Below are 115343 nucleotides of genomic sequence, written 5' to 3' on the forward strand. Positions count from 1 at the left end.
TGAAGGATGTCCTGCAGAGGCTGCCTACGCAACGGGCCTGCAACATCGGCGAACTGCTGCCGCACCACTGGGTGCCAGCTATCTGACCGAACGCTCCGCCTCGGTCAATATGTGTTCCCTGGCTGCTTACCCGCCATCAACCTCAGCGATAGCACGCCCGTGTACCTGGGCAGCTTCACCCTGCCCAACAACGTGGTTGTGTCCGGTACGGTCGCCGCCAGCGCCGTGCTGGACATTGAAGTGGCCGGATCCGAATACAACTTCAACGAGGTCTACATCAACCCGCCCACCAACGTCTGCACGTCCAACGACACCGATGCCAATCAAGCCGCATCGATCGGCTTCCTGGGCGAGCACGACGACGCCGGCATGAGCGTGGAGTGGGCGACCAACCACATCGTCTTTGGCAGTTCGCTGCTGAAGCCAGGAACCAACCAGGTGATGGTCTGCATCCGCAACGTCTCGGGCGGTGCCGGCAGCGGCGTAGGCAACTTGGACAACATCACCTTGCGCGGGGCCGTGCTGCACTATCACACCACACCGTGACCACCAGTGCCCGACATGGCGGTGGCGTGCACCGGCTGCCGTGGCGGGTGCTTCGCGCCCTTCAGTGCCCCGCAAGCCACCGAATCTCCGTGGCGTGACAGGGCGGCGCCGGGTCAAGTCAACGAGGTGTCCACATCCCGCCGTTCCAGCGCGAGGAACTCGGCCGACTGCATCTCATTGAGCCGGGAAACGGTGCGCGGAAACTCGTGGGCCAACGGCCCTTCGGTGTAGAGCTGCTCCGGCGGCACCTCGGCCGACAGGATGAGTTTGCAGCGGCGGTCGTACAAGACGTCGACCAGCCAGGTGAAGCGGCGTGCCTCGGACGCCAGGCGAGGCGACATCTGGGGAACGTCCGACAGCATCACCGTGTGGAACTGGGTCGCCAGCTCCAGGTAATCGTTCTGCGAGCGAGGGCCGCCGCACAGCGTGGCGAAGTCGAACCAGACCACGCCACCAGCCCGACGACGGGCTCGGATCTCGCGCTGCTCAATGTGCAGCACCCGTGATTCTTCCTTCGCTTCCGCCAGTTCGTTGAAGGCCTGATCCATCGCCGCATCAGCTTCAGCGCCCAGCGGCGTGTGGTAAAGCTGGACGTGCTCGAGCGTGCGCTGCCGGTAGTCGGTTCCCGCATCCACGTTGATGACTTCCAGCTTCTGCTTCAGCAGTTCGATGGCAGGCAGGATGCGATCGCGATGCAAGCCGTTCGGATACAGCCCATCGGGATGGAAGTTGGACGTGGTGACGATGCTCACTCGGTTGTTGAACATCGCCTCCAGCAGGCGATGCAGGATCATCGCGTCGGTCACGTCAGCGACGTGGAACTCGTCGAAGCAGATCAGCCGGTGGCGGCGCGCGATGCGTTCGCCCAACACGTCGAGCGGGTTCTGGATGCCCTTCAAGTCCTGCAACTCGCGGTGGACCTCGCGCATGAACTCGTGGAAGTGCAGCCGGGTCTTTCGCGTCAGCGGGACAGACTGGAAGAAGCAGTCCATCAGGAAGCTCTTCCCGCGCCCCACCCCACCGTACATGTACACGCCGCGCGGGATTGGCGGCCGCACGATCCAATCACCCAGGCGGCGGAGCACCGGCTCGCTGTCTCCTGCGGGGATGTCCTGGCGTGATTGCGGCGCGGGGCGCAGTAATTGGGTGATCGGGTTGGAACGGCGGGCCTTGTAGTCGGCCCACTCGCTCTCGCAGCGTTCCAGCGCGTCGATCGCGCGCAATTGGGCCTCATCGGCCCGGTAGCCGCGCTCGGCGAGGGTGGCCTGGTAAAGCTGGCGGACGGCCATCGTCGGACAGGTGTCAGGCGGCGCGGTGACTGAAGACCTCAATCACCGCGGCAGCCATCGATCAAGCTCAGAAGTTCAAGGTTCGCTTGTCGACCGCCAGCGCGGCCTCCTTGGTCGCTTCGGACAGCGACGGGTGGGCGTGACAGATGCGGGCGATGTCTTCCGACGACGCCTTGAACTCCATCGCCACCACCGCCTCGGAGATCAGCTCCGACGCGTACGGGCCGATGATGTGCACGCCGAGGATCTCGTCGGTGTTGGCATCGGCGATCATCTTCACGAAGCCGGTGGTGTCACCCAGCGCGCGGGCACGCCCGTTGGCCAGGAACGGGAACTGGCCCGTCTTGTAGGCCCGGCCCTCTGCCTTGAGCTGCTGCTCAGTCTGCCCGACCCAGGCAATTTCTGGGCTGGTGTAGATGACCCAGGGAATGGTGTTGAAGTTGACGTGTCCATGCTGGCCCGCGATGCGTTCAGCCACGGCCACGCCTTCTTCTTCGGCCTTGTGAGCCAGCATCGGGCCACGCACCACGTCGCCCACGGCCCAGACGCCCGGCAGGTTCGTCTTGCACTCGCCATCCACGACGATGGCGCCGCGCTCGTCCAGCTTCAGGCCCACCGCGTCGGGGTTCAGGCCCACGGTGTTGGGCACGCGACCGATCGAGACGATCAGGCGATCGCAGGCCAGTGCCTGCTCAGCCCCCTTGGCGTCGGTGTACTTCACCGTGACGCCATCCTTCGACTTCTCGACGGCCGAGATCTTCACGCTGAGCTGGATGTCCAGGCCCTGCTTCTTGAAGACCTTGGCGGCCTCCTTGGCCACCGCCTCGTCGGCGGCCGCCAGGAATGCCGGCATGGCTTCGAGGATGGTGACCTCTGCGCCCAGCCGGCGCCAGACCGAGCCCATTTCCAGGCCGATGACGCCCGAGCCGATCACACCCAGCTTCTTCGGCACGCTGGGAATGCGCAGCGCACCATCGTTCGACAGGATCAGATCCTCATCGAATTCGGCACCCGGCAACTGGCGGGCGTTCGAGCCCGTGGCGATCACCACCTGCTTGGCGAACAGGGTGTCTTCAGCGGCGCCAGCGACCTTGATCTCGTAGCCACCGTCCTTGGCCGCCACGAACGAGCCGCGGCCATGGAAGAAGCTGACCTTGTTCTTCTTGAACAGGTAGAGGATGCCGTCGTTGTTCTGCTTGACCACCGCATCCTTGCGGCTGACCATCTTGGCCACGTCGATCTTCAGATCGGACAGCCCGATGCCGTGGTCCGCAAAGTGATGGCCGGCGTGCTCGAAATGCTCGCTCGATTGCAGCAGTGCCTTCGAGGGAATGCATCCCACGTTCGTGCAGGTGCCACCCGGCGCCGGGCCGCCCTTGCCGTTCTTCCACTCGTCGATGCACGCGGTGTTGAAGCCCAGCTGTGCCGCCCGGATCGCAGCGATGTAGCCGCCCGGGCCACCGCCGATGACGACGACGTCGAAATTCTTGCTCATGTGTTTATTCCTCGATCGGAGGTAAGAAGTGGCGCAGCGGCCGTCGCGAGCAGCCCGAGGTTGCGTTGAGCACCGCAGCCGTACACCCGTACGGCGAGGAGCACAGGCACAAGATCGGGTTGCGCAGTAGGCCGATGCGCCGCTTCTTCAGATGTCGAACAGGAGGCGGGCCGGATCTTCCAGCGCTTCCTTCATCGCCACCAAGCCCAGCACGGCTTCGCGGCCATCGATGATGCGGTGGTCATAGCTCATCGCCAGATAGTTGATCGGGCGCACCACCACCTGACCGTTCTCCACCACGGCGCGGTCCTTCGTGGCGTGAACGCCGAGGATGGCCGACTGCGGCGGGTTGATGATCGGCGTCGAGAGCATCGAGCCGAAGGTGCCACCGTTGGAGATCGAGAACGTGCCGCCGGTCAGGTCTTCGATGCCGAGCTTGCCGTCCTTGGCCTTCTGGCCAAACTCGCCGATCTTCTTCTCGATCTCGGCGAAGGTCATCTGGTCGGCGTTGCGGATGATGGGCACCACCAGGCCGCGCGGCGAGCCGACGGCGATACCGATGTCGAAATAGCCGTGGTAGACGATGTCGTTGCCGTCGACCGAGGCGTTCAGGATCGGGTACTTCTTCAGGGCATGCACGGCCGCCTTGACGAAGAAGCTCATGAAGCCCAGCTTCACGCCATGCTCTTTCTCGAACTTCTCCTGGAACTTCTTGCGCATCTCCATCACCGGGGCCATGTTGACCTCGTTGAAGGTGGTGAGGATGGCGTTGGTCGACTGCGACTGAACCAGGCGCTCGGCGATTCGCGCGCGCAGGCGAGACATCGGCACGCGCTGCTCAGGGCGATCGCCCAGGTTCGGGGCCACCGGCGCTGCGACCGCGGGCAGGGCCTTCACCGGCGCGGGCGTCGGCGCGGGAGGCGGGGGGGCCACGGTCTTGGCGGCGCCACCGGCGATGGCCCCCAGAACATCACCCTTGGTGACGCGGCCATCCTTGCCCGTGCCAGCCACGGAGCCGGCGGCCAGGCTGTTGTCGGCCATCAGCTTGGCGGCTGCGGGCATCGCCACATCCGACTTGCTGCCGCCAGCGGCGGGGGCGGCCGACGGAGCCGGCGGCGGGGGCGCCACGACGGCTGCAGCCGGTGCCGCGGCGCCCGCCTTGCCTTCGGTGTCGATCTTCGCGATGACCTGGTCGCTGACCACGGTGCCACCATCGGCCACCACATGCTCGGCCAGCACGCCGGCGGCCGGCGCCGGCACTTCCAGCACGACCTTGTCGGTCTCGATCTCGATCAGGATCTCATCCATCGCCACGGCTTCGCCGGGCTTCTTCTTCCATTGCAGCAGCGTGGCTTCGGCCACCGATTCAGAGAGCTGCGGAACCTTGACTTCTACGATTGCCATGATGTGTCTCTTGTGCGTGCGCTTCAGGCACGCCACGTGACCTCACGCGGCGTGCCTGCTTGTTCGGTGCTTACTTGGAAAGGACGAAGCCCTTGAGCTTGCCGAAGGCCTGATCGAGCAGCGCCTTCTGCTGGTCCTGGTGCAGGTGGGCGTAGCCCACGGCCGGCGAGGCCGAGGCCGGGCGGCCGGCGTAGCCGAGCTTCTGACCATCGAGCATGTTCTCGTGGATCTGGTGCTGCACGAAGAACCAGGCGCCCTGGTTCTGTGGCTCATCCTGGCACCACACGATCTCGGTCGCACCCGCGTACTTCTTGATCTCGGCACCGAACGCCTTGTGCGGGAAGGGATAGAGCTGCTCGACGCGGATGATCACGACGTCGCTGGCCTTCTTCTCTTCGCGCTTCTTGACCAGGTCGTAGTAGACCTTGCCCGAGCAGGCGATCACGCGCTTGACCTTGGCGGCATCGATCTCGGCGTTCTGCTCCGGAATCACCGTCTTGAATTCGCCCTTGGTGAACTCGGACAGCGGCGAGGTCGCGTCCTTGTTCCGCAGCAGCGACTTCGGCGTCATGATGACCAGCGGCTTGCGGAACATGCGCACCATCTGGCGCCGCAGCAGGTGGAAGATCTGGCTCGACGTCGTCGGCTGCACCACCTGCATGTTGTTGTCCGCAGCGAGCTGCATGAAGCGCTCCAGGCGGGCCGAGCTGTGCTCGGGGCCCTGGCCTTCGTAGCCGTGCGGCAGCATCATCGTCAGGCCGTTAGCGCGGCCCCACTTCACTTCGCCCGAGGCGATGAACTGGTCGATCACGACCTGAGCCCCGTTGACGAAGTCACCGAACTGGGCTTCCCAGATCGTGAGGGTGTTGGGGTCTGCTGACGCGTAGCCGTATTCGAAGCCCAGCACCGCCTCTTCGGACAGGATCGAGTCGATGACCACGAACGGTGCCTGGTTCTCGGCTACGTTCTGCAGCGGCACGTAGGTACCTTCGTCCCACTTCTCGCGGTTCTGGTCGTGCAGCACGGCATGGCGGTGCACGAAGGTGCCGCGACCGCAGTCTTCACCCGACAAGCGCACCGGATAACCCGAGGCCACCAGCGAGGCGAAGGCCAGGTGCTCACCCATGCCCCAGTCGACATTGATCTCGCCGCGGCCCATGGCGGCGCGGTCGGCGATCACCTTTTCGACCAGCGGATGTGCCTTGAAGCTCGCCGGCAGCGTCGTGATCCGCTCGGCCAGTCGCTTGACCTCCGCCAGCGGCAGCGCGGTGTCCGCAGCGTCGGTCCACTTCTTGCCCAGGAACGGCTGCCAATCCACCGCGTACTTGCTCTTGAAGTTGGTCAGCACCGGGTCGTTGTGGTGCTTGCCCGCGTCCATGGCGGCGCGGAACGTCTTGACCATCTCCTCCGGCCCACCCTCGGGCAACACGCCCTGGGCGACCAGCTTGTCGCCATAGAGCTTGCGGGTGCCGGGGTGCTGGCCGATCTTCTTGTACATCAGCGGCTGCGTGAGCGCCGGTGTGTCCTGCTCGTTGTGGCCCAACTTGCGGAAGCAGATGATGTCGACCACCACGTCCTTGTTGAACTCCTGGCGGTAGTCGAGCGCGAGCTGGGTGCACCAGACAACGGCGTCGGGGTCGTCACCGTTCACGTGCAGCACCGGCGCCTCGATCATCTTGACGACGTCCGAGCAGTACAGCGTCGAACGGCTGTCGCGCGGGTCGCTGGTGGTGAAGCCGATCTGGTTGTTGATGACGATGTGCAGCGTGCCGCCGGTGTAATAGCCGCGAGTCTGCGCCAGCGCCAGCGTTTCCATCACCACGCCCTGGCCCGCGAATGCGGCGTCGCCGTGCACCAGCACCGGCAACACCTGATCACCGTCCTTGTCGCCGCGGCGGTCCATGCGGGCCTTGACCGACCCTTCGACCACCGGGTTGACGATTTCCAGGTGCGAGGGGTTGAACGCCAGACTCAGATGAACCGGCCCACCAGCGGTGGACACATCGCTCGAGAAGCCTTGGTGGTACTTCACGTCACCGGCCGGCAGGTCTTCCGGAGCCGTGTGGTCGAACTCGCTGAACAGATCCTTCGGCGCCTTGCCGAGGGTGTTGACCAGCACGTTCAAGCGGCCGCGGTGGGCCATGCCGATCACGATCTCCTGAACACCCTTTTCGCCGCCACGCTGGACGACTTCGTCCATCGCGGCGATGAAGCTCTCGCCACCTTCCAACGAGAAGCGCTTCTGGCCGACGTACTTGGTGTGGAGGAATCGCTCCAGGCCTTCGGCGGCGGTCAGGCGATCCAGGATCTGCTTGCGCTTCTCGGCACCGAAGCTCGGCTTCGAGCGGGCACTTTCCAGGCGCTCTTGCCACCACCGCTTCTCGGTCGGGTCGGTGCAGTGCATGAACTCGGCGCCGATGGTGCCGCAGTAGGTTTCACGCAGGGCCTGCATGATCTCGCGCAGCGTCATGTTCTCGGCGCGAGAGAAATAGGTGTTCGCGGCGCTGAACGAGATGTCCATGTCGGACTCGCTCAGGTCGTAGAACGCGGGCTCCAGCTCTGGAATGCGGGGGCGCTCGGTGCGCTTGAGGGGATCCAGATCGGCCCAGCGCGAACCCAGGAAGCGGTAAGCGGCGATGAGCGATTGAACGTGAACCTGCTTGCGGGCGACTGCCAGGTCGGCCGAGCTGGCCTTGACGGCGAACGCATTCGACTTCGCGCGTTGCGCGAAGGATTCGATCACCGGGGCATGCGCCACGTCACGGCCGTCAGTGCCGTCGGCCGCGGGCACGTTCTGCAGCGCGTCGAAGTAGGCGCGCCAGTTGTCGGGCACGGCGCCCGGATTGTCGAGGTACGCCTCGTACATCTCTTCGACGTAAGGCGCATTGCCTCCGAACAGGTACGAATTCGACCTGTATTGCTGCATCATCTCTCGCTCACCTTTCGCTCTGGTTTCCAGAGCTCCGATGGGTTGATCAACCTTCCGCGGCCCGGCTCTACCGGTTGGCGGACTAGCGACCCGCCTTGCTGAAAGAACCAGCAAGGGGACACAGAAGGACCTAGGGTTACAAGAGCGCGACTGTAACACCGGTGTACCCACACCGGTGTGCGTGGAAATGCAAGCGTTTTGGGGCTGTTACTTGCGCTATGGCAAGTGAGTCATCGGCGCCACACTCGGGCCGGTGCACGCGCCTTCGCCCCCTTCACTCTCCCGAGTGATTCACCTGCATGTCGATGCACCGCCCAAACCGGCGGTCGGTGAGGCCTGCAATGGATGCGGCCTTTGTTGCGCAGCCGAGCCCTGCCCGATCGGGGTGATCGTGAGCCGCAAACGCTCAGGCCGCTGTGATGCGTTGCAATGGAGCAACGAAGACGGGCGCTACTTTTGCGGGCTGGTCCGCGCCCCCGGCCAGGTGCTGCCCTGGCTGCCAAGCCGGTTGGCGCCCCTCGCCAGTCGCCTGGCGCGGCGATGGATCGCTTCGGCCACCGGCTGCGATGCCAGCCTGGAGGCCGAGCCTGCCTGACAACTCTCGCCGCGTGTCAGGCCGCCACGCGGGCCTGGGCGTCGCGGTACTCCCGGGCGAGGCGCGCCACGAGCTCCGAGGTCGGCACCACCTGCTTGATCGCGCCGATACCCTGGCCGCAACCCCAGATGTCCTTCCAGGCCTTCTTGGCGTCGCCGCCGAAGTTCATCTTGGACGGATCGCTCTCGGGCAGGTTGTCGGGATCGAGCCCGGCCGCGCGGATCGACGGCTTCAGGTAGTTGCCGTGCACACCCGTGAACAGGTTGGAGTAGACGATGTCGTCGGATGTACCGTCCACGATCGCCTGCTTGTAGGCCTCGTGGGCGCGGGCCTCGTGCGTGGCGATGAACGCCGAGCCGATGTAGGCGAAGTCAGCGCCCATCGCGCGTGCCGCCAGCACCCCGCCGCCGGTGGACATGGCACCCGACAGCGCCAGCGGGCCATCGAACCATTCGCGGATCTCCTGGATCAGCGCGAATGGGCTTTTGGTGCCCGCGTGGCCGCCGGCCCCGGCCGCAACGGCGATCAGCCCATCGGCACCCTTCTCGATCGCCTTCTTGGCGAAGGTGTTGTTGATCACGTCGTGCATGACCACCCCACCCCAACTGTGCACTGCATCGTTCACATCGGTGCGGGCGCCCAGCGAGGTGATGATGATTGGCACCTTGTACTTGGCGCAGACCTGCAGGTCATGCTCCAGCCGGTCGTTGCTCTTGTGCACGATCTGATTGATCGCGAACGGGGCCGCCGGTTTGTCCGGATTCGCCTGGTTGTAGGCCGCCAACGTTTCGGTGATCTCGGCCAGCCATTCATCCAGTTGCTCGGCCGGCCGGGCGTTGAGCGCCGGCATGGATCCCACGACACCAGCCTTGCACTGCTCGATGACGAGCTTGGGGTTCGAGATGATAAACAGCGGCGCGCCGATGATCGGCAGCGGCAGCTTGGCCAGAACAGGTGGCAGTGACATCAGAAGGCCTCCAGAGCCATCTCGGTGACGCCGGCAGCCCCTTCGACGATGCTGTCGCGCAGGCCCGGCACTTTGGAAAGAATGTGATCGGCGTAGAAGCGGGCAGTGACGATCTTGGCCTTCATGAACTCAGTGTCGTCATCCGCCGCCAGGCGCACCTGGGCCGCCAGCAGCGCGCGACCCATCTGCCAGCCTGCCACGAGGTTGCCCGCCAGCATCAGGTAGTTGACGCTCCCCGCGAACACGGCATTGGGGTTCGACTTCGATTCAGACACGACGAAATCCACGACATCGAGGAAAGCGCGCCGAGCGGCCGCCAGTCGCTGGGCCATGGCGCGCGCGGCATCGCTGCCCTGCTGCAGCAGTTCGCCTTCGGTGGCCTCGATCTGGGCCGCCATGGCCTTGGCCACGCGCCCGCCATCGCGCGAGGTCTTGCGACCCACCAGATCGTTGGCCTGGATCGCCGTCGTGCCCTCGTAAATCGTCAGGATCTTGGCGTCGCGGTAGTGCTGCGCCGCCCCCGTCTCCTCGATGAAGCCCATGCCGCCGTGCACCTGCACGCCCAGCGAGGTCACCTCGAGGCTCATCTCGGTGGAATAGCCCTTGATCAGCGGCACCAGGAACTCATAGACCGCCTGGTTCTCCGCCCGCGCCTGCGCATCGGGGTGGTGGTGCGCGGCATCGTAGGCGGCCGCGCCGACGAGTGCCATGGCACGGCAGCCTTCGGTGTACGCACGCATCGTCATCAGCATGCGGCGCACATCCGGGTGGTGAATGATCGGCGCCGCGGTCTTCATCGACCCGTCGACCGGGCGCGACTGCACGCGATCTCGCGCATAGGCGACCGCGCGCTGGTACGCGCGATCGGCGACCGCCAGGCCCTGAACGCCCACGCCGAAGCGCGCCGCGTTCATCATCACGAACATGTATTCGAGGCCCCGGTTCTCTTCACCCACGAGATAGCCGATGGCGCCACCGTTGTCGCCGTACTGCAAAACCGCGGTCGGGCTCGCTTTGATGCCCATCTTGTGTTCGATGCTCACGCAGTGCACATCGTTGCGGGCGCCGATCGAGCCATCGGAGTTGAGCAGGAACTTGGGCACGATGAAGAGCGAAATACCCTTCACGCCCTCCGGTGCGCCGGTCACACGGGCCAGCACGAGGTGGACGATGTTCTCGGCCATGTCGTGCTCGCCCCAAGTGATGAAGATCTTCGTGCCAAAGATCTTGTACGTGCCATCCGGCAGCGGCTCTGCCCGCGACCGCACCATCGACAGGTCAGATCCCGCCTGCGGCTCGGTGAGGTTCATCGTGCCCGTCCAGGTGCCATCGATCAGCTTGGGAAGGTAGGTCGACTTCTGTTCGTCCGTGCCGGCGGTGAGCAGCGCTTCGATCGCGCCATCGGTGAGCAAGGGGCACAACGCGAAACTCAGGTTGGCCGCATTGACCATCTCCTGGCAGGCGGCATGGATCAGCTTCGGCAGCCCCTGCCCACCAAAGTCGGTCGGATGGTGAAGGCCCTGCCAGCCACCTTGGGTGTACTGCTGGAACGCCTCTTTGAAGCCCGGGGTCGCCGTGACCTCACCGTCCTTGAACCATGAAGGCTGCACGTCGCCGTCCACGTTCAGCGGCGCCACCACGCCCTCGTTCAACTTGGCGGATTCTTCGAGCACGGCCTGGGCGGTCTCATAGCCCGCGTCGTCAAAGCCGGGCAACTGCGCCACGGCATCGATCCCGGCAAGCTCCTTCATCACGAACAACATGTCCTTGACAGGTGCGCGGTAAGTCACTGCAGTCTCCTGGATGCAAGAAAAAGGGCGCTCAGCGGCGCCCTTCGGAATGTCGTGGCGCCCGAGCCCTGGGCCCGGCGCGCCGCTGGCAGCTCAAGGAATCACCGGGCCGCCCCGGGCTTCCTCGACCCGACACGGAGCGCGCCCACGCTGGACGCACCCCACGGGCCTCATCAGAGGGCCTTGATCAGCTCGGGAACGGCGGTGAACAGATCCGCCTCCAGGCCATAGTCGGCCACGCTGAAGATCGGCGCTTCAGGATCCTTGTTGATCGCCACGATCACCTTCGAATCCTTCATGCCCGCCAAATGCTGAATCGCACCGGAGATGCCCGCGGCCACATACAGTTGCGGCGCAACGATCTTGCCGGTCTGGCCCACCTGCCAGTCGTTCGGCGCGTAGCCGGCGTCCACCGCGGCGCGGCTGGCGCCGAGCGCCGCACCGAGCTTGTCCGCCAGCGGCGTCAACACCTCATTGAATTTCTCCGACGAGCCCAGCGCGCGGCCACCGGAAACAATGATCTTGGCGGCCGTCAGCTCGGGCCGGTCGCTCTTCGTGACCTCGCGGCCCACGAAGCTCGACTTGCCACTGCCCGCGACCACGGCGACGGATTCAACCGCAGCCGAGCCACCGTTCGCCGCCGCGTCGAACCCGGTGGTACGAACGGTGATGACCTTGACCTGGTCGGCGCTCTGCACGGTCGCGATGGCGTTGCCGGCGTAGATCGGGCGCTCAAAGGTGTCGGGGCTGACGACCTTGGTGATGTCGCTGATCTGCGCGACGTCCAGCTTGGCCGCCACGCGAGGCGCCACGTTCTTTCCGTGAGCCGTGGCGGGGAAGAGGATGTGGCTGTAGTGGCCGGCGATCGACAACACCTGCGCCGCCACATCTTCGGCCAACTGTTCAGCCAGACGAGCGTCATCTGCCTGCAGCACCTTGGCCACACCAGCGATCTGCGAAGCCGCCTGGACGGCCGCGGCGGTATTCGAGCCGGCCACCAGCACGTGCACATCACCGCCGCATTGCACGGCGGCGGTCACGGTGTTGAGCGTGGCGCCCTTCAGCGCGCCGTGTTCGTGTTCAGCAATAACGAGGACAGCCATCTCAGATCACCTTCGCTTCGTTCTTCAGCTTGGCCACCAGGGTGGCGACATCCGGCACCTTCACACCCGCGCCGCGCTTGGGCGGCTCGGAGACCTTCAGGGTCTTCAGACGCGGCGCCACATCCACGCCGAGATCGGCGGGCTTCAGCGTTTCGAGCGGCTTCTTCTTCGCCTTCATGATGTTCGGCAGCGTCACATAACGCGGCTCGTTCAGGCGTAGGTCGGTCGTGACCACCGCGGGTGTCGACAGCTTCAGCGTCTCCAGGCCACCATCGACCTCGCGGGTCACTGTCGCGGTGCCATCGGCCATCTCCACCTTCGAAGCGAAGGTGGCCTGCGGCAGGTCGGCCAGCGCGGCCAGCATCTGGCCCACTTGGTTGCAGTCGTCGTCGATCGCCTGCTTGCCGAGGATCACGAGGCCGGGTTGCTCTTTGTCGACCACCGCCTTCAGCAGCTTGGCCACCGCCAGGGGCTGCAATTCGACATCGGTCTCCACCAGGATGGCGCGGTCAGCCCCGATGGCCATCGCGGTGCGCAGCGTCTCCTGGCACTGGGCGACGCCGCAGGACACGGCGATCACCTCGGTGACGGCGCCCTTCTCTTTCAGGCGGACAGCCTCTTCGACGGCGATTTCGTCGAAGGGGTTCATGCTCATCTTGACGTTGGCGATGTCCACCCCCGTGCCGTCGGACTTCACGCGAACCTTCACGTTGTAGTCGACGACGCGCTTGACGGCTACCAATACCTTCATGTCGCGTTGCTCCTGTCGGACCGATGGTCTGAATTGACGTTTACGTTAACTGCGGGATTCTAGTGGTTGCACCGATGCAGACCGGGGTGCCGCCTGCACGGCGCCCTTCGCCCGGCGTGGGTGACGCGGCACGAAGGATAAATCGAACGATCGTGCTATTTTAGGTGCGCAGCCCCAGAAACGCCAGCACGCTGCATCGACTTTCGCACGGCCACGATGACTGGCCACCGCTTTCTGCGTCTGCGATGACCCGCAGGTAGACTGCCGGCGCCATGTCGCCGAACATCGCCACCCCCATCATGTCCGTGAACACGGCACAACCGCACGCTGCGCAGGCTCACAGCCCGTTGATCGGGGTGTTTGATTCGGGGGTGGGCGGCCTGTCAGTGCTTCGCGCTCTGCACCAGCAGATGCCGATGGCGCCGCTTTGGTACGTGGCGGATTCGGGTCACGCGCCGTACGGCGATCGCGACCCACAGCACGTGGTGGACCGCTCACACCGCGTGTCGGATCATCTGGTCGAACAAGGCGCGCGAATGATCGTGGTGGCCTGCAACACCGCCACGGCGAGAGCGGTCGATGCCTTGCGCTCGCGCCACCCAGGCATCGCGCTGGTGGGCGTTGAGCCCGGCGTGAAGCCGGCGGCCGCAGCGAGCCAACGGCGGTGCATTGCCGTGATGGCGACGCCTTCCACCCTGGCCAGCCCACGCTACGCCGATCTGGTCGCCAGGCACGCGCCAGATTGTGTGGTGCACCCCGTACCCTGCAGCGGACTGGCCGCCGCGATTGAACGAGGCGAAGCCGGGCGAGCCGAGGTGGATCGACTGCTGGACCAGTATTGCAAGCCGCTGCCTGCACTGGGTGTGGACACGGTGGTGCTGGGCTGCACCCACTACCCCTTCGTGGCCGACCGCATAGCACTGCGACTGGGACCCGACATCCAACTGCTGGACACTGCCGATGCGGTCGCTCGCCGCGCGTTGGACCTGGTGACGATGATGCCGATTCGCACATCGGCCGAGGCTTCATATCCACCGACATCGAATCAGAGGATCACGCTTCAAACCACCGGAGAGGCGGCGCTGCTGAGGCGAATGACAGCAGTCGGGCTTGGGCAACAGTTGCCGGTCGAACAGATCTCGATCTAAGACCCACCCGTGGCGGCCGGCTGCGCGGCCAGCAGGAAGCACGAACCGCCACCGCTGCCAGTGCAAAGGTCGTCTCGCATGACCCTCTGGTGCCCGGAACCGGGTTCGAACCGGTACGCCCCGTTTAAAGGGCGGCGGATTTTAAGTCCGCTGCGTCTGCCTGTTTCGCCATCCGGGCGGGCCGCCGATCATACGAGCGAAGTCAGCACACTCGAGGACGTCGCGATGCACGCCACACCAATGAAAAAGGGAAGCTGCGAACAGCTTCCCTTCGGGTATTTGGAGCGGGAAACGAGGCTCGAACTCGCGACCTCAACCTTGGCAAGGTTGCGCTCTACCAACTGAGCTATTCCCGCATAGGTGCCACCAGTTTTGGAGGCGCGGCCCGGAGTCGAACCGGGCTAGACGGATTTGCAATCCGTTGCATAACCGCTTTGCTACCGCGCCGCATTCAACCGATGCCGTGCTCTCTTCAATCGCCACGTCCATCGTGCCGGATAAAAAAGGGAAGCTGGCAGCTTCCCTTGACGGCAATCTGGAGCGGGAAACGAGGCTCGAACTCGCGACCTCAACCTTGGCAAGGTTGCGCTCTACCAACTGAGCTATTCCCGCGTGGCTCCTGACGGAACACATCCCCCTGTTGACGCGCTTGGTGTCGCTCACTGACCGCTTTTTGCAAAGCACCCTGTGCAACAGAGAAGCTCGCATTATAGGAGGATTTTTTCGATCTCCGCAAGAGGGTGCATTGAATTCTTTTCAGCAGCTTGGGCGCTCGACACCGCACCGGGTTTGCAGACATTCCGGCGCATCCGGGCTGCGTGGCGCTCAAATGAATCGGGCCAGGATTTCTCCTGGCCCGTGTCACTCAGCGCGCCGTCGCGATGTCAGTGCGGCAAGGCATCCGACGCTGCAACGGTCGGCCCCGCACCCTTCTCGGGTTTGGGGGCTGCCGCTTCCGCGGCCGCCGGCTCGTCATCCGGCAGCGGCGCGGGCATTGATTCGAGCGCCACTTCCAGCACCTTGTCGATCCAGCGAACCGGAACGATCTCGAGGTGGCTCTTCACGTTGTCCGGGATGTCCTGAAGGTCTTTGACGTTCTCTTCCGGGATCATCACCAACTTGATGCCGCCGCGGTGTGCGGCGAGCAGCTTCTCTTTCAAGCCACCGATGGCAGTGACCTCGCCTCGCAGCGTGATCTCGCCTGTCATCGCCACGTGGGCCTTGACCGGAATACCCGTCAACGCGGACACGAAGGCCGTCGTCATCGCCGCACCCGCACTCGGACCATCCTTCGGGGTCGCGCCATCCGGCACGTGGATGTGCACGTCGCGCTTCTCGAACAATTCGTCCTTGATGCCCAGGCGGCGGGCGCGGCTGCGCACCACCGTGCGAGCAGCCTCGACCGACTCCTTCATCACATCGCCCAGCGAACCGGTTCGAATGATGTTGCCCTTGCCCGGCATCGCGGTGGCTTCGATGGTCAACAGATCACCACCGACTTCGGTCCACGCAAGGCCCACCACCTGGCCGACCTGGTTGGTCTTCTCAGCACGACCGAAGTCGTACTTGCGCACACCCAGGAAGTCATGCAGGTTCTCATCCGTGACCACCACCTTGCCGGCGTAGGTCTTGAGCTGGATGCCCTTGACCACCTTGCGGCAGATCTTCGAGATCTCGCGCTCGAGCGAACGCACCCCGGCTTCACGGGTGTAGTAGCGGATGATCCCGCGGATGGCAGCCTCGGTGACCTCCATCTCGTCGTCCTGCACGCCGTTGTTCTTGGCTTGCTTGGGCAACAGATAGCGCTGGGCGATGTTGAGCTTCTCGTCCTCGGTGTAGCCCGACAGGCGAATCACTTCCATCCGATCCAGCAACGCCGGCGGGATGTTCATCGAGTTCGACGTGGCCACGAACATCACATCGCTCAGGTCGAAATCGACCTCGATGTAGTGGTCGCTGAAGGTGTGGTTCTGCTCGGGGTCGAGCACCTCCAGCAGCGCCGATGACGGGTCGCCGCGGAAGTCCATGCCCAGCTTGTCGATCTCGTCCAATAGGAACAGCGGATTGCGCGTCCCCACTTTCGACAGGCTCTGCAGCACCTTGCCCGGCATCGAGCCGATGTAGGTGCGGCGGTGCCCGCGAATCTCGGCCTCGTCGCGCACCCCACCCAGCGCCATTCGGACGAACTTGCGTCCGGTGGCACGGGCCACGCTCTGTCCGAGCGAGGTCTTGCCCACACCCGGGGGGCCCACCAGGCAGAGGATGGGCGCCTTGACCTTGTCGACGCGCTGCTGCACCGCGAGGTATTCAAGGATGCGATCCTTGACCTTCTCCAGGCCGTAGTGGTCTTCGTTCAGCACCTCTTCCGCCAGGGCGAGGTCGTGCTTGATCTTGGTCTTCTTCGACCACGGCAGATTGATCAGCGTGTCCAGGTAGTTGCGCACCACCGTGGCCTCGGCCGACATCGGCGACATCAGCTTGAGCTTCTTCAGCTCGGCATCCGCCTTCTTGCGCGCGTCCTTCGGCATGCGCGCAGCCTTGATCTTCTTTTCCAGATCTTCCAGGTCGGCGCCTTCTTCGCCGTCGCCCAGTTCCTTCTGGATCGCCTTCACCTGCTCGTTCAGGTAGTACTCGCGCTGGCTCTTCTCCATCTGGCGCTTGACGCGGCCACGGATGCGTTTTTCGACCTGGAGGATGTCGACCTCGTGTTCGAGTTGCTCCAGCAGCTTCTCGAGCCGCTTGGCCACGTCGAACAGATCCAGCACCGACTGTTTGGCTTCGAGCTTCAACGGCAAGTGCGCAGCGATCGTGTCCGCCAGGCGGCCCGGATCGTCGATGCCAGCGATCGAGGTCAGGATCTCCGGCGGGATCTTCTTGTTCAGCTTGACATATTGGTCAAACTGTTGCGTCACCGCGCGACGCAGTGCCTCGACTTCGGGCGAAGGCTCACCACCGGGCTCGATGGGCATCACCTCCGAAACGAAGTGTTCGCCGTTGTCGGTGATCGTGCGGGTCGAGGCACGCTGCACGCCTTCCACCAGCACCTTCACGGTGCCGTCGGGCAGCTTCAGCATTTGCAGGATGCTTGAAACGCACCCCACCTCGAACATGTCGTCGGGGCGCGGCTCGTCCTTGCCGGCAGCCTTTTGCGCCACGAGCATGATCTGCCGGCCAGCCTCCATGGCGGCCTCGAGGGCCTTGATGGATTTGGGCCGTCCGACGAACAGCGGTATCACCATGTGGGGGAAAACCACCACATCGCGCAGCGGCAGCAGCGGCAGCGTGATCGGTTCGGCGGGAAGAATGGGGTGTCCTGACATGAGATTTGCCTCACTTTCTCGTGCCCACATGGGGCCCGAGTGGCGGATTGCAAGAAGGCTTCGGGCGATATGCCTGGCTCATCAGGTTAGCCAGGTTGGGAACAATGAAAGCCCGGAAAAGCGGGTCAGGCGCTCGCCTTGGCCTGTTCCCGATAAACCAGGAGGGGTTTGCCGCCCTCTTCGATGATGTGCTCGTCGACCACCACCTTGGCCACGCCATCAAGCGTCGGCAGGTCGAACATCGTGTCGATCAAGGACTGCTCCATGATCGAACGCAAGCCTCGTGCCCCTGTCTTGCGGGCCAGGGCCTTGCGCGCGATCGCGACCAGTGCCGATGGACGGATCTCGAGTTCGACACCGTCCATCGAGAAGAGCTTCTGGTACTGCTTGACGAGCGCGTTCTTCGGCTCGACGAGGATCTGTACCAGCGCGTCCTCAGTGAGCTCGCCCAGCGTGGCGACCACCGGAAGGCGGCCCACCAGTTCCGGTATCAGGCCGAAACGAACCAGATCTTCGGGTTCCGCATTGCGGAAGACTTCGGAAATGCGCTTCTCGGACTTGCTGTGCACGGTGGCACCAAAACCGATACCGGACTTCTCGGTGCGGTTCTGGATGACCTTTTCCAGACCATCGAAGGCGCCACCGCAAATGAACAGGATGTTCGTGGTGTCGATCTGGAGGAAATCCTGGTTCGGGTGCTTGCGCCCACCTTGAGGCGGCACCGAAGCCATCGTGCCTTCCACCAGCTTCAGCAGGGCCTGCTGAACGCCCTCGCCCGACACGTCGCGGGTGATGCTGGGGTTGTCTGCCTTGCGCGAGATCTTGTCGATCTCGTCGATGTAGACGATGCCGCGCTGCGCCCGCTCCACGTCGTAGTTGCAGTTCTGGAGCAGCTTCTGGATGATGTTTTCGACGTCTTCGCCGACATAGCCGGCTTCCGTCAACGTTGTGGCATCGGCAATCACGAAGGGCACGTTCAGCAGCCGTGCCAAGGTCTGAGCCAGCAGCGTCTTGCCGGAGCCCGTGGGCCCAATCAGCAGGATGTTGCTCTTGGCGAGCTCGACTTCGTCCTTGCTGGCGCCGAGGTGCTTCAGCCGCTTGTAGTGGTTGTAAACCGCCACGGCCAGTGTGCGCTTGGCAGGATCCTGGCCAATCACGTACTGATCGAGGCTCGCCTTGATCTCGCTGGGTACCGGGAGGTCGGACTTGGCCGACTTGGCCGTCGCGCCTTCTGCGGGGACTTCATCACGAATGATGTCGTTGCAGAGTTCGATGCACTCATCGCAGATGAACACGGACGGCCCGGCAATGAGCTTTTTCACCTCGTGCTGGCTCTTCCCGCAGAACGAGCAGTAGAGGACTTTTTCGCCGGAGGCGCCTTTCTTGTCGGGCATGGGAGTGCAGCTTGGGGCCGTGGGTAGCCTGAGTCAATGATAGAGCAACCGCCGGGCAAGCCGGCGGGTAGGAAAACCTGAGGTCAGGCCCGCTTTTCGATCACCTGATCGATCAGCCCGTAAGCCTTTGTTTCCTCGGCACTCATGTAGTAGTCGCGCTCGGTGTCGGCCTGGATCTTGTCCAGCGGCTGGCCTGTCCGTTCGGCCAGGATCCGATTCAGCTGTTCGCGCGTCTTCAGGATCTCGCGGGCGTGGATCTCGATGTCCGTCGCCTGCCCCTGGGCACCGCCGAGCGGCTGGTGGATCATGATCTTGCTGTTGGGCAGTGCGATGCGCTTGCCCTTGGTGCCCGCCGCCAGCAGGAAAGCGCCCATGCTGGCCGCCATGCCGATGCACAAGGTCGACACATCAGGCTTGATGAACTGCATGGTGTCGTAGATCGACAAGCCCGCCGACACGCTGCCGCCCGGCGAGTTGATGTAGAAGAAGATGTCCTTGTCCGGGTTTTCACTCTCCAAGAACAGCAGCTGCGCCACCACAAGGTTGGCGCTCTGGTCGGTCACCGGGCCGACAAGAAACACGATCCGGTCGCGCAGCAGGCGCGAATAGATGTCGTAGGCCCGCTCGCCGCGGCCCGACTGCTCGATCACCATGGGGACCATGCCCAGGGCTTGGGTATCCAGTGCGCTCATGACTGATGCCTCTCGCATTGCATTTGTTGTGGGTCTTGGCCTCATTATGAAGCCGTCGTCAAGCGTGATGATCGGACGAAAAAAAGCCCGGCCAAGGCCGGGCGTTTCAGGCTCGGGGCCTCGGGGCGATCAAGCCGCCGTCATCAGCTCATCGAACGGCAGGACCTTGTCGGTGACCTTGGCCTTGCTCAGCACGAATTCCGTGACGTTGTTTTCGATCACCACCGCCTCGACTTCGGCCATGCGCTGGCGGTCCGAGAGGTACCAACGCACCACCTCGGCCGGCTTTTCATAGCTCTGGGCCATTTCCTCGATGTGCGCCTGGAGCTGATCCGGCTTGGCCTGGAGGCTGTTCTGGCGCACCAGCTCGGACACGACCAGGCCCAAGCGCACGCGGCGCTCGGCTTGCGGGGTGAAGATGTCAGCAGGGATCGGGGTGTTTTCTGCGTCCTTGACGCCGCGCTGCTTCAGGTCGGCGCGAGCGCCTTCGATCATGCGGTTGGTCTCGGCCTCGACCAGCGCCTTGGGCAGGTCGAGTTCAGCGTTCTTGACCAGGGCGTCCATCACGGCCGCCTTGTTGCGGGCCAGAACGCGGAACTTCACCTCGCGCTCGAGGTTCTTCTTGACGTCAGCGCGCAGTGCCTCGACGGTACCGCCGGCGATGCCCAGCGACTTGGCAAAAGCCTCGTCAACGGTCGGCAGGTTCTGCGCTTCGACCTTCGTCATCGTGACGAGGAAGTCGGCTTCCTTGCCGGCCACGTCCTTGCCGTGGTAGTCGGCCGGGAACTGCAGCGGGAAAGTCTTCGATTCGCCGACCTTCATGCCGCGCACGGCTTGGTCGAACTGCTCGAGCATCTGACCTTCGCCGATCAGGAACTGGAAGCCCTCGGCCTTGCCGCCGGCAAACGGCTCGCCGTCGATCTTGCCTTCGAAGTCGATGGTCACGCGGTCGCCGGCTTCGGCGCCCTCGGTGGCCGGGCGCTGCGCGAAGGTGCGACGCTGCTTGCGCAGGATCTCGACGGTCTTGTCGATGGCAGCTTCGTCCACGTCAGCGGCCACGCGCTCGACTTCGGCGGCAGACAGATCGCCGAGCTTCACCTCAGGGTAGACCTCGAAAGTCGCGTCGAAAGCCATCTGGCCTTCGGGCGCCTCGTTCTTCTGGGTGATGTTGGGCATGCCGGCCACGCGCAGTTGCGCTTCATTGGCGGCTTGGGTGAACGCTTGGCCCAGCTTGTCGTTCATCACTTCGTACTGGACCGAGTAGCCGTAGCGCTGCGCCACGACCGACATCGGCACCTTGCCAGGGCGGAAGCCGTCGGCCTTGACGGTGCGGGCCAGCTTCTTCAGCCGGGACTCGACTTCCGAATTGATCTCGGTGGCGGCCAGCGTCAGGGTGATGCGGCGTTCGAGCTTGTCGAGGGTTTCAACGTTCACTGCCATGATGGAACTTTGGTTGCGTTGCGTATGCTGGTGCGCGGGGCCGGACTCGAACCGGCACGCCCGTGAAGGCGTCAGGACCTAAACCTGGTGCGTCTACCAATTTCGCCACCCGCGCGGTAAAGCCAGTGAGCCGACCGACCGGCGCGCCCGCCAGCCGGTTTCGTCGACCCAGACTTCTTGAAAGACTTCTGGCGCTAGCCACCCCAGGCGCTCTTGCGCCACGGGCCGCTCGCGCCAGGCGAACCGGTAAACCGCGTATTCTACTGGGCTCCAGTACAGCTTCGGCGATCCGAGCCGTACTGGGGTTTACCTAGTTCGCGACCAGATCGCGGTTCAAACGACCCCGGACGGCTCCCGCCGCACCCTGAACCACGCGGCGTACATGGCGGGCAGCGCCAGCAAGGTGAGCACGGTGGCGATGATCAGGCCGCCCATGATGGCCACCGCCATCGGGCCCCAGAAGACACTGCGCGACAACGGGATCATCGCCAGCACCGCGGCTGCGGCCGTCAGCACGATGGGCCGGAAGCGGCGCACGGCCGACTCCACGATGGCCTCCCAGGTGGGCACGCCCCGCAAGCGGTCCTGCTCGATCTGGTCGATCAGGATCACCGAGTTGCGGATGATCATCCCGAACAGCGCAATCACCCCCAGCAACGCGACGAAGCCGAACGGCCGATTGAGGATCAGCAGCGCGCCAGATACGCCCGCGATGCCCATGAAGCCGGTCAGGAACGCCAGGATCGAGCGGCTGAAGCTGTGCAGCTGCAGCATCAGCAGCGTCAGGATGATGAACAACATCAGCGGCGCGCCCGCGGCGATCGAGCCTTGCCCCTTGGAGCTTTCGGCCACCGCCCCGGCGATCTCGATGTCCATCCCTTGCGGCATGCGCTCGCGCAGTTTCAACATCTCGGGCCAGACTTCCTTGGTCACGGTCGCACCCTGCACGCCGTCGATCACGTCGCCCTGCACCGTGGCCGCGTACTTGCGGCCCTCGCGCCAGAGCACGCCGGGCTCCCAGCCGAAGCCGATCTTGGCGATCTGCGTCAGCGGGATGCTGCGGCCAGTCGTCGTCGGAATGTAGGCATTGCCAATGTCGGTGATCGCGTTGCGCTCGTCGGCCGGCTGGCGCAGCACGATGTCGATCAAACGGTCGCCCTCGCGGAACTGGCCGATGGTGCTGCCCGAGAGCATCACCCGCGAAGCCTGGGCGATCGACTGGCTGGTCACGCCCAACGCGCGAGCCTTGTCCTGGTCGACTTCCAGCCGCAGCGACTTGATGCGCTCGTTCCAGTTGTCGTTGACGCCCCGCATGCTCGGGTTCTGGCGCAAGATCTCCTTGGCCTCGTCCGCCCACTGGCGCACCGCCTCCATCTCGGGGCCCACGACCCGGAACTGCACCGGATACGGCACGGGCGGCCCGTTGGGCAGCAGCTTGACGCGGCCACGCACCTCAGGAAATTCGTTGGCCAGGATCTCCGGCAGGCGCTTGCGCAGCGCTTCGCGCTCCGAGAGATTCTTCGGCAGCAGGATGAACTGGCTGACGTTGGCCTGCGGAAAGATCTGATCCAGCGGCAGGTAGAAGCGCGGCACACCGCTGCCGATCCAGGCTGTCACCGATTCCAGGCCCTGCTCGGTCGCAATGCGCTTCTCGAAGCGGCGCGCCACCTCCTGGCTGGACTGGATGGTCGAGCCCTCGGGCAGCCACAAGTCCACCAGCAGCTCGGGGCGGCTGGAGTCAGGGAAGAACTGCTGCTGCACCTTGCCCATGCCGGCCAGGCCGAGCACGAAGATGCCAATGGTGATGCCGATCGTCGCCCAGCGGTGGGTCACGCACCAGTCCACCGCCTTGCGGAAGCGGCTGTAGAACGGCGTATCGAACAGCTCGTGCGCCTCGCCCTCGTGCGTCTTCTTCGTCTTCAGCAGCCATGCGCCCAGGTACGGCACGAAGTAGACCGAGACCACCCACGAGATCACGAGCGCTGCCGAGGTGACGGCGAAGATGGCGAAGGTGTATTCACCGACGGTTGATTTGGCCAGGCCGATGGGCAGGAAGCCTGCCGCGGTGATCAACGTGCCCGTCAGCATGGGCATGGAGGTGGCGTCGTAGGCGAAGGTGGCCGCGGTCCGCCGATCGAAGCCCTCTTCCAGTTTGCGCACCATCATTTCGACGGCAATGATCGCGTCGTCAACCAACAAGCCGAGCGCGATGATCAGCGAGCCCAGCGAGATCTTGTGAAGGCCGACGCCCCAGTAGAACATCGTCACGAAGGTGATCGCCAGCACCAGCGGGATCGTGATACCCACGACCAGACCCGGCCAGATGTCGATGCGCAAGGGGCGAAGGTGCAGGCCCAGGCTGAGGAAGCTGACAGCCAGCACGATGACGACCGCTTCGATCAACACACCGACAAACTCGTTCACCGAACGCGCCACGGCTTGCGGCTGATCCTGCACCTGGTGCAGCTCGATGCCCAAGGGCAGCTTGCCCTTGATCTCGTTGGCCTTGGTCGTCAGCGCCTGGCCCAATTGGATGATGTCGCCGCCTTTGGCCATCGACACGCCGAGGGCGATGACGGGCTGGCCCTGGTGGTGCACCATCACCGAAGGCGGGTCGACGTATTCACGGCGGATGTCCGCGATATCGCCCAGGCGCAGCGAGCTGGCCTGGCCCGTGGAGGCGTTGGTGGCGCGAATCGGCAATTGCCGAAGGTCTTCCACCGTGGTGAAGGCCCCCGCCACCCGGACCTGCAGGTTCTGGGTCGCGGCGTTCAGCGTGCCCGCGCCCTCTACCGCGTTCTGCGCGTTGAGCTGGGTGATGACCTGGTTGAAATCCAGGCCCAACTGCGCGAGGCGCTTTTGGGAGACCTCGACAAACAGCTTCTCGGCTTGCACACCGAACAGCTCCACCTTCGCGACGTTGGGCACCCTCAGCAGCTGCGAGCGAACGTCCTCGGCGTAACGGCGCAACTCCTCGGTGCTGAACCCGTCGGCCGACAGCGCATAGATGGTGCCGTAAACGTCGCCGAACTCATCGTTGAAGAAGGGGCCGATCACGCCCTGCGGCAACGTGCCGCGCATGTCCCCGATCTTCTTGCGCACCTGGTACCAGACGTCACTCACCTCTTTGGGCGGCGACGAATCCTTCAGCTGAAGAATGGTCAGGGATTCACCGGGCTTGGTGTAGCTGCGGATGATGTCCGAGTGAGGCACCTCTTGCAGCGTGCGCTCGATCTTGTCGGTGACCTGCTCGGCCATCTGCTGGGCCGAGGCGCCCGGCCAGAAGACCTGAACCACCATCGCGCGGAAGGTGAACGGCGGGTCTTCGTCTTGGCCCAACTGGAAGTAGGCCGCCAGGCCCAGCACCATCAGCACCACCATCAGGTAGCGCGTCAACGGCGCGTGATCCAGTGCCCAGCGCGAAATATTGAATCGGGAACCGTTTTGGTCGCTCATGGTTCTTCTCGTTGTGGTCCGACGGGCTGCCCGACCCGTGTCAGCGCGACGCGGCAGGCGCGGGAATCGATGCCGACGCTGGCACCGCCTTGGCGGCAGAGGCCACCTGGGTCTCGACGTACGGTTTCACCTTCAACCCTGGCGTCAGGACGTGGATGCCGGCCACCACGACCTCGTCGCCCGGCTTCACGCCCTGCCCGATCACCACGGTGTTGCCGTCCGCCCCGCCGACGACCACCGGCTGGCTGCGCACGGTCATCGAACTGCGGTCCAGCATCCAGACGACGGTCTGGCCCTTGGATTCGGCCACCGCAGTGAGCGGCAGGCGGATCACGCCAGCCACCGTCTGGCCCGCGATGCGCACGTTGGCGGTCTGCCCCAGGCGGACCGAGGCGTTGCCCAGATCGGCCTTGACCAGGAAGGTGCGCGTCACCGGATCGGCAGCGGCGGCCACCTCCCGCACGCTGGCGGGCACCGTCGGGCCTTCGCCCCACGGCTGCAGCGTGACGCCACCCGCCTTACCCAACAGTTGCCGCAGATCGCCGACCCGATCCTCGGGCACCGAGAACACGGCATCACGCGGGCCGTCATGCGCCAGGCGCACGACCGGCGTGCCGGCAGAGACCACCTGGCCCGGCTCGGCTTCAACGGCCGTCACGACACCCGCCGCATCGGCCACCAGTGTGGCGTAGCCCGCCTGGTTGCCTTGGACCGACGCTTGCGCCTTGGCCTGATCCAGCTGTGCCCTCGCGGTCTTCACGGCTGTTTCGCGGCGCTCCAGCTCGGCGGCCCCGATGAAACCCTGGTCGCGCAACTCCTTGAAGCGCTTGTAGTCGGCGGTCACCTGGTCCAGATTGGTCTGCGCTGCGGCCACCGCGGCGCGAGCTGCCTCTTGGCCAAGCCGCAGATCCTGTCCGTCCAACTGCGCCAGGACTTGGCCTGCTTTCACCGAGTCGCCCAAGTTGACCGCGCGGCTTTGCAGCTTGCCGCCGACCCGAAAGCCCAGCCGGGACTCGGTGCGCGCGCGAATTTCGGCCGCGTACTCGTGAGCGGCCACGGTTTCGCTGCCATTGACCGTGATGGTGCGCACGGCACGCACCGGCTCTGGTGGGGCCTCTTTCTTGGCGCAACCAACCAGGCCAAGGACAGAGAGACTCAAAACGGTGGCAACGAACAGCGGCTTGTTCATGGCGGGGAAGACTCGGTAAGGTACCGCTCGTCGGGGCGGCTGCCGTGGAATGAAGCGTCAGATTACTGACTGACCGGTCAGTAATGTAGGGTCTGTCCTGATCGCCGTCAACGCTTTTGCGCCACCTATTTCGGCACAAACCCGCGAAGGCACAATCCGCGCCCTGTGAGCATTGACCACTACGAGAACTTTCCCGTCGCCTCTTGGCTGTGCCCCAAGCCGTTGCGCGCGCCCATCACCGCCATCTATTGGTTTGCCCGCGTGGCCGACGATCTGGCCGACGAGGGTGACGCGCCGGTCGAGCGGCGCCAAGCCGATCTGGCCGCCTACCGGGCAGAGCTGGCCCGGGTGGCCGCCGGCCAGCCGCCCGCCCAGCGGTGGGCACACGTCTTCGTGCCCCTCTCCCGAGCCATCACAGCCCACCGGCTACCGGTGCAGTTGCTTGACGACCTGCTGGACGCCTTCATTCAAGACACCAGCAACCCCCTCTACCCTGATCGAGCCAGCCTGTTGGACTACTGCCGGCGATCGGCCAATCCAATTGGGCGATTGCTGCTGCACCTGTATGGAATCTGGGATGAAGTGGCCCTCGTGCGCAGCGACCTGATCTGCAGCGCATTGCAACTGATCAACTTCTGGCAGGACCTGAGCGTGGATCTGCCGCGTGGCCGTTGCTACATCCCGCAGAAGGAAGCCACCCGCTTCGGCTTGCTGGCCGACACCGTGCGCGCGGGTGCTGCGGGGCCGGCCGAGCGGGCACTCGTTCGCGACTTGTGCGAGTGGTCGCGCCAGATGATGCTGGACGGCGCCCCGCTGGCACGGCAGATTCCGGGCCGCGCCGGCTGGGAACTGCGCCTGGTGGTGCACGGCGGGCTGCGCATTCTTGAGAAAATCGCCGACATGGACTTTGCCACTCTGTCGCAGCGCCCCGCGCTGAGCCGCTGGGATGCGCCTCGCCTGCTGTGGCGCGCATGGTTGCACACCCCTGGAGCATCGCGTTGACCGCCCCCGCCGCCAACACGCCCGCCCAGTACGTGCAAGAGAAGGCCGCCGGCAGCGGCTCTTCGTTCTACTACGCGTTCATGTTCCTGCCGCCCCCGCGCCGGGCGGCCATCACCGCGTTCTATGCCTTCTGCCGCGAGGTCGACGACGTGGTCGACGAGGTGCACGACCCCCAAGTGGCCCGCACGAAGCTGGCATGGTGGCGCAACGAAGTCCAACAGGCCTACGCGGGTCAGCCGCACCACCCGGTGATGCAGGCGCTGATGCCGGTGGCGCCGGACTACGGCATCGAGGCCCGTCATCTGCAGGCGGTGATCGAAGGCTGCGAGATGGACCTCACCCAGAACCGCTTCCTCGATTTCACCGCGCTCTCGCAGTACTGCCACCTGGTCGCTGGCATCGTCGGCGAGGTGGCTTGCAACATCTTTGGCCGAACGCAAAACAACACCATCGCGTATGCCCACAAGCTGGGCCTGGCGATGCAGCTGACCAACATCATCCGGGACGTGGGTGAAGACGCCCGTCGGGGGCGCATCTACCTGCCGATCAACGAATTGCAGCAGTTCGATGTCAAGGCGCACGAGTTGCTCAAGCGCGATGCCCCTTGGGGATACAGCGATCGATTCCAGGCTTTGATGCGCTTCCAGGCGGAGCGCGCGCACAAAGTCTACGAGGAGGCATTCGCTTTGCTGCCGGAAGCCGATCGGCAGGCGCAGAAGCCTGGCCTCATGATGGCCAACATCTACCGCACCTTGCTGCAAGAGATCGAAAAGGGCGGCTTCCAGGTGCTGCACCAACGCACCTCGCTGACGCCGCTTCGCAAACTCTGGATCGCAGCGCGCACGCATGTCCGAGGGCGTTAGGGTCGCCGTCGTCGGCGGCGGCTGGGCGGGTCTGGCGGCTGCCGTTCACGCCTGTGCCGCCGGACACCGCGTCAGCCTCTTCGAGATGGCGCCCCAGCTCGGTGGCCGAGCGCGCTCGGTGCGCAAAGACGGCCTCACGCTCGACAACGGGCAACACATTCTGATCGGCGCCTACGTCCAGACGTTGGCGCTGATGCGTCAGGTGGGCATGGATGTCGAGGCAGCGCTGCATCGCATGCCGCTCACGTTGCAATACCCGGACGGCAGCGGCCTGCGCCTTCCCGCAGGCCCCGCCCTGCCCGCCTTTGCACGCGGGGTGCTCGGATGGCGCGACTTGCCCTGGGGCGATCGCCTTGGGCTGTTGTGGTGGGCGGCACGTTGGCGCCTGCGCGGCTTTCGATGCCCGCCTTCGATGACGGTGGCGGAACTGGCACGCCGTTGCCCTCGGCGTGCCTATCAAGCCCTGATCGAACCGTTGTCAGTGGCCGCACTGAACACGCCCGCCGAGCAAGCCAGCGGACAGGTGCTGCTCACAGTGCTGCGCGATGCACTGTTCGGCCCACCCGGCGCGGCCGACCTGCTCCTCCCACGGCGCCCGCTCGACGCACTGCTGCCTGACGACGCGAGCCGGTGGCTGCGCGCGCGCGGCGCTCACATCGAACTGGGGCGGCGGGTGATGCGCCTCACGGCGGACGACACCGGTGCCAGCGTCGATGACGAGCCGTTTGACCACGTCATCGTGGCCACGCCGCCCGGCGAGGCTGCACGTCTGCTGGCCGATATCTCGCCCGCATGGAGCGCGGCGGCGGCAGCTTTCACCTACCAGCCGATCATCACGGCCTGGCTGCGGGCGCCGCAGACCCGCTGGCCGCAAACGATGATGGCGCTGCGGGCCGATGGCCTGCGACCCGCCCAGTTCGGCTTCGATCTCGGCGCCCTGGGCGGACCCGCCGACACCTTCGCCCTGGTGGTCAGCGGCGCCGCGCCCTGGGTTTCAGCGGGTGCTGACGCCACGCGCATGGCGCTCATGAACCAGTGGGAAGAAGCTTTCCCCGCCACCACCCACGGCCCAGTGGAGTGGATAGCCAGCCGCACTGAGAAGCGGGCCACCTTTGCTTGCACCCCGGGGCTGAAGCGCTCGCCAGCGCGCGTTCACCCGCGGTTGACGGTGGCCGGAGACCACGTCGAAGGCCCCTACCCGGCCACGCTCGAAGGCGCCGTGCGATCGGGTGTCGAGGCCGCCCGCTGCATCGGCTGACGGGTCCCGAAGGGCGGCAACGGCCGTTGCGCCATTGCGCAGCCGTTTCGTTTTCAGATAGACGTACCCATTTTCGCCATGCAAAATCGGCCATTCGCAGGACGCCGCCGATGACCCGAAAAGACAGTTCGTCACCCAGCATCCAGGTGCTCGCCCGGGCCTTTGGCCTGCTCGATGTGCTGGCTTCACACCAGGACCCGGTGTCGCTCAAAGAGCTGAGCGAAACAACGGGGCTGCACCCGTCGACCGCCCACCGCATCCTCAACGACTTGGCCGCCGGTCGCTTTGTCGATCGCCCCGAGGCGGGCAGCTACCGCCTGGGCATGCGGCTACTGGAACTGGGCAATCTGGTGAAGGCCCGCCTGGACGTGCGCGACGCCGCACTCGGCCCGATGCGCGAACTGCACAAGCTGACGCATCAGCCCGTGAACCTCTCGGTGCGCCAGGGCGATGAGATTGTCTACATCGAGCGCACCTACAGCGAGCGCTCGGGGATGCAGGTGGTACGTGCGGTGGGGGGCCGTGCCCCGTTGCACCTCACCTCGGTTGGCAAGCTGTTCCTCGCGTACGACGATCCGCAGCGTGTTCGGGCGTATGCGACGCGCACGGGCCTCGCCGGCCACACGCGAAACAGCCTCACCGACCTGCCCGCCTTGGAACGTGAGCTCGCCGCGGTGCGGCGGCACGCGATCGCGCGAGACAACGAAGAGCTCGAGTTGGGTGTTCGCTGCATGGCAGCGGGCATCTTCGATGACCAGGGCAAGTTGGTGGCCGGGCTGTCCATCTCGGCACCCGCAGATCGGCTCGAGGAATCGTGGCTCGACCGCGTCAAGGCGACCGCCGCTCAGATTTCTTCAGCCTTGGGGCACCGAGGCTGAGGTGCCCCGCCGAGCGGCTTTGCTCGGCAGGTGAAGCTGGGCCGGCTTGAGCTCGGCCGAGGCGCTCAGCCTGCCGTCGCCTGGACAGCGGCCGTCACCGGCACCAACGGAGCAGCCGCGGGTGCCACCGACGTGGTCGGTGCGGACTGGGGCGGGCTGCTCAGGAGCCACTTGCGGATGCGCTCCGCATCGCCGATGCGCGAGTACTTCCCGGCTGAATCGAGCAGCACCATGATCAGCTTGCGGCCTGCCAGCTGGGCCTGCATCACCAGGCATTGGCCCGCTTCGGTGATGTAGCCCGTTTTCTGCAGGCCAATCTCCCAACTGGGGTTCAACACCAGGCGGTTCGTGGTGCGGTACTGCAGCTGACGATTGCCCACGGCGACCTGGTACTCGGGAGACGTGGACAACTCGCGCAGCAGCGGCACCTGGTGTGCGGTCTTCACCAACAGAGCCAAGTCGCGCGCGCTGGACTGGTTCTGGCTCGACAAGCCGGTCGGCTCCACATACCGGGTATCGCTCATGCCCAGCAACTTGGCCTTGGCATTCATGGCCGCGACAAACGCCGACAGGCCACCGGGATAGTTTCGGCCCAAGGCGTTGGCCGCACGGTTTTCCGACGACATCAAAGCGAGATGCAGCATCTCACCGCGGCTCAATTGCGTTCCGGGGCGAAGACGGGACGAACTGCCCTTTTCGGTGTCGATGTCTTCTTCGGTGATCGTCAGCACCTCATCCAGCGATTGCCCGGACTCCGCGATCAGCAGGCCGGTCATCAGCTTCGTGATCGAAGCGATCGGCAACACTGCTTTCGAATTCTTGCTCAGAAGAACCTCGTTGGTCTCCTGATCGAGCACGTAGGCCACGCCGGATTTCAGATCCAACGGATCGTCTGCCTCGTGCAGCCCCGCCAGTTGGCCGAACGACTGGCGCGGGGGCTCTGCCGCCACCCGACGCGGCGCTGCCACCGCACGCGTCGTGCGCGTGGGCGCGGCGGCCTTGGCGCGGGTGGAACTGCGGGCAACTGGTGCCTTCTTCGCCGAAGTGGCGGAGGGGGACGCGTTCTTCGCCGGCCGGCGCGCTGCGGCATCGGCCGAGGTGGCGAAAGCCAAGCCAACGGCCAAGCTGACCATGCCCAAAAAACGCTTGGAGAAACTGAGCTTGAGCATTCTGTCGTGTGCCACCGCGAGACTGCGCGAAGTCTATTTGAAACAAAAAAGACATGCAAGATCAAAAACTTGCATGTCTTTCCTAAAGTACGCCGAGCGGCGCACTTGGCTCAGAACCGCGCGAGTCTAGCGTGTGATCGGCACCGGTCTGATCCGGTTTAGCCCTGCGCAGCGACCCGTTCGTTCTTGGCGTGCAGCTTGTTCAGCGCAGCGAGGTATGCCTTGGCAGAGGCAACGACGATGTCAGGGTCGTTGCCCACTCCATTGACCACCCGGCCCCCATGCTTAAGCCGGATGGTGACCTCGCCTTGCGATTCTGTGCTGCCCGAGGTTATGGCATTGACCGAATACAAGATCATTTCCGCACCAGATTGGGCCTTTGACTCGATCGCCTTTAGGCTGGCATCGACCGGGCCGTTGCCGTCGCTTTCCGCCACGTGCTCGTCCTCCCCCATTCCGAAAGCGACCCGGGCATGCGGCTTCTCGCCCGTCTCTGAGCGCTGAGACAACGCGACGAAACGGAAGTGTTCGTTCTCCTGCGTGACGCTGTCGTCGCCCACCAGCGCAATGATGTCCTCATCGAAGATCTCGCTCTTGCGATCGGCCAGATCCTTGAAACGGGTGAAGGCGGCGTTGATCTCGGCTTCCGACTCCATCTCGACGCCGAGCTCCTGCAGACGCTGCTTGAACGCATTGCGCCCTGACAGCTTGCCGAGCACGATCTTGTTGGCGGACCAGCCCACATCTTCGGCACGCATGATTTCGTAGGTATCTCGAGCCTTGAGCACGCCGTCCTGGTGGATGCCGCTGGCGTGGGCAAACGCGTTGGCCCCCACCACCGCCTTGTTCGGCTGCACCACGAAACCCGTGGTCTGGCTCACCATGCGTGAAGCCGGCACGATCTGGGTGGTGTCGATACCGACGTCCAGCCCAAAGTAGTCGCGGCGTGTCTTCACTGCCATCACCACCTCTTCGAGCGAGCAGTTGCCGGCACGTTCGCCCAGGCCGTTGATCGTGCACTCGATCTGTCGAGCGCCGCCCAGCTTCACACCGGCCAGTGAGTTGGCCACGGCCATGCCCAGGTCGTTGTGGCAATGCACCGACCAGATGGCCTTGTCGGAGTTCGGGATACGTTCGCGCAGGTGGCGGATGAAGTTGCCATACAGCTCAGGTATCGCATAGCCGACGGTGTCGGGGATGTTGATCGTGGTCGCCCCTTCGGCGATCACGGCTTCGAGCACGCGGCACAGGAAGTCCGGATCCGAGCGATAGCCGTCTTCGGGCGAAAACTCGATGTCACCGCACAGGTTTCGGGCGAAGCGCACGGCCAGCTTGGCCTGCTCGAAGACTTGCTCCGGCGTCATCCGCAGCTTCTTCTCCATGTGCAGCGCGCTGGTGGCAATGAAGGTATGGATACGCCCGCGGGCCGCGCCCGCCAGCGCCTCAGCCGAGCGCGAGATGTCGCGGTCGTTCGCCCGCGCCAGCGAGCAGACGGTGGAGTCTTTGATGTGATCCGCGATGGCCTTCACGGCCTCGAAATCGCCGTTTGACGAGGCGGCGAAGCCGGCTTCAATCACATCGACGCGCAGACGCTCCAACTGCCGCGCGATGCGCAGCTTCTCGTCCTTGGTCATCGAGGCGCCGGGCGATTGCTCGCCGTCGCGCAAGGTGGTGTCGAAGATGATGAGCTTGTCGGCAGCCATGGCAGTCTCGAAGTGGGTAGTGGACAGTCGAAGGACAAAGAAAAACGGCCCGCTGCTTGCGCTGGCGGGCCGTTGATCGGTGGGGAATTCTGCGAAGAGTACGGACGTGGTCGATCAGCGAGCCCAGGGTGCTCCTAGTAGCAGCTTGGCAATGGTGATCGAGGGCCGGTTCATGGTTGATTCAATATAGCACGAGGCGAGTGCCGCGCAAGCAGAAAAATCAGTGCAAGCCACGTTCGTCGGGCTCGTCGGTCGACGTGGCGATCACGCTGACCGGCTTGCCCTTCACCTTGCGATAAGCGTAGACGATGTAGCCCGACACACCGTAGGCACAGAACAGGCCAAACAGCACGGTGGGCGGATGGATGTTCACCAAGGCGATGCCGAGCGCAATCGCCACGATCGCGGCGAATGGCACGGTGCGCTTGAAGCTCACGTCCTTGAAGCTGTAGAACGGCGCGTTCGTGACCATCGTCAACCCTGCATAGAGGGTCAGGAAGAAAGTGCCCCATGGCAAGCCCGCGTATTGGCTGGCGCCCTCATAGCCAGCGTCGTCCATCACCCAGATGAAGCCCACCACCAAGGCGGCCGCGGCCGGGCTGGGCAAGCCTTGGAAGAATCGCTTGTCGACGATCGCGATGTTGGTGTTGAAGCGGGCCAGCCGCAGCGCTGCACAGGCGCAATAGATGAACGCGGCAATCCAGCCGGCCTTGCCCAGACTGTGGAGCACCCATTCGTAAACGATCAGGGCGGGCGCGGCGCCAAAGCTCACCATGTCGGACAGGCTGTCCATCTGCTCACCAAACGCGCTCTGCGTGTTGGTCATGCGCGCCACACGGCCATCCAGGCTGTCCAGCAGCGCGGCGGTGAAGATGCCATAAGCGGCCTGCTCGAAGCGACCGTTCATCGCCATCACGATGGCGTAAAAACCACCGAACAAGGCCGCCAGCGTGAACAGGTTCGGCAGGATGTAGATGCCCCGCCGCCGCGGGCGACGGGGCTCGTGGAACTCGATTTCGTCGTCACTGGGCGCATCGTTGGATGCAACCCCGGCGACGGCCATGGGGGGCAGGTCCGGTTCAGGCATGGGCGCGGAGGATAACGCAGGGCCGGCGCCAAAAACGGATGGGCCGCCCGAGGGCGGCCCATTCGCGGCACAGTGCGCCGAAAACGATCAGTTGCGGCTCTTGTCGACCAGCTTGTTGGCCTTGATCCACGGCATCATCGCGCGCAGCTTCTCACCCACCACTTCGATCTGGTGCTCTTCGGTGAGGCGGCGGCGGGAGATCAGTGTCGGAGCGCCAGCCCGGTTCTCCAGGATGAAGCTCTTGGCGTACTCACCGGTCTGGATGTCCTTCAGGCACTGCTGCATGGCCTTCTTCGTCTCGGCGGTCACGACCTTCGGGCCGGTGACGTATTCGCCGTACTCGGCGTTGTTCGAGATCGAGTAGTTCATGTTCGCGATGCCGCCTTCGTAGATCAGGTCGACGATCAGCTTCAGCTCATGCAGGCACTCGAAGTAGGCCATCTCGGGCGCGTAGCCGGCTTCGACCAGGGTTTCGAAGCCCGCCTTGATCAGCTCGACCGTACCGCCGCACAGCACGGCCTGCTCACCGAACAGGTCGGTCTCGGTTTCTTCGCGGAAGTTGGTCTCGATGATGCCAGCCTTGCCGCCACCATTGGCCGCGGCATACGACAGCGCCAGGTCACGCGCCTTGCCGCTCTTGTCGGCATGCACGGCGATCAGGTGAGGCACGCCACCGCCTTGCTTGTAGGTGTTACGCACGGTATGGCCCGGCGCCTTGGGCGCCACCATCCACACATCGAGGTCGGCGCGGGGCTGAACCTGGCCGTAGTGGACATTGAAGCCGTGCGCGAAGGCCAGCGAAGCGCCTTGCCGAATGTTCGGCTCGACCTCCTTCTTGTAGACCTCGGCGATCTGTTCATCGGGCAGGAGGATCATCACCACATCGGCGCTCTTCACCGCCTCGGCAACCTCGGCCACCTTCAGGCCGGCAGCCTCGACCTTGCCCCACGAGGCACCGCCACGGCGCAGGCCGACAGTGACCTTCACGCCACTGTCGTTGAGGTTCTGGGCATGCGCGTGGCCTTGTGAGCCATAGCCGATGATCGTGACGTTCTTGCCCTTGATGAGGCTGAGATCGGCGTCCTTGTCGTAGTAGACCTTCATGGTGTTTCTCTCTTCGCTGGCGGGAAAATGAATGGATTCGGGTGGGGTGCAGGTGATGTCGTCACACCCGCAGAATGCGCTCGCCGCGGCCGATGCCGCTGGTGCCGGTGCGCACGGTTTCGAGGATGGCGGCGCGGTCAATCGCCTCGATGAATGCGTCGAGCTTGCCGGCGTCACCGGTCAGTTCGATCGTGTAGCTCTTCTCGGTCACGTCGATGATGCGGCCGCGGAAGATGTCGGCCATGCGCTTCATCTCTTCGCGCTCCTTGCCCACGGCGCGCACCTTGATGAGCATCAACTCACGTTCGGTGAACTGGCCCTCGGTGAGGTCGACGACCTTGACCACGTCGACCAGGCGGTTCAAGTGTTTGGTGATCTGCTCGATCACCTCGTCGGAGCCGGTCGTCACGACCGTCATGCGCGACAGAGACGAGTCTTCGGTCGGTGCGACCGTGAGGCTCTCGATGTTGTAGCCGCGGGCCGAGAACAAGGCGACCACGCGCGACAACGCACCGGGCTCGTTCTCGAGCAACACGGCGATGATGTGTTTCATGGGTGACTCCATAGCGCGCTCTTCACGGCCGGCGGAGGTAACCGCCGGCGCTTGGCCACGCTCTCAGGACAACAAGAACAACGATTGGCCCACAGGCTGTGTCAGCACTCCGACCGACGCCACCGGTGCGGCGGTAACCGCACCGACAACATCGGCCTTCACGCCGTCACAGGTCCTCGGACCCCAGCAGCATCTCAGAGATGCCCTTGCCCGCCTGCACCATCGGCCAGACGTTTTCAGTCGGGTCGGTGCGCACGTCGAGGAAGACGGTACGGTCCTTCAGACGGATCAGCTCTTTCAGGGCCGGCTCCACTTCAGAAGGCTTCTCGATCTTGATGCCGACGTGGCCATAGGCCTCGGCCAGTTTCACGAAGTCTGGCAGCGCATCCATGTAGCTGTGCGAATAGCGGCCGCCATAGTCCAGCTGCTGCCACTGGCGCACCATGCCCAGGTAGCGGTTGTTCAAAGAGATGATCTTGACCGGCGTCTTGTACTGCTGGCAGGTCGAGAGCTCCTGGATGCACATCTGGATCGAGCCTTCGCCAGTGATGCAGAAAACGTCCGCATCGGGCTTGGCCAGCTTGATCCCCATGGCGTAGGGCAGGCCGACACCCATGGTGCCCAGGCCGCCAGAATTGATCCAGCGTCGCGGCTCGGAGAAGCCGTAGAACTGCGCCGCCCACATCTGGTGCTGACCCACGTCGGAGGTGATGTAGGTGTCGCGGCCACGGGTGAGTTGCCACAGGGTTTCGATGACATGCTGCGGCTTGATGACCTCATCGCTCTTGCGATAGGCCAGGCACTCTTTCTTGCGCCACTCGTTGATCTGGCTCCACCAGGCGTTGACCGCTTCCTTGTCGGGCTTGGCGGCAGATTCCTTCAGGTGGGCGATCAGTTCCTGCAGCACATCCTTCACGTCGCCGACGATGGGGATGTCGACCTTTACGCGCTTCGAAATCGACGACGGATCGATGTCGATGTGAACGATCTTGCGCTCGACCGATGCAAAGTGCTTGGGGTTGCCGATCACCCGGTCATCGAACCGCGCGCCCACCGCCAGCAGCACGTCGCAGTGCTGCATCGTCATGTTGGCCTCGTAGGTGCCGTGCATGCCGAGCATGCCGAGGAACTTCGGGTCGCCTGCCGAGATCGAGCCCAAGCCCATCAGCGTGTTGGTGCAGGGGTAGCCCAGGATGTCGGCCAGTTCACGCAGTTCGGCCGAGGCATTGCCCAGGATCACGCCGCCACCGGTGTAGATGTACGGCCGCTTGGCACTCAACAAGAGCTGGGCCGCCTTGCGGATCTGTCCGCCGTGGCCCTTCTTGACCGGGTTGTAAGAGCGCATCTCGACGCGCTCGGGGTAGTGGAAAGGCGCCGTCTTCAGCGAGACGTCTTTCGGGATATCGACCACCACCGGGCCGGGCCGGCCGGTACGGGCAATGTGGAAGGCCTTCTTGATCGTGGTGGCCAGATCACGCACATCCTTGACCAGGAAGTTGTGCTTGACGATCGGGCGGGTGATACCGACGGTGTCACATTCCTGGAAGGCGTCCAGCCCGATCGCCGGCGTTGGCACCTGGCCCGTGATGATCACCATCGGGATCGAATCCATGTAGGCCGTCGCGATGCCGGTCACGGCGTTCGTGACACCCGGGCCTGAGGTGACCAGCGCCACGCCGACCTCACCGGTGGCACGGGCATAGCCGTCAGCCGCATGGATGGCCGCTTGCTCATGGCGGACCAGGACGTGCTGGATGCTGTCTTGCTTATACAGCGCGTCGTAGATGTAGAGAACCGCGCCGCCGGGGTAGCCCCAGAGGAACTGCACGCCTTCAGCCTGCAGACAGCGGACGAGGATTTCCGAGCCGTTGGGCTCGGCGGAGGGGGAGGAAGTGGGGTGCGGTTGTGCCGAAGCGGCACGCTTGACTTCCGCGGCAGACATGTCCATATCGAACCTCTGTGAATTTCTCTGACGAAAAACCATCGGTGAACCTCCTCGCGCCCTTGTGAGGCGGACTTGGAACCTGCGCGTTTCAACTTTGCCGGTGCCCGCGGTCGGGTCGGCCTGAACGACGAGTTCGCAAATTGTGCGAAGCAGCATTATTGCATCGGTTTGTGCTTGTGCATGTGGCGCGCATCCCGAATGACATAATCGCCGCCGATTTCGAGGGGTTTCCCCGGCCCCCAGCCCGCCTTGGCGACCGACAAAGAACTGACCGACTTCCTCAAGAGCGTTGAAAAGCGCGCGTTCAAGCGTACGGCCTACACCGTGCGTGACGATGACGCGGCGCTGGACATCGTTCAGGACGCCATGATCCGGCTGGCCGAAAAATACGCGGATCGGCCGCCTGCGGAGTTGCCGCTGCTGTTCCAGCGCATCCTGTCGAATGCGACGATGGACTGGTTCCGGCGCCAAAAAGTGCGCAACGCCGTCGTCCAGAACATGTCGGATTTCGACGGCGGAGACGAGGATTCCGATTTCGACCTGCTCGAACTGCTGACCACCATGGAGGGTTCGCTGGGCGCGGAAAGCGCGGCGGACACGGTTGGTCGGGAACAGATTTTGCTTTTGATAGAAAAAGAGATTGCCCTGCTTCCAGGTCGTCAACGCGAAGCCTTCCTGCTTCGTTACTGGGAGGAACTGGATGTTGCAGAAACAGCCAGCGTCATGGGCTGCTCGGAAGGCAGTGTGAAAACACACTGCTCACGTGCCGTCCATTCGCTGGCCAAAGCGCTCAAAGCCAAGGGAATCGCGCCATGAACAGCACTGTCAGCCGCTCGGCCGCGGACGTCGAACGCCTTGAGGCCCGTTTCGGGCTGCGCGTGGGGGCCATGCTCCACGAACAGGCCGACCAGACCCCGCACGACATTTCCGAGCGATTGCGCGTGGCGCGTGAGCGCGCCCTCGAGCGCGCGCGTCATGCGCGTGTCGCGCCGGCGGTCGCATCGGCTCCTGCCGACGTGGTGGTCGGTCGAGGCCGCACAGGCATCCTGGGCCGACAGCCGGGTTGGCTGTTCCGCTTCGCCTCCGTGATGCCGCTGATCGTGCTGGTGGCCGGGTTGATCGCCATCGACGAGTGGCATGACCGCGCGCAGATCGAAGCTGCCGCCGAATTGGATGCCGCGCTGTTGGGCGACGAGTTGCCGCCAGATGCATACAGCGATGCGGGCTTTGTCGAGTTCCTCAAGGAAGACAGCCCGCAGTAACCAGGACTCTTGCCCATCGCCCGCCGACTTGCTTCTCTTTGCTGACGTGACCTTGCGCCGCATCACCCTCCCCGCCGCCCTGAGCCTGCTGCTTGGTTTGGCGCAGCCTGCCATGGCGGCCCCGCCGGCAGCCAACCCAGGGGGGCCGTCGTGGTCGCAGCTTTCTCCGGCACAACAGAAGGCCCTCACCCCGCTGCGGGGCGATTGGGACAGCCTGGACGACAGCCGCAAGCAAAAGTGGCTCGAAGTGGCCTCCCGCTTCGGCACCATGCCGCCGCAGCGGCAAGAACGCGTGCGCGAACGGATGACCGAGTGGGCGCGCATGTCGCCCACCCAGCGCAGCGAGGCACGGCTGAACTATCAGCAATCGAAGCAGGTGGCGCCGCAAGATCGGCAGGCGCGCTGGGAAGCCTATCAGGCACTTCCGGCTGAAGAGCGGGAAGCGTTCGCAGCCCGGGCCAAGCCCAGCCCCATCCAGAGCGCGCCGCCGAGCCCGACACAAAGCCTGCGAAGTGCCCCGCTGGACGCGCAGGCTCCCAAATCCAACATCGTCGCGGCGCCCACTCGGGTACCTCCGCCGAAGCCTGTGGCTCCCACGCTGGTTCAGGCGGGTCGCGGCGCCACCACCTCCTTGGTGACGGCCACGCCCAATCCGCCGCAGCACCAACGACCCGGGCAGCCCAAGATCGCCGCGTCGCCCAAGCAGGTCGACAAAGTGACGCTGCTTCCGAAGCCGGGCGCCGCCTTGCCGCCGCCGGTGAAATCCAACCGGGCGCCATCGCCTGGGGCGGCGGTCCCCTCGCCCGCGCCGGCATCTCGCGCGCCGTGACCTCACCCAGTTTCCCCGCAGGCGACGCGTCGCCTGCGGCGACATGGCCCGTGCCCGCGCTGGCGCGCCGCATGGCCGCCTTTGTGTACGAGGGCGTGCTGCTGTTCGGCGTGCTCATGATCGCGGGTTACCTCTACTCCTCGCTCACCCAGATGCGGCACGCCCTCCAAGGGACCATCGGTCTGCAACTGTTTCTCTTTGTCGTGCTGGGTATCTACTTCGTCTGGTTCTGGTCCCACGGCGGTCAGACGGTGGCGATGAAGGCTTGGCACGTCCGCCTGCTCGATGCCGCCGGCCGGCCCGTCAGCCAGGCCCGTGCTGCCGCCCGGTACTTGCTGAGCTGGCTGTGGTTCGCACCCGCACTGTTCGCCGCCCATGCGGCCGGGCTCAAGGGCGGCAGCATCTTCGGCGTGATGCTGGCGGGTGTGCTGGCCTATGCCGCTCTGGCCAGGCTGAACCCGCAGCGGCAGTTTTGGCACGACATGGTTTGCGGCACCCGCCTGGTGGACGTGCGCCCGGCACGAGCCGCCGCCTGATCCCGCACCTCGCCGGGTGACCACGGGCGCACGCCCGGCCAATACCCGGGCGGTGGCGCCTGTCAGAATCCCACACCGATGAGTACACCGCTTCACCCAATCGACACCCCCCCACCGAAATCCACCGGTGGGTTCGAGAGACTTCAAAAAGCCTGGGCCAACTCCGTCCGCGGGCTCAGCCTGGCCTTTCGGGGCGAGAAAGCCTTCCGCCAGGAAGTGGCGATCGCCGCCGTGCTCGTGCCCCTGGCATTCTGGGTGGGCCGAAGCTGGGTTGAAGTGGCGCTGCTGTGCGCCAGCGTCTGGCTCGTGATGATCGTCGAGCTGTTGAACTCTGCCATCGAGGCCGCCATCGACCGCATTGGCCCCGAGCGACACGAACTCTCGGGCCGCGCCAAGGATGTCGCCAGCGCCGCGGTATGGATGTCGCTCGTGCTGTGCGGTGGCATCTGGGCCGCGGCACTGTGGGCCCGCTTCCACACCGGCCTCTCATGAACACCTCCGCCTCGAGACCCGCCCCCTTCAGCCTCTGCGTCTACTGCGGTTCACGTTTCGGCAACTCGCCGGCCTATCTGGACGCGGCACAGGCGCTCGGCCGGGAGATTGCCCGGCGCGGCTGGCGCTTGGTCTATGGCGGCGGCAATGTCGGGCTGATGGGCGCGACGGCGGATGCCGCAATGTCAGCCGGCGCGGAGGTGGTGGGCGTGATTCCCGAGAAGCTGCTCCAGCGCGAAGTCGGCCACCGCGGCGTGACCGAGTTGCATGTCGTGCAAACGATGCACGAGCGCAAGAAGCTGATGGCCGAATTGGCCGACGGCTTCGTCGCCCTGCCCGGTGGGATCGGCACCTTCGAAGAACTGTTCGAAGTGTGGACATGGCGCCATCTCGGCTACCACGACCAACCCATTGGTCTGCTCAATATCGCCGGTTTCTACGATCCGCTGCTCGCCTTCATGCATCACACCCAGCAAGCGGGTTTTGTCGATGAAGAACAACAGGGGATGCTGGCCGTGGGCAACGACCCGGTGTCGCTGCTGGACCAACTCGCCTCGGCAGCGCGCAAGGCCTCACAGCTCGACGACTTCAGCCGCATCTGATGCACGTCTCGGTGGCGTGCACCCATCGCGTGCGGCATTCCCGAGGTGGCTGGCACAACGCGGCGCCAGCCACCGCACCCCGGCCCTGGTTACACCGCTGATTCGTCGGTCTCGCCGGTGCGGATGCGCACCACTTGTTCGACGGCCGTCACGAAGATCTTGCCGTCGCCGATCTTGCCGGTCTTGGCCGCCTTGACGATCGACTCAATGGCCCGGTCGACGTCCGCGTCGCGCACCACGACCTCGATCTTCACCTTCGGCAGGAAGTCCACCACGTACTCGGCACCACGGTACAGCTCGGTGTGGCCCTTTTGGCGGCCGAAGCCCTTCACCTCGGTGACCGTCAAGCCCGAGACGCCTACTTCGGCCAGGGCTTCGCGCACCTCTTCGAGCTTGAACGGCTTGATGATGGCGGTGATTTGTTTCATGGCGGCCTCCGTGGGAAAAGCTGAGTTCGGTTCGATTTAAGCACGGAACTTGGACGTGATCGGATATCGCCAATCCCGCCCGAACGCCCGATGGGTGATGCGGATTCCAACCGGTGCCTGGCGCCGCTTGTACTCGTTGATCTTGATGAGCCTCGTCACCCGTTCCACATCGGCCCGCTCGAATCCGGCGGCCACGATGTCCTCGATGCTCTGGTCGTCTTCCATGTAGCGCGCCAGGATGGCATCCAACACCTCATACGGCGGCAGGCTGTCCTGGTCTTTTTGATCTGGCCGCAGCTCGGCCGATGGCGGCCGCGTGATGATCCGCTCGGGAATGACCGCCCCCACCGAGCCATCGGCCCGGCGATTCGGCTGTTCGTTCTTCCACACGGCCAGTCGATAGACCAGGGTCTTGGCCACATCCTTGATGACCGCGAAACCGCCGGCCATGTCGCCGTACAAGGTGCAGTAGCCGGTCGCCATCTCGCTCTTGTTGCCTGTGGTCAGCACGATGGCGCCGGTCTTGTTGGACAGCGCCATCAGCAGCGTGCCGCGCACCCGCGCCTGGATGTTCTCTTCGGTCGTGTCTTCGGCCAGCCCGGCGAATTGAGGAGCCAGCGCCGCCCGGAAAGTGTCGAACATCGGCGAGATGCCGATCTCGTCGTAGCGCACCCCCAGGCGCGCCACCATGTCGCGCGAATCGAGCCAGGAGATGTCCGCCGTGTAAGGCGAAGGCATCATCACGCAGCGAACCTTGTCTGCACCCAGCGCATCGACGGCGATGGCCAGCACCAGCGCCGAGTCGATGCCGCCAGACAGGCCGATGATCGCGCCCGGGAAACCGTTCTTGGTGACGTAGTCGCGCACGCCACAGACGAGCGCGCCCCAGGCCTGGGCCTCGACCTCGGGCACCGGGGCCCGATCGCCTTTGACGGTGCCATCCGCGGCCAGCTCCACCATCAAGGTGGCCGGCTCGAACATCGCGGCACGCGCCTGCACCACGCCACGCGCGTCCACCGCGAACGACGCACCATCGAACACCACCTCGTCCTGGCCACCCACCAGGTGCGAATACAGCAGCGGCACACCGCACGATTGCGCGCGCGCCGCCATGCGCTTCTCGCGCTCTTCGTGTTTGTCCAGGTGGAACGGCGACGCATTCAGCACGCACAACACTTGGGCGCCCGCTGCACAGGCCGCCTGCGCAGGCTCATCGAACCAGGCGTCCTCGCAAATCAGGATGCCATAGCGCACCCCTTCCACCTCCACCACCACCGGCCCTCGGCCCGCGTCGCGGCCGGACGCGAAATAGCGTCGTTCGTCGAACACTTGGTAGTTCGGAAGCTCGCGTTTGCAGTAGGTGGACACGACCTGCCCGTCCGCCAACACGGAAGCGGCATTGAACCGCCGCGGCAAGGAATAGGACTTCGACCTAAGATCGGTGGCCTCACCCCACGCCATCGGATGGCCTACGATCAGATGCAGCCCCACGCAATCGCGCAACTCGTCCGCCAAGGCGGCCAGTTGTTGTTCGCAAGCCTGCATGAACGCGGGCCGCAGCAGGAGGTCTTCAGGCGGGTAGCCCGTCAGCGCCAACTCGGGCGCCAGCACCAGCCGCGCACCCTGGGCATAGGCAGAGCGGGCCGCTTCGACCATCTGGCGGGCGTTTCCGGCCAGGTCGCCCACCGTCGCGTTGATCTGGGCCAAGGCCACCAAGACGGTGCCTGAGACGGAGTCCGGGCTGCGCATGAGCGATACGGAAAGCGGAGCGATCGATTATGTCATTCGGGTCCATGGCGACCCGTCTGAAATCGACGCCAAGGCATGGAACGAACTGCTGGCCGCTCACCCAGAGCGCTTGCCATTTCTTCGCCACGAGTTCCTCCGGGCACTGCACGACACCGGTTGCGCCACCGCGCACACCGGGTGGGCACCGGCCTTCATCACACTCAGCCGCCACGGGCGGCTGGCCGGCGCGGTGGCGGCCTACCTCAAGACCCATTCCTACGGCGAGTACGTGTTCGACTGGGCCTGGGCCGACGCCTATCAGCGGCACGGTCTCGATTACTACCCCAAGCTCTTGGCGGCCGTGCCGTTCACCCCGGTGCCGGGCGCCCGGCTACTCGCCCACACGGCAGCGGATCGATGGCTGCTCGCCCGCGCGCTGCGCAGCCTCGCCATACAAAACGAGCTGTCATCGGCTCATCTGTTGTTCGGGTTGGATGACGATGTCGAGGCAGCCCAGGCCGATGGCTGGATGGTTCGCCACGGCGTGCAGTTCCACTGGCGCAACCGGGCCGAAACGCCGTTTGCCGGCTTCGCTGAGTTCCTGGCGGCGCTGCAGCGTGAAAAGCGCAAGAAGATCCAGCAAGAGCGCCGCCGCGTCACCGAAGCCGGCATCGAATTCCAGGTGCGTGAAGGCGCGGCCATCACCGAAGCCGACTGGCGCTTCTTCCACCGCTGCTACAGCCTGACCTATCGGGCCCATGGCTCGACGCCCTACCTCAACCTGCCGTTTTTTCTGCAGGTCGCTCGCGAGCTGCCCGAACACTGGCTGATGTTCATCGCCCACCGGGATGGCCGGCCGATCGCGGCCTCGCTGGTGGCGATCGACCGGGAACGGCGCTGGGCCTGGGGGCGCTACTGGGGCGCCACCGAAGAGGTGCCGTTCCTGCACTTCGAGGCCTGCTACTACCAGCCGTTGCAGTGGTGCATCGAGCAGCAGTTTCTGTGCTTTGAAGGGGGTGCACAGGGCGAGCACAAGATGGCTCGCGGGCTCACCCCCGAGCCCACACGCTCGGCGCACTGGCTGGCGCACCCCCAGTTCGCCCGCGCGGTGGAAGACTTCCTGGCCCGAGAGGGCCAAGGAATGGCCAGCTACCTGGACGAATTGCGGGAGCGCAACCCGTTCAAGAACTCACCGACGGGCGCTGGCGAGCAGCGCTCGCCGGATGCGCCCGCCGCGGCTCGGCCCGACGAGCCATCCGCCGCGACGGGCACATCTTCCGAGCCGTCGTCAGTCTAGGCGGGTCGGCCGGCGGCGCCCGTGGGCGCCGCCGTGAGGCTCGTCACTGCCCCTTGAAATCACCCGCGACTGCGCTGACAAAGCGCTGCGGGTCGATGTACTTGCGCCAAGCGGCGCCCGCCTGCTCGGGCGTCACCGCAGAGATCGCCTCATCCAACTGCTGCGCCACGGTGAACTTGCGGCCGAGGTACTCGTTGTTGGCCAGGCCGCCGGCGAGGTTGCCGTCTTGCGCACGCGCGAGGCGGCGGAAGTTCAGCAGGCCCGCTTTCGCCTGGGCGATCTCGTCGGCGGTGAAGCCTTCCTTGATCGCACGCTCGACCTCTTCCTTGAAGGCCTTTTCAACCTTGGCCCGGTTCTGCGGCGCAAAGATGGCACTGGCTTGCCAGCCCGTGTTGGCCTCTTCCGCGTTCCAGGCCAACCCACTGCGCACGTCGTAGCTCAGGCCTTCCGCTTCGCGGATGCGCTTCCACAGCCGCGAATTGCCGCCGGAGCCGAACGCAAAGTTGGCCACCATCAACGCGGCCTGGTCCGGATCCAGCTCCTGCAGCGGCACGGCTTGGCGAACCAGCATCGTGGCGTTCTGCTTGTCTGGCGTTTCGAACGACAGACGTGCCGGCGGCGTGGCCAGCAACGGATGCGGCACCCGCTTGAAGGCCACACCCGAGTTCCAGCCGCCGAACGTCTTCTCGAGCGCGGCGCGCACGGCCGCCACATCCATCGAGCCCACCGCCGCGAACTGCGCGCGACCGGCGCCGACGAAGCGCTGATGGAAGGCCTTGATCTGCGCCACCGTGACAGCGTTGACCTCGGCCACCGTCTCGTCGAAGGTGCGTGCGTAGCGCACGTCGCCCTTCGGATAGGGGTTGCCATGGCGATCCAGCGCGTCTTCGACGATGGCCTCGGGCTCCTTGCGGCTTTGCTCGACGCTGGAGATCACCTGGCGGCGCACCTCCTCCAACGCGTCGGCGGGGAACGAAGGTTCGCGCAGCATCTGGCTCACCAGCTCGATCACCGCGGGCAGGTTCTCGCGCGTGGTCATCACGTTGGCCAGCAGATGGTCGGGCGAGCCGCCGAACTGCACTTCCGCCTTGAGCTCGGTCAGGCGATCCTGCAACTGTTGGCGGCTCAATTTGGCCGTGCCCTTGTCGAGCATCGCGCCCAGCAGTTCGGCGCTGGTCGACTGGCCCTTCAGGCTCTCCTCATCGCCCAGCCTCAGCGACAACTGGGCGTTGACCACATCGCCACGCGTGGCCTTCGGCAACAGCGACACCTTCATGCCCGGCGCCACCTCGAAGCGCTGGGTGCGCGATTCGATGTTGGCGGGCGAAGCGTCGAAGGCGTCGACCTTGGCCACCGTCTCCACCGGCTTGAAGCTCTTCAGCTGCTCGGCCAGGTTGACGTTCTCGGGCTTCGGAGCGCGCGTGGGCTTGTCGGTGGGCACATAGGAGGCCAGCGTGCGGTTGTCGCGCAGGAAGCGCTCTGCGGCGACGCGGTTCAGGTCTGCCGCGGTCACCGTCTTCACGCGATCACGCAACAGGAAGAACAAGCGCCAGTCGCCCTGCGCCACGGTTTCCGACAAGGCCACGCCCACGGTCTCAGGATCGGAGAACCGCAGGTCCCAGTCCTTCAGCCACTTGGCGCGCGCCCGGTTCACCTCTTCTTCGGTGATCGGCTGCGACGTGACCGACTCGATCGTCGCGAGCATCGCCTCGCGCGCCTTGTCGGCGTCTTGCCCCGGCGCGAGCTGGGCACCAAAGAGTGCGAAGCCCGGGTCGGCCAGCGCGGCATTCCAAGAGAAGACACTGGCGGCCAGCTGCCCTTCCACCAGCTTCTTGTGCAAGCGGCCGGCGGGCACATCGCTCATCACCAGGCCCAGCAGCTCGACGGCCGCGGTGTCCGGGTGCGCCCCCGGCGGCACATGGTAGGCCGCGAACTGCAGCGGCACGCCGCCGTTGCGGCGCAGCGTGATGGCGCGTTCGCCATCCTGCACCGGGTCGATCGTGTAGAGCTTGGGCAACTGCCGCTTCGGCACCGGGATCTTGCTGAACTCGGCTTGCACCCAGGCCACCACCTTGGCCGGATCGAACTTGCCGCTGACGATCAGCGTCGCGTTGTCCGGCTGGTAGTACTGGCGATAAAAGGCCTGCAAGCGGCCGATGTCGACGTTCTCCACGTCGGCGCGCGCGCCGATGGTGTCGTGGCCGTAGTTGTGCCACTGGTACATCATCGCCAGCGTCTTCTCGAACAAGATGCGCGACGGGTTGTTCTCGCCCATCTCCATCTCGTTGCGGACCACCGTCATCTCGGTGTCCAGGTCTTTGCGCGCGATGAAGCTGTTGATCATCGCGTCGGCCTGCCAGCCCAGGTACCACTTCAGGTTCTCTTCGTTGGCGGTGAAGCTCGCGAAGTAGTTGGTGCGATCCAGCCAGGTGCTGCCGTTGGCGCGCAGGCCACGCTTGGTGAACTCGGCCCAGGCCTTGGGGTATTTCGGCGAGCCCTTGAACAGCAGGTGCTCCAGCAGGTGGGCCATGCCGGTCTCGCCGTAGTTCTCGTGGCGCGACCCCACACGGTAGGTGAGGTTCACCGTGGTGGTGGGCTTGGCGTCGTCTGGCGCCAGCAGCACCTGCAGCCCATTGGGCAAACGGTATTCGGTGATGCCCTCGACGCTGCGCACGGGCTGCATCGCAACGCCAGCCGGCGCGGCCGGGGCCGCTGCCACAGGCTTGCCCCGCGCCGGGGCCTTGGGTGGGGGCTTGCGGGCGGGAGCGGCCTGTGCCGCACAGGCCAGCATGGCGCTGGCCGCAATCAACCACCCGGACGGGATCTTGCGCATTGGTTCGACTCCTGATCGAGAAACCAGCGCCCGGCAAATGCGAACGCCGCCCGCAGGCGGCGTTTCGAACCGGACGCCGCGGCCGCCTCCATCAGGCGGCTCGCCAGCGCGGACGATACCTCAAGGCACCTGAGCCACTGCCCGGTGCCCCGAAGCCATCAGGCCTGCTTGGCCTTCCAGTTGGCCTGGCCGATGCGCACCTCTTCGCGGGCGGCATCAGGGCCTTCCCAACCGAGGACCTTCACCCACTTGCCGGGCTCCAGATCCTTGTAGTGCTCGAAGAAATGCTGAATCGTCTTCAGGCGCAGCGGGTTCAGGTCTTCAGGCTTTTGCCACTGGGTGTAGAGCGACAGGATCTTGTCGACCGGCACGGCAATCAGCTTGTTGTCGCCACCGGCCTCGTCGTCCATGCGCAGCATGCCGATCGGGCGGCAGGTCACCACCACGCCCGGGATCAGCGGCACAGGGGTGATCACCAGCACATCGACCGGGTCGCCATCGTCGGCCAGCGTCTGGGGGATGTAGCCGTAGTTGCAGGGGTAGTGCATCGACGTCGACATGAAGCGGTCGACGAACAAGGCGCCGCTGTCTTCGTCGACCTCGTACTTGATCGGATCGGCATTCATCGGAATCTCGATGATCACGTTGAACTCATTGGGCGCCTTGGCGCCGGCGGTCACGTTGTGCAGGCTCATGATGTTCTCGGGAAGGTTGCGTTCAGCGGGAAAACCCCGATTCTACGAAGGCTGCTGACAGCGGCCTTGCCCTTTGTGGCCGCGTTGCCCACACTGACCTTCGCCTGGGGCGCCCGCAGGAAAACACCATGCCGGGCCGCGAAAGCTTCCCCTTAGCATCGTTGAGCGCCCTGCCGGGGCCGCCAAAAGCAGCTTCTCGAACGAGGGGCGCATAGCACCAAGTAAGTGTCAGTGAGCGGAAGGAGATCCCTTTGATATCGACCACCATGGCGCTGTATGTGGCGCTGGCGTGCGGCCTCGCGGCTGTGCTTTATGGCTTCATTCAGCGCAGCTGGATCTTGAGCCAGGACGCGGGCAATGCCCGCATGCAAGAGATTGCGGGCGCGATCCAGCAAGGGGCTGCGGCCTACCTGGCGCGCCAATACAAGACGATTGGCGTCGTGGGCGCGGTGCTCGCCGTGCTGATCTTCTTCTTCCTCGGCGGCATGACGGCCGCGGGCTTCGTGGTGGGTGCCGTGCTGTCGGGCGCCTGCGGCTTCATCGGCATGAACGTGTCGGTACGCGCCAACGTGCGCACCACGCAGGCGGCCACGCAAGGCATCGGGCCGGCGCTGGACGTTGCGTTCAAGGGCGGCGCCATCACCGGCATGCTGGTGGTCGGCCTGGGCCTGCTGGGCGTCGGCATCTTCTTCTGGTTCCTCAGCGGCGGCGTCAACGCCGATTCGGCCACGCTCAAGCCCCTGCTCGGCCTGGCCTTCGGTTCCAGCCTGATCTCGATCTTCGCGCGACTGGGCGGTGGCATCTTCACCAAGGGCGCCGATGTGGGCGCCGACCTGGTGGGCAAGGTGGAGGCCGGCATCCCTGAAGACGATCCGCGCAACCCCGCCGTGATCGCCGACAACGTGGGCGACAACGTGGGCGACTGCGCCGGCATGGCCGCAGACTTGTTCGAAACCTATGCCGTCACGCTGATCGCCACCATGGCGCTGGGCGCGCTGATGGTCACCGCCTCCGGCGCCATGACGGCCGCCGTGTACCCGCTGCTGCTGGGCGGCGTGTCGATCATCGCCTCGATCATCGGCTGCAGCTTCGTCAAGGCCAGCCCCGGCATGAAGAACGTGATGCCGGCGCTTTACAAGGGCCTGATCGTTGCCGGCGTGATCTCGCTGGCGGCTTTCTACGGTGTCACCGTGTCGCTGTTCCCCAAGGGCCTGGAACTGGCTTCCGGCGGCAGTGTCTCGGCCATGGCCTTGTTCGGCACCTGCGTGATCGGGCTGCTGCTCACCGCCGCGATGGTCTGGATCACCGAGTACTACACCGGCACGCAATTCAAGCCCGTGCAACACGTGGCGCAGGCTTCCACCACGGGCCATGGCACCAACGTGATCGCCGGCCTGGGCGTGAGCATGAAGTCCACCGCCTGGCCGGTGATCTTCGTCTGCCTGGCGATCGTGTCGGCCTACTCGCTGGGCGGCCTGTACGGCATCGCCATCGGTGCCACGGCCATGCTGAGCATGGCGGGCATCATCGTGGCACTGGACGCCTACGGCCCCATCACCGACAACGGTGGTGGCATCGCCGAGATGGCCGAGCTGCCCGACAGCGTGCGCGACGTGACCGACCCGCTGGACGCCGTGGGCAACACCACCAAGGCGGTGACCAAGGGCTACGCCATCGGCTCGGCCGGTCTGGCCGCCTTGGTGCTCTTTGCCGACTACACGCACGCGCTGGAGTCGCGCGGCATGCACGTGTCGTTCGACCTGTCCAACCACATGGTGATCGTCGGCCTGTTCATCGGCGGCCTGATCCCCTACTTGTTCGGCGCCATGGCCATGGAGGCCGTGGGCCGCGCCGCCGGCTCGGTGGTCGTGGAAGTGCGCCGCCAGTTCCAGGGCGGCGAGATCATGGCGGGCAAGAAGAAGCCCGACTACAGCGCCGCGGTGGACATGCTGACCACCGCCGCCATCAAGGAGATGATCGTCCCCTCGCTGCTGCCCGTGGCCGTGCCCGTCATCGTGGGCATGCTGCTGGGTCCCGCCGCGCTGGGTGGCCTGCTGATGGGCACCATCGTCACCGGCCTGTTCGTTGGCATCTCCATGTGCACCGGCGGCGGCGCCTGGGACAACGCCAAGAAGCTGATCGAAGAAGGCTTCACCGATGCCGATGGCAAGCTGCACAAGAAGGGCTCCGACGCGCACAAGAGCGCCGTCACTGGCGACACCGTGGGCGACCCCTACAAGGACACCGCCGGCCCCGCGGTGAACCCGCTGATCAAGATCATCAACATCGTCGCACTGCTGATCGTGCCGCTGTTGCCGGTGGCCGCCGGCACCACCGCCAGTGCCGGCCATGAGGCCAAGCCTGCCGCGGTTTCAGTCCCGGCCGTCTCGACCACCGCCCCTGCAGAAGCGTCGGCTTCGGCGACGGTCCAGATGGCCGATCCGGCAGCGTCAGCGGCCAGCAACTGAACGCGAAAAGCCCCGCGCCAAACCCACCACCAAAGGGCCGGCAGATTGCCGGCCCTTTTTCGTTTCGCCGGGCAAGAGGTTGAGTGGGCGGTGGCCGGTATGCTTGCCGGATGCGACTGGCCTGGCTGCACGGCGACACGCCTTTTCCGCCCACCCATCAAGCGCTCGGCCCCGGCACGGATGCGCCGGGCCTGCTCGCCGCCGGTGGCGACCTGAGCCCGACGCGTCTCGTCAATGCCTATGCTCGCGGCATCTTCCCTTGGTATGGCGAAGGGCAGCCCCTGCTGTGGTGGACGACCGATCCGCGCATGGTCTTGCCGGTGGCCGAGTTCAAACTCGCCCGTTCGCTGCGCAAGACCCTGCAACGCTTCCTGCGCACGCCGGGGTGCGAGATCCGCTTTGATGCCGACACACCGGCCGTCATCGCCGCGTGTGCCCAGTCGCCGCGCGACGGCCAGGACGGCACCTGGATCGTGCCGGAGATGATCGCCGCCTATGTCGACATGGCTCGCCGTGGCATCGTGCACAGCGTCGAAACCTGGGTCGACGGGCAGTTGGTGGGCGGTCTCTACGGTGTCAACCTGGGGCGGATGTTCTACGGCGAATCGATGTTTGCGCGACGAACCGATGCGTCAAAGCTGGCCCTCGCCGCGCTGGTCGCCTTTTGCCGGGCCCATGGCATCGAGCTGATCGACTGCCAGCAACAGACCCAGCATCTGGCCAGCCTGGGCGCCCGCCCCATCCCGCGGCAGGCCTTCGAAGCCCATCTGCGTCACGCCGTGAACCAGCCCGCCCCGCCGCAGTGGGCCTATGATCCAGCCTGCTGGAAGCAACTCGACCTCAGGTCGGACCCACTGGCTGCCGATAACCCTCCGTGACCCATCCGAAAGAGCTTCCGTTTGCGTCGCTCCAGTTCTACGCGACGGCACCGTACCCGTGCAGCTACCTGCCGGACAGGATGGCTCGCTCTCAAGTGGCCACCCCGGGCCACCTGATCCACGCCGAAGCCTATTCCGCTCTGGTGGCCTGCGGTTTCCGCCGCAGCGGCATGTTCACCTACCGGCCCTATTGCGACAGCTGCCGCGCCTGCCAGCCGTTGCGGGTGCCCGTGGCCACCTTCCGCCCCACCCGCAGCCAGCGCCGCGCCTGGACGGCCCATCAAGGCCTCAAGACCCGGGTAATGCGCCTGGGTTTCGTGCCCGAGCACTACCAGCTCTACCTGCGCTACCAGGCCGGCCGGCATGCCGGCGGCGGGATGGACCACGACAGCGTGGACCAGTACACCCAGTTCCTGCTTCAGACGCGAGTGAACTCACGGCTCATCGAGTTCCGCGAGCCTCTGCCCTCCGAAGCCGGCGGCGGCCTGGGTGAACTTCGCATGGTGGCGATCGTGGACATCCTCAGCGACGGCTTGTCTGCCGTCTACACCTTCTACGACCCCGATGTGAAGGCCAGCTACGGCACCTACTGCGTGATGTGGCAGCTAGAGCAGACGCGGGCCATGAAGCTGCCGCACCTGTATCTGGGCTACTGGATCGCAGAGAGCCCCAAGATGGCCTACAAGCAGCAATTCCGCCCCCACCAGGTCTTGGTGGATGGGCAATGGATCTCACCGCCCGACGAGGCGTGAGGCTTCGCGGGGCGCCGGCGCGGTGCCCGCTGGAAGCGGCCCGCACGGCCTTCGGGCCATCCGGCCACCTTGCCGCTCAACCCGACAAATCAACGGCCCGTCGCAGCGGGCTGGCCCCAGCCTCGCGGCTGCGTAGCATCAGGACCATTCGAGAACAAGGAGCCTCACATGTCACAAGGTCCACGCCACACAGCCGCCCTGATGGCAGCGCCGCTCATGACCGTGCTGCTGTCGCTGATCAGCCTCGCCGCGTCGCCCACGGCACAGGCCACCACGATCGAGATCCAGACGGGCATGTTCAACAGCCGCGTCCAAGGCTCGGGCAACGTCATCGAAGACAAGCGCGCCATCGGCGCCTTCACCAAACTGCGCCTGGACAGCGCCATCACCGTCAATGCGCGCCCCGCCGGCTCACCCGGTGTGGTCGTTCGGGCGGACGACAACATCGCCCCGCTGATCCTCACCACCGTCGAAGGGGACACCCTGGTCGTGAAGGTCAAGCCGAACATGGGCATCCGCACCGACTCACCGCTCGTGGTGAATGTCGATTTCACCAAGCTCACCCAGGCCGATCTGCGCGGCAGCGGCGACCTGAACGTCAGCGCCATCAAGGGCGAGCAGTTCGAGCTGTCGCTGGCCGGCTCAGGCGATGTCCGAATCGACAACGCCGAGCTGACCAAGTTGGTGAGCCGCCTGGCCGGCTCGGGCGACATCTGGGTCAAGGGCAAGTGCGACGACGCGGGCTACAACATCGCGGGCTCCGGCGACGTCCATGCCGGCGAGATGCAGGCCAAGCGGGTCAACGTCGACATCGCGGGCTCGGGCGACGTGCGGGTTCATGCCAGCGAGGCGCTGGCCGTGCAGATCGCCGGCTCGGGCGATGTGGCCTACAGCGGCAACCCGCCCAAGGTCAGCAGCCGGGTGGTCGGCTCGGGCGACCTGCGGGCTGTGCGATAAGCGACACGTCCCCTTTGCGGGGTTTGTGCTCGCCGGCCTTTCCAGCCATCATCAGCGTCACCCAGACCTCGCAGGGGGCCCTCGGGCCCCTGCTCTCATTTGCGGACGACCACAGCATGACCACCCGCCCCGATCCCAGCCTGCGCCAGCTCGACATCGAACTGCCCGCCAGCCCTGCCGCGACGATGAAGCTCTCCGAGCTGATGGGCGTCGAGGACACGTCGATCCCCGAGGTGGCCGAGGTCATCGAAGGTGATCTGGCGCTGGCCTCGGCGGTGGTGCGCACGGTCAACTCGGCGATGTTCGGCGTGCTGCGCCGCGTCGAGACGGTGGCCGAGGCGGTGCTGTACCTGGGCATGCGTGAGGTCGCCGCCATCACGCTGGAGCTGGGCCTGCGCACCCAGTTTCCGCCCTCGCCGGACATGACCCGCATCTGGGACACGGCGCGCCTGCGGGGCCTGCTGATGGGACGGGCCGCGGTATCCCTCAATCTGCATGCCTGGCGCGCCCAATCGGCCGGCCTCTTCGCCCAGAGTGGACAAGCGGTGCTGTGCCTGCATGCTCCGGCGGAGTACCCCGGGATGCTCGCCCGCCACCCGGGTCTCGACCTGGCGGGGCTGCTCGATGAAGAGACGGCGTCGTTCGGCCTGAGCCACGAAGTGCTGGGCTCGTCACTGTGCCGCGCATGGGGCCTGGCCGGCGATGTGGCCGACTACGTGCGCGAGCGGCCCCACCCGCGAGACGTGTGGTCGCAGCGCCCCCAGGCCGTTCGCGCGCTGTTGGCGCTGGGCGCCGTGGCCGATGCCGCCATCGCCGGTGTCGATATGCAGGCAATCGCCGAAGAAGTTTCAGAGGTGAGCGGCCTGGATGCCAACGTCCTGGCCAAGGCGGTCGCCCAGCACTGGCAACGCATCAACGACGCCTCGGCTGAAGACTGACGCTCAGTGTCTTTGCCTCACGCCGCCCGAATCGGCGCGCCGTGACGGATCGTCATCCTCTTCCCTGGGGAAGGCCGGCGCAACGCCCGGTGGCACAGTCGATCTTCGATGTGCGCACCGTCGTGCGCGGCAACGCCGACCCATGGGCACGAAGATCCGGCTGTCGACCTTCAACTGCGAGAACCTGTTCAGCCGCGCCAGGGTCCTGACGCTGGCCGACGCCGCGCAACGAATCGACACCCTCGACCGCCTGGCTGCCCTGCCCTCGCCGCCCCGCAAGCTGCAGATGGCCGCGCTGGCGCGGTATGTGGAGTTTGGCGGCGGCGGCATTCGGCACCGGCGTGCCAACTTGCCCGCCGCTCGTCAGCAGGCCAAGGCCCAGGTCTTGCGGGCCGTGAATGCGGATGTGCAGTGCCTGATCGAGGCCGAAAGCCGCCTCGCCATCGACGCAGTGAACCAGCAGCATTTGGGAGACCGTTTCCCCTACTCCATGCTGATCGAAAGCCACGACCCGCGCGGCATCAGCGTCGGCCTGCTCAGCCGGCTGCCGGTCATCAGCCTGCGCAGCCACCTGTTCGATCACGATCACCATGGCCGGCTCTTCGAACGCGACTGCCTCGAGGTAGAGCTGGCGCTGGCCGATGGGCGGCCGCTGTACCTGCTGCTCACGCAGTTCCACTGCAGCGACGTCGAGGGGGCGCGCGGCGACACGTGGCGGCGAAGGCAAGCCGCCGCGGCCGCCCGATTGATTACCCGGCGCTACGACCTGGCACGAGACCGCGTGGCGGTGATGGGCGATCTGGGCGACTCGCCCCAGCACGCGCCCCAGACCTTGGCGCCCCTCCTACGGCTGGAGGGGCTGCACGACGTGCTCGCGCTGCAATACCCCATCCCGGACGACCGATGGACTTGCCACGTGCGCCGCAATGAGCAACGCGACTACATCCTGGTCTCCGATGCCTTGCGCGCGGCATTCGTCGAGGCGGGCATCGAACGGCGTGGCATGCCGGACCTGCGCCGCAATTCGATCGCCAGCGAGCAGCCTTTTGCGGGTGTCACCGGCCCATCCCGTTGTGCATCAAAGCACGCCGCGGTATGGGCAGACTTTGCGGCTTGAACTCGCAGCGGCCGGCGCCGACTACGACACCGCTTCGAACCGGTGCTCGGTGGCGCTGCGGTAGATCTGCCCCGGCCGCAGCACGGTGCTGGGCCAGGCCGGGCTGTCCGGGCGGTTCGGTGAGTCAGGGGCATGCTGCGTCTCCAGGCACAGCCCATCGCCCTGACGGTAGCGCTGGCCACCCGATCCGAGCAGCCGACCGTCCAGAAAGTTGCCCGAGTAGAACTGGATCGCAGGTTCGGTCGTCCACACGCTCATCGCGCGGCCGCTCGTCGGGTCTTCCAGGCGTGCGGCCAGCTCCAGACCATCCGGGCTGCGGCGATCGAGCAGCCAGCAATGGTCGTATCCCCTCCCCAGCCCCAGTTGCTGGTGCGGCTGCCGAATGCGGGCCTCGATCACCGCAGGCGTGCGGAAGTCGAACGGTGTCCCGGAGACCGGTGCCACTCCGGAAGGGATCAGCCCCGGGCCCACTTCCATGTAGCGGCTGGCCGTCAGTTGCAGGCGGTGCTGCAACACCGAACCAGCGCCGCCCAGATTGAAGTAATCGTGATGGCTCAGATTGACGACCGTGGGGGCATCGGTGATGGCTTCGTAGTCGATGCGCCAACTGGCATCAGGCCCCAAGGTGTAGTGCACGGTCGTCCTCAAACAACCCGGGAAGCCCTGCTCGCCGGCCGCCGACACGTACTTGAGCGTCAACCGCGGCGAGCCATCGGCCGCTGGTTCTGCGCTCCACAACTGGGTGCCAAACCCGCCTGGCCCGCCGTGCAGGCAATTCGTGCCGTCGTTCTGCGGCAGCTGGTGCACCTGGCCATCGAGCGAGAACTGCGCGTTGGCAATGCGGTTGGCGTAGCGACCGACGATGACCCCGAAGTTCGGGTTGCGTTCGACATAGTCGGTCAGCCCGTCGAAGCCGAGCACGACATTGGCCAATTCCCCGTGTCGGTCTGGCACCAGCAGGCGCGTCACGATGCCGCCCAACGTGATCGCACTCAAGGTGATGCCACCGCAGCGCAGCGTGTACTCATGCACGACACGCCCATCAGCAAGGCGACCGAACTCGCGGGATTCGACAGACGGCAACGGATAGGGCATGGCCAGTCAGGGGTGTGGCTGAGACGGCATAAATGCAAGACCAATTTTTGATCAACCCGCGCAAAGACCCCGGTAGTTGCCGCCCTTGCCTGAATAATTAGTATTACTTTATATTGGTAGCCGATCGCGCCACCTTCCACCCATCCACACCGCCCATCATGACCGCTCCCACCCCGCGCTTTCGTGGCGTCTTTCCTGTTGTGCCCACCACCTTCCGTGCGGACGGAAGCCTCGACCTGGCCAGCCAGCGTCGCTGCATCGATTTCATGATCGATGCCGGCTCGAACGGCCTGTGCGTGCTGGCGAACTTCTCCGAGCAGTTTGCGCTGTCAGACGCTGAGCGCGAAACACTCACCCACGAATCGCTGGCCCAGGTGAAAGGTCGCGTCCCGGTCATCGTGACCACCACGCATTTCAGCACCGAGGTCTGCATCGAGCGCAGCCGCCGCGCACAGGACCTCGGCGCATCGATGGTGATGGTGATGCCGCCTTATCACGGCGCCACCTTGCGCGTCAGCGAATCGCAGGTCTACGACTTCTTCGCGCGGCTGTCCGATGCGCTGCGCATCCCCATCATGATCCAGGACGCCCCGGTGGCGGGCACACCGCTGTCGCCTGCCTTCCTCGCGCGGATGGCCGCCGAGATCGAGAACGTGGCGTACTTCAAGATCGAAACCGCCGGCGCGGCCAGCAAGCTGCGCGAGTTGATCCGCCTGGGCAGCGATGCCATCGAAGGACCGTGGGACGGTGAAGAGGCCATCACGCTGCTGCCCGATCTCGACGCCGGCGCGACCGGCGCCATGACCGGCGGCGGCTACCCTGATGGCATCCGGCAGATCATGGACGCCTACACCGCAGGCCGACGCGACGAGGCCATCGACCTCTACATGCGATGGCTGCCGCTGATCAACTACGAGAACCGCCAAGCGGGGTTCCTCGCAGCGAAGGCGCTGATGCACGAAGGCGGTGTAATCGATTGCGCTGCACCGCGGCATCCGTGGCCCGATCTTCATCCCGCCGTGCGACAAGGCCTGATCGAGACGGCGAGGCGGCTGGACCCGATGGTGTTGCGCTGGGGCCGTTGAGGCCCTGAGACACCTGCCGACGTGCAGTCGGTGTGTTAGGGTCCCAGCACCTTGACCACCGCCGTCGCCATGGACACGCCCGTGAGAACCGAGCTCTCTTCCTACCGTCGCAAGCCGGATGGCAAGAGCATGCACGGGCGCATCGTTCGCGAGCTGGGATTGCGCATCGTCTCGGGCGGCATCAAGCCGGGCGAGCGCCTGCCAGGCGAGGCCGCCCTCCTCGAAGCCTACGATGTGAGCCGTCCGGTGCTGCGCGAAGCCATCCGCGTGCTGGTGGCCAAAGGGCTGGTGCAGTCCAAGCAGCGATCGGGCGCGACGGTGCGGCCAGCCAATGAATGGCACCTGCTGGATCCCGACGTTTTGTACTGGCTGATCCAGAGCAAGCCACAAAAAGAGTTCGTGGCCACCCTGATGACGCTGCGGCGCATCATCGAGCCCGCGGCCGCGGCGCTGGCTGCCCAGATGGCTTCCGACGAACAGCTGAAATCGATTGCCGATGCGTACGCCGGCATGGAGTCGGCCAAGACCCCAGATGACCTCTTGGAGCCCGATGTCGACTTCCACCGCCGCATCGCCGAAGCCACCGGCAATGAGCTGATCGCCTACATCGGCAACATGCTCTCGCAGGCCTTGCGCGAGTCGATCCGGCTCAGCAGCCAACACCCCAACACCCACGCCTTGTCGCTGCCGCGGCACAAGGCCATCCTCACGGCACTGCAAAACCGTGACCCGCTGGGCGCTCGTCAGGCGGCGCTGGTTCAACTGCAGGAAACCGTGGACGACATTTCCGCCGTGCTGCCAGGCGGGATTCCCAACTTCTGAGTTCAGCGGCACCCGCGCGGGCATCCGAAGGTCACTTGCGATGCGGCCTGTTTGACGCAGGTCCACGTTCTCGTCGCCCTGACGCCATCAGGGGTGGTTGCCATGGGGTCGATGCGCAATGCACATTCACTCGGCCGTGGAGTTCGCTGCGCTTCTCGTGACGGGAAATCGCGGGCCGTTTGAAGGGCGTCTGGCCCGCCCGCTCCGCCTGCCACGCCTGAGCCTGTGACTCGCGGCACCCGCCGAGCCGCGGCCCACGCGCCGTGGCCCTTCTCACTCATTCAAATCAGGTCGAGGAGTTCATGTCTGAGTCTTCATTCATGGCGCTGATCCGACGCGCCCAACGCACCCTGTTCAATCGGCCCGCCCGCGGCCGGCGGCCGACCGTGGCACTCTGCCTGGCCGCCTGTGGCTGGGCTGCATCGATGCCCATCGCGCATGCCCAGGCCCTGGGCCCGAACGGGCCGGCATCGGCCGCCCCCTCGAGGGCGAACGTGGGCGTGGCGAACACCACCCAGTTGTTCGCGCTGGATCTCGCGGGCAGCGCGCGCGACGCGGTCCAAAGCCGCCGCATCAAGGAGCTTCGGCGACAGCCCACAACCCAGTCGCTCACCCTGGTGCGACTGCGCGGCTCGACGAGCGGTGCGCAAACCCTGGGCCTCGTGCTGACACGAGATCGCAGCGTGGTGGTGCAGTCATCGCGCATCGAGCTGCGCGAAGGCGCCGACCACGTCTGGATCGGCCAGGTGAGCGGCCAAGAGGGCCAGGCGATTCTCGTCGTGCGTGATGGCCAGATCACCGGCAGCGTGCGCGACGGAACCGACCTCTACCGCATCGAGCCGCTCGGGCAGGATCTGCATGCCATCGTGAAGATCAACCCCGCCGGCTTCCCGCCCGAGCACCCAGCGAGTTTCAAGGGGATCGAACGCCGCGCGGCCAGTGAACCGCTGCCCTCACTCGCCCCCAGCCCGGACATGCTGGCGCCTGAAGCCACGCAGCAGATCGACGTGTTGGTGGCCTACACGCCCTCGGCCCGCGCGAGCGTGGCCGACATCAAGGCCACCATCGACTTGGCCGTGGCCGAATCGAACCAGTCCTATCTGAACAGCGGGGTCAACATCCAGCTGCGCCTGGTGGACAGCTTCGAGCTGAACTACAGCGAAAGCGGCAAAAGCTACAACACCATCCTGAACGACTTCATGGCCAACGCCACAGTTCAGGCTCGCCGCAACAGCAGCGGCGCCGACATGTCCGCGATGATCATCAATCAGTCGGACTACTGCGGCATGGCCGCCGCCATCATGGCGCAGGCGTCGAACGCGTATGCGGTGGTGCACTACAGCTGCGCGACGGGCTATTACTCGTTCGCGCATGAGCTGGGCCACCTGCAGGGCGCGCGCCACGACCCGGCGAACGACCCGACCAACACCCCATTCGCCTACGGCCACGGCTACCAGCAAAACAGCGGCAGCACCTGGCGGACGATCATGGCCTACAACTGCCCATCGAACTGCCCGCGGCTGCAGTATTGGTCGAACCCGAACGTGCTGTACCAGGGCCTGCCGATGGGCACCAGCACCGTCAGCCACAACGCCCGGGTGCTCAACGAGACCGCTGCCACCGTGGCCGCCTTCCGCAGCGCGGCACAGCCCGATTACGTCTACTGCGCGAGCGAGGGCCAGACCTGCAGCTTCAGCGGCACCCGAATGGTGGCCTACGGCAGCGGCAGCACCCTGTTTTACCGTCGGCTCACCGGCGGCACGGCCTGCAACAACGCCGTCTTTGGCGACCCCACCCCGGGCGTGGCCAAGACCTGCTATGTCGGTGCCGATGTCTACAGCCAGTGCAGCAGCGAGAACCAGACCTGCAGCTTCACGGGCACGCGCAGCGTGGCCTACGGCGCCAACGGCAGCTTCGCCTACGGCACGTTCACGAACGGTGTGGCCTGCAACAACGCGACCTTTGGTGACCCGGCCCCCAACGTCGCCAAGGCCTGCTACACCGGCCCGACGGCCTACGTGTACTGCTCAGGCGAAACCCAGAACTGCGCACTGCCGGGGGTGCGCAGCGTGGCCTATGGCGCGAACGGCCGCTTCTCGTACCGCACGCTGAGCGGCACGTTCGCCTGCAACAACGCCACCTTCGGCGACCCGGCCCCGAACATCGGCAAAGCCTGCTACGTGGGCCCCGATGCCTACAGCTATTGCGCCAGCGAAGGCGGCAGTTGCGCCCTGAGCGGCACGCGCAACGTGGCCTACGGCGCCAATGGCTCGTTCGTCTACAAGACCCTGAGCGGCACCGTGGCCTGCAACAACGCCACCTTCGGCGACCCGACGCCCAACGTGGGCAAGGCCTGCTACGTGCAGTGATCAGGCCAGCGAAGCGGATGGCACCCCTTGGCGCCATCTGACGACCCTTGACGCTGCTGGGCAAAGGGCCAAAGGGGCAGCACGATGCATCGCGCTGCCCCGCACGCCGGCAGCGATCATCGGCCGCCTGCAGCGTGGGTCACGCCAGAAACGACAACGCCACCCGAGGGTGGCGTTGATTCGTTTTGGTGGGCGGTGCAGGGTTCGAACCTGCGACCCCTGCCGTGTGAAGGCAGTGCTCTACCGCTGAGCTAACCGCCCGGAATTCAGTGGGAACTGTGTGGTCCGGGAAAGCCTGCGATTATGCCACAAGTTTTCGCCACTGTGTCTTTCCGCCGCTCGCTTTGTCCAACTCGGCCAACACCGCCTCATGGGCCGCCATCTCGTCATCGGTCACCACGGTGATGGGCAGGTCGAAGGTGGCGAGGTCGATCTGCACCACCTTCAGGCCCACGTCGTTCGACTCGACGGCATCGATCACCAGCGAATCCTGCCCGCGGGTCATGCGGACGTACACCTCGGCCAGCAGCCCGGCGTCGAGCAGCGCGCCGTGCAAGGTGCGGTTGGAGTTGTCGACCTCCAGCCGCTTGCACAGGGCATCGAGCGAGTTGCTCTTGCCAGGGAACATCTCGCGGGCCATGGCCAGCGAATCCTTGATGCTGCCGACCGTCTCGGCGAACAAGGGCCGGCCCAAGCGCTTCAGCTCGGCGTTGAGGAAGCCCACGTCAAACGCCGCGTTGTGAATGACGACTTCGGCGCCGGCCAGGTACTCCATCAACTCGTCCGCGATCGCGGCGAACACCGGCTTGTCGGCCAGGAACTCGTCGGTCAGGCCGTGGACCCGGACCGCGTCTTCGCTGTTCTTGCGCTCGGGGTTCAGGTAGAAGTGCTTGTTGTTGCCGGTCAGCCGGCGGCTGACCATTTCGATGCACCCCACTTCGACCAGGCGGTCACCACTCTCGGGCGAGAGGCCGGTGGTTTCGGTGTCGAGAAAGATCTGTCTCATGCCCGGCCCCCTGCTGCCACGGTCGGCACCGGCTGGCGTGAACCCCAGGCCCAGATGGCGGCGCCGGCCAGGATCATCGGCACGCACAGCCACTGGCCCATGCTCATGTTGAGCGCAAGCAGGCCCAGGAAGTTGTCCGGCTCACGGAAGTATTCGGCGATGAAGCGGAACACACCATAGCCGAACAAGAAGGCGCCAGAGACCTGGCCCAGGCCGCGTGGCTTGCGCCCGTAGATCCACAGCAGCACGAACAGCAGCAGACCTTCCATCAGAAACTGGTAGATCTGCGATGGGTGGCGCGGCATCATCTCGGGGCCGGCTTGCGGAAAGACCATTGCCCACGGCAGGCTGGGGTCGGCGGCGCGGCCCCAAAGCTCGCCGTTGATGAAGTTGCCCATCCGCCCGCTTGCCAGGCCCGTGGGCACGCACGGGGCGATCAGATCAGTCACCTGCCAGAAGTGGCGCTGGCGAAGCCAAGCGAAGACCGCCATCGCCGCCACCACGCCCAGCAGGCCACCGTGAAATGACATGCCGCCCTTCCACACCGCGAAAACCTCCAGCGGGTGGCTGGCGTAGTAGGCCGGCTTGTAGAACAGCACGTAGCCCAGTCGGCCGCCTAGCACCACGCCCACCACACCGAAGAACAACAGGTCTTCCACGTCACGGGCCGTCCAGCCGGCCTGCGCGAACCAGGGCTTCTTGACGCGAAGCCGGGCCAGGAACAGGAACAGCCCAAAGGCGACGAGGTAGGTGAGGCCGTACCAATGAATCTGGAGATGCTTGTCCAGCAGCGGGATGGGTATATCCAGCGCGATGGGGTCGAATTGCGGGTGCGTGAGCATGGGGCGGGATGATAAGGGCCCGCCCTGCCGCAGCGCTCACCCTGGGCGGCGGTTGCCCTCCAGCTCGGCCGCCACAAAGGCGGCGAAGCGCGCCGCCACCGCACCGCCCGAGGGCGCCCACACGAGGCTGGTTTCGCACTCCGGGGCCCCCGCGCCCAGCGCCGACGGCAGCTCGCGGTAGACCACCCCCGGCCGCTGCAACAGCGTCATCGACTGCGGCACCCAGGCGATCCCGAGACCGGCCGACACCAGGTTGACGATGGTCTGCATCTGGATCGCCTCTTGCGCCACCACCGGCGAAACACCGTGCCGGTGGTAGAAGCCGAGCACCGCGTCGTACAGCGACGGGGCAATGACGCGCGGAAAGATCACCAGGGGCTGGGCCAACAGCTCGTCGGCCCGAATGCGCCGAGCCGTGGCCAGAGAGGTGGCATCAGGCAAGGCCAGCCAGAGCGGTTCACGCCCCACCGAGAGCCGCACGAGATCCTCCGGCCCCGCAGCGACGCCCGGCGCGTGCAAGACGAAGCCTGCATCGGCCTCACCTCTGGACAACGCCTCGACCTGCACATCGGTCGTCGCCTCGCGCAGCACCACCTGCACGCCAGGCTCGGCCTGCCGAAAGCCCCGAAGCCAACCCGGCAAGGGGCCGAAGGCCACCGTGGATACAAAGCCCAGCCGCAACCGGCCGACGGCCCCGCGGCCCGCCGCCTGGGCCACGCCCGGCAGCGCCGCCGCCTGCTGCAACAGGTGGCGCACCGGCTCGACCAGCGCTGCACCCGCCGCGCTGAGCGCCACCCGCCGCCGGTTGCGCTCGAACAACGTGACGCCCAGCCGGGCCTCCAACTGCTGGATGGCCATGGTCAGCGGCGGCTGTGTCATGTGCAGCCGCTGGGCCGCCTGGCCGAAATGCAAGGTCTCAGCCACGGCCAGAAACTGGCGCCAGGCACGCAGGTCGATCAAAGCGGCGTCATTCATACACGCCATATATTAATCATTACCTATGAATATATTGGACGCACAACCAGACCAGCGTGATACTCGCCGCCCAACCCCAGCCCACCCCCATCCCAGCCATTCGCGAGGAGACCCGATGAGCCTGAACCGCCGATCCAAGAACATCACCGAGGGCGTGGCCCGCGCGCCGAACCGCTCGATGTACTACGGCATGGGCTATCAGGAGGGTGATTTCGGCAAGCCTATGGTGGGCGTGGCGAACGGCCACTCGACCATCACCCCCTGCAATGCGGGCCTGCAGAAGCTGGCCGACGCGGCCGTGATCGGCCTGAAAGAGGCCGGCGCGAACCCGCAGATCTTCGGCACGCCCACGATCTCGGACGGCATGGCCATGGGCACCGAAGGCATGAAGTACAGCCTGGTGTCGCGCGAGGTGATCGCGGATTGCGTGGAGACCTGCGTGGGCGGCCAGTGGATGGACGGCGTCGTCGTCATCGGCGGCTGCGACAAGAACATGCCCGGCGGCATGATGGGCATGCTGCGCGCCAACGTGCCGTCGATCTACGTGTACGGCGGCACCATCCTGCCCGGCCACTACAAGGGGCAGGACCTGAACATCGTCAGCGTCTTCGAGGCCGTGGGCCAGTTCTCGGCCGGCAAGATGAACGAAGAAGACTTCTGCCAGATCGAGCGGCGGGCGATCCCGGGCACCGGCTCGTGCGGAGGCATGTACACCGCCAACACCATGAGCTCGGCCTTCGAAGCCCTGGGCATGAGCCTGCCCTACTCATCGACGATGGCCAACGTCGAGGAAGAAATCGTCGCCAGCGTCAAGCATTGCGCCCAGGTGCTGGTCGAGGCCATCCGGCGCGACTTGAAGCCGCGCGACATCGTCACCAAGAAGGCCATCGAGAATGCGGTGGCGGTCATCATGGCCACCGGCGGCTCGACCAATGCCGTGCTGCACTTCCTGGCCATCGCCCATGCGGCGGGCGTCGACTGGACGATCGACGACTTCGAGCGCGTGCGCCGCAAGGTGCCGGTGATCTGCGATCTCAAGCCCAGCGGCCGCTTCCTCGCCATCGATCTGCACCGGGCAGGCGGTATTCCGCAGGTGATGAAACTGCTGCTCGACGCCGGCCTGATCCACGGTGACTGCATGACCATCACCGGCAAGACCGTGGCGGAGAACCTGGCCGACGTGCCGAGCACCCCGCCGGCAGGGCAGGAAGTGATCCGCCCTATTTCTGCGCCGATGTACAGCGAGGGTCACCTGGCGATCCTGAAGGGCAACCTCTCGCCCGAAGGCTGCGTGGCCAAGATCACCGGCCTGAAGAACCCGGTCATCACCGGCCCGGCGAGGGTGTTCGACGACGAGCAATCGGCCCTGGCCGCCATCATGGCCAACCAGATCAAGGCGGGCGACGTGATGGTGCTGCGCTACCTGGGCCCGAAGGGCGGCCCCGGCATGCCTGAGATGCTGGCGCCGACCGGAGCGCTCATTGGGCAGGGCCTGGGCGAATCGGTGGGCCTGATCACCGATGGCCGCTTCTCTGGTGGCACCTGGGGCATGGTGGTGGGCCACGTGGCCCCGGAGGCCTACGAAGGCGGCACCATCGCGCTCGTCCAGGAGGGCGACTCGATCACCATCGACGCCCACCAGCTGAAGCTGCAGTTGAACGTGGACGACGCCGAGATCGCCCGGCGCCGCGCCGCCTGGAAAGCACCGGCACCGCGCTACACCCGCGGAGTGCTGGCCAAGTTCGCGAAGAACGCCAGCAGCGCCAGCAGCGGCGCCGTGCTCGACCGCTTCGAATAGCGCGAACAGCGGGCGGCCCCTACCGCAGGGGGCCTGCATGCCGCCAGCCTGACCCAATGAAAGAGGCCCCGAGGGGCCTCTTTCATTGGCACAACGGTGCCGGGACCTGCGCCGGCAAGGCGGCTGCAAAGGGGCCACCCGCTGGGGCCCGCCGCTGGCCGGGGATCAGCGGCGGCGTGAAGCGCCGCGCTGCTTCGGGTCTTTCGGGCCCAGGCCCAGGTTGTCGATGTTGCGGGCGCGGCGTTCGGCCTTGCGCTCGTCATCGCGGTTCATCTCGCGCCGCTTGGTCAGGCCGCTTGAATCCGACCAGGCCCACCACAACAGCGCGGCGATGAAGGGCCAGACCAGCTTCCACAGGTCGCCAAAGAATTCGAGGTTCCAATCGGCCATGGGGCTGACCCCGGCGATTTTGAGCACGATCAACAGAACCCCGATGATGATGAACAGCATGGCGGGCCCTCCAACGAGGCCGGTGAACGAAGTCGCCGAACGCAAGCCCGACGTCAACGGATGTTTGTAAACTGCGTTGCATGGACTGTAAACCAGTCGCACTGGCACAGTCTGCCCTGTCCCACCCTCATCACAAGGACACCATGAAAGCTCTGATTGCCCTGCTCGCCATCGCCGCCATGTCGCCGGCTTTCGCCAACGCCGACCTGGCCAAGCAAAAGAACTGCCTGGCCTGCCACGCGACCGACAAGAAGCTGGTGGGCCCGGCCTACAAGGATGTGGCCGCCAAGTACGCCGGCCAGAAGGATGCCGTGGCCAAGCTGGCCGAAAAGATCCAAAAGGGCGGCGTGGGCGTCTGGGGCCAAGTGCCGATGCCTGCCAACCCGGTGACCCCTGACGAAGCCAAGCAGTTGGCCACCTGGGTGCTCTCGATCAAGTGATCGACCTCTGAGCCCCACAAAAAGCCCCGCGCCGCGGGGCTTTTTTGTGCCCGGCGCTACCGCGGGCCGGCTTTCGCCGGCCCCTCGATCAGTTGTTCTGCGACAACTGATCGAGGATGGAGCCACCTCACAAAGCGTTCTGGTGTTCCCTCACATGGCTGCGCCATATGAGTGAACCCCGAACCCTGCCTACGGCGCTACCGCGCCTGGCCGGCTTTCGCTGGCCACTCGATCAGTTGTTCTGCGACAACTGATCGAGGATGGAGCCACCTCACAAAGCGTTCTGGTGTTCCCTCACATGGCTGCGCCATATGAGTGAACCCCGAACCCTGCCTACGGGGCTACCGCGCCGGGCCGGCTTTCGCCGGCCCCTCGATCAGTTGTTCTGCGACAACTGATCGAGGATGGAGCCACCTCACACAGCGTTCTGGTGTTCCCTCACATGGCTGCGCCATATGAGTGAACCCCGAACCCTGCCTACGGCGCTACCGCGCCTGGCCGGCTTCGCCGGCCACTCGATCAGTTGTTCTGCGACAACTGATCGAGGATGGCAGGGTTCTCCAACGTGCTGGTGTCTTGGGTGATGGCTTCGCCCTTGGCGATGGCCCGCAACAAGCGACGCATGATCTTGCCGGAGCGGGTCTTGGGCAGGTTGTCGCCAAAGCGGATGTCCTTTGGCTTGGCGATGGGGCCGATTTCCTTGCCCACGTGGTCGCGCAGCTGCTTGGCGATCGCCTTGGCCTCTTCGCCGGTCGGGCGCGGGCGCTTGAGAACGACGAAAGCACAGATGGCCTCGCCGGTGGTGTCGTCCGGTCGGCCCACCACCGCCGCCTCGGCCACCAGCTCGGTGCAGCTCACGAGTGCCGATTCGATCTCCATCGTGCCCATCCGGTGGCCCGAGACATTCAGCACGTCATCGATACGGCCCGTGATGGTGAAGTAGCCGGTCTTGGCATCCCGAATCGCGCCGTCACCGGCCAGGTAGTAGCCACGCAGCTCTGACGGGTAGTAGCTCTTCTTGAACCGGGCCGGATCACCCCAGATCGTGCGGATCATCGACGGCCAGGGCTTTTTCACCACGAGGATGCCGCCCTGCCCGTTCGGTACATCGTTACCGGTCTCATCGACGATGGCCGCCGAGATACCCGGGAAAGGCAAAGTGCACGAGCCCGGGACGAGCGTGGTGGCCCCCGGCAGCGGCGTGATCATGTGGCCGCCCGTTTCGGTTTGCCAGAAGGTGTCCACGATCGGGCAACGGCCACCGCCCACATGGTGGTGGTACCACTCCCAGGCCGCGGGGTTGATGGGCTCGCCGACCGATCCCAGGATGCGCAGGCTCGACAGGTCGTAGTGCTTGGGGTGGACGGTGTCGTTCGTCTCGGCAGCCTTGATCAGCGAGCGGATCGCCGTCGGCGCGGTGTAGAAGATGCTGACCTTGTGGTCCTGGATCATCTTCCAGAAACGGCCGGCGTCCGGGTACGTGGGCACGCCTTCGAAGACGATCTCGGTGCCACCCAGCGCCAGCGGGCCGTAGGCGATGTAGGTGTGGCCGGTGACCCAGCCGATGTCGGCGGTGCACCAGAAGATGTCGTCGGCGCGCAGATCGAAGGTCCACTTCGTCGTCAGCGCCGCGTGCAGCAGGTAGCCGCCCGTCGAGTGCTGGACGCCCTTGGGCTTGCCGGTGGAGCCTGACGTGTAAAGCAGGAACAGCGGGTGCTCGGCCTCGACCCACTCCGGCTCGCACGTGGTGGGCTGGCCCGACACCACGTCGGCCATCCACAGGTCGCGGCCGGCTGTCATGGCCACCTCGGCGCCAGAGCGCTTGACGACCAGCACGTTCTTCACCGTGTCGCAGCCGCCCAGGCCGATGGCCTCGTCGACGATGGCCTTCAGCGGCAACTGCTTGCCCCCGCGAATCTGATGGTCAGCCGTGATCACGGCCTTGGCACCGGTGTCCTCGATGCGATCGCGCAGCGACTGCGCGGAGAAGCCACCGAACACCACCGAGTGCGTGGCACCGATGCGCGCGCAAGCCTGCATCGCGGCCACACCGTCGACCGACATCGAGATGTAGATCACCACCCGGTCGCCCTTGGCGACGCCCAGCGACTTCAATCCATTGGCGATCTGGCAGGTCTTGGCCAGCAGCTCGGCGTAGGTGGTCTTGGTCACCTCGCCGCCGTCGGCTTCGAAGATCAATGCCGTCTTGTCACCCAGCCCGCGCTCGATGTTGCGATCCAGGCAGTTGTACGACGCGTTCAGCGTGCCGTCTTCAAACCACTTGAAGAAAGGCGCTTCGCTGTCGTTCAGCACCTTGGTGAAAGGCTTCTTCCAGCTCACCAGCTCGCGGGCCAGGCGGCCCCAGTAGCCGGTGTGGTCGTTCTCCGCCTCCTGGCACAGGGCCTCGTAGGCGGCCATGCCGGACACATGGGCGGTCGCCGCCAGGGCGGGTGGGGGGGCGTAGGTCTTCAGCTCTTCAGTCATCGCTTGTCTCCTCAAGACGGCAATCGGGCTGGGACGGCCGGGCACGGCGGACAGACGGACACGCCGGCCACGGGCGACCGATGGCCTGCAATGTCGTTCGAACGTCTGACGATGGCCTTACTCGGGGCGCGAGGCTGTCAAAGCCACGTCGCAAGGGGCCACCTACAATCCGCCGCCTGCCGAATCAGGACAACTGTCGCACATCGCAAGCCCTTCCATGGAACAACCGAAGAACAACTCGACGCCGCGACTGCGCCCTCTGCCGCAGCTCATCTTTGCCAGCCGCTGGCTTCAATTGCCGCTGTACCTGGGTCTGATCCTGGCGCAGGCCATTTACGTGTTCCAGTTCTGGACGGAACTGGTCCACCTGATCGAAGCCGCCTTCGGCAACCAGGATGCGCTCGCCTTGCTCGTCAAGAGCATCGGCTACAAGGCCACGCCCATCAAGGACGCCGCGGGCGTGATCATCGGCTACGAACCGCTCAGCAAGCTGAACGAGACGGTGCTGATGCTCGTGGTGCTGGGCCTGATCGACGTGGTGATGATCTCCAACCTGCTGATCATGGTGATCGTCGGTGGCTACGAGACCTTCGTCTCCCGGATGGACCTGGACGGCCACCCCGACCAGCCCGAGTGGCTGAGCCATGTGAACGCCTCGGTGCTGAAAGTGAAGCTGGCCACCGCCATCATCGGCATCAGCTCGATCCACCTGCTGAAGACGTTCATCAACGCTGAAAACTACAGCGAGAAGACGCTGCTGTGGCAGACGCTGATCCACGTCGCGTTCCTGCTCTCGGCACTGGCGATCGCGGCCGCCGACCGGGTCATGCCGCACGCCGGGCCCAAGCACTAATGCGAACCGGACCCGGCACGATAGGCGGGGACGTCCTCACCGCCGTTTATGCGAGGCCCTCGCCATCTGCAACATCCTTCGCGTAGCAAAGCGCGACGCTTGGCTGCAGATGGCGACAACCCCTTCAGAGAGTAACGCTAACGGTGCGAGAGGTCACCGTCCCGTTGGCCGGAATTTCAATACTGGGCATGCTGCCCGTAGCCAAGACGTCCACCAGGGTATTGGTCAAGGTCGAGTCCAAGGTCATCACGGTCCAGTTGGTATGGATGAATCCGCCCGCCCCGTTGAGACTCCACGAGTAGTTGATATTGACTTGGCAGGTCGCCGTGCTACCGCTGCGCGTCGCCAGCACCGTTTTACTGTTTTGGAAGGTTAAGCCACCGCTGTCAATAGCAGTGGCGACCTGACTACACTGGATCTTCCAATCTGACGGAACCGAGGACTTGAGTGTGATGTTGAACCTCAGGGCCAGGGTGCCTCCTAAGGTTGCCAGAGGCGATTCAACTCCGGTCGCCACCGCCGGTTGGGTCGCTGCGATGAAACTGCCCGTCTTGGCATCGAGGAACCCCGGGACCAAACCCTTCTGAGGACCAACGGCCCAGGCGGACCCGCTGGCGGCCATCGCGCCGAGCACCAGCGCACGGACGAGGGGATGATTGAGCATTGCTTTCTCCTAGGTTTCAGATCTGATTGGAACGCCCCGGCAACACATTGAAGCTCACGTGTCGGGTCTCGCCAGATCCTAATGTCATTTCAATGATCCCCATGCTCACGGACCAGCCACAACGTAGGGATAGAGATGGGCGCGGCTTGAGTAAACTTCACAGGTTGATCTCGCCGTCGCTGTTCAGGGCGCGGCCAGCCGGCATCGAATCGTTCCATTTCCCACCCGCCCCATGACCACCATCCGCCAGGCCGACCTCGTCGAATCCGTCGCGAGCGCACTGCAGTACATCAGCTACTACCATCCGACGGACTACATCGCCCACCTGGCGCGCGCCTATGAGCGCGAGCAGAGCGCGGCGGCCAAGGACGCGATCGCCCAGATCCTGACCAACTCGCGCATGAGCGCCGAGGGGCGTCGCCCGATCTGCCAGGACACCGGCATCGTCAACGTGTTCCTCAAGATCGGCATGGACGTGAAGTGGGACGGCTTCACCGGCTCGATCGCCGACGCCATCAACCAGGGCGTGCGTCAGGGTTACATGAACCCCGAGAACGTGCTGCGCGCTTCGGTGCTGGCCGACCCGATCTTCGAGCGCAAGAACACCAAGGACAACACCCCCGCCGTGATCCACATGGAGGTGGTGCCGGGCAACACGGTCGAGGTGACCGTGGCGGCCAAGGGCGGCGGCAGCGAGAACAAGAGCAAGATGTACATGCTCAACCCCAGCGACAGCCTGGTCGACTGGGTGTTGAAGACGGTGCCGACGATGGGTGCGGGCTGGTGCCCCCCGGGCATGCTGGGCATCGGCATCGGTGGCACCGCCGAGAAGGCCGTGCTGCTGGCCAAAGAAGCGTTGATGGACGACATCGACATGTACGAACTGCTGCAGCGCGGCCCGAGCAACAAGCTGGAAGAACTGCGCATCGAGCTGTACGAGAAGGTCAACGCGCTGGGCATCGGCGCCCAGGGCCTTGGCGGCCTGACCACCGTGCTCGACGTGAAGATCAAGACCTTCCCGACCCACGCCGCGTCGCTGCCTGTGGCGATGATCCCGAACTGTGCCGCCACGCGGCACGCCCACTTCGTGCTGGATGGCTCTGGCGCCGTCCACCTCGATCCGCCCAGCCTCGATCTGTGGCCGGACGTGCATTGGGCGCCCGACTACAACAAGAGCAAGCGCGTCGACCTGAACAAGCTGACCAAGGAAGAAGTCGCCAGCTGGAAACACGGCGACACCCTGCTGCTGAACGGCAAGATGCTCACCGGCCGCGACGCGGCGCACAAGCGCATCCAGGACATGCTGGCCAAGGGCGAGCCGCTGCCGGTGGACTTCACCAACCGGGTCATCTACTACGTCGGCCCGGTCGACCCGGTTCGCGACGAGGTCGTCGGCCCGGCCGGTCCCACCACCGCCACGCGGATGGACAAGTTCACCCGCATGATGCTGGAGAAGACCGGCCTGATCGCGATGGTGGGCAAGGCCGAGCGCGGCCCGACCGCCATCGACGCCATCAAGGACAACCGCAGCGCCTACCTGATGGCGGTCGGCGGCGCCGCCTACCTCGTGTCCAAGGCCATCAAGGCCGCGAAGGTGGTCGGCTTCGCCGACCTGGGCATGGAAGCGATCTACGAGTTCGACGTGGTCGACATGCCGGTCACCGTGGCAGTGGATGCCGGCGGCGCCAGCGCCCACATCGAGGGCCCGAAGATCTGGCAAGGCAAGATCGGCAAGATCCCGGTCACGGCGGCCTGACGACACTCACCGCGCCGCCCGCAGGCGGTCGGTTTCCAAAAGACAAGGGGCGCTCTGAGGCGCCCCTTGTTGTTTCAGACGGCCAAGCCGGGAGGCCCACCCGAAGGCCTGGCAGGCACGTCCGCCGGCAGTCCCCGCACCACCCGCTGGGGATACGGAATCTCGATGCCGTGCTCGGTCAGGCAGCGGAGGATGGCGATGTTGACATCCGATCGTGCTCCGCCGGCGCCGTTCTCAGGGTCGACGATCCAGAAGCTGATGGTCAGCTCCAGCCCATCAGCAGCGAAGGCCGAGAGTTGCACCGACGGTTCCGGGTCGGCCATGACTCGGGGGACCGTGCGTATGGCGTCGATCATCTTGGGGCGCAGGCTGTCCAGATCGGTGCCGTAGGCCACCTGCACCTGCGTCGTCAACAAGACCTTGGGATCGGCCAGCGACGAGTTCTCGACCCGCTGGGTGATCAGCATCTCGTTCGGCACGATGGCCTCCCGGCCGTTGAGCGCGCGGATCACCGTGTAACGCGTGGCGATGTCGGTGATGCGGCCCTCGAAGCCGTCCACCCGCACCATGTCGCCAATGCGCAATGACCGCTCGGCCAGGATCACAAAGCCGCTCACATAGTTGGCCGCCAGCTTCTGCAGACCGAAACCCAGGCCCACCCCGACCGCGCCGCCGAGCACCGACAAGGCGGTGAGATCGATGCCCACCGTGGTCAGCGCGAGCAACAGGCCGAAGAACGTCAGCAAGGCGCGCACCGCGTTGGCGGCCGCCTTTCGCAGCGACAGCTCCTCTCCGTAAGCCCCGCGAAGCAGGCGCGATTCGATGGCGGCCGACACCCACAGCACCAGCACCAGCACGAACCCCGTCAGCAACGCGCCTTCGACCAAGCTGCGCACCGACACCTTGGCGCCGCCGACCTTCCAGTGGATGTCGTCCAGCTCGTCCATCACCACCGGCAGCAGCCCGGTGATCCAGCCCACCACCGCCAACCATGCAAGCCAGGAGATCACCCGCTCGGCCAGCCGCATGACCCGCGAATGGGGGAATGCGGCCGTCAACACCCGCGCCGACAACCGGATCACCGCGAAAGAGACGAGCACCGGGATCACGATCTTGAACAGCGCCAGCGGCACGCCCATCACCGGCAGCAAGCGTCGGGCGGCATAGGCCAAGGCCAAGGCAAGCGCTGGAAACAGCACCCCGTCCACGATCTGCCGGCCAAACCACACCGATTGCGGCGGCACCTCGCGCCCGCGCACCAGGCGAACGATCAACCACGCCAGTGCCAGGCAGCCCACCACGACGGCCGCCTCGATCAAGGCGCTGGAATGCGACAGGGCCGCCAGCAGTTCGTCCAGCGTGACGGCCGGCAGGATGGAAGAGTTGCTCATGCCGCGGATTGTCTCAGCCCCGGCATGCGGTCCACGCCCATTAGACGCCGGCGAGCACCCTCAGGTGAGCCGCCACGCTGCGGGCCAGGGCGCTGAGCGCGTAGCCGCCTTCCAGGCAAGAGACGATGCGTCGGCCAGCGTGCCGTTCGGCCACATCGACGATGCGGCGAGTGATCCACTCGTAGTCGGCCTCGACGAGACCCAGTTGCCCCAGGTCGTCTTCGCGGTGGGCATCGAAGCCGGCAGAGATGAAGATCATCTGGGGCCGGAAGGCCTCCAGCCGCGGCATCCAATTGGCCTCGATCAGCTCGCGGACCTCGCCGCCGCGGGTGTACGCTGGCACCGGCAGGTTGATCATGTTCGTGCCCATGGGCACGCCGCCGCTGAACGGGTAGAGCTGGTCCTGGAAGAAGCTCACCATCAGCACGCGGTCGTCGTTGGCGATGATGTCTTCAGTGCCGTTGCCATGGTGCACGTCGAAATCGACGATGGCCACGCGCTCCAGCCCTCGCACGTCCAGCGCGTGCCGCGCAGCGATGGCCACGTTGTTGAAGAAGCAGAAACCCATCGCCTTGTCGCGGGTGGCGTGGTGGCCCGGTGGACGGATGGCGCAGAACGCGTTCTCGGCGCGACCATCGAGCACCGCGTCGGTGGCCGCCACGGCCGCGCCCGCGGCCCGCATGGCCGCCTGCCACGTGGCGGGGCAGACGGTGGTGTCGGGGTCGAGCGCGCGATGCTCGCGGCGTTCAGCCGCCTGTTCCATGAACTCGCACAGCTCGCTCACATAGCGCGAGGTGTGGGCCAGCGCCAGATCGTCGCGCTGGGCCAGCGGGGCGTCCAGCCGCGTCAGTGCCACGTCCAGCCCGGTGGCGATCAAGTGGTCTTCGATCGCATCCAGGCGCGCCGGGCATTCCGGGTGGCCGCGGCCCATGTCGTGGGCTCGGCAGTCGGGGTGTGAAAAGTAGGCTGTGGTCATCGTGGCAACAAACGCATGCCGGTTCGATCTTGAGCTATCGTGGCCTCACCATGATGAGCCCCACCCTGCAGTCTCGATTGACCCAGCTCAAGGATCAGATTAGCACGATCATCGTCGGCAAGTCCGAGCAGATCGACGACAGCATCGCCTGCCTGCTGGCCGGCGGCCACCTGCTCGTCGAAGACGTGCCCGGGGTGGGCAAGACCACCCTGGCCCACGCGCTGGCGGTGTCACTCGGCCTGCAGTTTGCCCGGGCGCAGTTCACCGCCGATCTGATGCCCAGCGACCTGATCGGTGTGTCGGTCTACGAGCGCGCCAAGGAAGAATTCGTCTTCCATCCCGGCCCCATCTTCGCGCAGGTGCTGCTGGCCGACGAGATCAACCGGGCCGGCCCCAAAACACAGAGCGCGCTGCTCGAGGCGATGGAAGAGCACCAGATCAGCAGCGACGGGCAGACCCGGCCGTTGCCTTCGCCCTTCTTCGTCATTGCCACGCAGAACCCCACCGACCAGCTGGGCACCTACCCGCTTCCCGAGAGCCAGCTCGACCGCTTCCTGATGTGCATCACGCTCGGCTACCCCGATCGCCGGGCAGAGCGCGCATTGCTCGCCGGGGAGGATCGCCGCGACGCCATCGCCCGGCTGCAGCCGGTGATGAGCCTGGCCGAGCTGCAGGCCATGATGGCGACGGTGCCGCAGGTGCACGCCTCTGACGCCCTGCTGGACTATCTGCAAGCCCTGATCGCCGCGACCCGCTCGGGCCAGTGGTTCATCGAAGGCATGTCGCCCCGCGCGGGCATTGCGGTGCTGCGGGTGGCGCGAGCGCGGGCGCTGATGACGGGCCGCGACCACGTCACGCCGGACGACCTGCAGGCCGTGCTGCCGCAAGCCATCGCGCACCGGCTGGTGCCCGTGCCGGGCGCCGGCCGGGGCCGGCGCGAGCAGGTTCGCGCCATGGTCGACGCGGTGGCGCTGCCCTGAAGCGCCGGTGGTGTCGAACGTGCTGCGGGCGATACGGCGCCGCATCGAGATCTGGTGGGAAGGCCGGCACCAACCCTCCGAGCAATGGGTGCTCAGCCAGCGCAACATCTACATCGTGCCCACACGCGCCGGGCTGTTCTTCGGCATGACGCTGATGGTGCTGCTGGTCGGCTCGATCAACTACCAGCTCAACCTCGGCTACGCCCTCACCTTCTTGCTCGCCGGCAGCGCGCTCGCGTCCATGCACATGACGCACAACAGCCTGCGGGGCCTGACGCTGCATGCGCGGGCACCGGCGCCGGTGTTCGCGGGTGACCGAGCCACCCTGGAGCTGGTGGTGACCAACCCCGGCGCAGCGCGGCATGGCCTGGGCTTCGGTGCGCGGCAAGGCCAAGGGCCGGTGCAACTGGCATTCGCAGAGATCACCGCGGCCGGCCAGTCCCCCGTGGTGATCGGCGTGCTGGCCGAGCAGCGCGGCTTGCACCCCCTGCCACTGCTGAAGATCGAAACCCGGTTCCCCTTCGGCCTGTTCAGGGCCTGGTCGTTGTGGCGGCCTGCCGGGCAGCTGTGCGTCTATCCGCGACCCGAGCAGCCGGCGGCGGCGCTGCCGCCCGCGGCCCCGGTGGCCGGTGGCATGGCGCCGGCCCGCAGCGCCTCGGGCGGTGAGTTCGACGGCCTGCGGCCCTGGCGACGGGGTGACACGCTGCGCCAGGTGGCGTGGAAGAAGGTCGCACGCACGGGCGAGCTGGTCAGCCGCGAAGGCCGCGAATCGGCTCGACACGAGCTGTGGCTCGACTGGTCTTCCACTCGTCAGCCCGAGACCGAGGCCCGGCTGTCGCGCCTGGCCGCCTGGGTGTTGATGGCCGAACGGCAGGGCCTGGCCTATGGCCTGCGCCTGCCGGGCCTCGAACTGCCGCCCCAGCAGGGGGCCGGCCACCGGCATGCCGCGTTGAGCGCGCTGGCCGCCTGGTCATGAGGGCGGGCCCGGCATGTTGAGCGCATCGATGCCCCGCTGGTTTGGCGCCGGCCACAGCCGCGACACGCGGGACACCCTCTTCATGCTGCTGGTCATCGGCTGGACGATCGCGCCGCATGTGCTGCGGCTGCAGCCGTGGGTGGGGCTGCTGTGTGGCGTGGTGCTGTTCTGGCGCGGCTCGCTCGCCCTGCGACAGGCGCCCCTGCCCGGCAGGTGGTCGCTGGTCGGCACCCTGGTGCTGGCGGCCGCCCTCACCTACTGGACCGAGCGCACCCTGATCGGCAAGGACGCCGGGGTCACCCTGCTGGTGGTGCTGATGGCCTTGAAGACGCTGGAGCTGCGGGCACGCCGCGATGCGCTGGTCGTCTTCTTCCTGGGCTTCTTCCTGGTGCTGACCCAGTTCCTGTATTCGCAGACCCTGTGGACGGCGCTGGCGATGGGGCTGTCGGTGTGGGGCTGGCTGACGGCGCTGACGCTCGCGCACATGCCCGCCGGCCGCCCGCGCCTGCGCGACGCCGCCGGCCTCGCAGGCCGCGCTGCCCTGGTGGGCACACCGGTGATGATCGCGCTGTTCCTGCTGTTCCCGCGCATCGGCCCGCTGTGGGGCATGCCAGGCGCCGGTGCGCGCACCGGCCTGTCAGACAACCTGCAGCTGGGCGACGTGGCGGCACTGGCCAACGACGACAGCATCGCCTTTCGCCTGCGTTTCGAAGGCACGCCCCCTCCGGCGGAAGCGCTGTACTTCCGCGGCCCGGTGCTGTCTGAGTACGACGGCAAGGAGTGGCGGGTCGACAGCTTCAGCCCCCCGGCGTCGGGCCAAGCGCCGGCAGAAGGCGCGCCGATCTACCGCTACGAAATGACGCTGGAGCCGCTGCGCATCCTCTGGCTGCCTTTGCTCGAAGGCACGCGCCAAGCCCCGTTGGCGACGCCCCCGATCAATGGCATGCCGACGCAGCCCGACCTGTCCGGCCAATGGCGTTTGCGCCGGCCACAGGGCGAACGCGTCGTTCTCAAGGCGAGCGCCGATCTGCAAGGCCCCGATCCGGTGCTGAGCCCCTTCGGGCGGCGCGGCCTCACCTTCGTGCCGGCGAACCGCCACCCCCGCACCCGCGCCTGGGCACAGGCCCTGCGAAGCCAGCCCGAGTGGCGCGAGGCCGACGCCACCGCGTTGGCCGGCGCGGTGCTTCAGCACATCCGCCGCCAACCCTACGTCTACACGCTGGAGCCCGGCGTCTACACCACCGACCCGATCGACGAGTTCTGGCTCGACCGGCGCGAAGGCTTCTGCGAGCACTACTCGGCCTCGTTCGTGGTGATCATGCGCCTGCTGGGGATTCCGGCGCGCATCGTCACCGGCTACCAAGGCACCGACTTCCTGCCCGTTGACGATTACTACATCGTGCGACAGAGCCATGCCCACGCGTGGGCCGAGTATTGGCAGGCCGGTCGCGGCTGGGTCCGCGCCGATCCCACCGCCGCGGTGGCGCCCGAGCGCATCCGCCGCAGCGAGGCCCTGCGCGCCCCGCCCGGCCTGATCGCGGGCGCCTTCGAAGCGGTGAGCCCTGATCTTCGGCTGCGCTTTCGCACCTTCTTCGAGGCCATCGACAACCGTTGGAACCAATGGGTGCTCACCTACGGCCGGCGCGAGCAGTTCGATCTGATGAACCAGCTCGGCGTGAAGGCGCCCGATCTGTTGTCGCTGGTGCGAGCGCTCGTGATGTTGGTGGTCGTGGCCGGCCTGCTCGGTGCGGTGTGGGCCTGGTTCGATGCGCGGCGGCAAAGCCCCTGGCAACGGTTGCGGCAAGACATCGCTCGCGAGCTCGCGCGGCTGGGCATCGAGGTGCGACCGAGCGACACGCTGTCCACACTGGCGGGCCGCTTGAAAGAGCGCCGTGGCGCCACGGCCGACAACGCCATCGCGGCCCTGATGGCACTCGAGCAGCACCGTTATGGCCGGCCGGGCCAGGGCGGAACGCCGCCCGGCTGGTGGAGAAGCTTCAAGCAGGCGATGTCGACTTTGCGCTGACACCCACGCCCGACAGCGCGCATCCGCGCCCCTGTGCTCCCCTCTACACCGCTCCGCGCCCTCTTCGCACGCGGCAGCGTCAGCCGGCGCCCATCGATAATCCATCGATGACGATTCATTCCGCGGGACAAGCCCGCCAGTTCCCCGTGTTCCCCGGCATCGCGCCGGCGATGCTCAGTCTTCTCTTGGCCGGCGGGCTCGCGCAGCCGGTGCAGGCCGCGCCCGGTGCTTCGGCCGCCGTGAAGGCAGACAGCGCACCCGACGTGGTCACCTATGGCCGCCGCGACGACGTGGTGTCGTTTGCCCAGCAAGCCGCAGAGCGACAAGGCTTCAGCGCCGACTGGGCCATCGAGCAGCTCGCCCAGTCGCGCTACCAACCGAGCGTGGCCCGGTTGGTGATGCCGCCGCCCGCGGGCACGGCCAAGAACTGGGAGGCCTACCGCAACCGCTTTGTCGAGCCGCAGCGCATCCGCGAAGGCTTGCGCTGGTGGCTGGCCCATGAGCGCTGGCTCGACGAGGCAGAGTCGCGTTGGGGTGTGCCGGCGGACATCGTCGTCGCGATCGTGGGCGTTGAGACCTTCTACGGCCGCATCACGGGCAACTTCAAAGTGCTCGACGCGCTGGCCACCTTGTCGTTCGATTTCCCCAGCGGCCGCTCTGATCGCAGCGGCTTCTACCGGCAGGAGCTGGAGGCCTTTCTGGCCTGGTGCGCGGCCGAGCAACGCGACCCGCAAAGCATCAAGGGTTCATACGCCGGCGCGATGGGCCTGCCGCAGTTCATGCCCAGCACACTGCGCAAGTACGCAATCGACTTCGATGGCGATGGCCGCATCGACCTGGACGGCAACGGCGCCGACGTCATCGGCAGCGTGGCGCACTACTTCGCCCAGTTCGGCTGGGAGCGAGGCCTGCCGACGCACTTTGCGGTGACCCCTCCCGAAGAGCTGAAAGAACGTGCCCTGCTGCTGGCGCCCGACATCGTGCCCAGCTTCACCGCCCAGCAGTTCGCCGAGCGGGGCGCCCGGCTGGACGCCGCGGGCCGCGCGCACGAGGGGCAGTTGGCGCTGGTGATGCTGCAGAACGGCGACGGCGAGCCCAGCTACGTGGCCGGCACCCGCAACTTCTACGTCGTCACACGCTACAACTGGTCGAGCTACTACGCGATGGCGGTGATCGAGCTGGCGCGCTCGCTGCGCCAAATGCGGCCGCCGTCGGTGGCCGCCGGGCTGGCTGCCTCGCCCGGCCCAGGCGCCCCCAGTGTCCAGATCAGCCCACCCGCAGGCAAACCCGTCGGCCCCCAGGCTGACGCGCTGCCCGCAGCGGCGGCGGCCGAAGCCGCCGCCGCGCCGGGTGAAGCGGCCACGTCCGGCCGCTGAGCCCGGCTTACCAAGCCATCTCGCCCTTGCGCACCTTGGCGCCAATGTCCAACGCCACGCCGAGGCCCGCATCCGGGTAGGCGGCTTTCATCGCATCGATCAAGGCCTTCGCATCGGCGGCACGCGCCGCCTCGGCATCGAATCGCTGGAGGTAGTCTCGCGTGTAGCGGATGCTGCTCGCATCGAGCGGCGTGTTCGCAGCCATGTGGCCGGGCACCACCAGCGTCGGCTTCAAGGCGGCCAACTCGTCCAGTTGGGCGAGCCAGGCCTGCCGCTCTTCCAAACGCTGGGTGTCGGCCGTCCACACATGCAAACGCCCAAACACGGCGACATTGCCTACGACGGCCGAGATCGACGGGATCCAGACATACGGCCGATGCGCCAACGGGCCAGTGGTGCCGCGAATTTCCACCGTCTGGCCATCGACGCTCAGGCTCGAGCCCGACAACGCCTGCGGCAGCACCGGCGCCGTCGGCGCGTTGGCGCCCATCTTCGGCCCCCAGAAGCCGAGCTTCGCGCTCATCTTGGCCTGGATCTTCTCGCGAACAGCCGGTGTGGCCACCACCTGCGCCTGCGGGAACACCGCCTTCAGCGTCTCCGCACCAAAGTAATAGTCGGGATCGGCATTGCTGACGAGGATGGTCTTGAGCGTCTTGCCGGTGTCCAGCACATTGGCGGCGATGCGGTAGGCGTCGGCACGGCTGAAGCCCGTGTCAATGACCAACGCTTCGCTGGCGCCACTGACGACGACCGCATTCACGTGAAAGCTCTGGGCCGGCGCGTTGTAGACCTGAACCTGCAGCGGCGGGGTATCGGCCGCGGCGGCGGATTGCAGAGTGACGGCGACGGTGGCGGCAACGAGGGTCTGGCGAAACATGAAGGTGTCCTTGGAGTGGATGAATGACAGTGGCGCCACTTTAGTTTCACCAATCGAGCAGATAAACTGCCAATCTCTCGCATCACTGTTTCTTAATTCGATCAAATAATGGACCGTTTGACCGCCATGCAGGTCTTTTGCGAGGTGGCCACTGGAGGCAGTTTCAGTGCGGCGGCCGAGCGTCTGGACATGTCCCGTGCCATGGTCACGCGACACGTCGCCCACATCGAGCAATGGCTGGGCACCCGACTGCTGCAGCGCACGACACGCCGGGTCACCCTCACCGACGCTGGCGAGCAGGCCCTGCGCCGTTGCCAGCAGTTGTTGGCCCTCGTCAGCGAGGCCGAAGACGAGATCGCGCCGCCGGATGGCACGCTGCGCGGCCAGTTGCGCATCACCTGCAGCATGTCGTTCGGGCACGCCCACCTGGCCGCGGCATTGAGCGACTTTCTGGCGCGTCACCCGCACCTGAAGATCGATCTCGACCTGGGAGACCGGGCGGTGAACCTCGTCGAGGCCCGCATCGATCTGGCGATCCGCATCAGCAACGATCCCGACCCCATGTTGATCGCCCGGCCCCTGGCCCCGTGCGACTCGGTCCTCGTCGCATCGCCCGATTACCTGGCGCGACACGGCACGCCACAAGCGCCCGCCGATCTGGCCCGGCACGCCTGCCTGGGCCACACGAACTTCGGCCGCAGCACTTGGCGTTTCACCCGCGACGAATCGATGGAGCAGGTCAGCGTGGCCACGCGCCTGACCGCCAACGACTCGACCGCCTTGCTGCACGCAGCCATGGCCGGCGGCGGCGTGTCCCTGCTGCCCACCTACCTCGCGCAGCCATGGATCCATCGGGGCGACCTGTGCGCACTGTTGCCGCTGTGGTCGCCGCCTCCGATGACGATCTACGCGCTCTACCCGTCGCGTCGACACCTGCCACCCGCCGTGCGGGCCTTGCTCGATTTCCTGATCGAACGCTTCGCCACGCCGCGCTGGTAGCAGCCAAGCGTCCGTCGGCGGGTCAAACCGGAAGCCAGCTTCCGCCCGCAGGCATCCACTCGCACCCGAAGATCTCGCGCAAAGGCGCGGCCTGCAGCATCTCGTCGACAGGGCCGGCTCGCCACTGGCCGTCGCCCATCAGCGCGAGCACGTGGGTCGCAGCACGCGCCACCCAATGCATGTCGTGGCTGCTCATCACCAGCGCGCGGCCAGGACGGCGGCTGGCCCAATCGGCCGCCCAGCGCGCCACGATGCCCTGGTGCGCGGGGTCCTGGAAAGCGATCGGCTCGTCCAGCAGCAACAGCGGCGCGCCCTGTACCGCCGCCTGGGCGATCGCCACCCGTTGGCGTTCACCGCCCGAGAGCCGGGTCGACACGCGATCGCGCAAATGCTGGATGTCCAGCCCCTGCAACTCCACGTCGAGATCGCGCGCGCCCTCTGGCTGCACCACCGACAGCGCCAGCAAGCGGCGCACCGGCAAGGCAAAGCGGTCAGCGGGCTGCTGCGGCATCCAGGCTCGCCAGCAGGCGGCCTCTGCCGCGGGCCATTCCTGTTGGGGGCGACGATGCCACCGCACCTCACCCGCTCGGCCCGCCACCGACAGGCCCGCCAGCGCCCGCAGCAAGCTGCTCTTGCCTACGGCATTGCGCCCGATGAGACACCAGCGCTCGCCCTCCTGCACGGCCCAGTTCAAGCCCTTCACCAGGTGTTGCTCGCCGGCCCACAGGTCGAGTTGGCGGGTTTCCAGCAGGCTCACCGCGCCCCCCGGACCAGCAGCGCAATGAAGCACGGGGCGCCGAGCAAGGCCATCACCGCGCCCACCGGCAGTTCCATCGGCACCGCCGCCATGCGTGCCACCAGATCGGCGGCGACCAGCAAAGTGGCGCCACCGATCGCACTCAAGCCCGCCAGCTCGCGTGTCTGCTGCACACCAGTCAAGCGCCAGGCCTGCGGCACCACAAGGCCGATGAAGCCGACCGCCCCAGCCGTCGCCACCGCCAGCCCCACGCAGAGCCCCGCCGCCGCCAGCAGCTCCAGCCGAAGGCGACGCACGGGCTCACCCAACAGACCGGCGGCTTCGGCACCGAGCATCAGGCGGTCCACCGATCGACCCCGCCACAACAACCCAGCCAACACCAACAGCGCGCCCGCCAGGCACAAGCCACCATCTCGGGCCGCCGACAGATCGCCCACCAGCCAGAAGATCGCGCCGCGCAGCCGCTCGTCGGGCGTCAGCATCAACAGCAGCGTGGCCACTGCACCGAACAGCGCGGCCAACATGGCACCCACGAGGATCAGGCGGGGCGACGCATCGTCGGTCGACGCCAGCGCAGAACGGGCGAGCCAGAGCAGCAGCGCGCCCGCGGCCACCGCACCCGCCGCAGCCCCCAGCCACACGCCCAGCCCGAGCATCATCGCGGCCAAGGCGCCCACCGACGCACCGCCCGAGGTGCCCAGCACGTAGGGATCAGCCAGCGGGTTGCGCAGCAGCACTTGCATCATCAAACCCGCCAACGCCAGCAGTGCGCCCACGCCCGCCGCGGCCAGGACGCGCGGCCACCGCAGCGTCACGATCAGGTGGGTGTCCCAGCCACCGCTGCCCACGGCAAGCGCGAGCGCCACCACCATGCTGGCGCCGACGAGCGCGAGCCCCCAACGCAGAGGCAAGGAAGACGGACTCACGGGGTGCGACGGCGCGGGTTCATGGCCAAGCCGCGCATTGTCCATGCCAAGCTGCACAAGGCGCGCCCGCCTCTCACTCCGTTGCCCGCCCTGCAGCTCGGGAACCCATGCCTACAATCGGGTTTCCCCAGTTCACCCGAAGGCCCATGTCACGCCTGCCGGATCTCGCCGAGCGCATCGATCGCCTCGTGTTGCGCCACGAGGAGCTTGCACGCACCAACGCGCTGCTCAACGAGCAGTTGCAAGGCGTGACCGCCGAGCGCGACAGCCTCAAGTCGCGGCTGGCCGCGGCACGTGCGCGCATCGATGCGCTGCTCGACCGCCTGCCGATCGAGAAAGCCTCGCCGGGGGCTGCTGAATGAAGCAGATCGAGGTGACGATCCTCGGGCAGAGCTACCTGCTGGCCTGCCCGGAAGGTGGTGAAGCGCTGCTGCACTCGGCCGTGTCCACGGTCGATCAGGAGATGAGCGCCATCCGCGACGCCGGCAAGGTCAAAGCCCGCGAGCGCATGGCCGTGCTGGCCGCGCTGAATCTGGCCTATCGGCTGGCCGAGCGCCCTGCCGCGCCGCCCCCCCGGCCGCCGTCGGATGACACGCCGCTGTCCCATCGCTACAGCGAGGCCCTGATCGACAGCCTGATCGAGCGGCTCGACGCCACCCTCGGAGACGACGGCCAGTTACTCTGACCGGCCCCGCACCACTCGAGAGGCTTTTTTCTCGTCGGGTATCGGTGCAAACGCTGTGCGAAGCAACGCGCAGCGCCTAGAATCAAACCGTCCATCGCATCCGCGTGGGTTTTATATTTCCTTGAACCGATGCTCTCGCGAGCCCGGGCTTGGAACATCGCCTGGCTGGTGTGATCGTCTCGCGTCAGATGAACCCGAAGCCGTGCTGACCTCGCCCACCTGAATCCCCTGGGTTCAGGAATGCGGCCTACGGTTTGCGGTGGACACCTCTTCCCTCCCTCTGCCTGCCCGGGCGCTCGCAGACAAGCGCCGCGGCGACGCCAACCGATGCCTCATCAATTCTGGCTGATGAAGAGCGAGCCCGATGAGGCTTCGATCGACCACCTGGCCGCTGCCCCTCAACAGACCCTGCCGTGGACGGGGGTACGCAACTACCAGGCCCGCAACTTCATGCGCGATCAGATGCGCATCGGCGACGGCGTGCTGTTCTATCACTCGTCATGTGCCGAGCCTGGCGTGGCCGGGCTGGCCGAGGTGGCCAGCGAGGCCTACACCGACGAAACGCAGTTCGACTCAACGAGCCCGTATTTCGATCCGAAGTCCTCGCGCGACGCCCCTCGCTGGCAGCATGTCGACGTGAAGCTGGTCAAGAAGACACGCCTGTTGCCGCTGAAGGACATGCGACATGCGCCGGAGCTCGCCGGCATGCGGCTGCTGCAGCCGGGCAGCCGCCTCTCGATCACGCCGGTGACGCCCGACGAATGGCGTGCGGTGCTGGCCCGCTTGGGCGAGGCGGGCTGACACCGATGGAAGCACTGTCCCAGCTCCCGCCCACCCTCATCGCCGAGCTGTTGGCGCTCGGCATCGGCGCCGGTTTCCTCGCGGGCCTTTTTGGCATCGGCGGTGGCATGCTGCTGGTGCCTTTCATGACACTGATCCTCAGCCATCGCGGGGTGAATAACAACCTGTCGGTGAAGATGGCCATCGCCACCTCGATGGCCACCATCCTGTTCACCTCACTGTCGAGCGTGCGTGCGCACCACCGCCGCGGCGCCGTCCGTTGGCCGATCGTGCGGGGCATGGCACCGGGCATCCTGCTCGGTGGCTTGTTGGCGGGTGCGGGCGCGTTCGCTGTGCTCAAGGGTCAGGCCCTGGCACTGGTATTCGGCCTCTTCGTGGCTTTCTCGGCCACGCAGATGCTGCGCGGCAAGAAGCCTGCCGCAAACCGCCAGATGCCGCGCTGGCAGGGGCAGACCGCAGCCGGAGCGGGCATCGGCTTTCTGTCGGGCCTGGTCGGCGCCGGTGGTGGGTTCGTCAGCGTGCCGTTCATGACCTGGTGCAACGTTCCCATTCACAACGCGGTGGCAACCAGCGCGGCCCTGGGCGTTCCGGTGGCGGTGGCGAGCACGCTCGGCTATGTGATCGGCGGCTGGAGCATGCCCGCCGCGCTGCCAGGCGCCTTCGGCTACCTCTATCTGCCAGCGCTCGCGCTCATCGCAGCGGCCAGCGTGACGATGGCGCCGCTGGGTGCGCGCGCCGCCCATGCCATGAATGTGGCGCAACTCAAGCGCGCGTTCGCCGTCTTGCTCTACGGGCTGGCGATCTACATGCTCTACAAGGCTTTCGGTTGAGCTGACGTGGCGCCCTTGGATGTCGTGATCATTGGTGCAGGCGCCGCGGGGCTGTTCTGCGCCGCGCAGGCTGGCCAGCGCGGGCTCAAGGTGCTGCTGATCGACCACGCAGCGAAGGTGGCGGAGAAGATCCGCATCTCGGGCGGAGGCCGCTGCAATTTCACCAACCGCGAGGCGTCGCCGGCAAAGTTCCTGTCGGACAACCCGCATTTCTGCCGATCCGCGCTGGCCCGATACACCGCGGCCGATTTCATCGCCTTGGTGCAGAAGCACCGGATCGCCTTCCACGAGAAGCACAAGGGCCAACTCTTCTGCGACGAGTCGGCCGAGCAGATCATCGCGATGCTGCTGAGCGAGTGCGAAGCCGGTGGCGTCACCAGATGGCAACCCTGCAAAGTGGCCGGCGTTCGGCGCACCGACTCGGGCTGGGCCGTGGACACCGAACGCGGCGAAGTGCACACCAACGCGGTGGTCATCGCCACCGGCGGCCTGCCGGTGCCGAAGATCGGGGCCACCGATTTCGGTCTGCGGCTCGCTGAGCGGCTGGGCCACCGCATCGTCACCCCCCGTGCGGCGTTGGTTCCTCTCACCTTCGATGCCGCGCACTGGGCGCCTTTCATCCCCATGGCCGGCATCGCACTGCCGGTGGCCATCTCCACCACCAACCCAGGCCGGCGGGGAACGGTGCGTACCGAGTTCCTGGAAGACCTCCTGTTCACCCATCGGGGGATCTCCGGCCCGGCGGTGCTGCAGATTTCCAGCTTCTGGCGCGGCGGTCAGCCGATCGAGATCGACCTGGCGCCCGGCCGAGACCTGTCTGCCGATCTGGCAGATGCCAAGTCGCGCTCACGTCGCCAGTTGGCCAATGAACTGGCGAGCTGGCTGCCCCAGCGCCTGGCCGACACCTGGCTGGCGCTGCACGGCCCCGCCGCAGACTTGCCCATGCCTCAGTTGCCGGACGCTGCCCGCAAGCAGCTGGCCAACGGCCTGCAGCATTGGACGCTGCACCCCACCGGCGACGAAGGCTGGCGCAAGGCCGAGGTGATGGCAGGCGGCGTGGACACGCGTGACCTGAGTTCGCAGACCATGGAAAGCCGGCTCCACCCGGGCCTGTATTTCATCGGCGAGGTGGTCGATGTCACCGGCTGGTTGGGGGGATACAACTTCCAGTGGGCATGGTCCAGCGGGTATGCCTGTGCCGAGGCCTTGGCCGTCGCCACACGGCCTGAGCAATGAATTTGGCAAAACCTCCAAATTCAGAGTAGAATCGCAGTCTTTGCTGGCAAACCGCGTGTCGATCTTGCGAAACTCGAGTTCGATGCGGCAGAGCTGAGCTGCTCTTTCAACCGTCAGGGCAGCCGCAAACCGCACCGGCGCAAGGCACCGAGCGCATCCATCCCGAAGGATTCTTCAGTCAATGACAACCATCCGTGTCAAGGAAAACGAGCCGTTCGACGTGGCGCTGCGCCGCTTCAAGCGCACCATCGAGAAGCTGGGCCTGCTGACCGAACTGCGCGCTCGCGAGTTCTACGAAAAGCCCACCTCCGAGCGCAAGCGCAAGAAGGCTGCCGCCGTGAAGCGCCACTACAAGCGCGTTCGCAGCATGCAGCTGCCCAAGAAGCTGTACTGATTCCGGTACGCTTGCGCCACTAGCGCAGCTCGTTCCAGAAAGCCCGCGCGGGACGCCGTTGCGGGCTTTTTGCATTCTTGGCACCGGCCCTGCAGCCGAGCCATCTCACGGGAACATCGATGACGACTCTGAAAGAACGCATCACCGAAGACATGAAGGCCGCGATGCGGGCCAAGGAAACCGATCGCCTGTCCACCATCCGCATGCTGCTGGCTGCCTGCAAGCAAAAAGAGGTCGACGAGCGCATCGAGCTCGACGACGCTGCCGTGATCGGCATCGTCGACAAGCTGATCAAGCAGCGCAAGGATTCGATCGCAGCCTTCCAACAGGCCGGCCGCACCGATCTCGCCGACAAGGAGACCGCCGAAGTCCAGGTGCTCAACGCCTACCTGCCTCAGCGACTGACGGCCGATGAAATCGCCGCCGAAGTGACCGCGATCGTGGCCGAGCTGGGGGCCGCAGGCCCGGGCGACATGGGCAAGGTGATGGGCGCGGTGAAGGCCAAACTGGCTGGCAAGGCGGACATGGGCCTCGTCTCTGCCGCAGTGAAGCAAGCCCTGTCGAAGTAACGGAGCACGCCACGATGGAAACCTCATTGCCGATCCGCCAGGTGGCCGACGACGTCTGCGTCGCCCCCCAACTCACCCCTGAGGCCATGGCCGAGCTGGCCCGGCTGGGGTTTCGTAGCGTGGTGAACAACCGCCCGGATTTCGAACACGGCCGCGACCAGCCGACCAGTGCGGCCATCGAGCAGGCCGCCAAGGCGGCCGGTCTCGAGTACCGGTTCCTGCCCGTCAATGGGGGATACCAGTCGCCCGAAGAAATCGCCGCGTTCGGCCGCCTGCTCGCCGAGTTGCCCAAACCGATGCTGGCCTTCTGCCGCTCGGGTGCCCGCTCGACCAAGCTCTTCGTCTCGGCCACTCACGGCTGAGCGACACAGCACCTGCGGGCGCTCAAGGCGCCCGTCGCGTGCCCGCTGCGGCGCGCGATAGTGCTTTCCCTGAGGGCGCCAACGATTAAGGCGCGTTTCAGGCACCTCCCGATACATTGCGATCGATCGGCACATCCTGCTCGTTCACGGGCGGCGTGCCGGCTCATCATCCATCGTTCGGAGCTGCCGCCATGTTCGTCGCCCGCCTCGCGCCCTGTCTTGCCAGGAGCGCGCCATGAAAGCCCTGCTTGCCGTTGCCCACGGCATTGATTGGCTGACCGATCGCTTCGGCAAGATCGCCGCTTGGTCAGTGATCCTGTCGTGCTTCATCAGCGCCAGCAACGCCGTGGTGCGTTATGGATTCGACTACAGCTCCAACGCCTTCCTCGAAGTGCAGTGGTACCTGTTCGCCGCATGCGTCATGTTCGGTGCAGCCCAGGTGCTGCGCCTGAATGAGCATGTGCGCGTCGACCTCATCTACTCCCGCCTGAGCGGTCGCGGCAAGGTCTTCGTCGACCTCTTCGGCCTGCTGTGCTTCCTGGTGCCGGTGATGCTCACGATGATCCATTTCTCGTGGCCTCTGTTCGTGCGCTGGTATGTCTCGGGCGAAATGTCCAACAACGCGGGCGGCCTGGTACGTTGGCCGGCCATGCTCACATTGCCTCTGGGCTTCGCGCTGGTGCTGCTGCAAGGCATCGGCGAAACGATCAAACGCATCGGCTGGCTGATGCACGCGTACGAGATGGACACGCACTACGAAAGGCCGCTGCAATGACCAGCATGGAGAACTTCCCCCCGCTGATGTTCGCGGGGTTGATCATCGTCATGCTGATCGGCTTCCCGGTGGCCTTCTCATTGGCCGCGTTGGGCTTGGCCTGCGGTGTCTACGCCGTGCAAATGGGCTGGTTCCCCGCCGAGTTCATGAGCGCCCTGCCGCAGAACGTGTTCGGCATCCTGTCGAACGACCTGCTGCTGGCAATCCCGTTCTTCACGATGATGGGCGCCTTGCTCGAGAAGTGCGGCCTGGCCGAAGACATGCTCGATTCCATGGGGCAACTCTTCGGCCCGATCCGCGGCGGGCTGGGCTACTCGGTGATCATCGTCGGCTTCATCCTCGGTGCCATCACTGGCACGGTGGCAGGCCAGGTGATCGCCATGGCGATGATTTCGCTGCCGGTCATGATGCGCTACGGCTACAACATGCGGTATGCGACCGGCGTACTCGCCGCTTCCGGCACGATCACCCAGATCGTTCCTCCGTCGCTGGTGCTGGTCGTGCTGGCTGACCAGTTGGGCAAGTCGGTGGGCGACATGTACAAGGGCGCCTGGGGGCCTTCGATCCTCCAAGTGCTGATCTTCGCGCTCTATACCTTCATCCTCAGCCGGGTGAAGCCTGACCACGTGCCGGGCGTTCCCAAGGAAGCTCGCACGCTGCAGGGCTGGGCGCTGTGGTCGAAATGCCTGCGCGGCATCATCCCGTCCGCCGTGCTGATCTTCGCAGTGCTGGGCAGCATGGGCGGCCTGCCTGGGCTGAACACGGCGATCGCCACGCCCACCGAAGCCGGCGCGATGGGCGCTGTGGGTGCGTTCATTCTGGCGGCCATGCACCGCCGCCTGACCTGGCCGCTGGTGCGTGAGGCAATGGCCGGAACGGCGCGCATCACCGCGATGGTGGTCTTCATCTTGATCGGCTCGCGCGTCTTCTCGCTGGTCTTCCAAGGTGTGGAAGGCGGCAAGTGGATCGAACACATGCTGTCGAACCTGCCCGGCGGCCAGGTGGGCTTCCTCATCGTCGTCAACATCTTCATTTTCTTCCTGGCCTTCTTCCTGGACTTCTTCGAGATCGCCTTCATCATCCTGCCGCTGCTGGGGCCAGTGGCCGACAAGATGGGCATCGATCTGGTGTGGTTCGGCGTGATGCTGTGCGTGAACATGCAGACCAGCTTCATGCACCCGCCGTTCGGCTTCGCACTGTTCTACCTGCGTGGCATTTCGGACACCCTGTTCAAGAATGGCTCTCTGCCACGCAAGGTTGAATCAAGCGACATCTACCTGGGCGCCATCCCTTGGGTCGTGATGCAGTTGATCCTGGTAGCGATCGTGATCTTCGTGCCCGAAACGGTCACTGTCTTCCTGGAGAAGGAGCAAGCGGTCGACATGAACAAGGCCTCGGAGCTGCTGGAACAAATGGGCGGCGGCCGCACCAGCGACGAGCCGGCACCGGAGCTGAACATGGCTCCGGACGGCGCATCGTCGCCCAGCTCATCGGCCGAAGACCCTATGGAGGCCTTCAAGCACGCCGCAGAACAGGATGCGGCGGCAGCCAAAAAGTAGGAGTCTTCCCGACTTGGAAAGAGGGGGCCGACGAGGCATGGCGTGACTTCTTTCCCGGCTGCTGCGACCCATCGATCGCGTGCCGACCGATACGGCAGCGGCCACCATGCCCACAGCGTTTCCGGCCCAAAGGAGGCGCCCTCCGGGCTAATCGGATCGCCGTCATCACCGCCCAGGCTCATGCCCATCGGCATGCCTGGGCGGTGTCCATTCAGCCGCCGCCCTTGGTGACCATGCTGACACTCCTCGCCGTCGTGTTCGTGCTGGCCTACTTGGCCATCGCCCTCGAACACCCTCTGGGCATCAACAAATCTGCCTCCGCCCTGGTCGGCGCCGGCACCCTCTGGACGATCTACGCCTTGTCACAGGGTGATCCTTCGGTGGTCACCAGCCAGCTCAATGAGTCGCTGATGGGCACGGCACAGATCGTGTTCTTCCTGATCGGGGCGATGACCATCGTCGAGGTGGTGGACGCGCACCAGGGCTTCGATGTCATCACCGCTCGCATCCAGACCACCAAGCTGTCCAGCCTGATGTGGCTCGTGGGCCTGGTGACGTTCTTTCTCAGCGCCATCCTCGACAACCTGACGACGACCATCGTGATGGTCTCCCTGGTCCGCAAGCTTCTGCGCCGGCCCGAGGATCGGCTCTTTTTCGCCGGCATCGTCGTCATTGCGGCCAACTCGGGCGGCGGGTGGACGCCTATCGGCGACGTCACCACCACCATGCTGTGGATCGGCGGCCAGATCTCCGGCCTGGGCATCATGAAGGCCCTGCTGCTGCCCTCGCTGGTCAGCACGCTGGTGCCACTGGCGGCCACCGCCTATGTGCTGCGCGGCCGCCTCGTCGAGAGCCCGCCGCGCGACGGCGCGAACTCATCGAGCCAGACCACCGCCTTCGAGCGCAATCTCATGTTCGTGCTCGGCCTGGCCGTGCTCGTGGCCGTGCCCGCCTTCAAGACCTGGACCCACCTGCCCCCGTTCATGGGCATCCTCTTCGGCCTGGGCATCCTGTGGTTGGTCGGCGACATGGTTCACCGGCATAAGCCCGAGGATGACAAGCACCACCTCACGTTGGTGCACGCCCTCAGCCGCATCGACATGGGGTCGATCGTGTTCTTCATCGGCATCTTGCTGTCGGTGGCCACGCTGGAGCACACCCACCTGCTGGCCGCCCTGGCCCACTGGCTCGATACCACCATCGGTCGGCAAGACGTGATCGTGCTCATCATCGGCCTGGCCAGCGCGGTGGTGGACAACGTGCCCCTGGTGGCTGCCAGCATGGGCATGTACAGCCTTGAGCAGTACCCCACCGACCACTTCCTCTGGGAGTTCCTCGCCTACTGCGCCGGCACGGGTGGCTCCATCCTCATCATCGGCTCTGCCGCCGGCGTGGCCGCCATGGGCCTGGAAAAGATCAGCTTCGGCTGGTACCTCAAGCGCATCAGTGGCCTGGCGCTGATGGGCTACTTGGCGGGCGCAGCCGTGTACCTCGTCACCCGCTGATGGCAAAGCGGCAGCAGCCAGCAAAAAGCCCCCGGGCCATCGAGGCCGCGGGGGCTGTTTGATTCGGCGGCGCAGCCCACCGAAGGGTGGGCCACGCTGCGTCAAGATCAGAGCTTCTGGCTTTGCATGAAGTCGTCGAAGCCAGCCTCGGCGAAGCGGAACCAGAGGTTCTGGTCGCGACGGAAGTTGGCGAAGTCTTCGTAAACCTTCTTCCAGTTCGGGTTCTTGCCCGACAACTCGCTGTACAACGCCATCGCCTCCTTGAAGCACGCGTCCATCACATCCTTAGGGAAGCGGACGAGCTTGGTGCCGGATCCCACCAACTGCTTCAGCGCCGCCGGGTTCTTGGCGTCGTACTTGCCCTGCATGTCGATGTGGGCCGCCGCCGAGGCGCATTCGATGATGGCCTTGTACTCGGACGAGAGGGCGTCATACGCCTTGGTGTTGACGAAGAAGTCGAGCTGCGGGCCACCTTCCCACCAGCCGGGGTAGTTGTAGAAGCCCGCCACCTTGTTGAAACCCAGCTTCTGGTCGTCGTAGGGGCCCACCCACTCGGCGGCATCGATCGTGCCCTTTTCCAGGGCAGAGTAGATTTCACCGCCCGGGATGTTTTGCGGCACGCCACCGACGCGCTCGATCACCTTGCCGCCGAAGCCGCCAATGCGGAACTTCAAGCCCTTCATGTCGGCCAGGGACTTCACTTCCTTCCGATACCAGCCGCCCATCTGGGCACCGGTGTTGCCACCCATGAAGTTGATGATGTTGTAGTTCCTGTAGAACTCGCGCATCAACTTCAGGCCATTGCCTTCGACCATCCAGGCCGTCATCTGCCGGCTGTTCAGACCGAACGGGATGGCGCAGCCCAAGGCAAAGGTTTCATCCTTGCCGAAGAAATAGTACGGCGCGGTGTGCGCCATTTCGACCGAACCGCTCTGCACGCCGTCCACGACCTGCAGGGGCGGCATGATTTCGCCACCGGCGTGCACCGAGATTTCGAACTTTCCGCCCGACAATTCCTTGACCTTTTTCGCGAACTCGTCGGCCGCACCGAAGATGGTGTCGAGCGATTTCGGGAAGCTGGATGCCAGGCGCCAACGCACATTGGCCTGGGCGTGCACGATGGCCGGCGCGGTACCTGCGGCCAGCACGCCGGCCAGACCGGCGCCACGAACAAAGGAACGACGTTCCATGGTCAAGAGTCTCCTGTTGCTTAGGGAACAAACCTCAGACGCGGCAAATTCTAGAAAGTGCCCCTCGGCGAATGGGCGGGGTATACCCGCTCGCATCGCGCATGCACTTCAGTGCCACGTTGACCCGAGCATCATCGGCGGCCGAACCTTGAAAGAGCCTGAAATTCGGGAAGGTACCTAGTCCAGGAGCAGCGGCCAGGCACGGAAAGGCAGGCCCACCGCAATCCACGCCGTGCCGGCGCACCGGCGTGCGGAAGCGCCTTCACGCGGCCCAGCGTGCCGCCGTGGGCTGGCCGACACCAACGGCAATCAGCTGCCGGCGAGCTTCATTCGATCCACCAGCACCGAGCCGATCGTCTTGGAGCCCATGTTGTAGGTGTCGGCACCGACTGCGACGATGCCCTTGAACATGTCTCGCAGGTTGCTCGCGATGGTGATCTCGTGCACGGGGTAGGCGATGCGCCCTTTCTCGACCCAGAAGCCGGCGGCTCCGCGCGAATAGTCGCCGGTCACGTAGTTCACGCCCTGGCCCATCAGCTCGGTGACGAACAGGCCGCGGTGCAGCTTGCGCAGCATCTGCTCGAGGTGGTCGCCCGGCTGAGTGAGCCGGCTGGTCAGGCGCAGGTTCTGCGATCCGCCCGCGTGGCCGGTGGTCTTCATGCCCAGCTTGCGGGCCGAGTAGCTCGACAGGAAGTAACCTTGCACCACGCCGCCCGCCACCACCTGGCGCGCCTGGGTGCGCACGCCCTCGTCGTCGAACGGTGCGCTGCCCTTGCCGCGGCGCAGGTGCGGGTCTTCGGACACATCGATGTGCTCGGGCCAGATCGTCTGGCCCAGGCTGTCTTGCAGGAAGCTGGCCTTGCGGTAAAGCGAGCCTCCGCTGGTGGCCTGGACGAACGCGCCCAGCAGGCCTGCGGCCACCGTCGACTCGAACAGCACCGGCACTTCGCAGGTCTTCACCTTGCGAGATTTCAAGCGCGAGAGCGCACGCTCGGCTGCATACCGGCCCACGGCCTCGGGCGACGCCATCTCCAGCGCGTCGCGCATCGAGGTGTACCAGTAGTCGCGCTGCATGTCAGAGCCCTTGCCCGCGATGGGCGAGACGGACAGCGAATGCCGCGAGCTGGCGTAGCCACCGCGGAAGCCCCGGCTGTTGCCGGCCCAGAAGTGAGACTGCTGCGCCGAGACCGATCCGCCTTCGGAATTGGTGATGCGGGCGTCGACCGCCAGCGCAGCTTCTTCGGCTCGCTTGGCCAGGTCGGCCGCGGTCTCGGCATCAAGCGCCCACGGATGGAACAAATCCAGATCCCGCGTCACCTCATCGGCCGTGGCCAGGTCTTCAGCGTCTGGCAGGCCGGCGGCCGGGTCTTCGGCGGTGAAGCGAGCGATGTCGTAGGCAGCGCGCACTGTCTGCGACAGCGCAGTGGCGGAGAAGTCCGACGTGCTGGCATTGCCACGCCGCTGCCCCAGATAGACCGTCACACCCACGGATTTGTCCCGGTTGCGCTCGACATGCTCGACCTCGCCCATGCGCACCGACACGCTCATGCCGCTGCCTTCGCTGACTTCGACCCCGGCATCGCTCGTTCCCAGATCTCGGGCCATCGCCAGCACGTCGTCGACGATCTGCTGGAACTGTTCGCGGCTGTAGGCAAATCCGGCGCGGCTGTCATGGGTCATGTCTTGAGGCTCGATGCTGAAGTGCGAAACCCGCCGGAGCGGCCCCGTCAGAGCGGGGCGCCCCGGGCGGGCGGCGCGTTGAATTGCGGGACAATCATAGCGAGCCTGTTCCGAGTCCAGTGAAACGGAGAGATCGGATGTTCGTGGGCACCTGCCAGTGGCGCAATCAAGGCGCCAAGCGCAGCCGGGTTGGACACCCGGCGAGCATTGGCAACGCCGAGTGCGCCGCTGGCAGGTGCCCACCCTGTGGGCCGGTGCCTGGCAGGGCGCGCCGCGGCGTTGCGACCCTTGCCCAGGCATACAGCCTGGGCTGCGGGCCGCGCCTTGCTGCGCGCCCTGCCAAACACCGGCGAACTTCCGATTTCTCCGTTTCACTGGACTAGCATCCCGATCCCTTTGCACGAACCGCCCCGAGAGATGGATACCGACCCCAAGGATGTGGTGGAGCAAGCGGTGCAGGCCGCTGAACGAAGCACCCGATTGAACGCCACCGTGGCCATCACCGTGGCTGCACTGGCCACCTTCATGGGCATCTGCAAAGTCAAGGACGACAACATCGCGCAGGCCATGCAGCAGGCTCAGGCCGACAAGTTGGATCACTGGGCCTACTACCAGGCCCGCAACCTGCGGCAGGAAGTGGCCGAGGCCAACACCGTGCAACTCGAACTCGCACGCCCATCGGCGACCAGTGCATCCCACGCCGCGGCTTACGACCAGGCCATCGAGCGCTATCGGCAACTGGCCGCAGACCAGGCCCGTAAGAAGGAGGAGCTGAAATCCCAGGCGGAGGAGGACCAGCGACGCTATGAGGCGCTGAACTACCGCGATGATCAGTTCGACCTGTGCGACGCGTTGCTGGCCATCGCGATCGCCATGTTGGCGGTGACGGCGTTGACGCAGCTGTGGGCCTTGTACTGGGTGGCCCTGCTGCCCACAGGCTTTGGCGTGTTGATGGGCATGGCGGGTCTGTCGGGCTGGCACCTGCACCCCGAGGCGCTGGTGCAGCTGCTGTCTTGAACGAGGTGTGACGGCAGCAGTGGTGTCGCACGGGGCCGGCGCACAGGGTCGGCGCACAGATTCGGCGCCTTGGGCCAACGCAACGGGGCGGGTGATACTCCCTCGCATGAACGCTCCACTTCGCGCGCTGCGCGGCGACATCACCCGGCTGGAGGTGGACGTGATCGTCAACGCAGCGAACAGCTCGTTGCTGGGCGGCGGCGGTGTCGACGGCGCGATCCACCGCGCGGCGGGGCCCGACCTGGTCGCGGCGTGCCGTCTGCTGGGTGGCTGCAAGACCGGCGAGGCGAAGATCACCCCAGGCTTTCGCCTGCCGGCGCGCTGGGTGGTGCACACGGTGGGGCCGGTGTGGCGCGGCGGCGGTCATGGCGAAGCGGCGCTGCTGGCCTCTTGCTATGCGCGCTCACTGCAGCTGGCCCTGCGCGAGCAGGCGCGGCAGATCGCGTTTCCCTGCATCAGCACGGGCATCTACGGCTACCCGCTCGAACCGGCGGCCGAGCTGGCGGTCGCCACGGTGCGCCAGGTGCTCACAGAGAACGACCCGGCCTCGATCGCCGAAGTGATCTTCTGCTGCTTCTCCGAGGCCGATCTCGCGGTCTATCAAAGCTTGCTGCGGCGGGACGGCGATTGATGTCTGACTCGTCAGATGCACTGTGCCTGCGGGCGGCCGATGCCGAGTCGTCGGCCGCATGGACAGCCCAATGGCATGCGGCCTTCACCGAGGCGTTCGCCGACTATCTGATCGGCCCCTTCACGCTGACGCTGTCGCAATGGCCGGGCTTTCTGGCGCGACAGGGCATCGATCTGTCGCTCAGCCGAGGTGCTTTTTCGGGCGGGTCGCTGGCGGCGTTCGCGCTGGTGGCGCCTCGGGCCGCGCTCGGACGCTGGCGGCTGGGCACGATGGGCGCAAGGCCGGCCGCGCGCGGCAGCGGTGCCGGGCAGCGACTGCTCGACGACTTCATCGAGCGCAGCCGGCAAGCTGGCATGCACGCGCTGGAGCTGGAGGTGTTCGCGGCCAATGAGCGCGCCGTTCGCTTGTACCGAAGCCGCGGCTTCGAGATCGTGCACCCGCTGTGGGGCTACGAGCGCTCGCCCTCCGGCACGCCCGCCCGATTGCAGAACGTTGGCCTGACCTCAGTGGTGCAAGCGGTGCCGCTGAAGGCCGCCTGGCGATGGCTGGACGATGCCCAGACACGCATCGACAATCTGCCACTGCAGGTGACATCACCGGTGCTGCAAGCCCAGGCCTCCACCGTGCCGATGCAGGCCTGGCAGTGCGCGCAAGCGCAGCTGGTGTTCAGCGAACCGGCGGAAGGTGGCACCCTCACGCTGCACAGCCTGGTCGACCACGATCCCCAGCTGGAAGGCGCCCAGGCGCTGGCCGAGGCCTTGGTGGCGCGCTTTCCCGATCGCCCCATGCGGGCGCCTCAGCTTCACCGCCCCGATCTCGGGGGCGACGCGCTCGTCCGGATCGGGTTCCAGCCTTTGCCGCTGCACCAGTGGCTGATGCAGCGGCCAGTCTGACCCGGGCACACCCGACGGTTTCGGGTGCGGCGCCGGGCCTCGGCCCACCCAAGCACCGGCGGGCGCTTGCAGCGTGACAGGTCCGCCACACTGACCATGCACCCAACACCCAGCACCGTGCGCCGTGCACCATGCACCGGGATGGCTCATGAATGACGCGGCGCTGACGTGGCCCTGACATCCCCCTGTTTCGATCTGGCGGCACACGAAACCGGCTGCATCGGTGAACAATAGTGCCGATACTGCGATCGGACGCACGCATGATGCTGCGCCACACGAACAAGAGCAGGGGATGTCTTGATGCCGTTTGGCGACGACGGCGGCGCTTGGCCGCCACCCACTGTCAGCCGCCCGCTGCCATGTCAGCCTGGGCGGCAGCGCCGTTGCGAGGCTGGCGGCTGATGGACGCCTTGTCCTCGCTGCACGGTCACGAGGTGGGGCGCGATGAGGCGCCTGCCCTGTGGGCCACCCTGGACGAACTCGCCGCCCGGCTGCGCATGCAGCCCGTTGACCGCATCCTGGTCATCAGCGGCCCTGGCGCCGCCGCCATGGAACACCCTGAACTCCGGCGCCCCTGGCGGCGCCAGCGCACGCTGGCGGTCGGCCTTCCGCTGTTGGCGGGGCTCACGGTGGTGCAGATGCAGGCCGTCATCGCGCACGAGATGGCGCACTTCTCGCAGCACTTCGGCTGGTTTGGCTACTGGTGGTCGTGGGCGGCCCAGGTGGGCCGGCGATGGCTGGGTGCCTCCGCGGCATCGGCATGGTTTTCCAGCCGCAGCGCCCATGGCTTCGGGCCTTGGCTGGGCCAGGCGGCTGGTGCCGCCGCCGCGCGCGCCGAATTCGAAGCCGACGCCTGGGCCGCCAAGGTCACGTCCGCCGGTGCGCTGGGGGAAGCCTTGTTGCGGCTGGCGGTGGCCTCGGCGAAACCGGCGCCGGTCTTTGGTGACGGGCCGCTCCCCGAAGCCCCCTGGCATGACGCGGCGCCGGGCCTGGGTGCCGCCGTCGGCGTCGGCGAGCTGGCGGATGCCCTGCGGCTGGACAGCGAGCGCCACGCCCGACAGGCGAGGTCGCGGGGCGCCCACCCTTCGGCTCAAGACCGCATCGACGCCTTGCATTGGCCGGCGCCGGCCGAACTGCCCGCGATTCCCACCGACGAGGCCGCCGGCCCGCGCTGGTGGGGCGAGGCGGGCTGGGCGGAGCGGCTTCGCTTTGAGCGCCTTTGCTGGCGAGCCGAGAACGCGCGTGCCTGGCACACCGAAGCCTGCTGGCGCGAGGCCTGCAGTGCCGAGCTGGCGCGCGTCCGTGCAGACGACCTCGACACCGTCTGGGAATGCGCGCACACATTGGGCTTGACGCTGCCGCTGCCGCCGGACGACGACCTGACACCCGACGCAGCGCCCCCGCTTCATGCCTACTGGCGTGGTGTGGCCTGGCAGGCCAGTGACGCCGCCGAGGCGACCTGGTGGCTGCAAGCCGCCGCGCGCCACAGCGCCGGGCTGGAGGCCCCCGCCTGTCTGCGCTTGCTCGAGCCCATGCCCGGCCGGGCGCCCCGCAGCGCGCAGGTGCGCGAATCGCTGGCCGACGCACGCGAGCGCCGCAACCACGCCAAGGCCCGCGCGGCTGAAGCCGGCTGGGCCGAAGCGCATCCGGTGCAAGCCGCCGCCTGGCGCACCGGCGCATTGCGGCAGGCGCTGGCAGCCGACCCGGCGGTGCTGGAGGCCTTCTGGCTGCAACAGACCATCGACGCGCCGGGCGCGCGACGCTACCCGATCGTCACCTTGTGCCTGAGTTTGAGCGAGGAAGCCTCACACGACGCGGCCGCCTGCGCCATGGCTTACAGCCCCCTGCTGGCCCGCGTGATCACGCCAGCGGCCGTCGGGCAGGTGGAGTGTCTCGGGCAGGGCGGCGTATCGCCGGTGTCCCTAGCGCGCCTGCTGGAGCGACAGCCCGAGCTGCGCTTGAAGTAGCCACCACCACGTTCAAGGGCCCCTGGTATCTGGCAGGCGGATGGCGGGCAGGTGGCCTGGCATCGACAATCAGCGCTTTCGACAACACGCGCCTCAGGCTTGCGGCTGCAGCTGACGGGCGAGCACGGTCACCCCCGCGCGCCAAGCGCCGCAGGGTGCGACACCGTCTCGCCGCCGACACGCCGGCCCGCCATCGGGGCCCATCCAGGGGGGATCACTCATGCCATTCGTCGGCCTCGGCCTTCATTTCCTGATCGCCATCTTCTTTGCGATCCATGTCATCCGCACCGGCCAGCAGATGTACTGGCTGATCATCCTGTTCTCGTTCCCGGTGCTCGGCAGCATCGTGTATTTCGTGGCCATCTACCTGCCCAACTCGCGGCTGGAACGTGGCGCCAGGCAGGCCGTGGCGATTGCCGCCAAGGCGCTCGACCCGACTCGCGAGTTGCGTGAGGCGCGCGCCGCCTTCGACTACACCCCCACCGCGCAAAACCAGATGCGCCTGGCCGCCGCCCTGCTCGGGGCCGGCCAGGCAGAGGAAGCTGCCACCAACTACGAAGCGTGCCTGAAGGGCCCCTTCGCCAGCGACCTGGACATCCGCTGGGGCGCGGCACGCGCCTGGCTGGCCAGCGGTCGCCACAGCCAGGCGGCGAGCCAGTTGCAGGCCATCCGCACGCAGGATGCGAACTTCCGGGCCGAAGAGATCGCCCTCGCGCTGGGCCGCGCACTGGCCGGTGCGGGCCGGCAGGAGGAAGCCCGCGCGGAATTCGATTCCGCACTGCAGCGATTCGGCAGCTTCGAGGCCCGTGCAGAGTACGCGATCTGGGCCGTGACGAACGGCGATCGTCCGCTGGCCGAACGGCTGGACGCCGAGATCCAGCAGTCGATGGCGCGCTGGAACCGCCACACCCGCGAGCTCAACCACGCCACGCTGCAGCGACTGCGGGCCGCCTTCGCGGCCGGCCGGGGCTGATGCCGGCGCCGAAGCCCGCTCGATTGCAGGCCTTTGCCGGCTTTGCGAGACTGCGCGGATGAAGTATCTGCACACGATGGTCCGCGTGACCGATCTCGACGCCTCGTTGCGTTTCTATGTCGACGCCTTGGGGCTGGAGCTTCTCTCCCGCAAAGACGTGCCGGCGGGCCGCTACACGCTGGTGTTCCTCGCCGCGCCGGGCGACCACTCGGCCCAGATCGAGCTCACCCACAACTGGGACCCAGAGGTCTACACCGGCGGTCGCAATTTCGGACACGTGGCCTACGCGGTGCCCGACATCTACGCGACTTGCCGCCGGCTGATGGACCACGGCGTGACCATCAGCCGCCCGCCGCGCGACGGCCGCATGGCCTTCGTGCGTTCGCCCGATCAGATCTCGATCGAGCTGCTGCAAGCGGGCGAAGCGCTGGCGCCAGCCGAGCCGTGGAGCTCGATGCCCAACGTCGGCAGCTGGTAACCGGGCCGCTGCGTCAGCGCGCCTGCGTCTGCCCGTAGTAGGTGGGCGCGGGGTTGCTGAGCGACCAGAGATACCGGCTCTGGGCATTGAGCAACGACAGCCGGGCCAGCGGATGACTCAGGCCCTGCTGGTGGCCGCGGGCCGTATCGCGCCCGCCGGCCGAATTGGCCTGCGCGACGCCCAGAGGCCCCGTGCCCAGTTGGTTGCCGATGTGCCGTGCCACCTGCTGCCGCACCGCCGGGTCCTGCCGCATCTGGGCGACACAGCCCGCCGATGCGCTCAACAGCATTTCGCCGCCTCGCAGGTCGACGCATCCGGCCATGGCGGGCGAGCTGCCGGCCAAAAGCCCGGCAAAAAGCCCGGCATAGAGCCCGACCAGTCCACACCGCGTGGCGAGCCGGGCCGGCACCACCAGGGCGGGCAGGCGAAACAAGGAAGCAGGGCGGAAATGGCGGTGGGCGGTCTTCATGGTCGGCCGCCAAGATAGCAGCCGCCGACCGGCCTCTCGCCCCGCCTTGGCGTCGAGGCCACAGAGCGGTGTGACAGGCGCACACGGCGGTCAATGCCGTCGCGATTGAAGGCGCGACCTGTAACCCTCAGTAACGCCTCGACGAGCCCGGCGGAGTGGGTGGGCCCCGAAAGTCACGGCTCCGCCGCCGGCTCCATCACCGAGCCCGGCAGGGCCTCGAGCATCCGATCGAGCAGCCGCGGCAAATCGGCCGGGCCGTCCAGGAAATACAGCGCCTGGGACAAGGGATCGTCGTGACCGACGCGCACGGTGAACCAGGTGGGCTCGGGCCGGGCAAAGACCGGTTCATCGTTCACATCGTCGCCGACGAACACCGCCGCCCCCGCGCCGCTGGCCGCCACCAGGGCCGCGACCGCGTCGGCCTTGTCTCGCGCCCCCGCAGCGACGATGTTGACGACCATCTTGCCGCCAAAGACGGCGAGCGAGGTGGGCAGCGCTCGCACCAGGTCGGCAATCGCCTGCTGGGCCAGGTCGCGGTCGCTGGCGAGGCGGTAGTGCAGCGCGAACGACATGACCTTGTCTTCGACCGTCACGCCCGCATCACGCAACCGGTCGGCCGATGCCCGCAGCTGCTCGCGCGCGAAGGCCAGGTCGCGCGCATGTGCCGCCGACTGGCCGGTGGCCGGGTCGTCGGCCTCGTCCTCGGCCCCGTGGTTGCCCACGATGCGCCAGGGTGTGAACAAAAGCCGTGGCCGCACATCCTGCACGCGGCGGCCCGACACCACCGCCACCGGCAAGCGGCTGGCCAGCCGCTGCAGCCGGTGGGCCACTGGAGCGGGCACGCGCGCGTCGCCCGGGCGGGCCACGATCGGCGCCAGCGTGCCGTCGAAGTCAAAGGCCAGCAGAGGTCGGCGCTGCATCGTCTCCAGCAGCGCGGCTTCACCGTCAGGCGTGAAGAGTCTTTTCATCCGGTTCGCTGTTCGTGTGTCGTTGCACCCGCGCGGCAATGCGTTCGCGCAGTCGATATCGGCCGGCGTCAGCCAGCATGCGGCCGGCCCAGCGGAACACGTTGTTCTCACGCACCGTCATGCGCAGGCTGGCCATGCGCTCACGCTGCTCGGCCGCCGGCATGGTGGCGGCGCGGTGCAGTGCATCGGCCGTTTCCTCGACGTGGTATGGGTTGACGATCAAGGCCTCGGAGAGTTCCCGCGCCGCCCCCGCGAAGCGGCTGAGCACCAGCACGCCCTGTTCGTCGTCACGCGCGGCGACGAACTCCTTGCTGACCAGGTTCATCCCGTCGTGCAAGCTGGTCACCACGCAGATGTGAGCGGCCCGGAACAGCTCGTTCACGGCCTCGTGATCGTGGTGCTCGGCCAGCAGGCGAACGGGCTGGTAGCCCGGCTGGCCGTAGCGCGTGTTGATGCGATCGGTGACGCTGTGGATGCGCTGCTGAAAAGCCCGGTACTCTTCCAGCGCACTTCGGGTGGGGGCCGCGACCTGCACGAACACGAACTTGCCGACCCAGTCGGGGTACTTCTCCAGCAGCCGCTCGACCGCGTGCAGGCGCTCGAGAATGCCTTTGGTGTAGTCGAAGCGATCTACCCCGACCGCGAGGATGGTGAACGGGCCCAGGCCCAGGCGATCGAAGACCCGGCGCCGGCATTCCTCGATCGAGGGCCAGCCTCGATCGCCCTCTGGCCAGTCGATCGAGATCGGGTAGCTCTCGACCAGCGTCTCCTTGTCGTGAAACGAGATCGTCGAGTGCTCGTGCTCGATGCGCGCCTCCAGGCTGCGATCGACCGTCTCGATGAAGTTCTTGCAGTGAAAGCGGGTGTGGAAGCCGAGGATCGTGCTGCCCAGCATGCCTTGCAGAATTTCGCGTCGCCACGGGCAGATGCCGAACGACTCGGGGTTCGGCCAAGGGATGTGCCAGAAGGTGAGAATCGTCGCGCGGGGCAAGCGTTCGCGGATCATCGCCGGCAGCAAGGCGAAGTGGTAGTCCTGCACCAGCACCACCGGGTCGTCGCCACGGGCTTCAGCCGCCACCGCGTCGGCAAAGCGCTCGTTGACGTGCTTGTACATCTCCCAATCGGATTCACGAAACACGGGCCGCACATGGGCCACGTGACACAACGGCCACAGGCCTTCGTTGGCGAATCCGTTGTAGTAACCCTCTTCTTCTTCCTTCGTCAGCCAGACCCGCCGCAGCGAATACTCATTGGTGCCCGGCGGCACCGCGATGCGGTCGTGCGCATCGACGAAATCGCGGTCGGCGCTGCCGCTGCCGTGAGCGATCCAGGTGCCGGAGCAGGCACGCATCACCGGCTCGACCGCGGTGACGAGGCCGCTGGCTGGCCGACGCACGATGACCTGCCCATCATCGAGCCGCTCATGCAAATAGGGCTCGCGGTTCGAGACGACGATGACCTGATCGCCGCGCAACTGGGTGAGCAGCAGCGAGCGCAATCGCTCGGGATTCCAGCCCGTCACCAGATCGAGGCCGCGCCGGTATTCGTCTTCCAGATCGCGCAGCCTCGCGCGCACCTCGCTGGCGAATGGTTGCAATTCAGGAGGCGGCAACAGTGGCACGAGCAAGCCTTCGCCCCGCAGAATGCCTCGCATGCCGGAGACCCATCCCCGCCAGCTGATCTGCGCGACCACCACGGTGATCAGCGCCACCGCCACGCCCAGCAGAACGATGAACCCGACGAGGTAGCGCCGAGTGTCCTGGCTGCGTTTGTCGATGAAGCTCATGTCGTGCAGCATCACCAGGCTCGCACCGTCGACGTCATCGCCCTTCAAGGGTTGCACGCCCACATGCACCGAGCCCGATTCGAGCAAGAGCCGCGGCACCGTCTGGTCGGACAGTTCTCGGGCCCGCGTGCAGCCCAGCGTCTTCGGGTAGCCCTCGGTGCGACGAAGCATCTCACCATCGGGGCCGCACAACGCGATGGCCACCAGGCGCTCGTCCTGCACGGCCCGATCAAAGAGCGACTGGATGCGCCACGATTTCCCGTCGGCCTGCGCTTCGTTGATCGCATCCGACAAGGTGTTGGCCACCAACGCGTCGCGGGTGTTGAGATCGCGCGCAAACCAGCGTAGCGTGAGCCTGTCCATCAAGGGCAGGGCCACGAGCGCCGCCACTGTCAGCGTGAGCAGCAGTGGAACCAGAAAGCGCAATTGGAGACGAAGAGTTTTCATGGTGAACATCGGCAACCGTTGGGGCAAACAGCGTGCCCGGGTTGCTTCACTTGATTCGCATCGGCCAGGGTAGGCCAGTGCGCACCATTTAACCGTTTGGGTTTGTGTCAATGCATATCGATCCTAAGAAGAACTCCCTCGACTTGGCCCTGACGGGAAACTGTGCCGTCAGTTCTCTCATTGAACGCACCGGCGACATCGTCTGGTGCTGCATGCCGCGCTTCGATGGCGATCCGGTGTTCCACGCGCTGCTGGGCGCGCCCTCGGGCGATCGCGAAGATGGACGGCTGTCTGTCGAGCTCGAGAACATGGTGCGCGCCGAGCAGGCGTATGTGCCAGGCACCGCGATCGTCCGCACACGGCTCTATGACGACCAGGGCCAGGCCATCGAGCTCACCGATTTCTGCCCGCGCTTCTGGCACCACGGCCGCATGTTCCGGCCGGCCCAGTTGGTGCGACGGATCCGGCCGCTGCACGGGCATCCGCGCATCCGGATCGTGGCCAGGCCGCGTGGCGAGTGGGGCACGGTCGCGCCCGTGCTCACGCGTGGCAGCAATCATCTGCGTTATGTGCTGCCGGGCCAGACGCTTCGGTTGAACACGAGCGCGCCACCGACCTACATCGCGGCCGAACGGTGGTTCTCGCTGCATTCGTCAGTGAGCATGATCCTGGGGCCCGACGAGACCTTCGAGGGCGGCATCGACCAGACCGCGCGCGACTTCGAGGAGCAAACCATGCTGCACTGGCAGCAATGGACACGTCGTCTGGCGGTGCCGTTGGAGTGGCAGGACGCGGTGATTCGCGCCGCCATCACGCTGAAGCTGTGCCAGTTCGAAGAGACGGGCGCCATCGTGGCTGCGATGACCACCAGCATTCCCGAGGCACCGAACAGCGGTCGCAATTGGGACTACCGCTTCTGCTGGCTGCGTGATGCCTTCTTCGTCGTGCGGGCGCTCAACAGCCTGTCCGAGGTGGGCACGATGGAAGACTACCTGCGCTGGATGCACGACGTGGTGCGGTCGTCAGACGGGCATGTGCAGCCGCTGTACGGCATCGACCTCGAACGCCAGTTGACCGAGCGCATCGAAAAGGCCATGCCGGGCTACCGTGGCATGGGCCCGGTGCGTGTGGGCAACCAGGCCTTCGAACACTTCCAGCACGACGTCTACGGCAACATCGTGCTGGGCTCGTCACAGGCGTTCCACGATCACCGCCTGTTCCGCCGCGCCGATGCCAACGACTTTGCGCAGCTGGAGCAGGTGGGCGAGCGCGCCTTTGCGCTGCACGACCGGCCCGATGCCGGCATGTGGGAGCTTCGCACCCGCGCGCGCATCCACACCTCGTCGTCCTTGATGTGCTGGGCCGCCTGCGATCGGCTGGCCAAGATCGCCCAGGTGCTGCAACTGCCGCAGCGCGTGAGCCACTGGCGAGACCGCGCCGACATGATCCGCCAGCGCATCCTGGCCGAAGCCTGGAGCGATGAGCGGCAAGCGTTTGTCGAAAGCTTCGGTGGGCGGGAGCTGGACGCCAGCGTGCTGCTGATGGCCGAAGTGGGCTTCCTGCCGGCCAGCGACCCTCGCTTCATCAGCACCGTGGACGCCATGGAACGCACGCTGTGCGACGGCCCCTTCATGCGCCGATACGAGGCGCCCGACGACTTTGGCCGGCCCGAGACGGCGTTCAACGTGTGCGCCTTCTGGCGCGTCGATGCGCTGGCACGCACCGGCCGTCGCGAAGCCGCTCGCGAGGCCTTCGAGGCGCTGCTGGCCCGCCGCAACCATGTCGGGCTGCTGTCCGAAGACCTCGACCCGGTGACCGGCGAGCTGTGGGGCAACTTTCCTCAGACCTACTCGATGGTGGGCATCATCAACGGCGCGATGCAGCTCTCTGCGCCATGGGCGGATGCGGTTTGAAGGCCTGGCGCGCGCTTGAGATGACCTTCGGCTGGGGCCGCATGGCCCCACGGCACACACCTGCCACACAGGCGCGATAACCTCGTCCTTCACGCCGACCCCAACGAGGAGCCCCCATGCCCACATCCGCTGCACTTCCCATGCGTTACCGCCGCCTCGGCCGATCCGGCCTCCAGGTCAGTGAGTTGTCGCTCGGGTCCTGGGTCACGTACCACAACCAGGTCAACGTGGACGCCGCTGTCGAGATGATGGCCGCGGCCCATGAGGCGGGCATCAACTTCTTCGACAACGCCGAAGCCTACGCCGGTGGCCGCAGCGAAGAGCTGATGGGGCAGGCACTGAAGCGCCTGAACTGGCCGCGCTTGAATTACGTCGTCTCGACCAAGTTCTTCTGGGGCCTGCCCGATCCGGTGACGGTCAACCGCCGCAACACGCTGAACCGCAAGTACCTGATGCAGGCGATCGACGGATCGCTGCGCCGCTTCGGCCTGGAGCACATCGACATCGTCTACTGCCATCGGCCCGATCCGAACACGCCGATCGAGGAAACGGTGCGGGCGATGAGCGACATGATCACCCAGGGCAAGGCGCTGTACTGGGGCACGAGCGAATGGAGCGCTGCGGAGATCCGCGCCGCCTGGGACCTCGCGGATCGCCACCACCTGCACAAGCCGGTCGTCGAGCAGCCGCAGTACCACCTGTTCCACCGCCAGCGCGTGGAGCAGGAATACGCGCGCCTGTACGACGACATCGGCATCGGCCTGACCACCTGGAGCCCCCTCGCCTCGGGCCTGCTGAGCGGCAAGTACGCCAGCGGCATCCCGGCCGGCTCGCGCGGCGCGATGGAAAGCATGGGCTTCCTGCGCGACGGGCTGACCGACGCCGCCAAGAATGCCGCCGTCACCGAACTGGCCCCCATCGCGCGCGACCTGGGCGCCACCCTGGCCCAGTTGGCCATCGCCTGGGTCACCAAGAACCCGCACGTCTCCAGCGTGATCACCGGCGCGTCCAAGGTCGAGCAACTGCACAGCAACCTCGGCGCGCTCGCGGTGGCCGACCGATTGACGCCCGACATCATCGAACGCATCGAGGCGATCACTTCGCCGCTGGCGGGTTGAAGGCATTCGGCACGGCAGCGATGCCCCCCTTCACCCGCGCTCAAGGCGACTATGCCGTCTCCACCGACCCCGCGCGGCTGGACTTCGACGCCATCCACGCCTACCTCACGCGCAGCTACTGGTCGCCCGGCATCTCGCGTGAGCTGGTCGAGCGGGCCGCGGCGAATTCGCTGTGCTTCGGGCTCTACCGGGGTGACGAGCAGGTGGGCTATGCCCGCGTGGTGACCGACCAGGCGACCTTCGCCTACCTGTGCGATGTCTATGTGCTGGAGGCCCACCGGGGTCAGGGGCTGTCGAAGTGGATGATGCAGTCCATTCAGTCGCACCCAGGCCTGCAGCACCTGCGGCGCTTCATGCTCGCGACTCGGGACGCCCATGGGCTGTACGCCGGCTTCGGATTCGCGCCACTGGCGCATCCCGAACGGTTGATGGAAATCGTGGTGCCGGACGCGCACCTGCGGGCGCCTGCCCGCTGAGAGGGCGCCCCAAGGGCCGGAGCTCGCCCCCTGGCTCAGCGCTTGCGCGCCAGCAGCACCGGCTGGAACAGCACGTCGTCGTGCCGCTCCATCTGGGTGAAGCCGGCCACATGCAGCAGGGTCATCAACTGGTCGATCGTCACCGCGTGGTAGCGGCCGCTCAGCACCCGGGTGTCGCAGTGGCCATCGGCCGATTCGCGGGTGAGGTAGATGCGCAGATCGTAATGGTGGTCACCATCCCACTCCCAGACCTGGGTGGCCAGGAAGCGCTGGCCGTTCTCGTAACGCAAGCCGTAGGGCCGGACGTCCGGATTCTGCCGCGGCGTGGCGGCGTAGTCGCGCACGGACAGCACGACGAGGCCGCCCGGCTTCAGGCAGCGGTGCGCACTGCGGAAGGCCTGCAGCAGCTCGTCCTCGGTGAGCAGGTGGGGCACGCTGTTGTCGCAGGCGATCAGCGCATCGACGCTCGCGTCGCCAGCCAGCGCCAGGGTGCGCAGGTCATCGACACGCACCTCGGCTTGCAGCCGCCGGTGAACCAGCTCCTCGCGCAGCCGGCCCGCCGCGCCGGGTGAGATGTCGGACGCGGTGACGCGGTAGCCGTAGGTCAGCAGCCCCAGCGTCTGCGTGCCGATGCCGCATGCGGCGTCCAGCACCTGTGCCCCCGGCCCGACACCGTGGCGAGCCAGCAATCCGGCCAGCGCGCGGCCCTGGTGGGCCAGGGCGGCTTCCCAGTCGCCATAAAGCAGGTGGTAGAACGGGGCCAGTTCGTCGTAGAAGCTCGCGATCATCGGACCTCTCTGGGCTTTGGGGATGTCGGTGGCACTGGCGCGCCAGCGGGCATTTTGCGCCGCGTATCGCCGAATGAAAGTCGCTTGAGCGGCCGTCGGGTGGTCAATCAGCCGCGATTCAGCGCCGCCAGGCGCTCGGGCGTGCCGACATCCGTCCAGGCGCCACGCCACAGGCGCGCCCCGAGCCTGCGCTCGGCGATGGCCGCGTCGAGCCGCGGCCGCAGCGGCATCCGCGTTCCGACGGGAATGTCGCTGAACATCGCGGCGCGGAACAAGCCCACGCTGGCCCAGGTGAATCGCTCGTCGGCCTCGGCCAGGGCGAGTCCATCGGCGCTGATGCCGAAATCGCCGCGCGGGTGGTGCGGTGCATTCGGCACCATCCACAACTCTGCCAGCCGCTCGGGTCGCTGGCGCATCTCTTCGACCGCGGCCGCGGAGAAATCGAACCCCGGCACGAACACATCGCCCGAGACCACCCAGAACGGCGCGGCCCCATCGTCGGGCGCCAACCAGGGCAGGGCCTTGGCGATGCCTCCCGCCGTCTCGAGTGCGCCGCCGTGGTCGCGACCTTCCATCGAGTAGCGCAGCGTCAGTCCAAAGCGGCTGCCCTCTCCAAGCACCGAGGGAAACTGGTCTTCGAGCCAGGCGGTGTTGATGACCACCTCGCGAACACCGGCTGTCGCGAGCGCCGTGAGGTGCCATTCGATCAGGGGCCGGCCTTGCACCACCAACAGGGGCTTGGGAGTGTGGTCGGTCAAGGGCCGCATGCGCTCGCCCCGGCCCGCGGCCAGGATGATCGCGCGCGGCGCGTGCATCCCGGTGGCCGAGGTCACTGCAGCACCACCGTGGCCACGGTGCCAGGCTGCAGTTCAGCCTTCAAGGTGCAACCCTGGGCGCCCGACTGGGCACTGGCATTGCGCACCGCCGCCTTGGCATCGGCGCCACCGGCGTTGTAGGCATCGACACGCGCCACGCCACCGCAGGCCTTGGCACCCTGAAGGCGTGCCGTCACCGATTGCGCCTGGGCTCCGTTGTTGACGAGCATCACGTAGGTCTTGCCCTCGGCCTGCAAGGCGGCGGCGGGCAACTCGGCGCTGAGCTTGCGGCTGCCGACCACCTTGGCGCCCACCGGCACGCTGCCGAACAGCGCCTTCATCGCATAGGCCACCGGCCGCCGCTCACCCTCTTCAGAGAGCATGCCGTGCTCTTTCTTGGTGAAGCCGTGGTCCTGCAATTGCCAGTAGATGAGGCCATTGGCCCCCTGGCCCAGCAGCAAGGTGGCGCTGGCCGCCGCCTGCACCGCATAGGCCGGCGAATCGACATCCAGGTCGTTGGCCGCTTCGGCATCGTCGTCGTTGTGCTTCTTGACGCCGAATTCGGTGACCAGGATCGGGCCGAACTTGCCGCGCCCGAGGAAGCTGGCCATGCCCGGCGAGCCGGCATCGGCCAGCACCTGCGGCGTGACGTAGGAATGAGCACTGATGAAGCCGAGCGATTTGGCCGCGCTGGCATTGACCAAGCCGCCGATGTAGTGGTCGAAGTTGCGGATACCGGTTCCCGGGCCGGCGATGGCCCAGCTTTGCAGCCCGCGGGCATCCATCGCCGCACGGGTCCTCTGGACCAGCGCCGCATACTGCTCGCGCTCGTACTTGGTGTCCCAGGCGCCGTGGGGCTCATTGGTCAGCTCGACGGCCACCGCCTGCACGCCCTGGCGCTGCAGCCACACCATCTGCGCGGTGAGCAGGTTGGCGTAATCGGCAATGTGCTCGTTCTTCGCAAAATGCGCCTGTGACTTCGAGCCGGCCTTCTGCTTGCGCACCTCGGCCCATGGGGTGGGCATGCGCCAGAAAATCAGCACCGGCTGGATGTTCAGGGCCTTCATCCGCTGGTTGAAGGCGGCCAGACGGTCGCGCTGCGCGGGGTTGTCGTTGCGCTGCAGCACCTCCAGCAATTGATCGACGCTCATGCCCGGCCGCAGCTCGTCGAAGCTCAGCTTGGGGATGAGCGACACCCGCACAAAGCGGGCATTCAGCTCCTTGAGCAACTGGGTGCCGGCCTCGTCGCTGTCGGCCGCCGCGTTCAGCGCCGTCAGCTTCTGGCGCATCTTCGGCCCGATCTTGCCGCCGGCGGCCTCGCCACCGCCGCGATCGCCGCGCAACCAGACCTGCGTGCCGAAGCCGATGAAGTCGCGCGCCTGCGCGAAGTCGAAATCGACCGCCACTTCACCAGCGTGCGCGCTGGCGATCGCGAGGCCGGCCGCCAGCGCCGAGGCCCAGCGTGCGCGCCGGGAGCCCTGGGTGAGGCGGGTGTTGCAAGGGCCGTGGGGCCGACGGTCAAAAGGGCGGCAAATCGGGAGGCAAATGGGGAGGCGAATCATCGACAGCTTCTTTCCGGTGCAGATCTCGTTCTTGGCGTGCCGCACCTTAGCAGACCGACCCCGCCCGGCGCAGCAATACGCAGCAACACGGTAACTTGCTGTGGCAGCAGTGCGCCGCCTTCAGGTGTCACGCAGGCTGCGTCCGGGCCACGGCGCCCGAGTCGGCCAGAGCCCCACGCCACAGGCGATGGCGCTCCACCGACGCGGGCGCAAACAGCTGCAGCAAGCCGCCCAGCACCACCTCCGCACGGGCCGAGTGATCGGCGCCGACATTGCAGACGTACACGTCGACCGTGACCGCCCCCAGCTCCGGCCAGGTGTGCACCGCGAGGTGAGATTCGGCGAGCAGCACCACGCCGGTGATGCCGGGCGCGTGCTGGCCATCGGGCAGCGGTTCGAACTGGTGGAACACCTCGCCCACGGCCCGAAGACCAGCCGCCTCGACGGCCGCGCGGCAGGCTGCGCGCAGCACCTGCGGCTCGGTCATCGCCGGCAGGGTGGGGGCGCAGCCGCGCAGGTCGGCGGTGAGGTGCAGGCCTTGCATCGTGCTCGGGATTATCGGCGCCAGGCGCCACCCCCCAAAGGGGGCCCCTCGATCCAAGGGCCTCTCCCCCGCGGAGAAGGGAGGGCGCCGAACGAGGCCACTGCCTACGCTAGCGGCAGCGGTGAACGACACCGCCACCACCGGCGCCAAGGACCGGCGCTACTCAAACTTCAGGGAAACATCATGCGACTGAAACTGGCTCTCTCCATGACGACCGCGGCGTTGCTGGCGGCCATGGCCTCACCCGGGCACGCCACCGTGCTGCCCTACAAGAACGTCGACGCCTTGGTCAACGAGGCTGACGGCATCGTGATCGGCACGGTGCGTTCGGTGCAAGCGTCGGCGAGCAAGCCTCACGACGTGCACACCTATGTCACGCTGGACCATCTGGAGGTGCTCAGCGGCCGACTGAACGCCCCCACGCTGACCTTGCGTGTGCGGGGTGGTCTGGTCGATGGCCGTGGCCTGCATGTCGATGGTGCACCGAGCTTCGCGCCGAACGAACGCGTGCTGCTGTTCGTGCAAGGCAACGGCAAGGACCTCGTGCCGCTGGTGGGTTGGGGCCAGGGCATGTTCCGCCTGGTGCCCGATGCCGCAACCGGCAAGACCAAGGTGCAAGACGCCGAGGGCCACGACATCGTCGGCATGGCCGAGGGCCACGTGCAGCGCCGTGAGGGCGATGAGATGGACGTCGTGCTGCTGGGCGCCCCGGAGATGACGCGAGCCCGCACCCCGAAGCCCGAGATGCACGCCGGCCAGACGGACGACGGCTCGCCCAGCACGACGGTGCAAGTTCAGGCGATGCCGGCCCGCGCGATGTCGGCCGACCGCTTCGTGGCCGAGATGCGTCAGCGCGCCGCGGGACACGCCGGCAAGGCCCTGCGCAGCGTGACGCCGCAGGACGTGCAGACCGAGGACGCCGGCCAGGACGCCGCCGCCCCGAACCAGCGCGCCGCCCGTCAGCCGGTGGCGATGCCCGAGGGCGGTGGCGTGAGCCTGCCCTTGCCGCGCAGCCAGCCCGCCGTGGCCGACCAGCGCTGATGCGCGCGTCCATCGCGCCCCACGAACACTGAAACGATCAAGAGGATTTCATGAACACGACCCACCAAACCACCCGGGCCCGCCGCGGCCTGCCCAAAGCCGCAGCGGCCATCGGCCTGCTCGCCATGGCCGCTTCGGCCGCCCAAGCCGCCACCTGGCTCGAGTGCGAAGGCAACAAGATCAAGTGGAACAACAACTGGACCAACATGTACATCAGCACCACGTCGTTCCCCGCCGGGTCGACCTGGGACAGTGATCTGCAGAACGCCATGTGGCACTGGAACAATGTCAAGGGCTCCAGCTTCAACTTCTACGTGGGCCGCGACACCGACGGCTCGCACGCCAAGGACAACGGCACCAACGAGATCTACCTGCACGGCACGGAAGTCGGCTCGGCCCTGGCGGTGACCTTCAGCCGCTACCACTGCTACTGGCTTTTCGGCTACCAGTATGGTCGCGACGAGGCCGACATCGCCTTCAACAGCAACCTCGGCTGGAACACGGGCAAGCTGGACTACGCGAACCTCGGCTCGCCCTACAACTTCGAGCTGGTGGCGCTGCACGAGCTGGGCCATGCACTGGGCCTGGGCCATTCAGACGGCGTGCAGGCCACGATGAACTCGTACTACGCCAACGGCGGCCCGCTGGGCTATGCGAAGGAGGTCGATCCGCTGCCCGATGACCGCTCCGGCGTGCGGGCGCTGTACCCGGATGGCACGACTGAAACGGACGTGGCCGGCTCGCCCTTCCAGCGCACCGGCAGCGGCACCAGCGGCCTCGTGAGCTCACCCACCTTGGCGGCGCGGGGCTCGACGGTCAACATCGGCTACACCTTCGCCAACCTCGGCACGTCGTCGGCCACCTTCAACCTCGGCTTCTACCTCTCGACCAACAACATCATCAGCACGGGCGACCGCCTGTTGGGCAGCAACACCGGGGCCTGGGCCTCGGCCGGCGCCATCGGCACCTTCACCCGCTCGCTGACGATCCCGGCCGATGTGGCGCCCGGCACCTACTACCTGGGGTTCCTGGTCGACAAGGACTCGGGCCTGGCCGAAGCCAACGAAAGCAACAACGGCCAGCCGATGCCGCGCGCGATCACGGTGTATTGAGCCCCCACGCCCCCTCACGGGGGCTGGCCTTGAAGGCCGCGTGAACCGGAGGCTCGCGCAGTGGGCCGGCCAGGCCGGATCCACACACGCCACGGGAAGGCGGCGGCCCCTGCAAGGCGCCATTGAGCGCGGTTCGGGGACGGTTCGGGAGCGAGTCGGGGAGCCTGGATAAAATCGCCGGTTCTCCCCCGCTCACCCGACCGGCCCCGCACCGGGGCCCTGGACCGCCCATGGCCGCAGACACCACGCTCCCCCGCAAAGAAGAAACCCTGCCGATGGCCGACGCCATCCGCGCGCTGGCGATGGACGCCGTGCAGCAGGCCAACTCCGGCCACCCCGGCGCGCCGATGGGCATGGCCGAAATGGCCCAGGCCCTGTGGGGCCGCCACTTGAAGCACCACCCCGGCAACCCGCACTGGGCCGACCGCGACCGCTTCGTGCTCAGCAACGGCCATGCCTCGATGCTGATCTACGCTGTGCTGCACCTGACCGGCTACGACCTGCCGATCGAGCAGATCAAGGCCTTCCGTCAGATGCACAGCATGACGCCGGGCCACCCCGAGGTCGACGTCACCCCGGGCATCGAGACCACGACCGGCCCGCTCGGCCAAGGCATCACCAATGCGGTGGGCATGGCGCTGGCCGAGAAGCTGTTGGCCGCCGAGTTCAACCGTGATGGCCACACCATCGTCGACCACCACACCTATGTCTTCCTCGGCGATGGCTGCCTGATGGAAGGCGTGAGCCACGAAGCCTGCGCGCTGGCCGGCGCCTGGAAGCTGAACAAGCTGATCGCGCTGTACGACGACAACGGCATCTCGATCGACGGCCAGGTAGCCCCCTGGTTCATCGACAACACGCCCCAGCGCTTCGCCGCCTACGGCTGGAACGTGATCGCCAGCGTGGATGGCCACGATGTCGATGCGATCGACGCCGCCATTGCCCAGGCCCGCGCCTCGGCCGACAAACCCACGCTGATCGTCTGCAAGACAGCCATCGGCAAGGGCTCGCCCAACCGCGCCGGCACCGCCAAGGCGCACGGCGAGCCGCTGGGGGCCGACGAGATCAAGCTGACCCGCGAGGCCCTGGGCTGGAGCCATGAGCCCTTCCAGGTGCCGGATGACGTCCGCCAGGCGTGGAACGCCCGCGAAGCCGGCGCCCGGGCCGAAGCCGAGTGGAACACCCGCTTCGAGGCCTACACCGCCGCCTTCCCCGAGGCCGCAGCCGAATTCACCCGCCGTATGGCTGGTGAGTTGCCGAAGAACTTCGCCGAAATCGCCGTCGAAGCCGTGGGCAGCGCCCACGACAAGGCTGAAACCGTCGCCAGCCGCAAGGCCAGCCAGATCGCGCTGGAGCATTTCACCGCCGCACTGCCCGAGCTGCTCGGCGGCTCGGCCGACCTGACCGGCTCGAACCTCACCAACACCAAGTCGACCCCGGCGCTGCGCGTTGACGCCCAAGGCGCGGTGGTCAAAACCGAGGCGGGCCAGATCGGCCGCCACATCAACTACGGTGTGCGCGAGTTCGGCATGGCCGCGGTCATGAACGGCGTGGCGCTGCACGGGGGCTACATCCCCTACGGTGGCACCTTCCTGACCTTCAGCGACTACAGCCGCAACGCCATCCGCATGGCCGCGCTGATGAAGCGCCGCGTGATTCACGTCTTCACCCACGACTCGATCGGCCTGGGCGAAGATGGCCCGACGCACCAGTCCATCGAGCACGCGGCGAGCCTGCGCCTGATCCCGGGCCTGGATGTCTGGCGCCCCGCCGACACCACCGAGACCGCCGTCGCGTGGACGATGGCGCTGGCCAACAAGCACCGCCCGAGCGCGCTGCTGCTGTCGCGCCAGAACCTGCCCTACGCCCCCAAGCATGACGCCGACGTGATTACCCGCGGCGCCTATGTGCTGGCCGAGCCGGCCGAAGTCGGCCTGAAGAAGGCCGCCCAGGC

General features: G+C 66.2%; 100 protein-coding genes, 6 tRNA genes and 1 other RNA gene (1 of these 107 running past the window's edge). 56 read left to right on the forward strand and 51 right to left on the reverse strand.

Translation table 11 applies throughout. The annotated features are described in order from the left end of the window. The first annotated feature begins 159 nt into the window (after positions 1-159). Positions 160-546 carry a hypothetical protein gene (locus AACH06_RS07970; protein ID WP_341425124.1) on the forward strand — a complete coding sequence of 129 codons (387 nt, stop codon included), beginning with the start codon at positions 160-162 and terminating at the stop codon, positions 544-546. 113 nt (positions 547-659) lie between these two features. Here AACH06_RS07970 and zapE read toward each other — a convergent pair whose 3' ends face one another. The 4 genes from zapE to AACH06_RS07990 form a co-directional block, all read right to left on the reverse strand. Then, positions 660-1835 (reverse strand): cell division protein ZapE, encoded by a 1176-nt coding sequence (zapE, locus tag AACH06_RS07975; protein WP_341425125.1) that lies wholly within the window; start codon positions 1833-1835, stop codon positions 660-662. Between the two features lie 67 nt (positions 1836-1902). Further along, positions 1903-3330 carry a dihydrolipoyl dehydrogenase gene (gene lpdA / locus AACH06_RS07980; protein ID WP_341425126.1) on the reverse strand — a complete coding sequence of 476 codons (1428 nt, stop codon included), beginning with the start codon at positions 3328-3330 and terminating at the stop codon, positions 1903-1905. A 147-nt stretch (positions 3331-3477) separates the two neighbouring features. Further along, the gene (gene odhB / locus AACH06_RS07985) at positions 3478-4734 is read right to left on the reverse strand and encodes a 2-oxoglutarate dehydrogenase complex dihydrolipoyllysine-residue succinyltransferase (protein ID WP_341425127.1); all 1257 of its coding nucleotides are present in this window, start codon (positions 4732-4734) and stop codon (positions 3478-3480) included. 70 nt (positions 4735-4804) lie between these two features. After that, positions 4805-7663, reverse strand: a complete 2859-nt coding sequence (locus tag AACH06_RS07990; protein WP_341425128.1) for a 2-oxoglutarate dehydrogenase E1 component — start codon at positions 7661-7663, stop codon at positions 4805-4807. Positions 7664-8054: 391 nt separating this feature from the next. Between AACH06_RS07990 and AACH06_RS07995 the strand changes: the two genes are divergently transcribed. Beyond that, complete coding sequence (locus tag AACH06_RS07995) at positions 8055-8258, forward strand: hypothetical protein (protein WP_341425129.1); 204 nt, start codon at positions 8055-8057, stop codon at positions 8256-8258. Between the two features lie 16 nt (positions 8259-8274). On the opposite strand, the gene AACH06_RS08000 is transcribed toward AACH06_RS07995, so the two are convergent. The 4 genes from AACH06_RS08000 to AACH06_RS08015 form a co-directional block, all read right to left on the reverse strand. After that, positions 8275-9228, reverse strand: coding sequence for an NAD(P)H-dependent flavin oxidoreductase (locus AACH06_RS08000; protein WP_341425527.1), 954 nt, complete (start codon positions 9226-9228; stop codon positions 8275-8277). Further along, positions 9225-11015: an acyl-CoA dehydrogenase gene (locus tag AACH06_RS08005; RefSeq protein WP_341425130.1), complete on the reverse strand. Its 1791-nt coding sequence runs from the start codon at positions 11013-11015 to the stop codon at positions 9225-9227. Before AACH06_RS08005 ends, AACH06_RS08000 begins: the two co-directional genes overlap by 4 nt. Positions 11016-11188: 173 nt before the next feature. Next, positions 11189-12118 (reverse strand): electron transfer flavoprotein subunit alpha/FixB family protein, encoded by a 930-nt coding sequence (locus tag AACH06_RS08010; protein ID WP_341425131.1) that lies wholly within the window; start codon positions 12116-12118, stop codon positions 11189-11191. Between the two features lies 1 nt (position 12119). Further along, positions 12120-12869 (reverse strand): electron transfer flavoprotein subunit beta/FixA family protein, encoded by a 750-nt coding sequence (locus AACH06_RS08015; RefSeq protein ID WP_341425132.1) that lies wholly within the window; start codon positions 12867-12869, stop codon positions 12120-12122. 272 nt (positions 12870-13141) lie between these two features. On the opposite strand from AACH06_RS08015, the gene murI reads away from it, so the two are divergent. Next, positions 13142-14017: a glutamate racemase gene (gene murI / locus AACH06_RS08020; RefSeq protein ID WP_341425134.1), complete on the forward strand. Its 876-nt coding sequence runs from the start codon at positions 13142-13144 to the stop codon at positions 14015-14017. Positions 14018-14104: 87 nt separating this feature from the next. On the opposite strand, the gene AACH06_RS08025 is transcribed toward murI, so the two are convergent. From AACH06_RS08025 to AACH06_RS08075, 11 genes are all read right to left on the reverse strand, one after another. After that, positions 14105-14195 (reverse strand) — tRNA-Leu (locus AACH06_RS08025). Positions 14196-14297: 102 nt separating this feature from the next. After that, positions 14298-14373 (reverse strand) — tRNA-Gly (locus tag AACH06_RS08030). 17 nt (positions 14374-14390) lie between these two features. After that, positions 14391-14464: transfer RNA gene (locus AACH06_RS08035), tRNA-Cys, on the reverse strand. Between the two features lie 89 nt (positions 14465-14553). Then, positions 14554-14629 (reverse strand) — tRNA-Gly (locus AACH06_RS08040). Between the two features lie 272 nt (positions 14630-14901). Continuing rightward, the gene (lon, locus tag AACH06_RS08045; protein WP_341425135.1) at positions 14902-17337 is read right to left on the reverse strand and encodes an endopeptidase La; all 2436 of its coding nucleotides are present in this window, start codon (positions 17335-17337) and stop codon (positions 14902-14904) included. 125 nt (positions 17338-17462) lie between these two features. Further along, positions 17463-18731, reverse strand: coding sequence for an ATP-dependent Clp protease ATP-binding subunit ClpX (gene clpX, locus AACH06_RS08050; RefSeq protein ID WP_341425136.1), 1269 nt, complete (start codon positions 18729-18731; stop codon positions 17463-17465). A gap of 83 nt (positions 18732-18814) precedes the next feature. Continuing rightward, entirely contained in the window at positions 18815-19423 is a 609-nt protein-coding gene (gene clpP / locus AACH06_RS08055; protein ID WP_341425137.1) for an ATP-dependent Clp endopeptidase proteolytic subunit ClpP, read from the reverse strand. Between the two features lie 129 nt (positions 19424-19552). Beyond that, positions 19553-20863, reverse strand: a complete 1311-nt coding sequence (gene tig / locus AACH06_RS08060; protein WP_341425138.1) for a trigger factor — start codon at positions 20861-20863, stop codon at positions 19553-19555. A gap of 28 nt (positions 20864-20891) precedes the next feature. Continuing rightward, positions 20892-20978, reverse strand: a tRNA-Leu gene (locus AACH06_RS08065). A gap of 218 nt (positions 20979-21196) precedes the next feature. Next, a complete protein-coding gene (locus tag AACH06_RS08070) occupies positions 21197-24319 on the reverse strand; it encodes an efflux RND transporter permease subunit (protein WP_341425139.1) in 3123 nt (1040 codons plus the stop codon). Positions 24320-24359: 40 nt separating this feature from the next. After that, positions 24360-25508 carry an efflux RND transporter periplasmic adaptor subunit gene (locus tag AACH06_RS08075; RefSeq protein WP_341425140.1) on the reverse strand — a complete coding sequence of 383 codons (1149 nt, stop codon included), beginning with the start codon at positions 25506-25508 and terminating at the stop codon, positions 24360-24362. 165 nt (positions 25509-25673) lie between these two features. Here AACH06_RS08075 and hpnC point away from each other — a divergent pair, with 165 nt between their 5' ends. The 4 genes from hpnC to AACH06_RS08095 all read left to right on the forward strand — a co-directional run bounded on the left by hpnC (position 25674) and on the right by AACH06_RS08095 (position 29509). Continuing rightward, positions 25674-26510, forward strand: a complete 837-nt coding sequence (gene hpnC / locus AACH06_RS08080) for a squalene synthase HpnC (protein WP_341425141.1) — start codon at positions 25674-25676, stop codon at positions 26508-26510. Continuing rightward, on the forward strand, positions 26507-27373 hold the full coding sequence (gene hpnD / locus AACH06_RS08085) for a presqualene diphosphate synthase HpnD (RefSeq protein ID WP_341425142.1): 867 nt from the start codon (positions 26507-26509) through the stop codon (positions 27371-27373). The genes hpnC and hpnD overlap by 4 nt, the downstream gene beginning before the upstream one ends. Next, positions 27357-28631: a hydroxysqualene dehydroxylase HpnE gene (gene hpnE / locus AACH06_RS08090; RefSeq protein WP_341425143.1), complete on the forward strand. Its 1275-nt coding sequence runs from the start codon at positions 27357-27359 to the stop codon at positions 28629-28631. The genes hpnD and hpnE overlap by 17 nt, the downstream gene beginning before the upstream one ends. A gap of 110 nt (positions 28632-28741) precedes the next feature. After that, positions 28742-29509 carry an IclR family transcriptional regulator gene (locus tag AACH06_RS08095; RefSeq protein WP_341425144.1) on the forward strand — a complete coding sequence of 256 codons (768 nt, stop codon included), beginning with the start codon at positions 28742-28744 and terminating at the stop codon, positions 29507-29509. Positions 29510-29574: 65 nt separating this feature from the next. Here AACH06_RS08095 and pbpG read toward each other — a convergent pair whose 3' ends face one another. The 6 genes from pbpG to AACH06_RS08125 form a co-directional block, all read right to left on the reverse strand. Further along, positions 29575-30678, reverse strand: coding sequence for a D-alanyl-D-alanine endopeptidase (gene pbpG / locus AACH06_RS08100; RefSeq protein WP_423222002.1), 1104 nt, complete (start codon positions 30676-30678; stop codon positions 29575-29577). 158 nt (positions 30679-30836) lie between these two features. Then, the gene (locus AACH06_RS08105) at positions 30837-32381 is read right to left on the reverse strand and encodes a 2-isopropylmalate synthase (protein WP_341425145.1); all 1545 of its coding nucleotides are present in this window, start codon (positions 32379-32381) and stop codon (positions 30837-30839) included. Between the two features lie 220 nt (positions 32382-32601). After that, complete coding sequence (gene pssA / locus AACH06_RS08110; protein WP_341425146.1) at positions 32602-33468, reverse strand: CDP-diacylglycerol--serine O-phosphatidyltransferase; 867 nt, start codon at positions 33466-33468, stop codon at positions 32602-32604. Positions 33469-33555: 87 nt separating this feature from the next. After that, complete coding sequence (gene ilvC, locus AACH06_RS08115) at positions 33556-34572, reverse strand: ketol-acid reductoisomerase (RefSeq protein ID WP_341425147.1); 1017 nt, start codon at positions 34570-34572, stop codon at positions 33556-33558. A 61-nt stretch (positions 34573-34633) separates the two neighbouring features. Further along, positions 34634-35125, reverse strand: coding sequence for an acetolactate synthase small subunit (gene ilvN, locus AACH06_RS08120; RefSeq protein WP_341425148.1), 492 nt, complete (start codon positions 35123-35125; stop codon positions 34634-34636). 166 nt (positions 35126-35291) lie between these two features. Next, complete coding sequence (locus AACH06_RS08125) at positions 35292-37073, reverse strand: acetolactate synthase 3 catalytic subunit (RefSeq protein ID WP_341425149.1); 1782 nt, start codon at positions 37071-37073, stop codon at positions 35292-35294. A gap of 246 nt (positions 37074-37319) precedes the next feature. Here AACH06_RS08125 and AACH06_RS08130 point away from each other — a divergent pair, with 246 nt between their 5' ends. From AACH06_RS08130 to AACH06_RS08155, 6 genes are all read left to right on the forward strand, one after another. After that, a complete protein-coding gene (locus tag AACH06_RS08130) occupies positions 37320-37886 on the forward strand; it encodes an RNA polymerase sigma factor (RefSeq protein WP_341425150.1) in 567 nt (188 codons plus the stop codon). Further along, a complete protein-coding gene (locus tag AACH06_RS08135) occupies positions 37883-38332 on the forward strand; it encodes a DUF3619 family protein (protein WP_341425151.1) in 450 nt (149 codons plus the stop codon). The genes AACH06_RS08130 and AACH06_RS08135 overlap by 4 nt, the downstream gene beginning before the upstream one ends. Before the next feature lie 28 nt (positions 38333-38360). Continuing rightward, complete coding sequence (locus tag AACH06_RS08140; protein WP_341425152.1) at positions 38361-39161, forward strand: DUF3106 domain-containing protein; 801 nt, start codon at positions 38361-38363, stop codon at positions 39159-39161. Further along, the gene (locus AACH06_RS08145) at positions 39158-39697 is read left to right on the forward strand and encodes an RDD family protein (protein ID WP_341425153.1); all 540 of its coding nucleotides are present in this window, start codon (positions 39158-39160) and stop codon (positions 39695-39697) included. The genes AACH06_RS08140 and AACH06_RS08145 overlap by 4 nt, the downstream gene beginning before the upstream one ends. 78 nt (positions 39698-39775) lie before the next feature. Next, positions 39776-40189, forward strand: a complete 414-nt coding sequence (locus tag AACH06_RS08150) for a diacylglycerol kinase (RefSeq protein WP_341425154.1) — start codon at positions 39776-39778, stop codon at positions 40187-40189. After that, a complete protein-coding gene (locus AACH06_RS08155; protein WP_341425155.1) occupies positions 40186-40791 on the forward strand; it encodes an LOG family protein in 606 nt (201 codons plus the stop codon). Before AACH06_RS08150 ends, AACH06_RS08155 begins: the two co-directional genes overlap by 4 nt. A gap of 89 nt (positions 40792-40880) precedes the next feature. Here the strand turns inward: AACH06_RS08155 and AACH06_RS08160 are convergent, their stop codons facing one another. Next, positions 40881-41219 carry a P-II family nitrogen regulator gene (locus AACH06_RS08160; RefSeq protein WP_341425156.1) on the reverse strand — a complete coding sequence of 113 codons (339 nt, stop codon included), beginning with the start codon at positions 41217-41219 and terminating at the stop codon, positions 40881-40883. 36 nt (positions 41220-41255) lie between these two features. Beyond that, positions 41256-42968 carry an NAD+ synthase gene (locus tag AACH06_RS08165; RefSeq protein WP_341425157.1) on the reverse strand — a complete coding sequence of 571 codons (1713 nt, stop codon included), beginning with the start codon at positions 42966-42968 and terminating at the stop codon, positions 41256-41258. Here AACH06_RS08165 and AACH06_RS08170 point away from each other — a divergent pair. Continuing rightward, positions 42967-44244, forward strand: a complete 1278-nt coding sequence (locus AACH06_RS08170; RefSeq protein WP_341425158.1) for a GNAT family N-acetyltransferase — start codon at positions 42967-42969, stop codon at positions 44242-44244. The two genes, AACH06_RS08165 and AACH06_RS08170, sit on opposite strands and share 2 nt — an antisense overlap. Before the next feature lie 43 nt (positions 44245-44287). Here the strand turns inward: AACH06_RS08170 and AACH06_RS08175 are convergent, their stop codons facing one another. Beyond that, positions 44288-47077, reverse strand: a complete 2790-nt coding sequence (locus AACH06_RS08175) for a M16 family metallopeptidase (protein WP_341425159.1) — start codon at positions 47075-47077, stop codon at positions 44288-44290. A gap of 158 nt (positions 47078-47235) precedes the next feature. Then, complete coding sequence (ppa, locus tag AACH06_RS08180) at positions 47236-47772, reverse strand: inorganic diphosphatase (protein WP_341425160.1); 537 nt, start codon at positions 47770-47772, stop codon at positions 47236-47238. Between the two features lie 254 nt (positions 47773-48026). Between ppa and AACH06_RS08185 the strand changes: the two genes are divergently transcribed. The 6 genes from AACH06_RS08185 to AACH06_RS08210 all read left to right on the forward strand — a co-directional run bounded on the left by AACH06_RS08185 (position 48027) and on the right by AACH06_RS08210 (position 54882). Further along, positions 48027-50240 carry a sodium-translocating pyrophosphatase gene (locus tag AACH06_RS08185; RefSeq protein ID WP_341425529.1) on the forward strand — a complete coding sequence of 738 codons (2214 nt, stop codon included), beginning with the start codon at positions 48027-48029 and terminating at the stop codon, positions 50238-50240. 110 nt (positions 50241-50350) lie between these two features. Beyond that, positions 50351-51118 (forward strand): leucyl/phenylalanyl-tRNA--protein transferase, encoded by a 768-nt coding sequence (gene aat / locus AACH06_RS08190; protein ID WP_341425161.1) that lies wholly within the window; start codon positions 50351-50353, stop codon positions 51116-51118. Next, complete coding sequence (locus AACH06_RS08195; protein ID WP_341425162.1) at positions 51115-51870, forward strand: arginyltransferase; 756 nt, start codon at positions 51115-51117, stop codon at positions 51868-51870. Before aat ends, AACH06_RS08195 begins: the two co-directional genes overlap by 4 nt. Before the next feature lie 168 nt (positions 51871-52038). Further along, positions 52039-52827 carry a head GIN domain-containing protein gene (locus AACH06_RS08200; protein ID WP_341425163.1) on the forward strand — a complete coding sequence of 263 codons (789 nt, stop codon included), beginning with the start codon at positions 52039-52041 and terminating at the stop codon, positions 52825-52827. A 116-nt stretch (positions 52828-52943) separates the two neighbouring features. Continuing rightward, positions 52944-53765 carry an HDOD domain-containing protein gene (locus AACH06_RS08205; RefSeq protein ID WP_341425164.1) on the forward strand — a complete coding sequence of 274 codons (822 nt, stop codon included), beginning with the start codon at positions 52944-52946 and terminating at the stop codon, positions 53763-53765. A gap of 142 nt (positions 53766-53907) precedes the next feature. Further along, positions 53908-54882: an endonuclease/exonuclease/phosphatase family protein gene (locus tag AACH06_RS08210; protein ID WP_341425166.1), complete on the forward strand. Its 975-nt coding sequence runs from the start codon at positions 53908-53910 to the stop codon at positions 54880-54882. A gap of 21 nt (positions 54883-54903) precedes the next feature. Here AACH06_RS08210 and AACH06_RS08215 read toward each other — a convergent pair whose 3' ends face one another. After that, positions 54904-55977, reverse strand: coding sequence for an aldose epimerase family protein (locus AACH06_RS08215; protein WP_341425167.1), 1074 nt, complete (start codon positions 55975-55977; stop codon positions 54904-54906). A gap of 158 nt (positions 55978-56135) precedes the next feature. Between AACH06_RS08215 and AACH06_RS08220 the strand changes: the two genes are divergently transcribed. The 3 genes from AACH06_RS08220 to AACH06_RS08230 all read left to right on the forward strand — a co-directional run bounded on the left by AACH06_RS08220 (position 56136) and on the right by AACH06_RS08230 (position 60253). Continuing rightward, entirely contained in the window at positions 56136-57062 is a 927-nt protein-coding gene (locus tag AACH06_RS08220) for a dihydrodipicolinate synthase family protein (RefSeq protein ID WP_341425168.1), read from the forward strand. Positions 57063-57131: 69 nt separating this feature from the next. After that, complete coding sequence (locus tag AACH06_RS08225; RefSeq protein ID WP_341425169.1) at positions 57132-57884, forward strand: FadR/GntR family transcriptional regulator; 753 nt, start codon at positions 57132-57134, stop codon at positions 57882-57884. A 302-nt stretch (positions 57885-58186) separates the two neighbouring features. Further along, positions 58187-60253, forward strand: coding sequence for a M12 family metallo-peptidase (locus AACH06_RS08230; protein WP_341425170.1), 2067 nt, complete (start codon positions 58187-58189; stop codon positions 60251-60253). A gap of 186 nt (positions 60254-60439) precedes the next feature. Here the strand turns inward: AACH06_RS08230 and AACH06_RS08235 are convergent. The 4 genes from AACH06_RS08235 to AACH06_RS08250 all read right to left on the reverse strand — a co-directional run bounded on the left by AACH06_RS08235 (position 60440) and on the right by AACH06_RS08250 (position 63076). Continuing rightward, positions 60440-60514: transfer RNA gene (locus AACH06_RS08235), tRNA-Val, on the reverse strand. Positions 60515-60554: 40 nt separating this feature from the next. After that, positions 60555-61259, reverse strand: a complete 705-nt coding sequence (gene dnaQ, locus AACH06_RS08240) for a DNA polymerase III subunit epsilon (RefSeq protein WP_341425171.1) — start codon at positions 61257-61259, stop codon at positions 60555-60557. Beyond that, positions 61256-62101 (reverse strand): prolipoprotein diacylglyceryl transferase, encoded by an 846-nt coding sequence (gene lgt, locus AACH06_RS08245; protein WP_341425172.1) that lies wholly within the window; start codon positions 62099-62101, stop codon positions 61256-61258. The genes dnaQ and lgt overlap by 4 nt, the downstream gene beginning before the upstream one ends. A 36-nt stretch (positions 62102-62137) precedes the next feature. Beyond that, positions 62138-63076, reverse strand: a complete 939-nt coding sequence (locus tag AACH06_RS08250; protein ID WP_341425173.1) for a LysR family transcriptional regulator — start codon at positions 63074-63076, stop codon at positions 62138-62140. A 115-nt stretch (positions 63077-63191) separates the two neighbouring features. Between AACH06_RS08250 and ilvD the strand changes: the two genes are divergently transcribed. Next, positions 63192-64874, forward strand: a complete 1683-nt coding sequence (gene ilvD / locus AACH06_RS08255; protein ID WP_341425174.1) for a dihydroxy-acid dehydratase — start codon at positions 63192-63194, stop codon at positions 64872-64874. Positions 64875-65039: 165 nt separating this feature from the next. Here the strand turns inward: ilvD and AACH06_RS08260 are convergent, their stop codons facing one another. Further along, positions 65040-65324 (reverse strand): TIGR04438 family Trp-rich protein, encoded by a 285-nt coding sequence (locus tag AACH06_RS08260; RefSeq protein WP_341425175.1) that lies wholly within the window; start codon positions 65322-65324, stop codon positions 65040-65042. A 143-nt stretch (positions 65325-65467) separates the two neighbouring features. On the opposite strand from AACH06_RS08260, the gene AACH06_RS08265 reads away from it, so the two are divergent. Next, entirely contained in the window at positions 65468-65764 is a 297-nt protein-coding gene (locus AACH06_RS08265) for a c-type cytochrome (protein ID WP_341425176.1), read from the forward strand. Positions 65765-66283: 519 nt separating this feature from the next. Here the strand turns inward: AACH06_RS08265 and acs are convergent. Next, positions 66284-68248, reverse strand: coding sequence for an acetate--CoA ligase (acs, locus tag AACH06_RS08270; RefSeq protein ID WP_341425177.1), 1965 nt, complete (start codon positions 68246-68248; stop codon positions 66284-66286). A gap of 217 nt (positions 68249-68465) precedes the next feature. On the opposite strand from acs, the gene AACH06_RS08275 reads away from it, so the two are divergent. Beyond that, positions 68466-69101, forward strand: coding sequence for a TIGR00645 family protein (locus AACH06_RS08275; protein WP_341425178.1), 636 nt, complete (start codon positions 68466-68468; stop codon positions 69099-69101). 124 nt (positions 69102-69225) lie between these two features. Here the strand turns inward: AACH06_RS08275 and AACH06_RS08280 are convergent, their stop codons facing one another. Then, positions 69226-69765 (reverse strand): hypothetical protein, encoded by a 540-nt coding sequence (locus AACH06_RS08280; protein ID WP_341425179.1) that lies wholly within the window; start codon positions 69763-69765, stop codon positions 69226-69228. 232 nt (positions 69766-69997) lie between these two features. Between AACH06_RS08280 and AACH06_RS08285 the strand changes: the two genes are divergently transcribed. Further along, on the forward strand, positions 69998-71521 hold the full coding sequence (locus tag AACH06_RS08285; RefSeq protein WP_341425180.1) for a fumarate hydratase: 1524 nt from the start codon (positions 69998-70000) through the stop codon (positions 71519-71521). Positions 71522-71595: 74 nt separating this feature from the next. Here AACH06_RS08285 and AACH06_RS08290 read toward each other — a convergent pair whose 3' ends face one another. Then, positions 71596-72912 (reverse strand): mechanosensitive ion channel family protein, encoded by a 1317-nt coding sequence (locus AACH06_RS08290; RefSeq protein WP_341425181.1) that lies wholly within the window; start codon positions 72910-72912, stop codon positions 71596-71598. A gap of 40 nt (positions 72913-72952) precedes the next feature. Continuing rightward, positions 72953-73888, reverse strand: coding sequence for a histone deacetylase family protein (locus tag AACH06_RS08295; RefSeq protein WP_341425182.1), 936 nt, complete (start codon positions 73886-73888; stop codon positions 72953-72955). 50 nt (positions 73889-73938) lie between these two features. Here AACH06_RS08295 and AACH06_RS08300 point away from each other — a divergent pair, with 50 nt between their 5' ends. The 4 genes from AACH06_RS08300 (at position 73939) to mltB (ending at position 79246) form a co-directional block, all read left to right on the forward strand. Continuing rightward, positions 73939-74868, forward strand: coding sequence for an AAA family ATPase (locus tag AACH06_RS08300; RefSeq protein WP_341425183.1), 930 nt, complete (start codon positions 73939-73941; stop codon positions 74866-74868). A 10-nt stretch (positions 74869-74878) separates the two neighbouring features. Beyond that, positions 74879-75844 (forward strand): DUF58 domain-containing protein, encoded by a 966-nt coding sequence (locus AACH06_RS08305; protein WP_341425184.1) that lies wholly within the window; start codon positions 74879-74881, stop codon positions 75842-75844. Between the two features lie 28 nt (positions 75845-75872). Beyond that, positions 75873-77870 (forward strand): transglutaminase TgpA family protein, encoded by a 1998-nt coding sequence (locus AACH06_RS08310; protein ID WP_341425185.1) that lies wholly within the window; start codon positions 75873-75875, stop codon positions 77868-77870. Between the two features lie 107 nt (positions 77871-77977). After that, positions 77978-79246, forward strand: a complete 1269-nt coding sequence (gene mltB / locus AACH06_RS08315) for a lytic murein transglycosylase B (RefSeq protein WP_341425186.1) — start codon at positions 77978-77980, stop codon at positions 79244-79246. Between the two features lie 7 nt (positions 79247-79253). On the opposite strand, the gene AACH06_RS08320 is transcribed toward mltB, so the two are convergent. Continuing rightward, on the reverse strand, positions 79254-80123 hold the full coding sequence (locus AACH06_RS08320) for an MBL fold metallo-hydrolase (protein WP_341425187.1): 870 nt from the start codon (positions 80121-80123) through the stop codon (positions 79254-79256). Between the two features lie 108 nt (positions 80124-80231). Between AACH06_RS08320 and AACH06_RS08325 the strand changes: the two genes are divergently transcribed. After that, positions 80232-81122 (forward strand): LysR family transcriptional regulator, encoded by an 891-nt coding sequence (locus tag AACH06_RS08325; protein ID WP_341425188.1) that lies wholly within the window; start codon positions 80232-80234, stop codon positions 81120-81122. Between the two features lie 22 nt (positions 81123-81144). On the opposite strand, the gene AACH06_RS08330 is transcribed toward AACH06_RS08325, so the two are convergent. Next, positions 81145-81879 carry an ABC transporter ATP-binding protein gene (locus tag AACH06_RS08330; protein ID WP_341425189.1) on the reverse strand — a complete coding sequence of 245 codons (735 nt, stop codon included), beginning with the start codon at positions 81877-81879 and terminating at the stop codon, positions 81145-81147. Continuing rightward, positions 81876-82805 (reverse strand): FecCD family ABC transporter permease, encoded by a 930-nt coding sequence (locus tag AACH06_RS08335; protein WP_341425191.1) that lies wholly within the window; start codon positions 82803-82805, stop codon positions 81876-81878. The genes AACH06_RS08330 and AACH06_RS08335 overlap by 4 nt, the downstream gene beginning before the upstream one ends. Before the next feature lie 146 nt (positions 82806-82951). On the opposite strand from AACH06_RS08335, the gene AACH06_RS08340 reads away from it, so the two are divergent. The 12 genes from AACH06_RS08340 to nhaD all read left to right on the forward strand — a co-directional run bounded on the left by AACH06_RS08340 (position 82952) and on the right by nhaD (position 91521). Continuing rightward, on the forward strand, positions 82952-83167 hold the full coding sequence (locus AACH06_RS08340; protein WP_341425192.1) for a DUF904 domain-containing protein: 216 nt from the start codon (positions 82952-82954) through the stop codon (positions 83165-83167). Beyond that, positions 83164-83490 carry a cell division protein ZapA gene (locus AACH06_RS08345; RefSeq protein WP_341425193.1) on the forward strand — a complete coding sequence of 109 codons (327 nt, stop codon included), beginning with the start codon at positions 83164-83166 and terminating at the stop codon, positions 83488-83490. The genes AACH06_RS08340 and AACH06_RS08345 overlap by 4 nt, the downstream gene beginning before the upstream one ends. Positions 83491-83577: 87 nt before the next feature. After that, positions 83578-83758: non-coding RNA, 6S RNA (ssrS, locus tag AACH06_RS30160), on the forward strand. A gap of 59 nt (positions 83759-83817) precedes the next feature. Then, positions 83818-84291 carry an EVE domain-containing protein gene (locus AACH06_RS08350; RefSeq protein WP_341425194.1) on the forward strand — a complete coding sequence of 158 codons (474 nt, stop codon included), beginning with the start codon at positions 83818-83820 and terminating at the stop codon, positions 84289-84291. Between the two features lie 5 nt (positions 84292-84296). After that, positions 84297-85121, forward strand: coding sequence for a sulfite exporter TauE/SafE family protein (locus tag AACH06_RS08355; protein ID WP_341425195.1), 825 nt, complete (start codon positions 84297-84299; stop codon positions 85119-85121). A gap of 6 nt (positions 85122-85127) precedes the next feature. Continuing rightward, positions 85128-86357 carry a BaiN/RdsA family NAD(P)/FAD-dependent oxidoreductase gene (locus AACH06_RS08360; protein WP_341425196.1) on the forward strand — a complete coding sequence of 410 codons (1230 nt, stop codon included), beginning with the start codon at positions 85128-85130 and terminating at the stop codon, positions 86355-86357. 181 nt (positions 86358-86538) lie between these two features. Further along, positions 86539-86751, forward strand: coding sequence for a 30S ribosomal protein S21 (gene rpsU, locus AACH06_RS08365; protein ID WP_009551973.1), 213 nt, complete (start codon positions 86539-86541; stop codon positions 86749-86751). A 119-nt stretch (positions 86752-86870) separates the two neighbouring features. Beyond that, positions 86871-87320 (forward strand): GatB/YqeY domain-containing protein, encoded by a 450-nt coding sequence (locus AACH06_RS08370; protein ID WP_341425197.1) that lies wholly within the window; start codon positions 86871-86873, stop codon positions 87318-87320. Positions 87321-87334: 14 nt separating this feature from the next. Further along, entirely contained in the window at positions 87335-87682 is a 348-nt protein-coding gene (locus AACH06_RS08375) for a protein tyrosine phosphatase family protein (RefSeq protein WP_341425198.1), read from the forward strand. 235 nt (positions 87683-87917) lie between these two features. Continuing rightward, the gene (locus AACH06_RS08380; protein WP_341425199.1) at positions 87918-88457 is read left to right on the forward strand and encodes a TRAP transporter small permease subunit; all 540 of its coding nucleotides are present in this window, start codon (positions 87918-87920) and stop codon (positions 88455-88457) included. Positions 88458-88462: 5 nt separating this feature from the next. After that, a complete protein-coding gene (locus tag AACH06_RS08385; protein ID WP_341425200.1) occupies positions 88463-90016 on the forward strand; it encodes a TRAP transporter large permease in 1554 nt (517 codons plus the stop codon). Between the two features lie 233 nt (positions 90017-90249). After that, the gene (nhaD, locus tag AACH06_RS08390; RefSeq protein ID WP_341425201.1) at positions 90250-91521 is read left to right on the forward strand and encodes a sodium:proton antiporter NhaD; all 1272 of its coding nucleotides are present in this window, start codon (positions 90250-90252) and stop codon (positions 91519-91521) included. A gap of 107 nt (positions 91522-91628) precedes the next feature. Here nhaD and AACH06_RS08395 read toward each other — a convergent pair whose 3' ends face one another. Beyond that, positions 91629-92711 (reverse strand): TRAP transporter substrate-binding protein, encoded by a 1083-nt coding sequence (locus tag AACH06_RS08395; protein ID WP_341425202.1) that lies wholly within the window; start codon positions 92709-92711, stop codon positions 91629-91631. 309 nt (positions 92712-93020) lie between these two features. Continuing rightward, positions 93021-94391 (reverse strand): metalloprotease PmbA, encoded by a 1371-nt coding sequence (gene pmbA, locus AACH06_RS08400; RefSeq protein WP_341425203.1) that lies wholly within the window; start codon positions 94389-94391, stop codon positions 93021-93023. A 417-nt stretch (positions 94392-94808) separates the two neighbouring features. On the opposite strand from pmbA, the gene AACH06_RS08405 reads away from it, so the two are divergent. From AACH06_RS08405 to AACH06_RS08430, 6 genes are all read left to right on the forward strand, one after another. Beyond that, positions 94809-95408 (forward strand): DUF4337 domain-containing protein, encoded by a 600-nt coding sequence (locus AACH06_RS08405; RefSeq protein ID WP_341425204.1) that lies wholly within the window; start codon positions 94809-94811, stop codon positions 95406-95408. Positions 95409-95514: 106 nt separating this feature from the next. After that, positions 95515-96039 (forward strand): O-acetyl-ADP-ribose deacetylase, encoded by a 525-nt coding sequence (locus AACH06_RS08410; RefSeq protein ID WP_341425205.1) that lies wholly within the window; start codon positions 95515-95517, stop codon positions 96037-96039. After that, a complete protein-coding gene (locus AACH06_RS08415; protein WP_341425206.1) occupies positions 96039-96932 on the forward strand; it encodes a GNAT family N-acetyltransferase in 894 nt (297 codons plus the stop codon). The genes AACH06_RS08410 and AACH06_RS08415 overlap by 1 nt, the downstream gene beginning before the upstream one ends. 359 nt (positions 96933-97291) lie before the next feature. Beyond that, positions 97292-98899: a M48 family metalloprotease gene (locus AACH06_RS08420; protein ID WP_341425207.1), complete on the forward strand. Its 1608-nt coding sequence runs from the start codon at positions 97292-97294 to the stop codon at positions 98897-98899. Between the two features lie 220 nt (positions 98900-99119). Beyond that, entirely contained in the window at positions 99120-99872 is a 753-nt protein-coding gene (locus AACH06_RS08425; protein ID WP_341425208.1) for a tetratricopeptide repeat protein, read from the forward strand. Between the two features lie 58 nt (positions 99873-99930). Then, a complete protein-coding gene (locus AACH06_RS08430; RefSeq protein WP_341425209.1) occupies positions 99931-100350 on the forward strand; it encodes a VOC family protein in 420 nt (139 codons plus the stop codon). Positions 100351-100363: 13 nt separating this feature from the next. Here the strand turns inward: AACH06_RS08430 and AACH06_RS08435 are convergent, their stop codons facing one another. The 3 genes from AACH06_RS08435 to AACH06_RS08445 form a co-directional block, all read right to left on the reverse strand. Continuing rightward, positions 100364-100819 (reverse strand): hypothetical protein, encoded by a 456-nt coding sequence (locus AACH06_RS08435; RefSeq protein WP_341425210.1) that lies wholly within the window; start codon positions 100817-100819, stop codon positions 100364-100366. Positions 100820-100992: 173 nt separating this feature from the next. Beyond that, positions 100993-101787 carry a trehalose-phosphatase gene (gene otsB / locus AACH06_RS08440; protein ID WP_341425211.1) on the reverse strand — a complete coding sequence of 265 codons (795 nt, stop codon included), beginning with the start codon at positions 101785-101787 and terminating at the stop codon, positions 100993-100995. After that, a complete protein-coding gene (locus AACH06_RS08445; protein WP_341425212.1) occupies positions 101765-104020 on the reverse strand; it encodes an alpha,alpha-trehalose-phosphate synthase (UDP-forming) in 2256 nt (751 codons plus the stop codon). The genes otsB and AACH06_RS08445 overlap by 23 nt, the downstream gene beginning before the upstream one ends. A 110-nt stretch (positions 104021-104130) precedes the next feature. Between AACH06_RS08445 and AACH06_RS08450 the strand changes: the two genes are divergently transcribed. The 3 genes from AACH06_RS08450 (at position 104131) to AACH06_RS08460 (ending at position 107527) form a co-directional block, all read left to right on the forward strand. Further along, complete coding sequence (locus AACH06_RS08450) at positions 104131-105933, forward strand: glycoside hydrolase family 15 protein (protein WP_341425213.1); 1803 nt, start codon at positions 104131-104133, stop codon at positions 105931-105933. Positions 105934-106073: 140 nt separating this feature from the next. Then, positions 106074-107051, forward strand: coding sequence for a potassium channel beta subunit family protein (locus AACH06_RS08455; RefSeq protein ID WP_341425530.1), 978 nt, complete (start codon positions 106074-106076; stop codon positions 107049-107051). 20 nt (positions 107052-107071) lie between these two features. Further along, complete coding sequence (locus AACH06_RS08460; RefSeq protein ID WP_341425214.1) at positions 107072-107527, forward strand: GNAT family N-acetyltransferase; 456 nt, start codon at positions 107072-107074, stop codon at positions 107525-107527. A 35-nt stretch (positions 107528-107562) separates the two neighbouring features. On the opposite strand, the gene AACH06_RS08465 is transcribed toward AACH06_RS08460, so the two are convergent. The 4 genes from AACH06_RS08465 to speD all read right to left on the reverse strand — a co-directional run bounded on the left by AACH06_RS08465 (position 107563) and on the right by speD (position 111236). Continuing rightward, positions 107563-108315, reverse strand: coding sequence for a class I SAM-dependent methyltransferase (locus AACH06_RS08465; protein WP_341425215.1), 753 nt, complete (start codon positions 108313-108315; stop codon positions 107563-107565). 107 nt (positions 108316-108422) lie between these two features. Continuing rightward, positions 108423-109130 (reverse strand): N-acetylmuramate alpha-1-phosphate uridylyltransferase MurU, encoded by a 708-nt coding sequence (gene murU / locus AACH06_RS08470; protein ID WP_341425531.1) that lies wholly within the window; start codon positions 109128-109130, stop codon positions 108423-108425. 14 nt (positions 109131-109144) lie between these two features. After that, entirely contained in the window at positions 109145-110692 is a 1548-nt protein-coding gene (locus AACH06_RS08475) for a hypothetical protein (RefSeq protein ID WP_341425216.1), read from the reverse strand. A gap of 127 nt (positions 110693-110819) precedes the next feature. Further along, positions 110820-111236, reverse strand: a complete 417-nt coding sequence (speD, locus tag AACH06_RS08480; RefSeq protein WP_341425217.1) for an adenosylmethionine decarboxylase — start codon at positions 111234-111236, stop codon at positions 110820-110822. 183 nt (positions 111237-111419) lie between these two features. Between speD and AACH06_RS08485 the strand changes: the two genes are divergently transcribed. The 3 genes from AACH06_RS08485 to tkt all read left to right on the forward strand — a co-directional run. Continuing rightward, entirely contained in the window at positions 111420-112277 is an 858-nt protein-coding gene (locus tag AACH06_RS08485) for a hypothetical protein (RefSeq protein WP_341425218.1), read from the forward strand. A 50-nt stretch (positions 112278-112327) separates the two neighbouring features. Beyond that, positions 112328-113389 (forward strand): matrixin family metalloprotease, encoded by a 1062-nt coding sequence (locus tag AACH06_RS08490; protein ID WP_341425219.1) that lies wholly within the window; start codon positions 112328-112330, stop codon positions 113387-113389. A 230-nt stretch (positions 113390-113619) separates the two neighbouring features. Further along, positions 113620-115343: the 5' portion of a transketolase gene (tkt, locus tag AACH06_RS08495; RefSeq protein ID WP_341425220.1), read on the forward strand. It continues 334 nt past the right edge of the window; only the first 1724 of its 2058 coding nucleotides appear in the window; its start codon is at positions 113620-113622; the stop codon falls past the right edge of the window.

This window comes from Ideonella lacteola (genome assembly GCF_038066555.1).
GTDB lineage: Bacteria > Pseudomonadota > Gammaproteobacteria > Burkholderiales > Burkholderiaceae_C > Ideonella > Ideonella lacteola.

Excerpts from the sequence above, each read along its gene's own strand:
- AACH06_RS08370 (WP_341425197.1), top strand. The coding sequence starts at position 86,871 with ATGACGACTCTGAAAGAACGCATCACCGAAGACATGAAGGCCGCGATG.
- AACH06_RS08070 (WP_341425139.1), bottom strand. The coding sequence starts at position 24,319 with ATGAGCGACCAAAACGGTTCCCGATTCAATATTTCGCGCTGGGCACTG.
- AACH06_RS08125 (WP_341425149.1), bottom strand. The coding sequence starts at position 37,073 with ATGGACATGTCTGCCGCGGAAGTCAAGCGTGCCGCTTCGGCACAACCG.
- AACH06_RS08150 (WP_341425154.1), top strand. The coding sequence starts at position 39,776 with ATGAGTACACCGCTTCACCCAATCGACACCCCCCCACCGAAATCCACC.
- AACH06_RS08250 (WP_341425173.1), bottom strand. The coding sequence starts at position 63,076 with ATGAATGACGCCGCTTTGATCGACCTGCGTGCCTGGCGCCAGTTTCTG.
- AACH06_RS08220 (WP_341425168.1), top strand. The coding sequence starts at position 56,136 with ATGACCGCTCCCACCCCGCGCTTTCGTGGCGTCTTTCCTGTTGTGCCC.
- AACH06_RS08285 (WP_341425180.1), top strand. The coding sequence starts at position 69,998 with ATGACCACCATCCGCCAGGCCGACCTCGTCGAATCCGTCGCGAGCGCA.
- AACH06_RS08415 (WP_341425206.1), top strand. The coding sequence starts at position 96,039 with ATGTCTGACTCGTCAGATGCACTGTGCCTGCGGGCGGCCGATGCCGAG.
- AACH06_RS08210 (WP_341425166.1), top strand. The coding sequence starts at position 53,908 with ATGGGCACGAAGATCCGGCTGTCGACCTTCAACTGCGAGAACCTGTTC.
- AACH06_RS08075 (WP_341425140.1), bottom strand. The coding sequence starts at position 25,508 with ATGAACAAGCCGCTGTTCGTTGCCACCGTTTTGAGTCTCTCTGTCCTT.
- AACH06_RS08410 (WP_341425205.1), top strand. The coding sequence starts at position 95,515 with ATGAACGCTCCACTTCGCGCGCTGCGCGGCGACATCACCCGGCTGGAG.
- AACH06_RS08475 (WP_341425216.1), bottom strand. The coding sequence starts at position 110,692 with ATGATTCGCCTCCCCATTTGCCTCCCGATTTGCCGCCCTTTTGACCGT.
- AACH06_RS08275 (WP_341425178.1), top strand. The coding sequence starts at position 68,466 with ATGGAACAACCGAAGAACAACTCGACGCCGCGACTGCGCCCTCTGCCG.
- AACH06_RS08350 (WP_341425194.1), top strand. The coding sequence starts at position 83,818 with ATGCCTCATCAATTCTGGCTGATGAAGAGCGAGCCCGATGAGGCTTCG.
- AACH06_RS08405 (WP_341425204.1), top strand. The coding sequence starts at position 94,809 with ATGGATACCGACCCCAAGGATGTGGTGGAGCAAGCGGTGCAGGCCGCT.
- mltB (WP_341425186.1), top strand. The coding sequence starts at position 77,978 with ATGACGATTCATTCCGCGGGACAAGCCCGCCAGTTCCCCGTGTTCCCC.
- AACH06_RS08135 (WP_341425151.1), top strand. The coding sequence starts at position 37,883 with ATGAACAGCACTGTCAGCCGCTCGGCCGCGGACGTCGAACGCCTTGAG.
- AACH06_RS08300 (WP_341425183.1), top strand. The coding sequence starts at position 73,939 with ATGATGAGCCCCACCCTGCAGTCTCGATTGACCCAGCTCAAGGATCAG.
- lon (WP_341425135.1), bottom strand. The coding sequence starts at position 17,337 with ATGTCAGGACACCCCATTCTTCCCGCCGAACCGATCACGCTGCCGCTG.
- AACH06_RS08465 (WP_341425215.1), bottom strand. The coding sequence starts at position 108,315 with ATGATCGCGAGCTTCTACGACGAACTGGCCCCGTTCTACCACCTGCTT.
- AACH06_RS08385 (WP_341425200.1), top strand. The coding sequence starts at position 88,463 with ATGGAGAACTTCCCCCCGCTGATGTTCGCGGGGTTGATCATCGTCATG.
- AACH06_RS08170 (WP_341425158.1), top strand. The coding sequence starts at position 42,967 with ATGAGCGATACGGAAAGCGGAGCGATCGATTATGTCATTCGGGTCCAT.
- AACH06_RS08425 (WP_341425208.1), top strand. The coding sequence starts at position 99,120 with ATGCCATTCGTCGGCCTCGGCCTTCATTTCCTGATCGCCATCTTCTTT.
- AACH06_RS08340 (WP_341425192.1), top strand. The coding sequence starts at position 82,952 with ATGTCACGCCTGCCGGATCTCGCCGAGCGCATCGATCGCCTCGTGTTG.
- AACH06_RS08265 (WP_341425176.1), top strand. The coding sequence starts at position 65,468 with ATGAAAGCTCTGATTGCCCTGCTCGCCATCGCCGCCATGTCGCCGGCT.
- AACH06_RS08485 (WP_341425218.1), top strand. The coding sequence starts at position 111,420 with ATGCGACTGAAACTGGCTCTCTCCATGACGACCGCGGCGTTGCTGGCG.
- ilvC (WP_341425147.1), bottom strand. The coding sequence starts at position 34,572 with ATGAAGGTCTACTACGACAAGGACGCCGATCTCAGCCTCATCAAGGGC.
- AACH06_RS08105 (WP_341425145.1), bottom strand. The coding sequence starts at position 32,381 with ATGGCTGCCGACAAGCTCATCATCTTCGACACCACCTTGCGCGACGGC.
- AACH06_RS08430 (WP_341425209.1), top strand. The coding sequence starts at position 99,931 with ATGAAGTATCTGCACACGATGGTCCGCGTGACCGATCTCGACGCCTCG.
- AACH06_RS08310 (WP_341425185.1), top strand. The coding sequence starts at position 75,873 with ATGCCCCGCTGGTTTGGCGCCGGCCACAGCCGCGACACGCGGGACACC.
- AACH06_RS08280 (WP_341425179.1), bottom strand. The coding sequence starts at position 69,765 with ATGCTCAATCATCCCCTCGTCCGTGCGCTGGTGCTCGGCGCGATGGCC.
- AACH06_RS08380 (WP_341425199.1), top strand. The coding sequence starts at position 87,918 with ATGAAAGCCCTGCTTGCCGTTGCCCACGGCATTGATTGGCTGACCGAT.
- odhB (WP_341425127.1), bottom strand. The coding sequence starts at position 4,734 with ATGGCAATCGTAGAAGTCAAGGTTCCGCAGCTCTCTGAATCGGTGGCC.
- AACH06_RS08325 (WP_341425188.1), top strand. The coding sequence starts at position 80,232 with ATGGACCGTTTGACCGCCATGCAGGTCTTTTGCGAGGTGGCCACTGGA.
- ilvD (WP_341425174.1), top strand. The coding sequence starts at position 63,192 with ATGAGCCTGAACCGCCGATCCAAGAACATCACCGAGGGCGTGGCCCGC.
- AACH06_RS08455 (WP_341425530.1), top strand. The coding sequence starts at position 106,074 with ATGCGTTACCGCCGCCTCGGCCGATCCGGCCTCCAGGTCAGTGAGTTG.
- aat (WP_341425161.1), top strand. The coding sequence starts at position 50,351 with ATGCGACTGGCCTGGCTGCACGGCGACACGCCTTTTCCGCCCACCCAT.
- AACH06_RS08460 (WP_341425214.1), top strand. The coding sequence starts at position 107,072 with ATGCCCCCCTTCACCCGCGCTCAAGGCGACTATGCCGTCTCCACCGAC.
- AACH06_RS08230 (WP_341425170.1), top strand. The coding sequence starts at position 58,187 with ATGTCTGAGTCTTCATTCATGGCGCTGATCCGACGCGCCCAACGCACC.
- AACH06_RS08095 (WP_341425144.1), top strand. The coding sequence starts at position 28,742 with ATGACCCGAAAAGACAGTTCGTCACCCAGCATCCAGGTGCTCGCCCGG.
- AACH06_RS08165 (WP_341425157.1), bottom strand. The coding sequence starts at position 42,968 with ATGCGCAGCCCGGACTCCGTCTCAGGCACCGTCTTGGTGGCCTTGGCC.
- lpdA (WP_341425126.1), bottom strand. The coding sequence starts at position 3,330 with ATGAGCAAGAATTTCGACGTCGTCGTCATCGGCGGTGGCCCGGGCGGC.
- AACH06_RS08155 (WP_341425155.1), top strand. The coding sequence starts at position 40,186 with ATGAACACCTCCGCCTCGAGACCCGCCCCCTTCAGCCTCTGCGTCTAC.
- lgt (WP_341425172.1), bottom strand. The coding sequence starts at position 62,101 with ATGCTCACGCACCCGCAATTCGACCCCATCGCGCTGGATATACCCATC.
- AACH06_RS08420 (WP_341425207.1), top strand. The coding sequence starts at position 97,292 with ATGTCAGCCTGGGCGGCAGCGCCGTTGCGAGGCTGGCGGCTGATGGAC.
- AACH06_RS08225 (WP_341425169.1), top strand. The coding sequence starts at position 57,132 with ATGGACACGCCCGTGAGAACCGAGCTCTCTTCCTACCGTCGCAAGCCG.
- AACH06_RS08015 (WP_341425132.1), bottom strand. The coding sequence starts at position 12,869 with ATGAAGGTATTGGTAGCCGTCAAGCGCGTCGTCGACTACAACGTGAAG.
- AACH06_RS08445 (WP_341425212.1), bottom strand. The coding sequence starts at position 104,020 with ATGAAAACTCTTCGTCTCCAATTGCGCTTTCTGGTTCCACTGCTGCTC.
- AACH06_RS08200 (WP_341425163.1), top strand. The coding sequence starts at position 52,039 with ATGTCACAAGGTCCACGCCACACAGCCGCCCTGATGGCAGCGCCGCTC.
- murI (WP_341425134.1), top strand. The coding sequence starts at position 13,142 with ATGTCGCCGAACATCGCCACCCCCATCATGTCCGTGAACACGGCACAA.
- zapE (WP_341425125.1), bottom strand. The coding sequence starts at position 1,835 with ATGGCCGTCCGCCAGCTTTACCAGGCCACCCTCGCCGAGCGCGGCTAC.
- ilvN (WP_341425148.1), bottom strand. The coding sequence starts at position 35,125 with ATGAAACACATCATCGCCGTGTTGCTCGAGAACGAGCCCGGTGCGTTG.
- pssA (WP_341425146.1), bottom strand. The coding sequence starts at position 33,468 with ATGCCTGAACCGGACCTGCCCCCCATGGCCGTCGCCGGGGTTGCATCC.
- AACH06_RS08260 (WP_341425175.1), bottom strand. The coding sequence starts at position 65,324 with ATGCTGTTCATCATCATCGGGGTTCTGTTGATCGTGCTCAAAATCGCC.
- otsB (WP_341425211.1), bottom strand. The coding sequence starts at position 101,787 with ATGAAAAGACTCTTCACGCCTGACGGTGAAGCCGCGCTGCTGGAGACG.
- AACH06_RS08175 (WP_341425159.1), bottom strand. The coding sequence starts at position 47,077 with ATGCGCAAGATCCCGTCCGGGTGGTTGATTGCGGCCAGCGCCATGCTG.
- AACH06_RS08215 (WP_341425167.1), bottom strand. The coding sequence starts at position 55,977 with ATGCCCTATCCGTTGCCGTCTGTCGAATCCCGCGAGTTCGGTCGCCTT.
- tig (WP_341425138.1), bottom strand. The coding sequence starts at position 20,863 with ATGGCAGTGAACGTTGAAACCCTCGACAAGCTCGAACGCCGCATCACC.
- AACH06_RS08320 (WP_341425187.1), bottom strand. The coding sequence starts at position 80,123 with ATGTTTCGCCAGACCCTCGTTGCCGCCACCGTCGCCGTCACTCTGCAA.
- AACH06_RS08010 (WP_341425131.1), bottom strand. The coding sequence starts at position 12,118 with ATGGCTGTCCTCGTTATTGCTGAACACGAACACGGCGCGCTGAAGGGC.
- AACH06_RS08395 (WP_341425202.1), bottom strand. The coding sequence starts at position 92,711 with ATGGAACGTCGTTCCTTTGTTCGTGGCGCCGGTCTGGCCGGCGTGCTG.
- acs (WP_341425177.1), bottom strand. The coding sequence starts at position 68,248 with ATGACTGAAGAGCTGAAGACCTACGCCCCCCCACCCGCCCTGGCGGCG.
- AACH06_RS08375 (WP_341425198.1), top strand. The coding sequence starts at position 87,335 with ATGGAAACCTCATTGCCGATCCGCCAGGTGGCCGACGACGTCTGCGTC.
- murU (WP_341425531.1), bottom strand. The coding sequence starts at position 109,130 with ATGCACGCGCCGCGCGCGATCATCCTGGCCGCGGGCCGGGGCGAGCGC.
- pmbA (WP_341425203.1), bottom strand. The coding sequence starts at position 94,391 with ATGACCCATGACAGCCGCGCCGGATTTGCCTACAGCCGCGAACAGTTC.
- clpP (WP_341425137.1), bottom strand. The coding sequence starts at position 19,423 with ATGAGCGCACTGGATACCCAAGCCCTGGGCATGGTCCCCATGGTGATC.
- pbpG (WP_423222002.1), bottom strand. The coding sequence starts at position 30,678 with ATGCTCAAGCTCAGTTTCTCCAAGCGTTTTTTGGGCATGGTCAGCTTG.
- ppa (WP_341425160.1), bottom strand. The coding sequence starts at position 47,772 with ATGAGCCTGCACAACGTGACCGCCGGCGCCAAGGCGCCCAATGAGTTC.
- AACH06_RS08435 (WP_341425210.1), bottom strand. The coding sequence starts at position 100,819 with ATGAAGACCGCCCACCGCCATTTCCGCCCTGCTTCCTTGTTTCGCCTG.
- speD (WP_341425217.1), bottom strand. The coding sequence starts at position 111,236 with ATGCAAGGCCTGCACCTCACCGCCGACCTGCGCGGCTGCGCCCCCACC.
- AACH06_RS08450 (WP_341425213.1), top strand. The coding sequence starts at position 104,131 with ATGCATATCGATCCTAAGAAGAACTCCCTCGACTTGGCCCTGACGGGA.
- AACH06_RS08290 (WP_341425181.1), bottom strand. The coding sequence starts at position 72,912 with ATGAGCAACTCTTCCATCCTGCCGGCCGTCACGCTGGACGAACTGCTG.
- AACH06_RS08295 (WP_341425182.1), bottom strand. The coding sequence starts at position 73,888 with ATGACCACAGCCTACTTTTCACACCCCGACTGCCGAGCCCACGACATG.
- nhaD (WP_341425201.1), top strand. The coding sequence starts at position 90,250 with ATGCTGACACTCCTCGCCGTCGTGTTCGTGCTGGCCTACTTGGCCATC.
- AACH06_RS08160 (WP_341425156.1), bottom strand. The coding sequence starts at position 41,219 with ATGAAACAAATCACCGCCATCATCAAGCCGTTCAAGCTCGAAGAGGTG.
- AACH06_RS08355 (WP_341425195.1), top strand. The coding sequence starts at position 84,297 with ATGGAAGCACTGTCCCAGCTCCCGCCCACCCTCATCGCCGAGCTGTTG.
- AACH06_RS08205 (WP_341425164.1), top strand. The coding sequence starts at position 52,944 with ATGACCACCCGCCCCGATCCCAGCCTGCGCCAGCTCGACATCGAACTG.
- dnaQ (WP_341425171.1), bottom strand. The coding sequence starts at position 61,259 with ATGAGACAGATCTTTCTCGACACCGAAACCACCGGCCTCTCGCCCGAG.
- rpsU (WP_009551973.1), top strand. The coding sequence starts at position 86,539 with ATGACAACCATCCGTGTCAAGGAAAACGAGCCGTTCGACGTGGCGCTG.
- hpnE (WP_341425143.1), top strand. The coding sequence starts at position 27,357 with ATGTCCGAGGGCGTTAGGGTCGCCGTCGTCGGCGGCGGCTGGGCGGGT.
- clpX (WP_341425136.1), bottom strand. The coding sequence starts at position 18,731 with ATGCCCGACAAGAAAGGCGCCTCCGGCGAAAAAGTCCTCTACTGCTCG.
- AACH06_RS07990 (WP_341425128.1), bottom strand. The coding sequence starts at position 7,663 with ATGATGCAGCAATACAGGTCGAATTCGTACCTGTTCGGAGGCAATGCG.
- AACH06_RS08345 (WP_341425193.1), top strand. The coding sequence starts at position 83,164 with ATGAAGCAGATCGAGGTGACGATCCTCGGGCAGAGCTACCTGCTGGCC.
- AACH06_RS08490 (WP_341425219.1), top strand. The coding sequence starts at position 112,328 with ATGAACACGACCCACCAAACCACCCGGGCCCGCCGCGGCCTGCCCAAA.